The sequence below is a fragment of the Streptomyces sp. NPDC030165 genome (genome assembly GCF_055573595.1).
In genome coordinates, this window is the sequence record NZ_JBVIBD010000010.1 from 201,910 (window position 1) to 317,252 (window position 115,343).

General features: G+C 72.7%; 78 protein-coding genes, 1 tRNA gene and 3 pseudogenes (1 of these 82 running past the window's edge). 34 read left to right on the forward strand and 48 right to left on the reverse strand.

Annotated features, from left to right (window positions below):
- Positions 1-244: 244 nt before the first annotated feature.
- Both coaE and ACZ4Z1_RS20750 read right to left on the reverse strand, forming a co-directional pair.
- Positions 245-841 (reverse strand): dephospho-CoA kinase, encoded by a 597-nt coding sequence (gene coaE / locus ACZ4Z1_RS20745; RefSeq protein ID WP_468488052.1) that lies wholly within the window; start codon positions 839-841, stop codon positions 245-247.
- 79 nt (positions 842-920) lie between these two features.
- Positions 921-1,868 (reverse strand): proteasome assembly chaperone family protein, encoded by a 948-nt coding sequence (locus ACZ4Z1_RS20750; RefSeq protein ID WP_468488053.1) that lies wholly within the window; start codon positions 1,866-1,868, stop codon positions 921-923.
- Positions 1,869-2,367: 499 nt separating this feature from the next.
- On the opposite strand from ACZ4Z1_RS20750, the gene ACZ4Z1_RS20755 reads away from it, so the two are divergent.
- Entirely contained in the window at positions 2,368-3,369 is a 1,002-nt protein-coding gene (locus ACZ4Z1_RS20755) for a right-handed parallel beta-helix repeat-containing protein (protein WP_468488054.1), read from the forward strand.
- A gap of 171 nt (positions 3,370-3,540) precedes the next feature.
- Here the strand turns inward: ACZ4Z1_RS20755 and rpsA are convergent, their stop codons facing one another.
- The gene (gene rpsA, locus ACZ4Z1_RS20760; protein WP_030021005.1) at positions 3,541-5,058 is read right to left on the reverse strand and encodes a 30S ribosomal protein S1; all 1,518 of its coding nucleotides are present in this window, start codon (positions 5,056-5,058) and stop codon (positions 3,541-3,543) included.
- 373 nt (positions 5,059-5,431) lie between these two features.
- On the opposite strand from rpsA, the gene ACZ4Z1_RS20765 reads away from it, so the two are divergent.
- Both ACZ4Z1_RS20765 and hrpB read left to right on the forward strand, forming a co-directional pair.
- A complete protein-coding gene (locus ACZ4Z1_RS20765; protein WP_468488149.1) occupies positions 5,432-6,286 on the forward strand; it encodes a class I SAM-dependent methyltransferase in 855 nt (284 codons plus the stop codon).
- Between the two features lie 177 nt (positions 6,287-6,463).
- Positions 6,464-9,130, forward strand: a complete 2,667-nt coding sequence (gene hrpB / locus ACZ4Z1_RS20770) for an ATP-dependent helicase HrpB (protein ID WP_468488055.1) — start codon at positions 6,464-6,466, stop codon at positions 9,128-9,130.
- Here the strand turns inward: hrpB and pgfA are convergent.
- The 3 genes from pgfA to ACZ4Z1_RS20785 form a co-directional block, all read right to left on the reverse strand.
- Complete coding sequence (pgfA, locus tag ACZ4Z1_RS20775; RefSeq protein WP_468488056.1) at positions 9,117-10,109, reverse strand: cell envelope lipid trafficking protein PgfA; 993 nt, start codon at positions 10,107-10,109, stop codon at positions 9,117-9,119. The genes hrpB and pgfA overlap by 14 nt on opposite strands.
- A gap of 19 nt (positions 10,110-10,128) precedes the next feature.
- A complete protein-coding gene (locus tag ACZ4Z1_RS20780; RefSeq protein WP_468488057.1) occupies positions 10,129-10,263 on the reverse strand; it encodes an SPW_0924 family protein in 135 nt (44 codons plus the stop codon).
- A 213-nt stretch (positions 10,264-10,476) separates the two neighbouring features.
- Positions 10,477-12,336: a lytic transglycosylase domain-containing protein gene (locus ACZ4Z1_RS20785; RefSeq protein ID WP_468488058.1), complete on the reverse strand. Its 1,860-nt coding sequence runs from the start codon at positions 12,334-12,336 to the stop codon at positions 10,477-10,479.
- Positions 12,337-12,491: 155 nt separating this feature from the next.
- Between ACZ4Z1_RS20785 and ACZ4Z1_RS20790 the strand changes: the two genes are divergently transcribed.
- Complete coding sequence (locus tag ACZ4Z1_RS20790; protein WP_468488059.1) at positions 12,492-13,352, forward strand: DUF4184 family protein; 861 nt, start codon at positions 12,492-12,494, stop codon at positions 13,350-13,352.
- 184 nt (positions 13,353-13,536) lie between these two features.
- On the opposite strand, the gene polA is transcribed toward ACZ4Z1_RS20790, so the two are convergent.
- Positions 13,537-16,275, reverse strand: a complete 2,739-nt coding sequence (gene polA / locus ACZ4Z1_RS20795; protein ID WP_468488060.1) for a DNA polymerase I — start codon at positions 16,273-16,275, stop codon at positions 13,537-13,539.
- 216 nt (positions 16,276-16,491) lie between these two features.
- Here polA and ACZ4Z1_RS20800 point away from each other — a divergent pair, with 216 nt between their 5' ends.
- The 7 genes from ACZ4Z1_RS20800 to ACZ4Z1_RS20830 all read left to right on the forward strand — a co-directional run bounded on the left by ACZ4Z1_RS20800 (position 16,492) and on the right by ACZ4Z1_RS20830 (position 25,848).
- Positions 16,492-18,780 carry an FdhF/YdeP family oxidoreductase gene (locus ACZ4Z1_RS20800; protein WP_468488061.1) on the forward strand — a complete coding sequence of 763 codons (2,289 nt, stop codon included), beginning with the start codon at positions 16,492-16,494 and terminating at the stop codon, positions 18,778-18,780.
- Positions 18,781-18,930: 150 nt separating this feature from the next.
- A complete protein-coding gene (locus ACZ4Z1_RS20805; protein WP_468488062.1) occupies positions 18,931-19,407 on the forward strand; it encodes a PaaI family thioesterase in 477 nt (158 codons plus the stop codon).
- Positions 19,408-19,944: 537 nt separating this feature from the next.
- Positions 19,945-21,177 (forward strand): branched-chain amino acid ABC transporter substrate-binding protein, encoded by a 1,233-nt coding sequence (locus ACZ4Z1_RS20810; protein WP_468488150.1) that lies wholly within the window; start codon positions 19,945-19,947, stop codon positions 21,175-21,177.
- Positions 21,178-21,379: 202 nt separating this feature from the next.
- Entirely contained in the window at positions 21,380-22,309 is a 930-nt protein-coding gene (locus ACZ4Z1_RS20815; protein WP_468488063.1) for a branched-chain amino acid ABC transporter permease, read from the forward strand.
- Between the two features lie 5 nt (positions 22,310-22,314).
- A complete protein-coding gene (locus ACZ4Z1_RS20820) occupies positions 22,315-24,162 on the forward strand; it encodes a branched-chain amino acid ABC transporter permease (protein WP_468488064.1) in 1,848 nt (615 codons plus the stop codon).
- 7 nt (positions 24,163-24,169) lie between these two features.
- Positions 24,170-25,129, forward strand: coding sequence for an ABC transporter ATP-binding protein (locus ACZ4Z1_RS20825; RefSeq protein ID WP_468488065.1), 960 nt, complete (start codon positions 24,170-24,172; stop codon positions 25,127-25,129).
- Entirely contained in the window at positions 25,126-25,848 is a 723-nt protein-coding gene (locus tag ACZ4Z1_RS20830; RefSeq protein ID WP_468488066.1) for an ABC transporter ATP-binding protein, read from the forward strand. The genes ACZ4Z1_RS20825 and ACZ4Z1_RS20830 overlap by 4 nt, the downstream gene beginning before the upstream one ends.
- A gap of 105 nt (positions 25,849-25,953) precedes the next feature.
- Here the strand turns inward: ACZ4Z1_RS20830 and ACZ4Z1_RS20835 are convergent, their stop codons facing one another.
- Positions 25,954-26,151 carry a hypothetical protein gene (locus ACZ4Z1_RS20835; RefSeq protein ID WP_468488067.1) on the reverse strand — a complete coding sequence of 66 codons (198 nt, stop codon included), beginning with the start codon at positions 26,149-26,151 and terminating at the stop codon, positions 25,954-25,956.
- Between the two features lie 436 nt (positions 26,152-26,587).
- On the opposite strand from ACZ4Z1_RS20835, the gene ACZ4Z1_RS20840 reads away from it, so the two are divergent.
- The 3 genes and pseudogenes from ACZ4Z1_RS20840 (at position 26,588) to ACZ4Z1_RS20850 (ending at position 31,202) form a co-directional block, all read left to right on the forward strand.
- Positions 26,588-27,388 carry an AfsR/SARP family transcriptional regulator gene (locus ACZ4Z1_RS20840; RefSeq protein ID WP_468488068.1) on the forward strand — a complete coding sequence of 267 codons (801 nt, stop codon included), beginning with the start codon at positions 26,588-26,590 and terminating at the stop codon, positions 27,386-27,388.
- A pseudogene (locus ACZ4Z1_RS20845) lies at positions 27,378-27,653 on the forward strand (AfsR/SARP family transcriptional regulator); the annotation flags it as partial. The gene ACZ4Z1_RS20840 and the pseudogene ACZ4Z1_RS20845, both read left to right, overlap by 11 nt.
- A 33-nt stretch (positions 27,654-27,686) precedes the next feature.
- The gene (locus tag ACZ4Z1_RS20850; RefSeq protein ID WP_468488151.1) at positions 27,687-31,202 is read left to right on the forward strand and encodes a BTAD domain-containing putative transcriptional regulator; all 3,516 of its coding nucleotides are present in this window, start codon (positions 27,687-27,689) and stop codon (positions 31,200-31,202) included.
- A 13-nt stretch (positions 31,203-31,215) separates the two neighbouring features.
- Here ACZ4Z1_RS20850 and ACZ4Z1_RS20855 read toward each other — a convergent pair whose 3' ends face one another.
- Complete coding sequence (locus ACZ4Z1_RS20855) at positions 31,216-31,887, reverse strand: ANTAR domain-containing response regulator (protein ID WP_468488069.1); 672 nt, start codon at positions 31,885-31,887, stop codon at positions 31,216-31,218.
- Between the two features lie 89 nt (positions 31,888-31,976).
- On the opposite strand from ACZ4Z1_RS20855, the gene ACZ4Z1_RS20860 reads away from it, so the two are divergent.
- From ACZ4Z1_RS20860 to ACZ4Z1_RS20870, 3 genes and pseudogenes are all read left to right on the forward strand, one after another.
- Positions 31,977-32,059 (forward strand) — tRNA-Leu (locus ACZ4Z1_RS20860).
- A gap of 85 nt (positions 32,060-32,144) precedes the next feature.
- A pseudogene (locus tag ACZ4Z1_RS20865) lies at positions 32,145-32,931 on the forward strand (helix-turn-helix domain-containing protein).
- A gap of 92 nt (positions 32,932-33,023) precedes the next feature.
- Positions 33,024-33,461 (forward strand): annotated as a pseudogene (locus tag ACZ4Z1_RS20870) (transcriptional regulator); the annotation flags it as partial.
- A gap of 25 nt (positions 33,462-33,486) precedes the next feature.
- Here the strand turns inward: ACZ4Z1_RS20870 and pyk are convergent.
- Both pyk and ACZ4Z1_RS20880 read right to left on the reverse strand, forming a co-directional pair.
- On the reverse strand, positions 33,487-34,923 hold the full coding sequence (pyk, locus tag ACZ4Z1_RS20875; RefSeq protein WP_468488070.1) for a pyruvate kinase: 1,437 nt from the start codon (positions 34,921-34,923) through the stop codon (positions 33,487-33,489).
- 148 nt (positions 34,924-35,071) lie between these two features.
- A complete protein-coding gene (locus ACZ4Z1_RS20880; protein WP_468488071.1) occupies positions 35,072-35,776 on the reverse strand; it encodes an SIMPL domain-containing protein in 705 nt (234 codons plus the stop codon).
- A gap of 192 nt (positions 35,777-35,968) precedes the next feature.
- On the opposite strand from ACZ4Z1_RS20880, the gene ACZ4Z1_RS20885 reads away from it, so the two are divergent.
- A complete protein-coding gene (locus ACZ4Z1_RS20885; RefSeq protein WP_468488072.1) occupies positions 35,969-37,780 on the forward strand; it encodes a bifunctional metallophosphatase/5'-nucleotidase in 1,812 nt (603 codons plus the stop codon).
- A gap of 59 nt (positions 37,781-37,839) precedes the next feature.
- Here ACZ4Z1_RS20885 and ACZ4Z1_RS20890 read toward each other — a convergent pair whose 3' ends face one another.
- From ACZ4Z1_RS20890 to ACZ4Z1_RS20905, 4 genes are all read right to left on the reverse strand, one after another.
- A complete protein-coding gene (locus ACZ4Z1_RS20890) occupies positions 37,840-39,369 on the reverse strand; it encodes a lysine N(6)-hydroxylase/L-ornithine N(5)-oxygenase family protein (protein ID WP_468488073.1) in 1,530 nt (509 codons plus the stop codon).
- Complete coding sequence (locus ACZ4Z1_RS20895; protein ID WP_468488074.1) at positions 39,366-40,946, reverse strand: pyridoxal phosphate-dependent decarboxylase family protein; 1,581 nt, start codon at positions 40,944-40,946, stop codon at positions 39,366-39,368. Before ACZ4Z1_RS20895 ends, ACZ4Z1_RS20890 begins: the two co-directional genes overlap by 4 nt.
- A 300-nt stretch (positions 40,947-41,246) precedes the next feature.
- The gene (gene pepN / locus ACZ4Z1_RS20900) at positions 41,247-43,925 is read right to left on the reverse strand and encodes an aminopeptidase N (protein WP_468488075.1); all 2,679 of its coding nucleotides are present in this window, start codon (positions 43,923-43,925) and stop codon (positions 41,247-41,249) included.
- A gap of 134 nt (positions 43,926-44,059) precedes the next feature.
- Entirely contained in the window at positions 44,060-44,935 is an 876-nt protein-coding gene (locus tag ACZ4Z1_RS20905; RefSeq protein WP_468488076.1) for a helix-turn-helix domain-containing protein, read from the reverse strand.
- A gap of 272 nt (positions 44,936-45,207) precedes the next feature.
- On the opposite strand from ACZ4Z1_RS20905, the gene ACZ4Z1_RS20910 reads away from it, so the two are divergent.
- Entirely contained in the window at positions 45,208-46,995 is a 1,788-nt protein-coding gene (locus tag ACZ4Z1_RS20910; protein ID WP_468488077.1) for a beta-galactosidase, read from the forward strand.
- A 9-nt stretch (positions 46,996-47,004) separates the two neighbouring features.
- Here ACZ4Z1_RS20910 and ACZ4Z1_RS20915 read toward each other — a convergent pair whose 3' ends face one another.
- From ACZ4Z1_RS20915 to ACZ4Z1_RS20935, 5 genes are all read right to left on the reverse strand, one after another.
- A complete protein-coding gene (locus tag ACZ4Z1_RS20915) occupies positions 47,005-50,169 on the reverse strand; it encodes an endo-alpha-N-acetylgalactosaminidase family protein (protein ID WP_468488152.1) in 3,165 nt (1,054 codons plus the stop codon).
- Between the two features lie 210 nt (positions 50,170-50,379).
- The gene (locus ACZ4Z1_RS20920; RefSeq protein WP_468488153.1) at positions 50,380-51,561 is read right to left on the reverse strand and encodes a sensor histidine kinase; all 1,182 of its coding nucleotides are present in this window, start codon (positions 51,559-51,561) and stop codon (positions 50,380-50,382) included.
- A 5-nt stretch (positions 51,562-51,566) separates the two neighbouring features.
- Positions 51,567-52,265 carry a response regulator gene (locus tag ACZ4Z1_RS20925; protein WP_468488078.1) on the reverse strand — a complete coding sequence of 233 codons (699 nt, stop codon included), beginning with the start codon at positions 52,263-52,265 and terminating at the stop codon, positions 51,567-51,569.
- A 115-nt stretch (positions 52,266-52,380) separates the two neighbouring features.
- On the reverse strand, positions 52,381-52,731 hold the full coding sequence (locus ACZ4Z1_RS20930) for a hypothetical protein (RefSeq protein ID WP_468488079.1): 351 nt from the start codon (positions 52,729-52,731) through the stop codon (positions 52,381-52,383).
- Between the two features lie 198 nt (positions 52,732-52,929).
- Complete coding sequence (locus ACZ4Z1_RS20935) at positions 52,930-53,742, reverse strand: S1 family peptidase (RefSeq protein ID WP_468488080.1); 813 nt, start codon at positions 53,740-53,742, stop codon at positions 52,930-52,932.
- A 266-nt stretch (positions 53,743-54,008) separates the two neighbouring features.
- Here ACZ4Z1_RS20935 and ACZ4Z1_RS20940 point away from each other — a divergent pair, with 266 nt between their 5' ends.
- Entirely contained in the window at positions 54,009-54,932 is a 924-nt protein-coding gene (locus ACZ4Z1_RS20940) for a hypothetical protein (RefSeq protein WP_468488081.1), read from the forward strand.
- Between the two features lie 42 nt (positions 54,933-54,974).
- Here ACZ4Z1_RS20940 and ACZ4Z1_RS20945 read toward each other — a convergent pair whose 3' ends face one another.
- From ACZ4Z1_RS20945 to ACZ4Z1_RS20955, 3 genes are read right to left on the reverse strand one after another with little or no spacing between them, the layout of a single operon-like run.
- On the reverse strand, positions 54,975-55,958 hold the full coding sequence (locus ACZ4Z1_RS20945; protein WP_468488082.1) for a hypothetical protein: 984 nt from the start codon (positions 55,956-55,958) through the stop codon (positions 54,975-54,977).
- A 56-nt stretch (positions 55,959-56,014) separates the two neighbouring features.
- The gene (locus ACZ4Z1_RS20950; protein WP_468488083.1) at positions 56,015-58,834 is read right to left on the reverse strand and encodes a right-handed parallel beta-helix repeat-containing protein; all 2,820 of its coding nucleotides are present in this window, start codon (positions 58,832-58,834) and stop codon (positions 56,015-56,017) included.
- The gene (locus ACZ4Z1_RS20955) at positions 58,831-68,298 is read right to left on the reverse strand and encodes a putative T7SS-secreted protein (protein WP_468488084.1); all 9,468 of its coding nucleotides are present in this window, start codon (positions 68,296-68,298) and stop codon (positions 58,831-58,833) included. The genes ACZ4Z1_RS20950 and ACZ4Z1_RS20955 overlap by 4 nt, the downstream gene beginning before the upstream one ends.
- A gap of 233 nt (positions 68,299-68,531) precedes the next feature.
- Between ACZ4Z1_RS20955 and ACZ4Z1_RS20960 the strand changes: the two genes are divergently transcribed.
- Complete coding sequence (locus ACZ4Z1_RS20960; protein ID WP_468488085.1) at positions 68,532-69,542, forward strand: hypothetical protein; 1,011 nt, start codon at positions 68,532-68,534, stop codon at positions 69,540-69,542.
- Positions 69,543-69,624: 82 nt separating this feature from the next.
- On the forward strand, positions 69,625-69,933 hold the full coding sequence (locus ACZ4Z1_RS20965) for a hypothetical protein (protein WP_030373296.1): 309 nt from the start codon (positions 69,625-69,627) through the stop codon (positions 69,931-69,933).
- 81 nt (positions 69,934-70,014) lie between these two features.
- On the opposite strand, the gene ACZ4Z1_RS20970 is transcribed toward ACZ4Z1_RS20965, so the two are convergent.
- The 4 genes from ACZ4Z1_RS20970 to ACZ4Z1_RS20985 all read right to left on the reverse strand — a co-directional run bounded on the left by ACZ4Z1_RS20970 (position 70,015) and on the right by ACZ4Z1_RS20985 (position 78,198).
- Complete coding sequence (locus tag ACZ4Z1_RS20970) at positions 70,015-74,760, reverse strand: FtsK/SpoIIIE domain-containing protein (RefSeq protein WP_468488086.1); 4,746 nt, start codon at positions 74,758-74,760, stop codon at positions 70,015-70,017.
- Positions 74,757-76,670 carry a hypothetical protein gene (locus ACZ4Z1_RS20975; protein ID WP_468488087.1) on the reverse strand — a complete coding sequence of 638 codons (1,914 nt, stop codon included), beginning with the start codon at positions 76,668-76,670 and terminating at the stop codon, positions 74,757-74,759. The genes ACZ4Z1_RS20970 and ACZ4Z1_RS20975 overlap by 4 nt, the downstream gene beginning before the upstream one ends.
- Entirely contained in the window at positions 76,667-77,278 is a 612-nt protein-coding gene (locus tag ACZ4Z1_RS20980) for an RNA polymerase sigma factor (protein ID WP_468488088.1), read from the reverse strand. The genes ACZ4Z1_RS20975 and ACZ4Z1_RS20980 overlap by 4 nt, the downstream gene beginning before the upstream one ends.
- 224 nt (positions 77,279-77,502) lie before the next feature.
- On the reverse strand, positions 77,503-78,198 hold the full coding sequence (locus tag ACZ4Z1_RS20985; protein ID WP_468488089.1) for an alpha/beta fold hydrolase: 696 nt from the start codon (positions 78,196-78,198) through the stop codon (positions 77,503-77,505).
- 65 nt (positions 78,199-78,263) lie between these two features.
- Between ACZ4Z1_RS20985 and ACZ4Z1_RS20990 the strand changes: the two genes are divergently transcribed.
- The gene (locus ACZ4Z1_RS20990) at positions 78,264-78,830 is read left to right on the forward strand and encodes a GNAT family N-acetyltransferase (RefSeq protein WP_468488090.1); all 567 of its coding nucleotides are present in this window, start codon (positions 78,264-78,266) and stop codon (positions 78,828-78,830) included.
- 155 nt (positions 78,831-78,985) lie between these two features.
- Here the strand turns inward: ACZ4Z1_RS20990 and ACZ4Z1_RS20995 are convergent, their stop codons facing one another.
- The 3 genes from ACZ4Z1_RS20995 to ACZ4Z1_RS21005 all read right to left on the reverse strand — a co-directional run bounded on the left by ACZ4Z1_RS20995 (position 78,986) and on the right by ACZ4Z1_RS21005 (position 81,353).
- Positions 78,986-79,756 (reverse strand): MBL fold metallo-hydrolase, encoded by a 771-nt coding sequence (locus tag ACZ4Z1_RS20995; protein WP_468488091.1) that lies wholly within the window; start codon positions 79,754-79,756, stop codon positions 78,986-78,988.
- A 123-nt stretch (positions 79,757-79,879) separates the two neighbouring features.
- Positions 79,880-81,004 carry a hypothetical protein gene (locus tag ACZ4Z1_RS21000; RefSeq protein ID WP_468488092.1) on the reverse strand — a complete coding sequence of 375 codons (1,125 nt, stop codon included), beginning with the start codon at positions 81,002-81,004 and terminating at the stop codon, positions 79,880-79,882.
- A gap of 88 nt (positions 81,005-81,092) precedes the next feature.
- Entirely contained in the window at positions 81,093-81,353 is a 261-nt protein-coding gene (locus ACZ4Z1_RS21005; RefSeq protein ID WP_468488093.1) for a hypothetical protein, read from the reverse strand.
- A gap of 143 nt (positions 81,354-81,496) precedes the next feature.
- Between ACZ4Z1_RS21005 and ACZ4Z1_RS21010 the strand changes: the two genes are divergently transcribed.
- Positions 81,497-81,988, forward strand: coding sequence for a PPOX class F420-dependent oxidoreductase (locus tag ACZ4Z1_RS21010; RefSeq protein WP_468488094.1), 492 nt, complete (start codon positions 81,497-81,499; stop codon positions 81,986-81,988).
- A 148-nt stretch (positions 81,989-82,136) separates the two neighbouring features.
- Here ACZ4Z1_RS21010 and ACZ4Z1_RS21015 read toward each other — a convergent pair whose 3' ends face one another.
- Positions 82,137-82,865 carry an SDR family NAD(P)-dependent oxidoreductase gene (locus ACZ4Z1_RS21015; RefSeq protein WP_468488095.1) on the reverse strand — a complete coding sequence of 243 codons (729 nt, stop codon included), beginning with the start codon at positions 82,863-82,865 and terminating at the stop codon, positions 82,137-82,139.
- A gap of 156 nt (positions 82,866-83,021) precedes the next feature.
- On the opposite strand from ACZ4Z1_RS21015, the gene ACZ4Z1_RS21020 reads away from it, so the two are divergent.
- Both ACZ4Z1_RS21020 and ACZ4Z1_RS21025 read left to right on the forward strand, forming a co-directional pair.
- A complete protein-coding gene (locus ACZ4Z1_RS21020; protein ID WP_468488096.1) occupies positions 83,022-83,561 on the forward strand; it encodes a MarR family winged helix-turn-helix transcriptional regulator in 540 nt (179 codons plus the stop codon).
- A gap of 293 nt (positions 83,562-83,854) precedes the next feature.
- The gene (locus ACZ4Z1_RS21025; protein ID WP_468488097.1) at positions 83,855-84,799 is read left to right on the forward strand and encodes a serine hydrolase; all 945 of its coding nucleotides are present in this window, start codon (positions 83,855-83,857) and stop codon (positions 84,797-84,799) included.
- Between the two features lie 267 nt (positions 84,800-85,066).
- Here the strand turns inward: ACZ4Z1_RS21025 and ACZ4Z1_RS21030 are convergent, their stop codons facing one another.
- The 3 genes from ACZ4Z1_RS21030 to ACZ4Z1_RS21040 form a co-directional block, all read right to left on the reverse strand.
- Entirely contained in the window at positions 85,067-86,527 is a 1,461-nt protein-coding gene (locus ACZ4Z1_RS21030; protein ID WP_468488098.1) for a glutamate synthase subunit beta, read from the reverse strand.
- On the reverse strand, positions 86,520-91,088 hold the full coding sequence (gene gltB / locus ACZ4Z1_RS21035; RefSeq protein ID WP_468488154.1) for a glutamate synthase large subunit: 4,569 nt from the start codon (positions 91,086-91,088) through the stop codon (positions 86,520-86,522). The genes ACZ4Z1_RS21030 and gltB overlap by 8 nt, the downstream gene beginning before the upstream one ends.
- Positions 91,089-91,460: 372 nt before the next feature.
- On the reverse strand, positions 91,461-92,192 hold the full coding sequence (locus ACZ4Z1_RS21040; protein ID WP_468488155.1) for a VIT1/CCC1 transporter family protein: 732 nt from the start codon (positions 92,190-92,192) through the stop codon (positions 91,461-91,463).
- A 315-nt stretch (positions 92,193-92,507) separates the two neighbouring features.
- On the opposite strand from ACZ4Z1_RS21040, the gene ACZ4Z1_RS21045 reads away from it, so the two are divergent.
- The 7 genes from ACZ4Z1_RS21045 (at position 92,508) to ACZ4Z1_RS21075 (ending at position 101,604) form a co-directional block, all read left to right on the forward strand.
- The gene (locus ACZ4Z1_RS21045) at positions 92,508-93,689 is read left to right on the forward strand and encodes a LacI family DNA-binding transcriptional regulator (RefSeq protein WP_468488099.1); all 1,182 of its coding nucleotides are present in this window, start codon (positions 92,508-92,510) and stop codon (positions 93,687-93,689) included.
- Between the two features lie 269 nt (positions 93,690-93,958).
- The gene (locus ACZ4Z1_RS21050) at positions 93,959-95,065 is read left to right on the forward strand and encodes an ADP-ribosylglycohydrolase family protein (protein ID WP_468488100.1); all 1,107 of its coding nucleotides are present in this window, start codon (positions 93,959-93,961) and stop codon (positions 95,063-95,065) included.
- Complete coding sequence (locus ACZ4Z1_RS21055) at positions 95,062-96,504, forward strand: ADP-ribosylglycohydrolase family protein (RefSeq protein ID WP_468488101.1); 1,443 nt, start codon at positions 95,062-95,064, stop codon at positions 96,502-96,504. Before ACZ4Z1_RS21050 ends, ACZ4Z1_RS21055 begins: the two co-directional genes overlap by 4 nt.
- A complete protein-coding gene (locus ACZ4Z1_RS21060) occupies positions 96,501-97,826 on the forward strand; it encodes an ADP-ribosylglycohydrolase family protein (protein ID WP_468488102.1) in 1,326 nt (441 codons plus the stop codon). Before ACZ4Z1_RS21055 ends, ACZ4Z1_RS21060 begins: the two co-directional genes overlap by 4 nt.
- Positions 97,826-99,301, forward strand: coding sequence for an ADP-ribosylglycohydrolase family protein (locus tag ACZ4Z1_RS21065; RefSeq protein ID WP_468488103.1), 1,476 nt, complete (start codon positions 97,826-97,828; stop codon positions 99,299-99,301). The genes ACZ4Z1_RS21060 and ACZ4Z1_RS21065 overlap by 1 nt, the downstream gene beginning before the upstream one ends.
- Before the next feature lie 66 nt (positions 99,302-99,367).
- Positions 99,368-100,687: a CaiB/BaiF CoA transferase family protein gene (locus ACZ4Z1_RS21070; RefSeq protein WP_468488104.1), complete on the forward strand. Its 1,320-nt coding sequence runs from the start codon at positions 99,368-99,370 to the stop codon at positions 100,685-100,687.
- Entirely contained in the window at positions 100,684-101,604 is a 921-nt protein-coding gene (locus ACZ4Z1_RS21075; RefSeq protein ID WP_468488105.1) for an HpcH/HpaI aldolase/citrate lyase family protein, read from the forward strand. The genes ACZ4Z1_RS21070 and ACZ4Z1_RS21075 overlap by 4 nt, the downstream gene beginning before the upstream one ends.
- An 83-nt stretch (positions 101,605-101,687) precedes the next feature.
- Here the strand turns inward: ACZ4Z1_RS21075 and lgt are convergent, their stop codons facing one another.
- The 11 genes from lgt to hisI all read right to left on the reverse strand — a co-directional run bounded on the left by lgt (position 101,688) and on the right by hisI (position 112,012).
- Positions 101,688-102,791 carry a prolipoprotein diacylglyceryl transferase gene (lgt, locus tag ACZ4Z1_RS21080; RefSeq protein ID WP_468488106.1) on the reverse strand — a complete coding sequence of 368 codons (1,104 nt, stop codon included), beginning with the start codon at positions 102,789-102,791 and terminating at the stop codon, positions 101,688-101,690.
- Between the two features lie 285 nt (positions 102,792-103,076).
- Positions 103,077-104,072 carry a DsbA family protein gene (locus ACZ4Z1_RS21085; protein ID WP_468488107.1) on the reverse strand — a complete coding sequence of 332 codons (996 nt, stop codon included), beginning with the start codon at positions 104,070-104,072 and terminating at the stop codon, positions 103,077-103,079.
- Between the two features lie 257 nt (positions 104,073-104,329).
- A complete protein-coding gene (gene trpA, locus ACZ4Z1_RS21090; protein ID WP_468488108.1) occupies positions 104,330-105,148 on the reverse strand; it encodes a tryptophan synthase subunit alpha in 819 nt (272 codons plus the stop codon).
- On the reverse strand, positions 105,148-106,452 hold the full coding sequence (gene trpB / locus ACZ4Z1_RS21095) for a tryptophan synthase subunit beta (protein WP_468488109.1): 1,305 nt from the start codon (positions 106,450-106,452) through the stop codon (positions 105,148-105,150). The genes trpA and trpB overlap by 1 nt, the downstream gene beginning before the upstream one ends.
- A gap of 427 nt (positions 106,453-106,879) precedes the next feature.
- The gene (gene trpM / locus ACZ4Z1_RS21100) at positions 106,880-107,113 is read right to left on the reverse strand and encodes a tryptophan biosynthesis modulator TrpM (RefSeq protein ID WP_468488110.1); all 234 of its coding nucleotides are present in this window, start codon (positions 107,111-107,113) and stop codon (positions 106,880-106,882) included.
- Positions 107,114-107,122: 9 nt separating this feature from the next.
- Positions 107,123-107,932, reverse strand: coding sequence for an indole-3-glycerol phosphate synthase TrpC (gene trpC, locus ACZ4Z1_RS21105; RefSeq protein WP_468488111.1), 810 nt, complete (start codon positions 107,930-107,932; stop codon positions 107,123-107,125).
- 356 nt (positions 107,933-108,288) lie between these two features.
- Positions 108,289-108,672 (reverse strand): DUF2752 domain-containing protein, encoded by a 384-nt coding sequence (locus ACZ4Z1_RS21110; protein ID WP_468488156.1) that lies wholly within the window; start codon positions 108,670-108,672, stop codon positions 108,289-108,291.
- Positions 108,673-109,024: 352 nt separating this feature from the next.
- The gene (locus tag ACZ4Z1_RS21115) at positions 109,025-109,270 is read right to left on the reverse strand and encodes an HGxxPAAW family protein (protein ID WP_468488112.1); all 246 of its coding nucleotides are present in this window, start codon (positions 109,268-109,270) and stop codon (positions 109,025-109,027) included.
- Positions 109,271-109,356: 86 nt separating this feature from the next.
- Entirely contained in the window at positions 109,357-110,010 is a 654-nt protein-coding gene (locus tag ACZ4Z1_RS21120; RefSeq protein WP_468488113.1) for a TIGR02234 family membrane protein, read from the reverse strand.
- Between the two features lie 69 nt (positions 110,011-110,079).
- The gene (locus ACZ4Z1_RS21125; RefSeq protein WP_468488114.1) at positions 110,080-111,636 is read right to left on the reverse strand and encodes an anthranilate synthase component I; all 1,557 of its coding nucleotides are present in this window, start codon (positions 111,634-111,636) and stop codon (positions 110,080-110,082) included.
- Positions 111,637-111,646: 10 nt separating this feature from the next.
- Entirely contained in the window at positions 111,647-112,012 is a 366-nt protein-coding gene (gene hisI / locus ACZ4Z1_RS21130) for a phosphoribosyl-AMP cyclohydrolase (protein ID WP_468488115.1), read from the reverse strand.
- A 429-nt stretch (positions 112,013-112,441) separates the two neighbouring features.
- Between hisI and ACZ4Z1_RS21135 the strand changes: the two genes are divergently transcribed.
- Positions 112,442-113,074, forward strand: a complete 633-nt coding sequence (locus ACZ4Z1_RS21135; RefSeq protein ID WP_468488116.1) for a TIGR03085 family metal-binding protein — start codon at positions 112,442-112,444, stop codon at positions 113,072-113,074.
- A 65-nt stretch (positions 113,075-113,139) separates the two neighbouring features.
- Here the strand turns inward: ACZ4Z1_RS21135 and ACZ4Z1_RS21140 are convergent, their stop codons facing one another.
- The 3 genes in view from ACZ4Z1_RS21140 to ACZ4Z1_RS21150 are tightly spaced (at most 9 nt apart) and all read right to left on the reverse strand, a layout consistent with a single transcriptional unit that may run on beyond the window.
- Positions 113,140-114,396: an ATP-grasp domain-containing protein gene (locus tag ACZ4Z1_RS21140; protein ID WP_468488117.1), complete on the reverse strand. Its 1,257-nt coding sequence runs from the start codon at positions 114,394-114,396 to the stop codon at positions 113,140-113,142.
- Positions 114,377-115,312, reverse strand: coding sequence for an EamA family transporter (locus ACZ4Z1_RS21145; RefSeq protein WP_468488118.1), 936 nt, complete (start codon positions 115,310-115,312; stop codon positions 114,377-114,379). Before ACZ4Z1_RS21145 ends, ACZ4Z1_RS21140 begins: the two co-directional genes overlap by 20 nt.
- Positions 115,313-115,321: 9 nt before the next feature.
- Positions 115,322-115,343, reverse strand: the final stretch of a protein-coding gene (locus ACZ4Z1_RS21150; RefSeq protein WP_468488119.1) for an alanine racemase. 461 nt of this gene lie beyond the right edge of the window; the window shows 22 of its 483 coding nt (coding positions 462-483); the start codon falls outside the window, past its right edge; it ends in the stop codon at positions 115,322-115,324.

Here is a 115,343-nt window from a genome sequence, read left to right on the forward strand (position 1 = left end):
CACTCGGGTGACTGGCAGCTGCCCCGTACCCGCTTGCCGTCCGGCGGCTCCCAGAGGCTCCTGCCGGTCACCACCGATCACCACCGATTCACCGGGGATGATCTGCGCGGGAGCCAGCGGCTCGGACTCCGGGTCCGTGTCACGCCGGGAATGCTGACGACGAACGGGCCGACGGGGAACCAATGGGCCGGGCGCTGCGCCGGTCCGACCCGCCCCTTCGGCAGGCCGCCACGCAAGGCTGCGCTCAGCTCGCCCGCTCGCGCAGGTGTTGCCACACCTTGCGTACCTGGGGTTCGAGGGCTTCCAGCGGGCCGTCGTTGTCGATGACGAGGTCGGCGATGGCCAGGCGGTTTTCGCGCGTCGCCTGTGCCTCCATGCGGGCCTTTGCCTCACCCTCGGCCATGCCGCGCAGCCGTACCAGGCGGTCGAGTTGGGTGTGCGGGGTGGCGTCGACCACGATGACCAGGTCGTACAGGGGGGCGAGGCCGTTTTCGGTGAGGAGGGGGACGTCGTGTACGACCACCGCGTCCGGGCCGGCCGCTGCTTCCAGTTCGGCCGACCGGGCGCCCACCAGGGGGTGCACGATCGCGTTCAGCGCCTGGAGTTTCTCCGGGTCGTTGAAGACGATCGCGCCCAGTTTGGGCCGGTCCAGGGTGCCGTCGGCGGACAGCACGTCCTCGCCGAATGCCGCGGTCACGGCGGCGAGTCCGGGCGTGCCCGGCTCGACCACCTCGCGTGCGATCTTGTCGGCATCCACGATCACCGCGCCGTACGACGCGAGCAGCCGCGACACCTCGCTCTTGCCCGCGCCGATACCGCCCGTAAGTCCCACCTTCACCATGGGGCCCACGCTATACGGCCCGCTCCGCCCCCGGCCATGGCCACGGTCATGGCCACCGGACGGGGACGGCAGGTGGCTCTCAGGCGCTGCCGCCCTCGCCTTCGCGTTCCGCCAGGAAGCGTTCCAGTTCCCGGCCGATCTCGTCCGCGGACGGGAGTTCCATCGGCTCGGCGACCAGGTTGCCCCGGCTCTCCGCGCCGGCCACGGCGTCGTACTGGTGCTCAAGGCCGCTCACCAGAGCGACCAGTTCCTCGTCCCCCTCGGCGATCTGCCGCTCGATCTCCTCCTGGGTGCGCAGCGCCTCCGTACGCAGCGAGTGCGCCGCAGTCGGCAGCACCAGCCCGGTGGCGGCCGTCACCGCTTCGAGCGCCGTCAGCGCCGCGTCCGGGTACGGGGAGCGGGCCACGTAGTGCGGTACGTGGGCGGCCACGCCCAGCACGTCGTGGCCGGCCTCCGCGAGCCGGAACTCGATCAGCGACTCGGCGCTGCCCGGGACCTGGGCCTCGTCGAAGAAGCTGCTGTGGCCGGGCATGAGGTCGGTGCGGTTGCCGTGCGGCGTGAGGCCCACGGGGCGAGTGTGGGGGACGCCCATCGGGATGCCGTGGAAGTTGACCGCCAGCCGTACGCCGAGCCGCTCCACCATCTGCCGCACCGCGGCGGCGAAACGCTCCCACTCCACGTCCGGCTCCGGGCCGGACAGCAGCAGGAACGGCGCGCCGGTGGCGTCCTCGACGAGCCGCAGTTCGATGCTCGGGGTCTCGTAAGCGGTCCAGCGGTGGTGCTGGAAGGTGAGCAGCGGCCTGCGGGCGCGGTAGTCGACGAGCCGGTCGTGGTCGAAGCGGGCGACGACCCGGTGGGTGAGGCCGCCCAGCAGCCGCTCCACGATCTGGTCGCCGGTCTCACCGGCATCGATGTAGCCGTCGAAGTGGTACAGCAGCACCAACCCCGCGGAGTCCCGCGCGGTGATCGCCTCGACCGCCGCGAGCCCGCTCGGCTCCCATTCGTACAAACCCTGGGGATCCAACACAGTGTCCGCTCCTCCTCGATGTCCGTCCCCCAGAACGTCGGACGTGCCTCCGGCATTCCCGCCGCCATCCGCCACACGCACCACCGCGACCGCGGATTCCGGGAAGGCGGAGCACCGGCGGGCGCCGCCTGGCGGGTGCATGTGACGGCAACGCTGACCGGTGCCTCACAGGAGGCATGGATCATGTACGCGCGTTCATGTCGGTGAACCCTGGCGGGCCGCCCCCAGTTCGGAGCCAAGAATCCGGGCCGGGCTGCAACGTCAGGCGAGTCCGGCTTTCGGGTCCGACTTTCCCGTTCGGCACAGCAGAACGGCAGTACAGAGCGGCAGTGCAGAGCGGCAGCACGGAGCGGGCGCACGACGGACCACCACGCTTCCACGCCGCAGCCCCAACGCCCCACCCGCCACGCCCCGTTGACCCCGCACCGTTAGGTGCTACCTTCACCACCGTTCCCTGTTCATGTTGACGTTCTTCGTTCACGTACAGGAAGGCCCATCGATGCATAAGCGTTCCGTTCTGCCGCTTTCCGTCACCGCGTTTCTCAGTGTCGGCGCCCTGCTCCCGGCCTCCGCGACGGCGCACGGGAGCGCCCCGGGCGGCCCGGGCTCCGCGCCGGCCGTCGCCCGCATCATTGACGTCTCCACGGCTGCCCAGCTCAAGAGCGCGCTGTCGGCTGCCAGGCCGGGCGACACCATCCGGCTCGCGGACGGCACGTACCAGGGCAACTTCAAGGCCACCACCGCGGCCGGCGCCTCGGCGCGGATCACTCTCAGCGGCTCCGCCAAGGCCGTTCTGCGTGCGAGTGGCGGTTACGGGCTCCACCTGGACGGCGCCTCGTACTGGACGGTACGGGGGATCACCGTCACCGGCGGCCAGAAGGGCATTGTGACGGACGCGGCGAACGGCGTGGTCCTCGACTCCGTCACCGTGCACGGTCTGGACATGGAGGGCGTGCATTTCCGTAAGTCCAGCAAGGACGGCGTCCTCAAGGACTCGCGGATCCACGACACCGGGCGGGACGGCAGCGGTATGGGTGAGGGGGTCTATGTGGGCAGTGCGGGCGGTAACGGGGACAGGAGCGACAACGTACAGATCCTGCGCAACACCATCGGGCCCGGCGTCGGCGGCGAGAACATCGACATCAAGGAGGGCACCACCGGCGCGAAGATCATCGGCAACACCTTCGACGGCAGCGGGCTGACCGGCACCCACTACGACGACTCGTGGGCCGACATCAAGGGCAACAAGGTCCTGGTGGAGAACAACACCGGCAAACACACCCGTAACAACGGGTACGAGACGCACAGCCAGCAGCCGGGCTGGGGCTGCGGCACGGTCTTCCGCAACAACCGGTCCGATCTGAGCGGAGCCGCCGGCCCGAACCGCTACGGCTTCCACATCACCAACTACGACGCGTCCGGCTGCCCGGTCACGATCACCGGCGACAACAAGGTCACCGGCGGACGCGGGATCGCCACCCCGGGCGTCCCCGTCGGATAGCGACCTCCAACTCCTGAGCCCCCGCTCTCACCCCGCAGCTCCCTCAGCCCCCGCCCCGAACACACGACGAAGGCCCGCCCCCACGAGGGGGGGGCGGGCCTTCCATGTCCTACCGGCCGGTATCGATCTACCAGCTAGGGCCTATCGGCTACCGGGACCGGCTGACGCGGTTCAGCTCTGGCCGCCGGCCAGCTTCTCGCGCAGCGCGGCCAGGGCCTCGTCCGACGCCAGGGCGCCGGAGTTGTCCGCCGACTCCGAGGAGTACGAGCCACCGGAGACGTTGCCGCCGCCGGCGTTGCCCGAGCCGCCCGCGGCCGGAGCCGCCGCGCCCTCGGCCGCAGCCTGCTCGTCGGCCTCGCGGGACTTGATGACCTGGGCCTGGTGCTGCTCGAAGCGCTGCTGCGCCTCGGCGTACTGGGTCTCCCAGGCCTCGCGCTGGGCCTCGTAGCCCTCCAGCCAGTCGTTGGTCTCCGGGTCGAAGCCCTCGGGGTAGATGTAGTTGCCCTGGTCGTCGTAGGACGCGGCCATGCCGTACAGGGTCGGGTCGAACTCGACCGCCGTCGGGTCGGCGCCGAAGGACTCGTTGGCCTGCTTCAGCGACAGCGAGATCCGGCGACGCTCCAGGTCGATGTCGATGACCTTGACGAAGATCTCGTCGTTGACCTGGACGACCTGCTCCGGGATCTCCACGTGGCGCTCGGCCAGCTCGGAGATGTGGACCAGGCCCTCGATGCCCTCGTCGACGCGCACGAACGCACCGAACGGAACGAGCTTGGTGACCTTACCCGGGACGACCTGACCGATCTGGTGGGTCCGGGCGAACTGCTGCCACGGGTCTTCCTGGGTCGCCTTGAGCGACAGGGACACGCGCTCGCGGTCCATGTCGACGTCCAGGACCTCGACCGTGACCTCCTGGCCGACCTCGACGACCTCGGACGGGTGGTCGATGTGCTTCCAGGACAGCTCGGAGACGTGCACCAGGCCGTCGACGCCACCCAGGTCCACGAAGGCACCGAAGTTGACGATGGAGGAGACGACGCCGGAGCGCACCTGGCCCTTCTGGAGGGTGGTGAGGAAGGTCTGGCGGACCTCGCTCTGGGTCTGCTCCAGCCAGGCACGGCGGGACAGGACCACGTTGTTGCGGTTCTTGTCCAGCTCGATGATCTTGGCCTCGAGCTCCTTGCCCACGTAGGGCTGCAGGTCGCGCACGCGGCGCATCTCGACCAGGGAGGCCGGCAGGAAGCCACGGAGGCCGATGTCGAGGATGAGACCACCCTTGACGACCTCGATGACGGTACCGGTGACGATCCCGTCCTCTTCCTTGATCTTCTCGATGGTGCCCCAGGCACGCTCGTACTGGGCGCGCTTCTTCGAGAGGATCAGGCGGCCTTCCTTGTCCTCCTTCTGGAGAACAAGGGCCTCGATCTCGTCACCGACGGCGACGACCTCGTTGGGGTCGACGTCGTGCTTGATCGAGAGCTCGCGGCTCGGGATAACGCCTTCGGTCTTGTAACCGATGTCGAGCAGGACCTCGTCCCGGTCGACCTTCACGATGACGCCGTCGACGATGTCGCCGTCGTTGAAGTACTTGATCGTCTCGTCGATCGCGGCGAGGAAGGCTTCCTCGTTACCGATGTCGTTGACCGCAACCTGCGGGGTGGTGGCGGTGGTCTCGGTGCTGCTCGTCATGTGGGAAAGGGCTCCGGTACGGACATTGAAGTCGTAGGTACTGCTACGCCGGGAGCCTGTATCGCTTCTGCATAAGACCGGACAGCGTCAGGGACGCTTGACGCGGCACTTCCGAATGAACCGAAGCACCGGCAGCGTCCCGAAAACCGAGGGGACATACATACAGATGCGAGCGCGACCTGCTCCGTCTGAGGTGCGCAGGCCCGCAGCGCAACTTGTAGCATACGGGGGCAGCCGGACACGGTCAATGCGCGAAGGCGCACACCCGGGGCGGAACGCCCCATAACCGGCGCACACCATGTTCCGCGAGGCCGTCGGGGCCTCTCGGCCACCGGCAGCCACAAGCTCAGCGAAGAGTACGACGACGGGCGTGATGATCCAAGAGTACGAGCCGGAGGCGACACGACGTGCCGCCTCGGACACCGAGAGCAGCCGGGCCAGCCGAGGCTGGTGGGACCGCAACGCGGACGAGTACCAGAACGACCACGGAGCGTTCCTCGGGGACGACCGGTTCATCTGGGGCCCCGAGGGGCTGGACGAGGCGGAGGCCGGGCTGCTGGGGCCCGCGACGGAGCTGAAGGGGCGGCGCGTCCTGGAGATCGGCGCGGGCGCGGCCCAGTGTTCGCGCTGGCTGGCGGCGCAGGGCGCCCACCCGGTGGCGCTCGACCTCTCGCACCGGCAGCTCCAGCACGCCCTGCGGATCGGTACGGGGGCGGAGTCCGCGGGCGCGGCCCGTACCTGCGTCCCGGGCGTGTCGGCGCAGCTCGATCTGGTCGAGGCGGACGCCGGCGCGCTGCCCTTCCGGGACGCCTCCTTCGACCTCGCGTGCTCCGCGTACGGGGCGGTCCCCTTCGTCGCCGACCCGGTACGCGTGATGCGGGAGGTACGGCGGGTACTGCGGCCGGGCGGGCGCTGGGTGTTCTCGGTGACCCACCCCATCCGCTGGGCCTTCCCCGACGAGCCGGGCCCCGAGGGCCTGAGCGTGGGCGCGTCGTACTTCGACCGCACGCCCTACGTCGAGCAGGACGAGACGGGCCGCGCGGTGTACGTGGAGCACCACCGGACGCTCGGCGACCGGGTACGGGACGTGGCCGCAGCGGGCTTCCGGCTGGTGGACCTGGTCGAGCCGGAGTGGCCGGAATGGAACACCCAGGAGTGGGGCGGCTGGTCGCCACTGCGCGGGAATCTGATCCCCGGTACGGCGATCTTCGTCTGCGTCGCGGACTGAACGCGGACTGAACAGGGGCCGCGCCGCGGGATGACATATCCGCGTCGCGGACTCAGGGATCCGCCTCGCGGACCGAAAGAACGGTCCGGCACCGGACCGCGCGGCCCCGCACCAGCCCGCACGGACCCGCCTCGGGCCCGCCCGCCTCCCTACACGGCAGTCCGGGAAACTGGTGGCGTGATCCACCACGACGCCCTCGCCCAGTTGCCCGTACGGACCGCCCTGCCCGCCCTGGAGGACGCGCTGGACCGGCGCGGCGCGGCGGTGCTCTGTGCGCCTCCGGGCACCGGCAAGACGACCCTGGTGCCGCTGGCGCTGGCCGGTCTGACCGGTCTGACCGGTCCGGAGGACCCTGCGGGTGGCCGCCCCCGCCGCGTGCTCGTCGCCGAGCCGCGCCGGATCGCCGCCCGCGCCGCGGCCCGGCGGATGGCGTGGCTCCTGGGAGAGCAGGTGGGCGGCCGGGTGGGCTTCACCGTGCGCGGCGAGCGCAAGGCCGGTCCCCGTACGGTCGTGGAGGTCGTGACGACCGGTGTGCTGCTGCAACGGTTGCAGCGTGACCCTGAGCTGTCGGGTGTCGATGCCGTGATGCTGGACGAGTGCCACGAGCGGCACCTGGACGCCGACACCGCCGCCGCCTTCCTCCTGGACGTACGCGCGACGCTGCGCCCGGAACTGCGGCTGATCGCGGCCTCGGCGACGACGGACGCGGCGGTCTGGGCCCGCCTGCTGGGCGGGGACGGCGCGGGCGCTCCGGTGGTGGAGGCCGCAGGGGTCTCCCATCCCGTGGAGGTCGTCTGGGCGCCGCCGGAGCGGCCGGTGCGGCCCGCGCACGGTATGCGGGTCGATCCGGCGCTGCTCGGGCACGTCGCGGCGACGGTGCGGCGGGCGTTGCGCGAGCGACCGGGGGACGTGCTCTGCTTCCTGCCCGGCGTGGGCGAGATCGCCCGGGTCGCGGGACAGTTGAGTGATCTTGTGGACACCGGTACCGAGGTGGTGCAGGTGCACGGGCGGGCGCCGGCCGCCGTGCAGGACGCCGTGCTGGCGGGGGGTACGGGCCGGCGCCGGGTGGTGCTGGCGACCTCGGTGGCCGAGTCGAGTCTGACGGTGCCGGGCGTGCGGGTGGTCGTGGACTGCGGGCTGGCGCGGGAGCCCCGTACCGATCATGCGCGCGGGCTGAGCGCGCTGACGACCGTACGGGCCTCTCAGGCATCGGCCCGGCAGCGTGCGGGGCGGGCCGGGCGTGAGGCGCCGGGAACGGTCTACCGCTGCTGGTCCGAAGGCGAGGACGTGCGGCTGCCGCGCTTCCCGGCGCCGGAGATCAAGGTCGCGGACCTCACCGCGTTCGCGTTGCAGGCCGCCTGCTGGGGCGATCCGGACGCGGCGGGCCTGGCGCTGCTCGACGCGCCGCCCGCCGGCGCGCTGGCCGCGGCGCGTGAGGTGCTGACGGCGATCGGCGCGGTGGACGCGGACGGGCGGGTCACGGACCGCGGTGTACGGATGTCCCGGCTCGGTCTGCATCCGCGCCTGGCGCGCGCCCTGCTGGACGGCGCGCGGCAGGTCGGTGAGCGCCGTGCTGCCGAGGTGGTCGCGCTGCTGAGCGAGGAGCCGCCGCGGGAGTACGGGGACGATCTGGCCGCTGCGTGGCGTACGGCCCGGCGGGGACAGGACACGTACGGTGCCCGCTGGCGCCAGGAGGCCCGCCGGCTGGCCTCGGCGGTGACGGGATCACGGGAGGGCGCGCGGGAGCGTTCCGGGGCGCGTACGGACTCGCGGGAGCGGCCCGACGCGCGGACGCATCCGGGACCGGTAGCCGCCGGTCCGGTCCCTTCCGCCGTCCGTGCCGGTGACCAGGCGGCTGCCGGTGACGACGTGGCCGCCGGTCTGGTGGCCGCCCTCGCGTTCCCCGAGCGGGTGGCGCGGGCCCGTGGCGCGGGCGCGTTCCTGATGGCGTCCGGAACCGGTGCTGAGCCGGCGGACGGTTCGCGGCTGCGCAGCGCGCCGTGGCTGGCGGTGGCGGTCGCCGACCGGCCCGTGGCGGCGGCGTCCGCACGGGTGCGGCTGGCGGCCGTGATCGACGAGGCCACCGCGCGCGCCGCGGCCGGGGCGCTGTACACGGCGGGCGAGGAGGTCCGCTGGGCCGGCGGGGACGTGGTGGCCCGTTCCGTCGAACGGCTCGGCGCCGTCGAACTGGTGGCCCGCCCGCTCCGCTCCCCCGGCCCCGCCCTCGTCCGGGAGGCCCTGGAGGACGGGCTGCGCGAGGACGGGCTCGGGCTGCTGCGGTGGTCCGACGGCGCGCGGTCGCTGCGGCAGCGGATGGCCTTCCTGCACCGGGTGGTGGGCGACGACTGGCCCGACGTGTCGGACGCGGCGCTGCTCGAGCGGCTCGACACGTGGCTGGGTGTGGAGCTGGGCCGGGCGCGGCGGCGTGCCGACCTGGAGCGGATCGACGCGGGCCAGGCGCTGGCCCGGCTGCTGCCGTGGGCGAGCGGGGCGGCGGTCCGGTTCGACGAGCTGGCGCCGGAGCGCATCGAGGTGCCGAGCGGTTCGCGGATCCGGGTGGACTACGGGGGTGAGCAGCCCGTGCTGGCCGTCAAGCTCCAGGAGCTGTTCGGCTGGCAGGAGTCCCCGAGGGTGGCGGGCGGCCGCGTCCCCGTGCTCGTACACCTGCTGTCCCCCGCCGGGCGGCCGGCTGCCGTCACGGCCGACCTGGCGTCCTTCTGGAAGGACGGTTACCGGTCCGTACGGGCCGAGTTGCGCGGCCGGTATCCGAAGCACCCCTGGCCCGAGGACCCGTCCGGCGCCCAGCCGACCCGGCACACGACGGCGCGTCTCAAGCGGAGCTGATGCGCTCGGTACGGTCCGGCTCCGGGCGCGCCCGGTCCGGACGGCGGCCGCGGGCCTCCAGGACGAGGCTCAGGGCGAGCAGTGCGGCGCCGAGGGCGAGGAAGCCCCAGGGCAGGTAGCTGGTGAGGAGCAGGACGAGCCGGCGCTGGGAGGTCACCAGGTCGACCGTGGCGGCCACGTAGTCCGGCCGCATCTTGACGTGTCCGGAGAAGGCGGTGACCTTGCCGCCGCCGGGGACGAGGCTGCCGCCGCGCAGCTCCTCCCGGTGGATCTCCTCCCCGTTGACGGGCGCGCCGGTGACCGGATCCACCCAGAACATCCGCTTGGTGCTGTACCAGCGGCTGGTGCCGGCCTTCTCGACGGCCTGGGGGGTGATGCCCTGGACCGGCATCTTCTTCGGGAGCGGCACTTTGGTCCAGGGGATGGTCTGCTCGAAGTAGTAGACGTCCAGGCCCCGGAAGGTGTGGGTGCCCTTGTAGTGGATGGGGGCGGAGGTGCGGGTCTGTGCGTCGAAATAGTCGTAGTCGCGCGGTTCCGTGAGGAAGGGCCACTTGAACTCGATGCCGGTACGCCGTACGGGGTCGCCGTCGACCATTTCGCCGGTGGCGTGCACGGGTTCCTGGGTGTGGGCGTCGAAGATGTAGCGCTCGGGGATCTGCGAGACCATCTTGCCGTCGGGGCCCACGACGTAGGAGAGCGCGTCCCAGACCACGACGTCGCGGCCGGCGGTCCGTTCGATGCGTTCGGACTCCTCGACGTTGCCCTTGAGCGTCTGGACGATGGAGACCTTGGGGACCTGGCGGGCCTTCATCGTGCCGTAATCGAGGAGGGTGGCGGGCTCGGCCTCCAGGACCATGTCCTGGTACTGGTTCGGCGGGATCTTGGCGAGCCGCGGGAAGGCGTACCAGCGCAGCAGCGGGGACAGCGCGGCGAAGAAGACGGCGAAGGCGAGCAGGACCAGGCTGGCTTTGCGTCGCATGACGGCGGCGCCCTCCCTCTCAGGGGTGTGCGGGGACCGTGGTGCGCAGCGGTTCGGGTGAGGTCTCGCCGCTGGGCGCGCCGGCCGCGGTGGCGGCGAGGACGAGGGCGAAGGCCGCGGCCAGTCCGATCGCGGCGGCGGTCAGTGCGCGCATGGTCGGCCTCCCTTGAGAGCCTGTGGCAGGGCGTCAGGGCGTCAGGCTGGGGCACCGTAGCAACGGGCGGCGCAGATGAGAACACGTTGCACCACGACCGCGGCCCGTGACTCCGTGCCCCGCGACCCCGAACACGGGGCGCCACCACGACCGCCACCGCCGTCCGGCTCGGTGGGAGCGGGACGGCGGTGGCAGTGGCTTCGCGGTACGCGGCTACGCCGTGACGATCAGCTTCACGGTCAGCACCGCGCCGTCGGCGGTGGTCAGACGCAGCAGGAACGTACCGGCCTGCCCGTCGGTGCGGATCTCCGGCAGCTTGAGCAGGCCGTCCGCGCCGGTCTTGAGAGTGAGGCTGCGGACCGGCTTGTCCTTGCCCTTGCCCTGGTCCTCGCCCTGCTCCTGGTCCGCGCCCGCATCGGCGAAGTACGGACCCTTGTCGTTCTCCACGGGCTGCTTCGGGTCGTCGGTGACCATGGTCGCGGTCACCGCGACGCCCGCCGCGATCTTCCCCTGGTAGGTGGCCTCGACCTCGACGGCGCCCGCCGCGAAGGAGGTGCCGGCCTTCGCCGTCAGCTCGGTGTCGGAGGTGCGGGCCAGCGCGTCGGCCTTGGGCGCGGGCGCCGGCTTGGCCTTGACGGTGGCGCGGACGTCGGTCGCGGGGACCTGGCGGCCCACCGCGGTCACCCGGACGGTGAAGCTGCCGGCCCGGTCGCCGGCGCTGAGCTTCGGCGCGGTGGCGATGCCGTCGGCGCCGGTCAGGACGGTGACGTGGTCGGTCTTGCCCCCGAAGCGGGCACCGGTCCCGCCGACGACCCGGAACTCGACGGGTACGCCCGCGACGGGCTTGCCGTCGGCGTTCTTCGCCCGAACGCGTACCGGCTCGGCGAAGTCCTCGCCGGCGGTGGCCGTGAGGTCCTCGGTGCCGACCCGCTCCAGGACGGTGACCGGCGCGGGCTTCGTGGGCGGCTTCGTCGGCGGCTTGGTGGGCGGCGTGGTCGGCGGGTCGGTGGGCTTGGGGGTGCTGGGGTCGGCGGGCGGGGTCGTCGGCTTGCTGTCGCCGCCCGGCTTGCCACCGCCCGGCTTGCCGTGGCCCGGCTTGCCGCTGCCGGGGCCGCCGGGCTCGGTGTTGCTGCCGCCGTCGCCGTGGCCGGTGCCGGGCCGGGGGCTGGGGACGGGCGTACGGCCCGGCGTGGGCCCGGCGCCCGCGGAGGTGTCCCGGCCGCTGCCCGCGCCGCCGCGGTGCACCGGCAGCAGGCCCCTGCCGTCGGGGACCTCGTGGGTGCCCTTGCGGTAGTAGGCGAGCCAGGACAGGACCGTGTTCAGGTACGTCGTCGACGGGTTGTAGCCGAGGATCGCCTTGTCCAGGTCGCGCTGCACGGACAGGTCGCGGTTGTTGGCGCAGAGGTAGCGGCCGGCGCCGAGGGCGGCGTCGTAGATGTTGTTGGGGTCCTTCTTGCCGTCGCCGTTGCCGTCGGCGCCCCAGCCGGTGCCGTCGGGGCCTCCGTGCGACCAGGTGGAGGGGATGAACTGCATCGGGCCGACAGCGCGGTCGTGCGTGGTGTCGCCGTCGAAGACGCCGTGGTCGGTGTCGGTGATCCGCGCGAAGCCGTTGCCGTTGAGCTGCGGGCCGGTGATGCGCTGCACGGTGGTGCCCTCGGCGTCCACGGCTCCGCCGCGGGCGTGGCCGGATTCCACCTTGCCGATGGCGGCGAGCAGCTGCCAGGGCAGCCGGCAGCCGGGGTCGGACTGGGCGACGCGGGCCTCGGCCTTCCGGTACGCGTCCAGGACGGTGGCGGGGATGCCCGCCTCGGCCGGGCCGGAGGCGGCCGGGCCGCCGGTGCCGGGGGAACCGCCGGGCTTGACCGGGCTGTTCAGAGGCGGCAGGTCGGTGTAGTAGGGCGAACCGCCGTCGATGGGGGTGTTGCCCGCCGGTGCGGGGTCCTTGGCGCTGTTCCCGGTCGTGGCCTCGGCCGCGCCCGGCGCCTGGGACGCGGTCAGGGCGGCCAGCGCGAGCGCTGCCACCGCCGTCGAGGCCGCTCCTTTGCGAAGCCGCCGCCCGAATGTGGCTGCCATCTGTGCCCGTCCCCTCCGCGTTGATCCACCGCGCGCACGTCGCCGTGCAGCGCTCCCCGGCGCTCCCAACTCACGTGACACTACGACAACTTCCGGCGGGCATCTACTGCTCTCAACGCCAGACATACTGATCCTAAACGATCAGGGAGAGAGTCATGCCGTTCACACTCAGCCACGCTGCTGCGGTGCTCCCAGCGCTGCGCCGGTCCGGGACAGCGCGCGGGCCGCTGGTCGCCTCGGCTCTCGTCGCCGGATCGTTCGCGCCGGACATGACGTACTACGCGGACACCGTGCTGCCCGGCGCCATGCTCTTCGGCGACGTCACGCACGGGGTGCCGGGCGTGCTCACGGTGGACGTACTGATCACCGTCCTGCTCGTCGGCGGCTGGCTGCTGCTGCGTGAACCGCTGGTGGCGCTGCTGCCGGCGGCCCGGCGCGGCAGGGTCTACGCGGTGGTGCGCGGCCGTCCCCGGCCGACGGGCGTCGGGCCGCTCACCGTGCTGGCCGCGTGGTTCTACGTCTCGGCGGTGCTGGGCGCGCTGACCCACATCGTGTGGGACGCGTTCACGCATCCGGGCCGCTGGGGCACCCGGCTCTTCCCCGTCCTCAACGAGGTCGTCGGCGGCTTCCCGCTCTGCACGTACGTCCAGTACGGCACGTCGGCGCTGGCCCTGGCCGTGCTCGGCTGGTTCCTGTGGACGGCGCTGCGGCAGGCACCGGACGCGCCCGCTCCGGCCGGGCTGCCGGCAGTGGCCGGAAGGCGGCGGCTGCTCGGCGTGGCGCTGCTCGCGCTGTGCCTGCTCGGCGGCGCCGTGCACCGTACGCTGCGGGCCCGCGCCGAGTTCGGGGCCCTGACGGTGACCTGGTTCGACTACATACCGACCGTGCTCTTCGGCGCGGGCGCGGGCCTCGCCCTCGGGCTGCCGCTGTACGCGGTGGCGGTACGGCTGCTGCACCGCCGCGCGCCCCGGGCCGGCCATCCGACCCCGTACGACGACGCCGACGCGCGGCGGTAGCCGGGCACGGGCACGGCCGGACGGCCCCGGTCACGCGCCACGGGCAGGGTCCCGAGCGTGCGCACGGCCAGGCGGCCGTGAAGCGCCGCGTACGCATCCGTACGCGGCACCTCGCGGCCGTACGCGGCGAGCGCCCACAGCCGTACGCCCCGGCCGTACGCACCGCCGGCCGTGCGCTCCCGGCTCAGTGCGCCGCCGACTCCCAGTCGCCGCCGTAACCGACCGACACGTCCAGTGGGGCGCGCAGCTGTACGGCGCCCGCCATCTCGCGGCGCACCAGCTCGTCGACCTGTCCCCGCTCGCCGGGCGCGACCTCGACCACGATTTCGTCGTGGACCTGGAGCAGCATCCGGGAGGTGAGGCCGGCCGCGCGCAGCGCCTCGTCGACCCGGAGCATGGCCACCTTGACGATGTCGGCGGCGGTGCCCTGGATGGGGGCGTTCAGCGCCATCCGCTCGGCCATCTCGCGGCGCTGGCGGTTGTCGCTGTTCAGGTCGGGGAGGTAGCGGCGACGGCCCATGATCGTCTCGGTGTAGCCGGTGGCGCGGGCCTTGTCGACGACGTCCTGGAGGTAGTCGCGCACCCCGCCGAACCGCTCGAAGAAGGTGTCCATCAGGCGGCGGGCCTCGTCGGGCTGGATGCCGAGCTGCTGGGAGAGGCCGAACGCCGACAGGCCGTACGCCAGGCCGTAGGACATCGCCTTGATCTTGCGGCGCATCTCCGGGTCGACCTCGGACTTGGCGACCGAGAAGACCTGGGAGGCGACGGTGGTGTGCAGGTCCTCACCGGAGGTGAACGCCTCGATCAGGCCCTCGTCCTCGGAGAGGTGGGCCATCACGCGCAGCTCGATCTGGCTGTAGTCGGCGGTCAGCAGGGACTCGTACCCCTCGCCGACCACGAAGCCGCGGCGGATGGCGCGGCCCTCGTCCGTACGGACCGGGATGTTCTGCAGGTTGGGCTCGGTGGAGGAGAGGCGGCCGGTGGCGGCGACGGTCTGGTTGAAGGTGGTGTGGATCCGGCCGTCCGCCGCGATCGTCTTGATCAGGCCCTCGACCGTCGTGCGCAGCTTGGACTGCTCCCGGTGCCGCAGCATGATCACCGGGAGTTCGTTCTCGGTCTGCGCGGCGAGCCAGGCCAGGGCGTCGGCGTCGGTGGTGTAACCGGTCTTGGTCTTCTTGGTCCTGGGCAGGCCCAGCTCGCCGAAGAGGACCTCCTGGAGCTGCTTGGGCGAGCCGAGGTTGAACTCGTGGCCCGCCGCGGCGTGCGCCTCCTGCACGGCCTGCTGGACGGCGGCGGCGAACTGCTGCTCGATGCGCTCCAGCCAGCCCCGGTCGGCGGCGATGCCGGCCCGCTCCATCCGGGCCAGCAGCACGCTCGTCGGCAGCTCCAGGTCGCGGAGCAGGCCGGCCGCGCCGACCTCGTCGAGCTTGGTGGTCATGGCGGCGCCCAGGTCCAGGACGGTGCGGGCCTGGTTCATCAGGGCGTCCGCCTGGGCGCGGTCGTCGGCGCCGAAGGCGAGCTGCCCGTCGCCCTCGGCGGCCGGGGCCAGGTCGCGGCCCAGGTACTCGACGGACAGGGCGTCCAGCGCGAAGGAGCGGCGGCCCGGCTTGACCAGGTAGGCGGCGAGGGCGGTGTCCATCGTGACGCCGTCGATGGTCCAGCCGTGCTCGCCGAAGACCCGCATCAGGCCCTTGACGTTGTGCATGACCTTGTGGCTCGCGGGGTCGGCGCTCCAGGCGGCGAAGGCCCGCTCGTCGGCCTCGTCCAGCTCGGTGGGGTCGAACCAGACGGCCGGGCCCTCGGCGGTGGCCAGGGCGACCTCGGCGACGCTGCCGCTGCCCACCGTCCAGGTGTCGACCGTGGAGACGCCCAGCAGCTTCCCGCCGTGCTCGGCCAGCCACGGGGCCAGCTCGCCGGCGCCGGCGACCGTGCCGTCGATCTCCACCTCGGCGGGCGCGGGCCCGGCGTCCTCGGCCTCCGCCGCGCCCGGGTCGGCGGCCAGCAGGCGCTCCCGCAGGCCCTGGTTGCGGATCTCCAGCGCCTCCAGGAAGACGGTCAGCGCCTTGCGGTCGTACGCCTCGCGCACCAGCTCGGCGGGGCCGCACGGCAGCTCCACGTCGCGCACCATCTCGGTCAGGACGCGGTTGAGCTTGACCGCCTCCAGGTGGTCGCGGAAATTCTGCCCGGCCTTGCCCTTGACCTCCTCGGCGCGCTCCACCAGCTCCGCGAACGAACCGAACTGGTTGATCCACTTCGCGGCGGTCTTCTCGCCGACGCCGGGGATGCCGGGCAGGTTGTCGGACGGGTCGCCGCGCAGCGCCGCGAAGTCCGGGTACTGGGCCGGGGTCAGGCCGTACTTCTCCTGGACCTTCTCGGGGGTGTAGCGGGTCAGCTCGGAGACGCCCTTGGTCGGGTAGAGCACGGTGACGTCGTCGGTGACCAGCTGGAAGGAGTCACGGTCGCCGGTGACGATGGAGACCTCGAAGCCCTGGGCGGTGGCCTGGGTGGCGAGCGTGGCGATGACGTCGTCGGCCTCGAAGCCCTCCACGGCGAACCGCTTGACGTGCATCGCGTCCAGCATCTCGCTGATCAGCTCGACCTGGCCGCGGAACTCGTCGGGGGTCTTGGAGCGGTTCGCCTTGTAGTCGGGGAACTCCTCGGAGCGCCAGGTCTTGCGCGAGACGTCGAAGGCCACCGCGAAGTGCGTGGGGGCCTCGTCACGCAGGGTGTTCGCGAGCATCGACGCGAAGCCGTAGATCGCATTGGTCGGTTGTCCGGTGGCGGTGGTGAAATTCTCCACGGGCAGGGCGAAGAACGCCCGGTACGCCATGGAATGCCCGTCCATCAGGAGCAGCCGGGGACGGCCGCCCTCCACCGCTTCGGTGCCGGTCGCTTCGCTCTTCTTCGCTGCCTTTGCTGCCACATCCCCGATCCTGCCACGCCCCACTGACAATCCCCGCCGCGACGACCGCGGCGGCGCCGCTGTCAGTCGTCCGTGACAGGATCTGAGGCGTACGGACAACCGGCCGCGGCCTCGCGCGCGACCGCGCCGCAAGCACCCCAACTGCACAGAACACGCTCAGCAGCCGCCCGGGCACACTCCGGACGGCGGGCTGGGCCCGGCTCAAGGGAGAGCGCCATGGCAGGCAAGCCGCCCGCGTCGGACCCGATCCAGGACGCGCCCGAGGTCACGGCGCCCGAGCACTACGCCGTCGGCCTGCCGGCCATCGGGCACGCGCTGCGCGTGTCCCAGCAGCAGATGGGCGTGCGCCGCACGGCGCTGACGCTGCTCCGGGTCAACCAGAAGGACGGCTTCGACTGCCCCGGCTGCGCCTGGCCCGAGCCCGAGCACCGCCATGCCGCCGAGTTCTGCGAGAACGGCGCCAAGGCCGTGGCCGAGGAGGCCACGCTGCGCCGCGTCACCCCGGAGTTCTTCGCCGCCCACCCGGTCGCCGACCTCGCGGACCGCAGCGGCTACTGGCTGGGCCAGCAGGGCCGCCTGACCCGGCCCATGTACCTGGCCGAGGGCGCCGACCGGTACGAGCCCGTGCCCTGGGAGCGGGCCTTCGACATCATCGGCGAGGAGCTGACCGCGCTCGGCTCCCCCGACGAGGCCGTCTTCTACACCTCCGGCCGTACGAGCAACGAGGCCGCCTTCCTCTACCAGCTCTTCGCCCGCGAATTCGGCACGAACAACCTGCCCGACTGCTCCAACATGTGCCACGAGTCGTCCGGCTCGGCGCTGACGGAGACCATCGGCATCGGCAAGAGCAGCGTCCTGCTGGAGGACCTGTACAAGGCCGACCTGATCATCGTCGCCGGGCAGAATCCGGGCACCAACCACCCCCGGATGCTCTCCGCCCTGGAGCAGGCCAAGGCCGGCGGCGCGAAGATCATCTCGATCAACCCGCTGCCCGAGGCGGGCCTGGAGCGCTTCAAGAACCCGCAGACCCCGCGCGGCCTCGCCGGGCGCGGCACGGCTCTCACGGACCTCTTCCTCCAGGTGCGCATCGGCGGCGACCAGGCCCTCTTCCGTACGCTGAACCGGCTCATCCTGGAGACCGAGGGCGCCGTCGACACCGAGTTCGTCGCCGAGCACACCCACGGCTTCGAGGAGTTCGCCGCGGCCGCCCGCGCGGACACCGACTGGGACGCGACGCTCGCCGCCACCGGCCTGACCCGCGAGGAGATCGAGCGCGCCCTGGACATGGTCCTGGCGTCCCGCCGCACGATCGTCTGCTGGGCCATGGGCCTGACCCAGCACAAGCACTCCGTCCCCACCATCCAGGAAGTCGTCAACTTCCTGCTGCTGCGCGGCAACATCGGCCGCCCCGGCGCCGGCGTGTGTCCCGTACGCGGCCACAGCAACGTGCAGGGCGACCGCACGATGGGCATCTTCGAGCGCCCCGCCCCCGCCTTCCTGGACGCCCTGGAGAAGGAGTTCGGCTTCGCACCGCCCCGCGAGCACGGCCTGGACGTCGTACGGGCCATCCGCGCCCTGCGCGACGGCGACGCCAAGGTCTTCTTCGCCATGGGCGGCAACTTCGTCTCCGCCACCCCCGACACGGACGTCACCGAGGCCGCCGTACGCCGCGCCCGGCTGACCGTCCACGTCTCCACCAAGCTCAACCGCTCGCACGTCGTCACCGGCGCCCGCGCCCTGATCCTGCCCACCCTTGGCCGCACCGAGCGCGACATACAGGCGGGCGGCGAGCAGTTCGTGACCGTCGAGGACTCCATGGGCATGGTGCACGCCTCGCGCGGCCGCCTGGCGCCCGCGAGCCCGCACCTGCTCTCCGAGCCCGCCATCGTCGCCCGCCTCGCGCGCCGCGTCCTCGGCCCGGACAGCCGCACGCCCTGGGAGGACTTCGAGAAGGACTACGGCACGATCCGTGACCGGATCGCCCGCGTCGTCCCCGGCTTCGAGGACTTCAACGCCAGGGTGGCCCGCCCCGGCGGCTTCGCCCTGCCGCACGCCCCGCGCGACAGCCGCAGCTTCCCCACGGCCACCGGCAAGGCCAACTTCACGGCGGCGCCCGTCGAGTACCCGCACCTGCCCGAAGGGCGGCTGCTCCTGCAGACGCTGCGCTCGCACGACCAGTACAACACCACGGTCTACGGCCTCGACGACCGCTACCGCGGCATCAAGAACGGCCGCCGCGTCGTCCTGGTCAACCCCGAGGACGCCCGTACGCTGGGCCTGGCCGACGGCTCGTACACCGACCTCGTCAGCGAGTGGACCGACGGTACGGAGCGGCGCGCGCCCGGCTTCCGCGTCGTCCACTACCCGACGGCGCGCGGCTGCGCTGCCGCGTACTACCCGGAGACCAACGTCCTGGTGCCGCTCGACCACACCGCCGACACCAGCAACACCCCCGCCTCGAAGTCGCTGGTGGTCCGCCTGGAGCCGGTGGCACCGCAGACGTGACCGGGCGGTGCGGAGCGGCGGTGCGGCCCCGGACCGTACCGCCGCTCCGTAGCCTGATAAGAACGTGCACGACTCAACGACCGGCGTCGGACCGGCGGCGCTCCCGCGCGCCCCGTCGGCGCCACCGGCACACGAACGGAGCCGCAGGACATGGGCGAGCAGCGCGCGACCACGTTTCCGCAGGAGATCATCGACCAGTGGGCCGGGCTCGGCCTGGACCTCGCCGCGCTGTTCTCCGCCGGTCACCTCGGTACGCGCATGAGCGTGCAGGTCCTGGAGGCCGCCCCGGAGCGGATCGTCGGCACCATGCCCGTCGAGGGCAACACCCAGCCGTACGGGCTGCTGCACGGCGGCGCCTCCGCGGTGCTCGCGGAGACCCTCGGCTCGGTCGGCGCGATGCTGCACGGCGGCCCCACCAAGCTCGCCGTCGGCGTCGACCTGAACTGCACCCACCACCGCGGCGCCCGTTCCGGCCTGGTCACCGGCGTCGCCACCCCCCTGCACCGCGGCCGCTCGTCCGCCACGTACGAGATCGCCATCACCGACGAGGACGGCAAGCGGGTCTGCAGCGCCCGGCTGACCTGCATGCTGCGTGACGTGGACGCGTCGGTGTACAACCGCGGCTGAGCCCGGCGCCGCGCTGCGCCCACAGTGTCACGGCGGCCCCGTTCCCGGTTCAGGGAGCGGGGCCGCCGCGTCGTACATCCCCCGGCGCGTGGGTTCCCGCCGCCGCGCCCCGCCGCACACCTCCGCGCCCCGTAACGCTCCGTGACGCCTGTCATCGGCACGACCGCCGCCGGGCTCCCCTGGTGCACCGACCACCCACCCGCCCCGCACGTCCCATCCGCTATGCGGACGCCCGGACCAAGATCAGCCCCAAATCCCCTGCGGGAAGTGCCAGTTCACACTCCGCTCGGTGTCCGCGCCGAATGTAAGGAGCATGAGGGCAAAACGCTCATCGACGGTCATAACAAGAGCGTCACATCCTGGTCAGCGCCGCTGTCAGGTCACCGGGCACCGCTCTAGAGTCACCGCCAGTCACCGCGCCGCCGGGCGCGCGTTGCGAGCACGGACCCTGTACCACCCGTACAGCCCGGCGCGCGAAACGGTCGTGCGACGCGCCCGGCCGCGCCAGGGAAAGGACTGATCGTGCGTCACCGTTCCTTGCTCATACTCACCACCGCGGTCACCGCAGGCGCCCTCACACTCTCCGCATGCGGCTCCCGCGGCGACGACAAGAAGGGCGGCGAGGGGGCGAAGACATCCGTGACCATCGGCCTCGACGCCCCGGTCACCGGCGAGCTCTCCGCCCTGGGCCTGGGCATCCGCAACTCCGCCCAGCTCGCCGTCGACAACGCCAACAAGGCCGGCGAGGTGAAGGGCGTCGAGTTCAAGCTCGAACCGCTCGACGACAAGGCGCAGGCCAACGTCGGCCAGCAGAACGCCACCAAGCTCGCCGGCGACAAGGACGTCCTGGGCATCGTCGGCCCGCTGAACTCCAGCGTCGCCCAGTCCATGCAGCAGGTCGCCCAGCAGAGCGGCGTGGCCCTGATATCCCCGGCCAACACCACCCCTGACCTCACCCAGGGCAAGGACTGGAAGCAGAACAAGCGCGTGCGGCAGTTCTCCACCTACTTCCGCACCGCCACCACCGACGAGGTGCAGGGCGCCTTCGACGGCCAGTTCGCCTGGGAGAAGGCCAAGTTCAAGAACGCCTACGTCATCGACGACCAGAAGACCTACGGCGCGGGCCTCGCCGCGTCCTTCAAGGCGCAGTTCACCAAGCTGGGCGGCAAGGTCGTCGGCTCCGAGCACGTCAACCCGGAGGACCGCGACTTCAAGGCCGTCGTCGCCAAGGTCAAGGCCGCCAAGCCGGACGTGGTCTTCTACGGCGGCGAGTACCCCGCGTCCGGGCCGTTGAGCCAGCAGCTCAAGGACGGCGGCGTCACCGTGCCCCTGATGGGCGGCGACGGCATGTACAGCGCCGACTACATCAAGCTCAACAAGAAGGCACAGGGCGATTACGCCTCCTCCGTGGGCAAGCCCGTCGAACAGCTCGCCTCCGCGAAGAAGTTCATCGACGAGTACAAGGCCGCGGGCTACAAGGACCGCTACGAGGCGTACGGCGGCTCCGCCTACGACGCCACCTGGGCGCTGATCCAGGCCGTCAAGAAGGTCGTCGGGGACAACGGCGGCAAGCTGCCCGCGGACGCGCGCAAGAAGGTCGTCGACGCCATGAACCAGGTCTCCTTCGACGGCGTCACCGGCCATGTCTCCTTCGACAAGTACGGCGACACCACCAACACCATGATCACCGCCTACCAGGTCGACCAGGGCAAGTGGGTCGCCCGCTTCAGCGCGGAGTTCAAGAAGTTCGACAAGGCCGGCAAGGGCTGACCCGCCCGGGCTGAACCGTACCGCCGAGGCCGGCGGGCCCGGACCGTCCGCGGTCCCGGGCCCGCCGGGCCCGCCGCACCACCCCACCGGCCAGTGCCCCTCGGGCCGCGCCAGGACGCCACGAACGCCCTCCGGCGCCGCCCGCGGCACACGGGCTGCCGCCACCGCCCGTACCGTCTTCCCACCCCACGGAGGCCCTGCGGTGAACGAACTGCCGCAACAGCTGGCCAACGGACTCATCCTCGGCGCGATGTACGGACTCATCGCGATCGGCTACACGATGGTCTACGGCATCGTCCAGCTCATCAACTTCGCACACGGCGAGATCTTCATGGTCGGCGGCTTCGGCGCGCTCACCGTCCACCTCGCCATGCCGTCCGGCACGTCCCTCCTCCTCGCGCTGCCCCTGATGCTCCTCGGAGCCGTCGTCGTCTCCGGCCTCGTCGGCGTGGCAGCGGAACGTTTCGCCTACCGACCGCTGCGCGGCGCGCCCCGCCTCGCGCCCCTGATCACCGCCATCGGCCTGTCCATCGCCCTCCAGCAGGCCGTCTGGATGTGGTACCCCGAAGGCAACAAGGCCCGGGTCTTCCCGCAGTTCAAGGGCGACTCCTTCGAAATCCTGGGCGCCACCGTCCAGCGCGGCGACATCTTCGTCATCGCCGCCGCACCGGTCTGCATGATCGCCCTCGGCTTCTTCGTCTCCCGCACCCGCAGCGGCCGCGCCATGCAGGCCACCGCCCAGGACCCGGACACCGCCAAGCTCATGGGCGTCAACACCGACCGGATCATCGTGCTGGCCTTCGCCATCGGCGCCGTCTTCGCGGGCGTCGCCGCCGTCGCCTACGGGCTGCGCACCGGCGAGGTGCAGTTCCGGATGGGCTTCATCCTCGGCCTCAAGGCCTTCACCGCGGCCGTGCTCGGCGGCATCGGCAACATCTACGGCGCCATGCTCGGCGGCCTCGTCCTGGGGGTCGCCGAAGCACTCGCCACCGGCTACGTCGAGGAGATACCCGGTATGCAGCAGTTCGGCGGCGGAGCCTGGAAGGACGTCTGGGCCTTCGTCCTCCTCATCCTCGTCCTCCTGCTCAGGCCCCAGGGCCTGCTCGGCGAACGCGTCGCGGATCGGGCGTGACAGCGATGACCACCACACCCGCCAACGGCGACAACGGGAAGACGCCCGGCGCCACCCCGGCACAGCACCGCACCGGCGTCCTCCCCCTCCCCGGACGCGGCGCCCTCCTCACCACCGCGGCCGCCGCCCTCGCCACCGCCGCCTCCACCGGCCTCGCCTGGACCTGGAGCAGCGACTTCCCCGGCGACCTCACCTACTACGGCTCCCCCGCGGGCCTACAACTGATCACCCTCGCCGGCGGCGTCCTGACCCTCCTGTTCACCCTCGCCGGCCTCGACGTCCGCGGCTTCGGCTGGCTCACCCCGGCCGGCCGCACCGCCCCCGTACTGTTCGCGGCCATCGCCACCCTCGCCGCCACCTGGTTCACGCTCGGCGCCGTCGCCGTCCACCTCGGCGGCCTGGTCAACCTCGAAGCCGGCGGCTTCATCGCGGGCGCCGCCGCCCTCGCCACGCTCCTCGGCGCCCTCGGCCTGCCCGCCGACCGCACCGACCCCGCGGGCCGGCAGGACGTCCCGGCGCCCGGCGCCTGGCACCGCTTCACGGGCGCGCTGGCCTCCGTACCGCTGCGCAAACCCGCGCGGCCGCTGCCCTCCTGGGGCGAGATCCTGATCATCGCCGCGGCCTTCGGTGCCGCGCTCTACGTCTTCACGTACGGCATCGACGCGGAGGACGGCCCGCCCTTCGTCGGCTACCTGATCTTCGTCGCGCTCGCCGTCCCCGCCCTGCACCGCGCCGGGCTCGTGCGCCGGCTCACCGCGATCACCGCCCGGCACCGCGGCGTCGCGCTCGCCGCGGCCTTCGTCGCCGCGGCCTGCTTCCCGTTCACCCAGGACACCGACCAGTACACGATCATCGGCGCCAACATCCTCATCTTCGCCACCGTCGCCCTCGGCCTGAACGTCGTCGTCGGCCTCGCCGGCCTCCTCGACCTCGGGTACGTGGCCTTCCTGGGCGTCGGCGCCTACGCGGCCGCCCTCGTCTCCGGCAGCCCCGAATCCGCCCTCGGGCTCCACTTCCCGTTCTGGGCCGCCCTGCTGACCGGCGCCGCCGCCTCACTCGCCTTCGGCGTCCTGATCGGCGCCCCCACCCTGCGCCTGCGCGGCGACTACCTCGCCATCGTCACCCTCGGCTTCGGCGAGATCTTCCGCATCGCCATGCTCAACCTCAACGGCACCACCGGGCCCGACGTCACCAACGGCGCCATGGGCATCCCCAACATCCCCAACCTGGAGATCTTCGGCTTCAACTTCGGCGAACCCCACGACATCCTCGGCTTCACCATCGCCACCTACGGCAACTACTACCTCCTGATGATCCTGGTGACCGCCTTCGTCGTGCTGGTCTTCCGCCGCGCCGCCGCCTCCCGCATCGGCCGCGCCTGGATCGCCATCCGCGAGGACGAGACCGCCGCCGTCGCCATGGGCGTCAACAGCTTCCGGCTGCGCCTGCTCGCCTTCGCGCTCGGCGCCGCCCTCGCCGGACTCGCCGGCACCGTGCACGCCCACGTCGTCACCACCGTCACCCCCGAGCAGTTCCAGTTCGCGGGCCCCACCCCGCCCAACTCCGCGTTCCTCCTCGCCGCCGTCATCCTCGGCGGCATGGGCACCCTCAGCGGCCCCCTCGTCGGCGCCGCCCTGCTCTACCTCATCCCCGCCAAGCTCGACTTCCTCCAGGACTACCAGCTCTTCCTGTTCGGCCTCGCCCTCGTCCTGCTCATGCGCTTCCGCCCCGAGGGCCTGATCCCCGACCGCAGGAAACAGCTCGAATTCCACGAGACCGGCCAGCTCGACGTACCCGATACGCGCCTGCCCGACGGGGAGCAGGCCCTCGGCGGCTCCCAGGCGAAGGCGTGACGCGACCATGACCACACCCACCAGCACCGCCGACACCGTCCTCGAAGCCGCCGGCGTCACCATGCGCTTCGGCGGCCTGACCGCCGTACGCGGCGTCGACCTCACCGTCCGGGCCGGCGAGATCGTCGGCCTCATCGGCCCCAACGGCGCCGGCAAGACCACCTTCTTCAACTGCCTCACCGGCCTCTACGCCCCCACCGAAGGCACCGTCAGCTTCCGGGGCACCCGCCTCTCCCGCAAACCCCACCTCGTCACCCAGGCCGGTGTCGCCCGCACCTTCCAGAACATCCGCCTCTTCGCCAACATGACCGTCCTGGAGAACACCCTCGTCGGCCGCCACACCCGCACCAAAGAAGGGCTCTGGTCCGCCCTCCTGCGCGGCCCCGGCTTCCGCAAGGCCGAACGCTCCTCCGAAGAACGCGCCATGGAACTCCTGGAGTTCACCGGCCTCGCCGCCAAACGCGACCACCTCGCCCGCAACCTGCCCTACGGCGAACAGCGCAAGCTGGAGATCGCCCGCGCCCTCGCCAGCGAACCCGGCCTGCTCCTCCTCGACGAACCCACCGCCGGCATGAACCCCCAGGAGACCCGCGCCACCCGCGACCTCGTCCTCGCCATCCGCGACCAGGGCACCGCCGTCCTCGTCATCGAGCACGACATGCGCTTCATCTTCAACCTCTGCGACCGCGTCGCCGTCCTCGTCCAGGGCGAGAAACTCCTCGAAGGCACCTCCGAAGTCGTCCAGGCCGACGAACGCGTCATCGCCGCCTACCTCGGCACGCCCTTCGAGGACGCGCCCGGCGCCGAGGAGGCCGCCGAGGTACGGGCCGCGGAGGAACAGGCCCGCGCCGCCGGCCACCGCCCCTCCGCCCCGGAAGACGCCCCTCGTACGGACTCCCCGCCCGAAGGCCGCCCACCGGGCGACTCCGCCCCCGGGAACTCCGCCCCGGAAGGAGACGCCCGATGACCACACCCCCACTCCTCCAGGTCGAGGACCTGCGCGTCGCCTACGGCAAGATCGAAGCCGTCAAGGGCATCTCCTTCACCGTCGAGGCCGGCCAGGTCGTCACCCTCATCGGCACCAACGGCGCCGGCAAGACCACCACCCTGCGCACCCTCTCCGGCCTCCTCAAACCCCTCGCCGGGAAGATCACCTTCGACGGCGCGCCACTCACCGGCGTCCCCGCCCACAAGATCGTCGAACGCGGCCTCGCCCACTCCCCCGAAGGCCGCCGCCTCTTCCCCCGCCTGACCATCACCGAAAACCTCCAGCTCGGCGCGTTCCTGCGCAAGGACCCGGCCGGCATCGAGGCCGACATCCAGCGCGTCTTCGAACTCTTCCCCATCCTCGGCGAACGCAGCCGCCAGGCCTCCGGCACCCTCTCCGGCGGCGAACAGCAGATGCTCGCCATGGGCCGCGCCCTGATGTCCCGGCCCAAACTGCTGATGCTGGACGAGCCCTCCATGGGCCTGTCCCCCATCATGATGCAGAAGATCATGGACACCATCCGCGAACTGCGCACCCAGGGCACCACCATCCTCCTGGTCGAACAGAACGCCCAGGCCGCCCTCTCCCTCGCCGACCACGGCCACGTCATGGAGACCGGCACCGTCGTCCTGTCCGGCACCGGGCAGGAACTCCTGCACGACGAGTCCGTACGCAAGGCATACCTGGGAGAGGACTGAGGGGGCGGGCGGGGCCCGGGGCCGGTTACCCGGGCCCCATCCGGTACGGCCCCGGTACGGCGCGCCCCGGTCAGGGGGAACGCCGGGCCGGGGCACCCGGGCGGCCTACTGGGTCGCCACCAGCGCGTGATACAGCGCGTAGAGCACCGCCGGCAGAGCTCCGATGAGGACCGCGACGGCGGCGAGCACCGCCGGCAGCCGCCGCGTCGACTTCAACTCCCGTACGAGGTAGGCGACCAGCCCGAAGAAGGCCAGCGTCACCACCACCCCCGCGGCGAGCCACATCCATGACTGCGAGTGCACGACGCACTCTCCCTTCGACCATGCCTAGTCCAGCGGGCGACCTCGGCGCACGACCGCGGAACGCTCCGGGCAGGCCCGTGGTAAGGGAGCCCGCGCCGGTGCACGGCGACGCGAAGAGTCGAAACGACGGTAGCCCAAAACGCGTCCCGTGGGCCACAGTTGGGAAATAAATACGGCGAGGCAGGGCTCCCGGGCTACCACCCCCGGGGACCCTGCCGAAAGCGCGCCGGACTAGGCATGAGTCTCAGGACGCTGTCCTGCAAGAGTGCTGTCCGCCCGTAAACAAACGATGAATGCCGCGCCCACCCGCTCCAAGCGGCCAAGTCCAGGCCTCCAACCAGCAGCAATACACGCTCACTTAACGTCCGCTGAATGCCCTGCTATCTTCCCTGACAGCGCGTACAGCGCACCGGAGCACCGGAAGGGGCACACAGACGTGACAGCGCTCCGCTTCGGCCTGCTGGGGCCGGTGACGTCCCACCACGCCGGCACACCCGTCGCCCTCGGCCCCCCGCAGCGCCGAGCCGTCCTCACCGCCCTGCTCCTACAGCCCGGACAGGCCCTCACCGTCGCCGCACTCCGCGAACGCGTCTGGCCCGGCCCGCCCCCCGCCTCGGCAATCTCCGCGATCCACCTGCACATCCACCACCTGCGCCGCACCCTCGCGCAGTACGACGGCCCGGACAACGACCACCCGGCCCGCCTGACCACCCACCCCGGCCACACCCCGGAAACCGTCAGCTACCTCCTCCACGTCGCCCCGGACCACGTGGACGCCGACCGCTTCCGCCACCTCGCCGACGACGGCGCCGACCACCAGGCCCGAGGCGACCACCACGGCGCCCTCGACCGCTACGACGCGGCCCTGGCCCTGTGGCGCGGCGAACCCCTCACCGGCCTCCAGCCCTCCGCCTTCGTACGCCACACCCGGCGCACCCTCACCGACCTCCACCTGGACACCGGCAAACGCCGCGCCACCGCCCTGCTCGCGACCGGAGCGGTCTCCCGCGCCACCTTCGCCCTCCAGGACCTGCACGACCGGCACCCCGACGACGAGAGCATCGTCATCGCACTGGCCCGCGCCCTGTGCGCGGGCGGCGCGGAGAGCCGCGCCGCCCGCCTGCTCGGCGAAGAACTCGAACGACGGCACCGCACCGACGGCACCCGGCCACCCGCCCTGGCACACGCCCGCGAAACCCTCATCCTCGGCACCGCGGACCAGCACGATGGATCTTGAAGCACGGCTCCTCGGACCGCTCGAACTCACCATCGGCGGCGACGACATCACCCCCACCGCCGTCCGTCAGCAGGCACTGCTCGCCTCCCTGCTGCTGCACCACGGCCACACCGTCCCCGTCCCCACCCTCATCACCGAAATCTGGGGCACCGCCCCACCCACCACCCCCAAAGAACAGATCCAGACACACGTCCACCGCATCCGCCGCCGGCTCGACCAGGCCGCCGGCCGCGGAACCGGACGCCGCACCCTCACCTGGGAACACGACGGCTACGCACTGCACCTCCCCGCACGCCACATCGACCTCACCCGCTTCGTCACCGCCCTCGACGAAGCCAGGACCCACCTGTCCGAAGACCACCCCGCGGCCGCCCGCACCCTGCTCACCGACGCCCTCGGCACCTGGCGGGGCCCCGCACTCGCCGGCCTCGGCACCGGCACCGGCCTCACCACCCACGTACAACGCCTGGAAGACCTGCGCACCGAAGCCCTCGGCCTGCGCATCGAAGCCGACATCCGCACCGGCCGCGCCTCCCGCACGATCCCCGAACTCCACACCCTCATCGACGAACACCCCCACGACGAAACCTTCCACGCCCACCTCGCCACCGCCCTCCACACGACCGGCCGCACCACCGACGCACTACGCGTCCTGGAACGATTCGGCGACGCACTGACAGCGGCGTACGGGACCGGACTGCCGGCCCGCCTTCAGAAACTCCACTCGGCGATCGAAAACGACACAAAGACACCAGCCACACAGGTCCCCGCCACACCGAACCCACCGGACACCCCCACCGCTCCCCGCCCCGACACCGTCCCCGAGCCTCTGCACGCCCCCAAAACCCACCCTGCGAGCCGCAAGACACCAAGCCCTCACCAAGCCCCGATCCGCTTCACCGTCCTCGGTCCCGTACGGGCCTGGCGCGGCACGACACCCCTGCCGACCGGCTCCCCGCAGCAACAAGCCCTCCTCGCCGTCCTGCTGCTCCGCGGCGGACGCACCGCCACCGCAGCCGAACTCGTCGACGCCCTCTGGGGCGACGAACCACCGCACGCCGCCCTCGCCGCACTGCGCACCTACGCCTCCCGCATCCGCAAGACACTCGGGGCGATCGGAGACTTCCTGGTCAGCGAGTCCGGCGGCTACGCGCTGCGACCGGCCGGCAACCAGCCACTCGACCTGGACATGACCCACGCCGAGCAGTACGCGGCCGAAGCCGAGAACGCCCGTGCCTCCGGCGACCACTGCACAGCCCGCAACCTCCTGGACTCCGCACTGGCCCTCTGGGACGGCGAACCACTGGCCGGCCTGACCGGACCGTACGTGGACAACCAGCGCACCCGCCTGGAGGAATGGCACCTGTCCCTCATGGAGACACGCCTCGAACTCGAACTCGAACTCGGCAACCACACCGAAACCGTCCCCGAACTCACCGCACTCACCGCCGCCCACCCCCTGCGCGAACGGCTGCGAGAACTCCTCATGCTCGCCCTGTACCGCAGCGACCGCCAAGCCGAAGCACTCGCCGTATACGCCGACACCCGCCGCCTGCTCGCCGACGAACTCGGCCTCGACCCCGCCCCCGCCCTCACCCACCTGCACCAGCGCATCCTGCAGGCCGACCCCGAACTCGGCCCCCCCACCCCCACAGCCCAGCACACCGGCGAACCACCCCCCAGCATCCCCCGGCAACTCCCCGCCACCCTCGCCGACTTCGTCACCCCCGGCACCGCCACGGTCCAACTGATCGAACAGCTCACCACCCCCGACGGACTGTCGGCAGCCGTCTCGGTCATCAGCGGCATCCCCGGCGTCGGCAAAACCAGCCTCGCCGTCCACGTCGCCCACCTCACCCGCGACCGCTTCCCCGACGGCCAGCTCTACGTCGACCTCCAAGCCACCCACACCCCCACCGACCCCCGAGCCGTCCTCGGATCCTTCCTCCGCGCCCTCGGCACACCCGAAGCCCAGATCCCCGACGACACCCACGAACGCGCCGCCCACTACCGCGCCCTCCTCACCGACCGCCGCGTCCTCGTCCTGCTCGACAACGCCCACGACGCCGCCCAGGTCCGCCCCCTCCTGCCCGGTACGGACGGCTCGGCAGCCCTCGTCACCAGCCGCTCCCGCCTCTCCGGCCTCGCCGGCGCCCACTTCCTCGACCTCGACGTGATGAGCCCGGACCAGGCACTGACCCTCTTCACCCGCATCGTCGGCGAACAACGCGTCGCCGCCGAACCCGCCGCCGCCCAGGACGTCCTCCGCGCCTGCGGACACCTGCCGCTCGCCATCCGCATCGTCGCCTCCCGCCTCGCCGCCCGCCGCACCTGGACCGTCGCCGTACTCGCCGCCAAACTCGCCGACGAACACCGCAGACTGGACGAACTGCGCGTCGGCGACCTGGCGGTGACATCAGCCCTGGAACTCACCTACGGACGACTGACACCGCGGCAGGCACGGGCCTTCCGGCTCCTCGGCCTCACCGACGGCCCCGACATCTCCCCCACCGCCGCGGCCGCCCTGCTCGACACCGGCACCGACGACACCGAAGAACTCCTCGAAACCCTCGTCGACACCTCACTCCTGGAAACAGCCGCCCCCGGCCGCTACCGCTTCCACGACCTCGTACGCCTCTACGCCCGCTCCCGCGCCCGACACGACGAGCAGCCCCCGGAAGAACACGAAGCCGCCCTCTCCCGGCTGCTCCACCACTACCTGGCCACCGCCACCGACGCCCACCAGCTCAAATGCCCCGGCGACCGGCTCCTCGACCACCTCGGCCCGGCCACCCGGCCCGGCACCGTGTTCACCAGCCGCAGCGCCGCACTGGACTGGCTGTTCACCCAAGGCCCCCACCTCCTGGCCGCCGCACGGCAAGCCACCGCCCCCGGCCGAAGCCCCCACGCGCTGCGCCCGGCCACCGACCTGCTCCTCCTCACCCAGGACCTGCTCGGCTCCGCCACCCTCCTCCCCCCGTACGAGCAGACCGCCCGCCTCCTGGCCGAAGCCGCCCAGGAAGCAGCGGACACCCGGACGGAAGCCCGCGCCCGCCTCCTCCTCAGCCGCGCCCACGCCCGGCTCGGCCACTTCCAGGAAGCCGAGACCCAGTCCCGTGCGGCCCTCACCCTCGGACAGCTCTGCGACGACCCCGTCGTACACAGCCGAGCCCTCAACCTCCGCGGCATCGAAGCACTGACCGCCCACCGCCACGCGGACGCCCTCACGTACTTCACCCGGGCCCTCGACGCCTTCCGGCGCGACGACGACCGGTACGGCGAAGCAGCAGCACTCGCCAACCAGGCCCGCGCCCTGCTCGGACTCGGACGCGAGGAGGAATCCCTGAACGCCGCCGACCGCTCCCTCCGCCACTACCGCGACCTCGGCGCATCCGTCCGGCTGGCCCACGGCCTGTACACGACAGGACTCACCCTGGCCGCGGCAGGACGGCTGGACGCGGCACAGTCCCGGTACGCCGAAGCCCTGACGCTCTTCCACGAAGAACGCCAGGGCCTGTGGGCCGGGCTCACCCTCTTCCGGCTCGCCGAAGCCCTCCTCGCAGACGGACGGCCCGTCGAGGCCGCGAGCCGCGCGGAAGAAGCCCTCGCCGCACTCCGGGACACCGGCGGCGCCTGGCGGCGCGCCAAGATCCTCGTCACCCTCGGCCACGCCCTGCGGGCAGCCGGACGGCCGGAACGCGCGCAAGCCGCGTGGCAGGAAGCGCTACGCCTCTTCAAGCCGCTGCGCGCCCCGGAGGCCGACGACGTACGCGCCCTGCTCGGCCCCCCGGCCGTCGCGGCCCGCCCCGCCTGACCCCTTACGCGCCTTACTCGCCTTCCTTGGCTTTCTTGTCCTTCTGCTGCTTCTTCTCCTCGGCGTCCTCGATGACCGCCTCGGCGACCTGCTGCATGGACAGCCGACGGTCCATCGACGTCTTCTGGATCCAGCGGAAGGCCGCCGGCTCGGACAGCCCGTACTGGGTCTGCAGGATGCTCTTCGCCCGGTCCACCAGTTTGCGGGTCTCCAGCCGCTGGGTGAGGTCGGCGACCTCCTTCTCCAGCGTCTTCAGCTCCGTGAACCGGCTCACGGCCATCTCGATCGCCGGCACCACGTCGCTCTTGCTGAACGGCTTGACCAGGTACGCCATGGCCCCGGCGTCCCGCGCCCGCTCCACCAGTTCGCGCTGCGAGAACGCGGTGAGCATCAAAACCGGGGCGATACTCTCCTCGGCGATCCGCTCCGCGGCGGAGATCCCGTCGAGGATCGGCATCTTCACATCCAGGATCACCAGGTCCGGCCGGTGCTCCCGCGCCAGCTCCACGGCTTTCTCACCGTCCCCGGCCTCACCGACGACGGTGTAGCCCTCCTCCTCCAGCATCTCCTTGAGATCGAGACGGATGAGGGCCTCGTCCTCGGCGATGACCACGCGGGTCGTCTGCGGCGGGACATGCGTCTGATCGTCGTCGGCGACGGGCTGCTCGGGCTCGGCGGCGCTCACGGGTCTCCTCGTTCCAGGCAGGTGGTGCCCTTGCAGCCTACCTAGCGGCGGCTGCTCACCGGCACACGGTATGGTGTCTCGAGCAACCGGCCCGGTTGGTGGAACTGGCGAGACACGCGGCTCTCAAACAGCCGTGCCTTCGGGCGTGTGGGTTCGAATCCCACACCGGGCACCTCCCGCACAAAGCGGACGACCACCTTCCCGTGAATTTCAGGCGTTACGCCACTCGCGCCACCCCCGTCACTCAGAGTTACACCATGCGAACACATGGCTCTGAAGTGCGACTCAAGGCTCTGTCCGTGCTCCGCTCGGGCTCGAGGAACGCGGACGTCGCTCGGGCGCTGAACGTGCCGCTCGGCACGGTCAGCTACTGGCTGCACGTAGACCGCTCAAAACGCGGAGCGTGTCCGGGCTCCCACACCCCCCGGTGCCCCCGATGCGACGGGCGCCCTCTCGACGAGAACGCCTATGCGTATCTCCTGGCTCTCTATCTGGGTGACGGCCACATCATCCAGTACTCCCAGCACCGTGTGCCAAGCCTCATGATCGCTTGTGGTGACGTCTGGCCCGGCCTCATGGACGAGTGCGAAGCCGCGATGCGTGCGGTCCTTCCGGACAATTCCGCGTGCCGCGTGCGGCGGACCGGCTGCCACAACGTCAAGGTGTACTCCAAGCATCTGGTGCCTGTTCCCGCAGCACGGCGCCGGCAAGAAGCACGACCGTCCGATCGTCTTGGAGCCGTGGCAGCAGCGCATCGTCGACACCCACCCGTGGCCATTCATCCGGGGGCTGGTCCATTCCGACGGCTGCCGCATCACGAACTGGACGACTCACACGGTCGGCGGCCAGAAGAAGCGCTACGAATACCCGCGCTACTTCTTCACCAACAAGTCCGATGACATCCGCAAGTTGTACTCGGACACTCTCACCAAAGCGGGCGTCGAGTGGACGACACTCGCCCGCGGCAGCGACCCGTTCAACATCTCCGTGGCGAAGCGGGCCTCCGTGTCCCTAATGGACACCCACGTCGGTCCGAAATACTGACCACGCAGCCTCAGGCTCACCACATTCCCTTGCCTCGCGCTCACTCGTCCGGAAAGGCAATCCACAACCGCCCACCGACGCCCCCGCGTACGCGGACCGGTAACAGTGTTTGCCTGGTGCGTAAGCAGGGGTGTGTCATGGCGTCCAGTTACAGTCGGCATTGGCTCTGTCTGTTTCCGCAGCACGGGCCCGGCAGGAAGCACGACCGTCCGATGGTCTTGGAACCCTGGCAGCGGCGCATCGTCGAGGCCCATCCCTGGGAATGCGTCCGCGGCCTCTTCCCTTCCGACGGTTGCCGGGTCACCAACTGGGCCACCCGCCTCGTGGGCGGTGTGCGCAGGCGTTACGAGTATCCGCGGTATTTCTTCACCCATACGTCCGCCGTCATCGTCCGGCTCTGTACGGACGCGCTGGACGCGGTGGGTGTGGCATGGCGGCAGGCTCGCCACAGCCGCCGCGCGCAGAACGTCTCGGTGGCTCGGCGTGCTTCCGTGGCGTTGATGGATGTGCACGTCGGGCCCAAGTATTGAGTCAGCGGCGGCCGGGCGCTGTGGGTTACTTCGGGGTGTCGTCCTCGCCGATGCGGTGGACGCGGACGAGGTTGGTGGAGCCGGCGACGCCGGGTGGGGAGCCGGCGGTGATGATGACGACGTCGCCGCGTTCGCAGCGGCCGATGCGCAGGAGTTCTTCGTCGACCTGGGCGACCATCTCGTCGGTGGAGTCGACCTTGGGGCCGAGGAAGGTTTCGACGCCCCAGGTGAGGTTGAGCTGGGAGCGGGTGGCCGGTTCGGGGGTGAAGGCGAGGAGGGGGATGGGTGAGCGGTAGCGGGACAGGCGGCGGACGGTGTCGCCGGACTGGGTGAAGGCGACGAGGAATTTGGCGCCGAGGAAGTCGCCCATCTCGGCGGCGGCGCGGGCGACGGCGCCGCCCTGGGTGCGGGGCTTGTTGCGGTCGGTGAGCGGGGGCAGGCCCTTGGTGAGGAGGTCTTCCTCGGCGGCGGTGACGATGCGGGCCATGGTGCGTACGGTTTCGGTGGCGTACTTGCCGACGCTGGTCTCGCCGGAGAGCATTACGGCGTCGGTGCCGTCAATGACGGCGTTGGCGACGTCGGAGGCTTCGGCGCGGGTGGGCCGGGAGTTCTCGATCATGGAGTCGAGCATCTGGGTGGCGACGATGACCGGCTTCGCATTGCGTTTGGCGAGTTTGATGGCGCGCTTCTGGACGATCGGGACTGTTTCCAGGGGCATTTCGACGCCGAGGTCGCCGCGCGCGACCATGATGCCGTCGAAGGCGGCGACGATGTCGGCGATCGCGTCGACGGCCTGGGGCTTTTCGACCTTGGCGATGACGGGCCGGAAGCAGTTCTCCTGGCGCATGATGCGGTGGACGTCGTCGATGTCGTCGCCGCTGCGGACGAAGGACAGGGCGATGACGTCGGCGCCGATGTGCAGGGCCCAGCGCAGGTCCTCGCGGTCCTTCTCGGAGAGGGCGGGGACGGAGACGGCGACGCCGGGGAGGTTGAGGCCCTTGTGGTCGGAGACCATGCCGCCTTCGACGACCTTGGTGTGGACGTCGGTGTCGTGGACGTCGGTGACCTGGAGGGTGACCTTGCCGTCGTCGACGAGGATGCGTTCGCCGGGGGTGACGTCGTCGGCGAGTCCTTCGTAGGTGGTGCCGCAGCGGTGGCGGTCGCCTTCGGTGCCGGGGCGTACGGTGATGGTGAAGGCGTCGTCGCGTTCGAGAAGTACGGGGCCTTCGCGGAATCGGCCGAGTCGGATCTTCGGACCTTGAAGATCGGCGAGGACGCCGACGCTGCGGCCGGTCTCCTCGGACGCTTTGCGTACCCGCTCGTACCGCGCCTCGTGTTCGGCGTAGGTGCCGTGGCTGAGGTTGAAGCGGGCTACGTCCATTCCGGCTTCGACGAGTGCTTTGATCTGCTCGTACGAGTCGGTGGCGGGTCCCAGTGTGCAGACGATCTTTGCTCGGCGCATGGTCCGACCCTACGACCTACTCATAGGTAGGGAACTGTGGGAATGTGACGGCCCAACGGCCTTTGCGTGAAAGGCTCTTGACAAGTAGTTGAATGCGCGGACCGGTGCTCCTATGAGCGGATAAGCGGGGACGCCGGGGCGGGTGACGTCACAGGGTGGGGCGCGTCATCGTGAAGCGGGCGTTGATCTGTGCGTACACCTCTTGGCGTGCCGGTTCGAGGTCGAGGGCGGGGGCGCTTTCGGCCGCTCCCGCGTACGCGACGGATCGGAACGCGCCGCCGGGGACGGGCATCGGGGTGGCGTCGTCGGCGCCGGTGTCGGCGAGTTCGAGGAGGGCGTCGAGGCGTGCGCCGAGGGCTTCGGCGTATTCGCGGGCGCGCTGGACGGCTTCGCGCACGGCTTGCCGGCGGGCTTCGCGGTGGGCGGGCGAGTCGGGGCGCAGGGCCCACCAGGGGCCGTCGACGCGGGTGAGGTCGAGGTCGGCGAGGCGGGTGGTGAGTTCGCCGAGGGCGGTGAAGTCGGCGACGGTGGCGGTGACGCGGACGCGTCCATGGTAGGCGCGTACGCGTTCGTGGCGGCCTTTGGCGGTGATTTCGGGGGTGACGGAGAAGGCGCCGGTGTCGAGTTTTTCGACGGCGTCGCCGTAGCTCTTGACAAGGGTGAGGACCTGGTCGTTGCGGTGGGTGAGGTCCTTGAGAGTGGCGGTGCGGTCGGTGCCGCGGGCCTGGACGGTGATGTCGATGCGGGCGATCTCGGGGTCGGCCTCGATGCGGGCTTCGCCGCGGACGGCGAGGCGGGGTGCGTCGGGGGTGCCGTAGGGGAGGGTGGCGGGCCGGGTGTCGGGGTCGGTCATGGGGGCAGCCTGGCACGGGGCGGGGTGTTTGTCAGGGCGGGGACGGGCGGGCGGTCATCTGATCGCAACCTGTGAGGGCTGTTGCGGGTGGGGTTGCTGAGCCAGAATCTACGCGCGTTGTCCATGAGTGCCGCGGTAGTCGCCGGTTGCGCCGCCGCGGTCCGCTGCCATGTTTCGTCGAAGGAGATGTCCATGCCGCTCGGCCGTAGGAAGTTCCTGGGGAGTTCGGTCGCCACGGGCGCGGGGGCCGCGCTCATCGGTACGACAGCGGCGGCGCCGTCGGCCGTGGCCGCTCCGGCGTCCGGCGGCGGGGCGCGGCCCGCGCGGCGTTACGCGTTCACGGTCATGGGGACCACGGATCTGCACGGGAATGTCTTCAACTGGGATTACGCGGCCGACGCGGAATTCGACGACAAGGACCACAACGATGTGGGGCTGGCGAAGATTTCCACACTGGCGCGGCGGGTCCGGGAGGAGAAGGGCGCGCGCAATACGCTGCTGATCGACGCGGGTGACACGATTCAGGGGACGCAGCTGGCGTATTACTACGCGAAGGTCGATCCGATCACCGGCCCGAACGGACCGGTGCATCCGATGGCGAAGGCGATGAATGCGATCGGTTACGACGCGGCGGCGCTCGGAAATCACGAGTTCAATTACGGTCTCGGGGTGCTGCGGAAGTTCGAGGAGAGCTGTGACTTTCCGCTGCTGGGGGCGAACGCGGTGGACGCGAAGTCGCTGCGGCCGGCTTTTCCGCCGTACTGGATGAAGCGGTTGCGCACGCCGTGCGGTGGTGAGGTGAAGGTGGCGGTGCTGGGGCTGACGAATCCTGGTGTCGCGATCTGGGACAAGGCGCATGTGCAGGGGAAGCTGGCGTTTCCGGGACTGGAAGAGCAGGCGGCAAAGTGGGTGCCGAAGCTGCGGTCGATGGGCGCGGACGTGGTAATCGTGTCGGCGCATTCGGGGACGAGCGGTACGTCGTCGTACGGGGATCAGCTGCCGTATGTGGAGAACGCGGCGGCGCTGGTGGCGGAGCGGGTGCCGGGGATCGACGCGATTCTGGTGGGGCACGCGCATGTGGAGGTGCCGGAGCGGCGGGTGGTCAATCGCGAGACCGGTCGTGAGGTGGTGCTGTCGGAGCCGTTGAAGTGGGGGCAGCGGCTGACGCTCTTCGACTTCGGGTTGGTGCGGTCGCGGGGGCGCTGGTCGGTGGAGTCGGTGTCGGCGAAGGTGCTGAATTCCAATGCCGTGCCGGAGGATCCGCGGATCACTCGGTTGCTGCGTTCGGAGCAGCGGAAGGTGGTGGCGTACGTCAATCAGGTCATCGGCCGGTCGAAGGCGGAGATGACCGCGGCGGAGGCGCCGTACAAGGATACGCCGGTGCTGGATTTCATCGCGTTCGTCCAGGCGGAGGCGGTGCGGAAGGCGTTGGCGGGTGGTGAGCACGCGAAGTTGCCGGTGCTGTCGCAGGCTTCGTGTTTCTCGCGTTCGGCGGCGGTTCCGGCGGGTGAGGTGACGATCCGCTCGATGGCGGCGCTGTATCCGTTCGACAATACGCTGGAGGCGCGGATTCTGACCGGGAAGCAGGTGCGGGAGTATCTGGAGTTCTCCGCGCGGTATTACGTGCGGACGCCGGCGGGTGGTCCGGTCGATCCGGCGAAGCTGACGAACGCGGAGGGGATTCCGGATTACAACTACGACGCGGTGAGCGGGGTGTCGTACGAGATCGACATCGCGCGGGAGCCGGGGCGGCGGATCGCGAAGCTGTCGTTCGAGGGGAAGCCGGTGGCGGACGACGCGCGGTTCGTGCTGGCGGTGAACAACTACCGGGCGAGCGGTGGCGGCAACTTCCCGCATGTGGCGAAGGCGCCGCAGGTGTGGTCGACGTCGGAGGAGATCCGGAATGTGATCATCGGGTGGGTGAAGGAGACCGGGGAGATCGACGGGGCGCGGTTCGCGTCCGTGGACTGGCGGCTGACCAGGGACGGGGTGCCGGTGTTCTGATCCCGGCGCGGTGCGCGGCGGCCCAGGTGTCCGTAGGGGCGGAGCCTGGGCCGGGCGGGTCAGGGGTTTTCGATGAGGGTGGAGTTGGGGCGGGGGATGTCGGTGAGGGTGCGGGGTGGGGAGGGGCGTAGGCCGAAGGTGGTGAAGGCGGTGCGGGTGGGGAGGGGGTAGGTGGTGGTTTCGGTGAGGGAGTTGAGGATGGTGGCGCTGCGCCAGGCGGCGAGGCCAAGGTCCGGGGTGCCGACGCCGTGGGTGTGGTGTTCGGCGTTCTGTACGTAGACGGAGCCGGTGACGCAGGGGTCGAGGAGGAGGCGTTGGTCGGCGTCGATACGGGGGCGTCCGGCGGCGTCGCGGCGCATGTAGGGGTCGAGGGCGGCGAGCAGGGTGTCGGTGCGGCCTTCACGGTAGCCGGTGGCGAGGACGACGGCGTCGGTGGTCAGGCGGGAGCGGGCGCCCTGGTGGGGGTGGTCGAGGTGGAGTTCGACCTTGGTGGTGCCGACGCGGCCTGCGGTGCGGACGGTGACGCCTGGGGTGAGGGTGGTGTCGGGCCAGCCGCCGTGCAGGGTGCGCCGGTAGAGCTCGTCGTGGATGGCGGCGAGGGTGGTGTGGTCGATGCCTTTGTAGAGCTGCCACTGGCCGGGGAGGAGCTGGTCGCGTACGGGTTCGGGGAGGGCGTGGAAGTAGCGGGTGTAGTCGGGGGTGAAGTGTTCGAGGCCGAGTTTGCTGTATTCCATGGGGGCGAAGGCGGCGGTGCGGGCGAGCCAGTGGAGGCCTTCGCGGCCGGTGGGGCGGGCACGCAGCAGGTCGAGGAAGACCTCGGCGCCGGACTGTCCGGCGCCGATGACGGTGATGTGTTCGGCGGCGAGCAGGCGTTCGCGGTGGGCGAGGTAGTCGGCGGCGTGCAGGACGGGGACGGCGGGGGCGTCGACGAGGGGTTTGAGGGGGTCGGGTACGTGCGGGACGGTGCCGACGCCGAGGGCGAGGTTGCGGGCGTGGGTGCGGCCGAGGGCTTCGGCTTCGCCGTCGTCGCCGAGCTGGGTGTAGTCGACTTCGAAAGCGTCGCGGTCGCTGTTCCAGCGGACGGCGTCGACCTGGTGGCGGAAGTGCAGGCCGGGGAGGTTCTGGCTGACCCAGCGGCAGTAGGCGTCGTATTCGGCGCGGTGGATGTGGAAGCGTTCGGCGAAGTAGAAGGGGAAGAGGCGTTCGCGGTGTTTGAGGTAGTTCAGGAATGTCCAGGGGCTGGCGGGGTCGGCGAGGGTGACGAGGTCGGCGAGGAAGGGGACTTGGAGGGTGGCGTCGTCGATGAGGAGGCCGGGGTGCCAGTGGAAGGCGGGGCGCTGGTCGTAGAAGGCGGTGCGCAGGTGGGTGAGGGGCTCGGCGAGGGCGGCGAGGGAGAGGTTGAAGGGGCCGATGCCGATGCCGGCGAGGTCCAGTGGCCGGTCGGGGTCGGCGGGTGGGCGGGCGGTGGTGGCGGGTTCGGGGTCGGGGGGCCGGGTGCTGGTGGTGTGGGGGCCGGTGTGGGCGGGGCGTCCGGGGTCCGGGGACGGCAGTTGGAGGGTGATGGCTTCGGGGTGGGGGGTGGTGCTCATCGGGGGGTGTGGCCTTCCACGAGTTTGAGGAGCGAGGCGAGGTCGTCGGTGGTGGTGTAGGGGTTGAGGAGGGTGGCTTTGAGCCAGAGGCCGGTGGGGGTGGCGGCGCGGCCGAGGACGGCGCGGCCGTGGTGCAGGAGGCGGCGGCGGATGGTGGCGACGGTGGTGTCGTCGGCTCCGGTGGGGCGGAAGAGGACGGTGCTGAGGGTGGGGTGGGAGTGGAGTTCGTAGGCGGGGTGGTCGTCGATGAGGCCGGCGAGGGTGCGGGCGGCGGCGAGGGTGCGGTCGACGAGGTCGGCGAGTCCCGTACGGCCGAGGGCCTGGAGGGTGACGGCCATCTTGAGGATGTCGGGGCGGCGGGTGGTGCGCAGGGAGCGGCCGAGGAGGTCGGGGAGTCCGGCTTCGGTGTCGTCGTCGGCGTTGAGGTAGGCGGCGCGGTGGGTGAGCGGGGTGAGGTCGGCGGCGCGGGGGACGGCGAGGAGGCCGGCGGCGACCGGTTGCCAGCCGAGTTTGTGCAGGTCGAGGGTGACGGTGTGGGCGCGGTGCAGGCCGTCGAGGAGGGTGCGGTGGGTGGTGCTGAGGAGGACGGGGCCGCCGTACGCGGCGTCGACGTGGAGGCGGGCGCCGTGGGTGCGGGTGAGATCGGCGAGAGCGGGCAGCGGGTCGATGGCACCGGTGTCGGTGGTGCCGGCGGTGGCGCATACGAGAACGGGGGCGGCGGGGGCCCCGGGGCTGCCGGGGTGGTAGAGGCCGGCGAGGGCGGTGTGGAGGGTGCGGGGGTCGAGGATGCCGTCAGGGGTGGGGAGGGTGAGGGGTTCGGGGAGGCCGAGGAGCCAGGCGGCACGGTGGATGCTGTGGTGGGCGTTGGCGCCGCAGACGACGCGCAGGGGTTCGGTGTGGCGGGTGCGGGCGTGTTCGCGGGCGAGGAGGAGGCCGAGCTGGTTGGATTCGGTGCCGCCGGTGGTGACGAGGGCGTCGGGCTGGTCGTCCTCGTGGGTGCGTCCGGGGCCGGCGGGGGTTTCGGGTTCGCACGGGCGGGCGAGGCTCGCGAGCGCGTGGGGGGCGTGCGGGCCTCCGGGGCGGGTGGATGCGCCGGTCTCGTACGGGTGGAGGGTGCCGTCGGGCTCGTACCGGCGGGGGGCGTCGTCGGGTCCGTACGGGTAGACGAGGGCGGCGAGTTCGCGGGCCGTGCGGGCTTCGAGGGCGGAGGCGGCGGGGGCCTGGTCCCAGGAGTCCATGGACGGGTTGAGGGCGGCGGCGGCCAGGTCGGCCGCGGCGGCGAGGGCCAGCGGCGGGCAGTGCAGGTGGGCCGCGCAGTGCGGGTCGGCGGGGTCGGCGGCGCCTTCGGCGAGGGCGTGGACGAGGGCGCGCAGTGCTGCGTGGGGGCCGCGGCCGGTCTCGGGGAGGACGGGGCCGGTGGCTTCCCGCAGCCGCGCGGCGACGCGGCCGGGGCCGCCGGCGGGCAGCGGCCCGCCCCTGGCTTCCGCACCGTCGCGCAGCGCGTCGAGGACGGTGCGGAGGAGGGGCCGCAGGGCGTCGGGGCCTGCGGCTCCGCCGGCGAGGGGCGGGGTGTTCATGGGCGGTCCTTCGGGTGCGCGACAGCGGGCACACCACAGACTGGCCGGGGCCGGGTGGCGTACCTGCCGAGCTGGGCGAGCTCAACCCGAAAGGGGTACCCATGTGCTGGGTGGGGCGGTGGTGATCGGATTGCCTGCTATGCAGTCCGTAGGGCCTGTACGTACGGTCGCCCCGGCGGCGCCGGGCAGCAGGGGCGGCGGGCGCGTGCCGGATCCTTTCCTCCCCTGCGCACGCCCGTCACCGCTGGACCTGCCGAGCCCGCCCTCCCGCCACCTGGCCCGCCGTCACCCCGTATGCCGCTACGCGCCCCGTACCCGCAGTGCCCTCCTCAGGTCGTCGAGCTGGTCGATGAGCTTGCGGCGCAGCGCCGGGGACGGGTCGGCGGTGCGCAGGCACTCCTCGCCCAGCTGGAGGGTGGTGGGGTCGACGAGCGGTGTGGGGAAGGCGTAGCGGCCGGCGGAGTCGGCGAGGGCGGGGCCGCGGCGGGCGGCGAGGGCCACCGCGGCGGGGAAGTAGCGGGTGGCGTAGGGGCGCACCAGGTCGAGCTGCTCGGGGGCCCAGAAGCCGGCGGCGGTGGCGTTGAAGAGGTAGTTGGACAGGTCGGTGTGCTCGTCGGTGGCGAACAGCGCGTCCCAGGCGGCTTGTTTGGCGGCCGGGTCGGGAAGGGCCGCGTGGCAGGTGGCGGCGCCCTGGCGGCCGGTGGCGCTGGGGTCGCGGGCCAGTTCGTCCTCGATGGCGGCGGGGGTGGTGGCGCCGAGGACGGCGAGCCGGCCGAGGATGCGCCAGCGCAGTTCCGGGTCGAGGACGGGGCCGCCGGGGACGCTGCCGCCGCAGAGCCAGTCCTGTATGCCGTCGGGGGTGGTGGCGCTGTCGATGAAGGTGCGGGCGGCGGCCAGGCGCAGTCCGTGGCCGTCGCCGTTCTCGGAGCCTTCGGTGCGGCGCAGGATGTCGCGGGCGATGGTGCTGAGGGTGTTCAGGGCGGCGGGCCGGTCGGCGGCGGGGAGGTAGCGGTCGGCGATCTGGCCGCGGGCGAAGGCGAGGGCGCCGGAGACGACGGCGATGTCGGTCTCGTACGGGAGGTGGGCGCGGGCGGCGTCCAGGTAGGCGGCGGGCGGCAGTTCGCCGTCGCGGACCATGTCGCGGGCGGCGTTCCAGACGACGGCGCGGGTGAGGGGGTCGGGCAGGCCGGAGAGGGCTTCGCGGGCCGTGTCCCAGGAGGTGGGGTCAAGGCGGACCTTGGCGTAGGTGAGGTCGCCGTCGTTGAGGAGGACCAGGGCGGGGCGGGGGCCCGGTGCGGTGTGGACGTGCTGGGGTGCGGTGTCCCGGGCGCCGGTGGGTGCGGCGTCGCCGGCCGGTGCGGTGTCCGGTTCACCGGCGGCCGGTGTGGTGCCAAGTTCGCCGGGAGCCGTTGGGGCATCGGTGGCCGGTGTGGTGCCGGAGGCCGGTGCGGTGCCGTGGTTCTGGGGGGCCGCCGCGGGGACGTCCCAGGCGAGGGGGTCGCGGGCGACGAGGCGGGCGGGGTCGGTGGGGTCGCGGTCGTACAGTCCGGCGGTGAGGTGGTGCGGGCGGCTGCCGTCCCGGTCGACGCGCAGTGTCCAGCCGCCGTCGGGTGCGGTGCCGAGGACGGGGGTGAGGGTGTCGACGCCGGTGGTGCGCAGCCAGTGGCCGGCCCAGGCGTGCACGTCGCGGTCGGTGGCCTGGGCGAGGGAGTCGACGAAGTCGGCGAGGGTGGCGTTGCCGAAGCGGTGGCGGGTGATGTGGTCGTTGACGCCGGCGAGGAAGTCCTTCTCACCCATCCAGGCGACGAGCTGGCGCAGGGCGGAGGCGCCCTTGGCGTAGGAGATGCCGTCGAAGTTCAGGAGGGCGGATTCGGTGTCGGGCACGTCCGCGGGGGCGGGGGCGACGGGGTGGGTGGAGGGGCGCTGGTCGGCGTCGGAGCCCCAGCCCTTGCGGGCGATGCCGAAGTCGGTCCAGGTGTCGGTGTAGCGGGTGGCTTCGGACAGGACTTGGTAGCCCATGTATTCGGCGAAGGACTCGTTGAGCCAGATGTCGTCCCACCACTGGAGGGTGACCAGGTCGCCGAACCACATGTGGGCCATTTCGTGGGCGATGACCACCCCGCGGGTCTGGCGCTCGGTGTCGGTGACGGCGGAGCGGAAGACGAACTCCTCGCGGAAGGTGACCAGGCCGGGGTTCTCCATGGCGCCCGCGTTGAACTCGGGGACGAATGCCTGGTCGTAGGAGTCGAAGGGGTAGGGCTCGTCGAAGAGGGCGTGGAAGCGGTCGTAGCAGCGGCGGGTGATGTCGAAGATCTCTTCGGCGTCCGCGGTCAGGTGGGGGGCCAGGGAGCGGCGGCAGTGGATGCCGAAGGGCAGTCCGGCGTGTTCGGTGCGGACGGTGTGCCAGGGGCCGGCGGCGACGGCGGCGAGGTAGGTGCTGATGGGCGGGGTGGGGGCGAGGGTGACGCGGTTGGCGTCGCCGTCCTGGCGGGTGGCGGTGCTGTTGCCGAGAACGGTCCAGCCGTCGGGCGCGGTGACGGTCAGTTCGAAGACGGCCTTCAGGTCGGGCTGGTCGAAGGCGGCGAAGACGCGCTGGGCGTCGTTCAGGAAGAGCTGGGTGTAGACGTAGGTCTCGCCGTCTTCGGGGTCGGTGAAGCGGTGCATGCCCTCGCCGGTGCGGGAGTAGGACATGGCCGCTTCGACGCGGAGTTCGTGGTCGCCTTCGGTGAGGCCGGTCAGCGGCAGGCGGTTGCCGTCGAGGGCGGCCGGGTCGAGGGGGCGGCCGTCGAGGGTGGCGGAGCGCAGTTCGTGCGCCTGGACCTCTATGAAGGTGTCGCCGGGGGTGCGCGCACTGAAGCGGACGGCCGTGCGGGACACGAAGTGGTCGGGGCCGTGGGTGAGATCGAGGTCGATCGCGTAGCGGTGGACGTCGAGGAGTCGGGCTCGGGACTGCGCCTCGTCGCGCGTCAGTGCGGGCATGTCCTCATGCTGCCGTACGGCACTGACACCGCGCATTCGACCCGTGATTTTTCCGGATCGGCCGCGCCCCGTACGTGCTGCGCCCGCTTCCGGCCGCCCCGTACGTGCTGCGCGCGCCGGTGGCCGCGGCCGTCTCAGCCGATGCGCGGCGGGTCGTCGGGGTCGGGTACGCGGGTGGACCAGCCGCCGGGGACGCTGTGTCCCTGGAGGGCGCGGAAGCGGACGGGCGCGGTGCCGACGCGGCGGGTGAACAGGCGGCTGAAGTAGGCCGGGTCGGTGTAGCCGACGCGGCGGGCGACGGCGGCGACGGGGAGTTCGGTGGCGGCGAGCAGTTCCTTGGCGTGGCCGAGGCGGATGGCCAGGAGGTAGTCCTTGGGGCTGCATCCGGCGCCGCGGCGTACGGCGGTGCGCAGGGCGGCGGGGGTCATGCCGTGGCGGGCGGCGTGTTCGGCGACGGACAGCGGCAGGAACGCGTCGCGGGCGAGGGCCTGGAGTACGGGCTGGCCGTCCGCGTCGGTGTCGGCGCGGGCGCGGCGCAGGGCGACGAGGAGTTCGTGGACGGCGGCGGCGGTCTCGACCTCCAGGAGGGGGTTGCCGCGGCGGGCGGCGCGGGTGATGCGGCCGACGGCGGTGCGGGCGGCGGTGGTGTCGGCGAGCGGGACGAGGGGGCGGTCGGGTTCGATGTAGCCGAGTTCGGTGTAGGTGGTGGTGGCAGGGCCGGTGAAGTCGACGAAGCTCTCGTCCCAGCCGGTGTGCGGGTCGGCGCCGTAGTGGTGGGTGGCGCCGGGGACGAGCCACAGCAGGGCGGGGGCGGTGACGGGTGTGCGGGTGCCGTCGGGGCCGGCGTACCAGCCGTGGCCGGCGTGGATGAGGACGGCGACGTGGTGGTCGAGGACGCGCGGGCCGACGGGTGGCAGGGTGCCGTGCTGGAGTCCGACGCCGAGGCACACCAGGCCGAGCCGGTGGTGGACCGGGCTCGGGGTGAAGTACCGCATCCAGGTGTGGTACATGCGGGCTCCTTCCCGTGCTGCTGCCGTGCCGGGCCGTGATCGGCACGTCCGGCCATGACCGGCACCTGCCGGTTCCTGTCCGTCGCCGCTCCGTCCGGGCTCCGTTGCGTCCGGGCTCTGCTCCGTCCGGGCTCTGCTCCGTCCGGGCTCTGTTCCGTCCGAGTTCCGTCCAATCACCGCCGATCTTTGTCCATGGATTCCCGTGCCGCCAGGGGTGAGGGTGGCCGGGACACCGGACGGACGGGACGGCGGAACGGGACGGGACGGGCGGTATGGGCGGGTTCGTGGTGGGCGGGCGGGACTTCGAGCGGGACGGGCGGCCGGTGCGGCTGCTGTCGGGTGCCCTGCACTACTTCCGGGTGCACGAGGCGCAGTGGGGGCACCGGCTGGCGATGCTGCGCGCCATGGGCCTGAACTGCGTCGAGACGTATGTGCCCTGGAATCTGCACGAGCCGCGGCCCGGCACGTACCGGGACCCGGAGGCGCTGGGCCGTTTTCTGGACGCGGCGTCGGCGGCGGGACTGCTCGCGCTGGTCAGACCCGGTCCGTACATCTGCGCGGAGTGGGAGAACGGCGGGCTGCCGCACTGGCTGACCGGCCCGCTGGGGCGGCGGGTGCGGACCCGCGACCCGGAGTACCTGCGGGCGGTGGACGGATGGTTCGGGCGGCTGCTGTCCCAGGTGGTGGCGCGGCAGTACGACCGTGGCGGTCCGGTGGTGATGGTGCAGGCGGAGAACGAGTACGGGTCGTACGGCTGTGACCGGGAGTACCTGGCGCACATGGTGGACCTGCTGCGCGGCCTCGGTGTGACCGTTCCGCTGTTCACCTCGGACGGCCCGGAGGACCACATGCTCACCGGGGGTTCCGTGCCGGGTGTCCTGGCCACGGCCAACTTCGGTGCCGGGGCGCGGGAGGCGTTCGCGGCGCTGCGCCGTCATCGGCCGGACGGGCCGCTGATGTGCATGGAGTTCTGGTGCGGGTGGTTCTCCCACTGGGGTGACGCTCCGGTGGCGCGCTCCCCGGAGGAGGCGGCGGACGCGCTGCGGGAGATTCTGGAGTGCGGCGGGTCGGTCAATGTCTACATGGCGCACGGGGGGACGAATGCCGGGGGCTGGGCGGGGGCGAATCGTTCCGGCGAGCTGCACGACGGGGCTCTGCGGCCCACCGTGACGTCGTACGACTACGACGCGCCGGTCGATGAACGCGGGCGTCCGACGGAGAAGTTCCACCGTTTCCGCGAGGTGCTGGCCGCGTACGCGCCGGGCCCGCTGCCCGAGGTCCCGGTGGCGCCGCCGGTCCTCGGCGCGTCCGTACGGGCCGAGCCGGACGGGTGGGCGCCGCTCGCGGACGTCCTGGACGTGCTCGGCGGTCCGGAGGTGACGTCGGGTGTGCCGCCGACGTTCGAGGAGCTGGACGTGGACCGGGGTGTGGTGCGTTACCGCTTCGAGGTGCCAGGGCCGCGCGGGCCGTATCCGCTGCGGGTGAGGGGTTTGCGCGACCTGGCGGTGACATACCTGGACGGCGTGCGCGGGCCCGTACTGGACACCGAGGAGGCGGAGATCGGCGCGGCGGTGACCGGGCCCGCCGCCGTGGAGCTGTGGGTGGAGTCGCTGGGGCGCGTCAACTACGGTCCGCGGCTCGCGGAGCCGAAGGGCATCACGGGCGGGGTGCTGCACGAGCGGCAGTATCTGCACGGCGTACGGGCGCGGGGGCTGCGGCTGGATGCGCTGGAGGACGCGGCGGCGGTGCGGCGGGTGCCGTTCAGGGCTGCCGGCCCCGGCCGGTTTCCCGCCACTGCCGGTCGAACCGGTCTCTACCGGGCCACCATGGCCGTCCTCTCCCCCGGCGACGCCACCCTCGAACTGCCCGGCTGGACGCGCGGCTTCGCCTGGATCAACGGCTTCTGCCTGGGCCGCTACTGGTCACGGGGCCCGCAGCGCACCCTTTTCGTCCCCGGCCCGGCGCTGCGCGCGGGCGTCAACGAGCTGCTTCTGCTGGAACTGGAGGGCGCCCCGGCCCTTGAGGGGGAAGGGGCCGGGGCGCCTGGTCTGGTGCCCTGACGCGGCAGGTCAGATTTCCCGTACCTCGAACGCGTCCAGGACGAATTCCGCCTTGCCGTCGCTGCCCGTCTTCCGCAGCCCCACCCACGCTTCGCCGCTGCCGGGGGCGGTGAACTCGTAGGTGTGCGTGGTGGGGGTGGGGGCGACGGGCAGCGGGGTGCGGCTCAGTTCGCGGGCGGCCGGCTCGTCGACGGCCGTGATCCAGGCGTACTGGCCGGCCTTCTCGTTCTCGTAGCGGAAGGTGACCCGGTAGCGGTGCCCGGCGGTGAAGCGCACGGTGTGCGGCACGGTGCGGTAGACGAGTCCGGTGTTCTCGCCGCGGGACTTCAGGGACTGGCCGCCGTCGATGACGTCGTCGACGGCCTTGCCGTTCCAGCCGCGCTGGGTGAAGGGCGCGTGCCGCTGCGCGATGTGTGTACGCGGGTCGGTGACCTGGCCCGCGTCGCCCTTGACGAAGGGGCCCCAGCCCTGCGGTACGTGCTCGAAGTCCTCGTACGCGACGGTGCCGGGCCGGCGGGCGGGAACCGCGGGGGCCACCCGCACGTTGTCGAAGCGAACACGGGGAGTGCCTGCCACGACACCGAGGGTGAGGGTGACGGGGCCGCCCCCCTCGGGGACGGTGAAGGAGGTGAACATCCGTTGGAAGCGGGTGCCGTGCTTGCGGTCGGCGGCGACGAAGTTGCCGGCGGTGGAGGTATCGGTCCAGTTGGCGGCCGTGACGCCGTCGCCGGTGCGCACCTCCAGCGTGGCCCGGCGCCGCTCCCCCGGCCGCGCGCCGACCTCCACCTGCACGGAGGCCGCGTAGGTGCCGGGCGACAGGCGGGTGAGCCGCTGGGCGACGGCTGCCGTGCCGCCCGCGCCGATGACCAGTTCGTAGTCGCCGAGGCTGCTCTGCTCGACGGTGGCGGGCCCGGTGACCTGCCAGGCGTCGAGGGTGCCGGAGTGGAAGCCGGGGTCGGCGAGCGGTGTGCCCTCGCCCCAGCCGGGGCCGCTCCGGCCGTGTCCGTGACCGCCGTGCCCGCTCCCCTGCCCCCAGCCCCGGCCGCCCTGGGCAGGCGCGGGCCGCCGGTAGAGGACGTACGGCTGTCCGGCCGCGGCGCTGACGGTGACCTTCCCGCCGCGTACGGTCAGCCGCTGCGGGCGGCTCCGGCCCTGGTCGGTGAGCCGGTAGGCGTACACGCTCCGGGTGCCGGACCAGCCGCGCGGCAGCGTCCAGGTGGTCGTGCCGCCCGCGGGGTTGTAGTGGTAGAGCTTCTCGGGGTCGGTGGCCCGGCGCGGTTCCCAGGGCAGCAGGTAGGTGCCGCCGTCGTACACCAGGCGTCCGTCGGTGGTGATGCGGCGGGTGCCGCCGGTGTCGGTGACGGTGGTGGCGGTCGGCCCCTCGAAGGTGACCTCGTGGTCGCGCCAGGTGCGGATCGGGTACGCCTGGAGGTACTTGGCGGGCAGCGCGTCCACCCAGATGATCTTGTAGAAGGCGTGCCAGTCGGTCTTGCCGACCCAGCCCTCGAAGTTGCCCATCCGGGCACCGCCCAGCAGCGTCGGCCACTTGTTCGCGAACACATCCTTCTGGTGGTTGCGGACGAAGCGGATGAGCCGGGAGTTGATGCCGCGGGAGGTGTCGCCGCCGTAGTCCGTCTCGTTGGCCCAGTGCGCCCACAGGGCGGAGCGCTCCAGGCCGTGGCCCCATTCGGTGGTCACCTGCCAGCCCTGGGCGCGCAGGTGGCGCTGGAGGCGGTCGGAGTTCCAGCCGGATTCGCGGAAGACGTCGATGTAGAGGGTGTTCAGGGCGGGGTCGGTCTCCTCGCGCAGTTGCCGGAAGCGGCGGACGATGTCGCCGGAGACCAGGTCGCGGCGGGCGTCGATGCGGTAGGACTGGTCGAGCCAGTCCCACTGTGCGTCGTTCTTGTCGACGAGGGTCTCGGAGAAGGCGTGCGCGACGGGGTAGGACTCGGTGGCGTTGACGTGGACGGCGAAGTCACTGTGCCAGTGCTTTCCGGCGCGCAGCAGCGTGTTCAGGTCGGCGAGGCCGCCCGCGCGCTGGTTGTAATGGCCGCCGTAGTCGGGGTGGGCGGAGTCGTGGCCCTCGGACTGGTAGCCCTTCAGGAGCGTGAACTGCCGCAGCCCGTCGGTGGCCAGCGCGATCCGTTTGACGTTGTCGAGCGTGGCCAGGAAGGGGTTGGTGGCCTGGCTGGCGAAGTTGAAGGGGATGTGGGCGACGACGCGCAGGTGCTGGTCGTCGGCGCCGAGCGGGCTGACCATGATGTCGCGCAGCGCGATGGCGGCGTCCTGCCAGTCGGCGGTGCCGTCGCCGTTGCGGTCGCGGGTGAGGATGACGGTGGCGTACGGCAGGGGCTCGGTGTCGGCCGGCGGCGCGGTGGCCGCACGGTGGGTCCACTGGCCGCAGCCCAGGCGCGCGAAGCGGTGGCCGCCGCTCGCCGTGGTCTGCCGCCACAGTCGCCCGTTCTCCCAGGTGGTGGCGCCGCTGGGCTTGTCGTACACGGTGTTGGTCTCGATGGCGGCGGCCAGCCGGCCGGTGGCGGCGACCGCGTACGCGCATCCGGCGGGCGCGGCGTCCACGGGGGTGCCGGGCGTGATCCGGACGAGGGTGTCGCCGCTTCTGGCCTGGTCCAGGTCGATGCGGGCGGTGAGGAGGGCGGCGCCCGGCTGGTCGCTGCGGACGCTCAGCAGGGCGAGCCCGGGGATCTGGAGGGTGCCGACGCGCAGGGCCGGGGTGTCGGCGATCCTGGTGACGCGCCAGTCGATGCGCCATCCGCTGACGGTGATCTCGGTGTCGATCTCGGTGCCGCCGTCGAAGGCGAGGGTGTACGCGATGCGGCCGGTGTCCGGGCGGGAGGTGACCCGGGGCGTGCGGGCGGTGCCGTCGACGAGGACCTGGGTGACCGGGTCGGGCTGGCCGTACAGGACGGCGCCGGTGCCGCGGTCGGTGTAGGCGAGGACGCGGGGGAAGGCGGTGTCGACGCGGACCTCCAGCGCGCCGGACCGCAGCACCGCCTCACCGGCGCGGTCACTCGGGCGCGGGCCGGTGCCGGTGCTGTCGGCGTACGCGCTGCCGCCGCTGAGCGGGAGGGCGCCCGCGAGCCCGGCGAGCGCGGTGCCGACGACGATCCTCCTGCGGGTGGGACCGAGCCCCGCGCCCGCCGCCGGGTTCCCCACGCCCGCCGACTCCCCCGCGTCCGCCGCCGGATTCCCCGCGCCCACCGGTTCCCCCGTGCCCGCCGGTGCTGCCGCGTCGGTCGGCTGCTCCGCTCCTGTCGGTCCGTTCACGCGCGCTCTCCGTCCTTCGCACCGGCTCTCTCCGTCGTGGGACAGGGTGCTGGGTGCACGGCGGGCGCGCCCATGGACAAAGGGGCGGGAGGTGTTGGACTAACGGGGCGGTGCGGCGGACCCGCCCTCGTAACCCTCCCCCTCTCCCGCCCCCGACGGCAGCACCGCCCGCACCTCCCAGCCGCCCTCCGGTGCGGGCCCCGCGGTCAGCCGGCCGCCCATCGCCTCGGCCCGTTCGGTGAGTCCGGCCAGGCCGAAGCCGCCGCCGCGGGCTTGTTCGGGGAGGCGGGCGGGGTGTCCGCCGTCGTCGGCGACGCGCAGTTCCAGGCCGGCGGGTACGGTGCGCAGCGCGATGCGTACGGCGGTGGCGTCCGCGGCGTGCTTGCTGATGTTGGTGAGGGCTTCGCGGACGATGCGGAAGACGGCCGCCGCGACCTCGGCGGGGACCGTCTCGTCGAGGCCCTTGTCGATGTGCAGGGTGACGGGCGGGCCGGTGCGGGCGTAGGTCTCGGCGAGGGTGCGCACTTCGGCGAGTCCGGCGAGCGGCCGGCTGCGCGCGGCGTCCTCGCGCAGGACGCGGACCAGGCGGCGCATCGCGCTCAGCGCCTCGCCGCCGGAGGTCTCGATGCGTTCGAAGGCGGCGCCCGCCCGGGGTCCGCTGAGTGCGGTGAAGCGGGCGGCGCGGGCCTGGACGACGATGCCGGTGACGTGGTGGGCCACCACGTCGTGCAGTTCGCGGGCGAGTTCCAGGCGTTCGGCGGTCCGTACGGCGGCCAGGTCCCGCATCCGCTGGGCGTCCTGCCAGCGCAGGATCATCGAATAGGCGCTGACGACGACGGTCAGCACGCCGTAGACGACGGTGTACAGGCCGAGCCGGATGTCGCGCATCGGGGCGAGGACGCAGGCCAGGCCCAGCATGGGGCCGAGGATCGCGGCGGTGCGGCCGGGGGCGCGGTGCACCACGCCGGTGAGCAGGACCAGCAGGGCGATGCCCTCGCCGAGACCCCACACCTCCAGGGCGTGCTGTCCGGCGATCAGGATGACCGAGGCGGCGAGGGAGACGCAGGCGGCGGTCCAGGCGCGGATTCTCAGCGGGATGTGTGCGTGGGGTACGGCGCACAGGCAGACGACGACGGCGGTGGCGACGACGGTCGCGTGCGGGCGGGTGGGCTGGCGGGCCAGTGCGACGGTCTCGAAGCCGACGAGGAAGAGCAGGACCGCGGCGAGGGCGGCTTTGGCGGCGGTGGCCTTGCGCGGGTGGGCGCGTGCCCACCCGGACAGCGGGCTCACGGTACGGCCGGCCCGCCGCCGGTGCCGCCCGCGGCGAGCCCGCTCTCCCAGGCCCAGGCGGCGATCTCGACCCGGTTGCGGGCGTCCAGTTTGGCCTGGACGTGGGCGAGGTGGGACTTGACGGTGGACAGCGAGACGTAGAGTTCGGCGGCGATCTCGGCGTTGGTCCGGCCGCGGGCGAGGGCCCGTACGACGTCCTGTTCGCGGTCGGTCAGCGGCTCGGCGAGGGTGCGGGTGGTGCCGCCGGCCGCCGTGGGGGCCAGTTCGCGCAGCAGCCGTACGGTGATGGCGGGCGAGACCAGCGCGTCGCCGGCCGCCGCGGCGCGTACGGCTTCCACGAGCATGGCGGGGCTGGCGTCCTTGAGCAGGAAGCCGGAGGCGCCGCCGTGCAGCGCGGCGTGCACATAGGCGTCGAGGTCGAAGGTGGTGACGATGACGATGCGCGGCTGGTGTCCGTACTCGGGGTGGGCGGCGGCGCGCTCGGCGAGCCGGCGGGTGACCTCCAGGCCGTCGGCCTTGGGCATCCGGATGTCGAGCAGCAGGACGTCGGGGCGCAGCCGCTGCACCGCGGCCAGGGCGGCCGCGCCGTCCACGACGTCGGCGAGGACTTCGATGTCCGGCTGGCTCTCCAGGATCATCCGGAAGCCCGTCCGGACCATCTCCTGGTCGTCCGCGATGACCACGCTGATCGCCATGTGTGTCCCGCCCTGTCCGTGCGCCGTGCTCGGCAGCGGTCCGGGCCGCTCCCGCTGCTTCCCATCTGACCTGCGGTGATCGCGCCCCGCAACCGCTGGGGCCGGTCCGGTGCCGTCACCGGCGGGCTTCGCGGACGGCGGGGTGGCCGGCGCGGTGCGGGGACCGGCAGCAGGGGTAGGGGGGCGGATCGGGGCGTCCGGCGGCGCAGCCTCGGGTCCTGGGGGCCCGCAAGGTACAAGCGTCGCCGGTGCGGTCGGCGGCAGCGGCAGCGGTGGTGGTGGGGACGGCCTGGAGGCTGTGGCCGCGGCTGCCGAGCAGCAGCCAGGTGACGGCCGCGGCGGAGGCGGCCAGCAGCAGAGCGGCGATCGCGGTCGTCCGGTGATCGCCGGGGCGGGCGAGGCACTGGCCCGGGGGCCGCGGCGTGCGGCTCTGCGGTGTACGGCGGAGGCGGGGCTCGGTGGTCACGCGGCCCACGCTAGGAAGGGGGCGTGCGGGCGGGCATCGGCTTTCCGGCCATGTGCCGGCGTCCGCACCCCGGCCGAAAGGACGAGCGTGGTCCCTCTTCGGCAGGACCTTGGTCCGGCGTGCGCGACCGTGTGATCGCGACCGCGCCCCGGTGCCGTACGGCGCCGGGGCGCGGCGTGCGCGCTGCGTCGGTGACCGTCAGCCGGCCAGGCCGTCGGCCGCCTTCTTGATGTCCGCGGCGAAGGTGCTCACCTCGGTGTAGACGCCGGGCTTGCCGGGCCGGGCGCAGCCCTCGCCCCAGCTGACGATGCCGACCTGGAGCCACTGGCCGGCTTCGTCCTTGCGGAACATCGGGCCGCCGGAGTCGCCCTGGCAGGTGTCGGTGCCGCCGGTGTCGAGCTTGCCGGCGCAGATCTCCTCGCCGGGGGTGAGCTGGTCGCCGTAGGCCTTCTTGCAGGTGGCGTCGTCGACGAAGGGCACCTTGGCCTTGAGGAGGTAGCGCTGCTGCTGGCCGCCTTCCTTGTCGGCGCCCCAGCCGGCTATGTCGAACTCGCCGCTGGTGAGCTTGTCGTCCGTGGCGATCTTGAGGGTGGGCAGGTCGATGGGCTTGGCCAGCTTGATCAGCGCCCAGTCCTTGCCCTTGCCGTTGTAGCCGGGGGCCTGGAGGACCTCGGTGGACTTGACGCTGACGGCCTTGGCGTCCTGGAGGTCGACGACGCCGGCGGTGGCCGTGATGGAGGTGTTGGGGCCGCTGCCGTCCACGCAGTGGGCGGCGGTCAGCACGATGTCCTTGGCGTACAGGGCGCCGCCGCAGCCCATCGACAGGCGGACCATGAACGGGAATTCGCCCTGGTCGGCCTTGGTGCCGCCGACGATCTTGGTGTGGATGCCGTCGGGCTGGGGTGTGGGGGCGGGTGCGGCGTTGGCGGCGGCGGGCTGGAGGCTGACGGCCGCGAGGGCGACGGCTGCGGCGGCGGTGGCTCTCCTGAGGTGCTTCAGCTGGCTTCGCAACGGGCTTCCTTTCGTGGGGGGTTGCACGTCGATGTCAGGCCCATGCCAACGCGAGAACCGGAAAGGACCGCCGGAAGAACGTGCCGACAAGTCGGCAGCACGCCGCAAGGCGTCCGGACCCAGTGGGGGATGAGCCCGCAAAGCGCCCTTGGATTATGTGGAGTCGGCGATCACAGTGGCAAGGGTGTACATCTGGCCAACTCCTGTTCTACCCACGACGCGTACACCCCATACCGGACGTTCCCGGCGAGCCGTACAGTGGTCGGGTGGCGGCGACGGGAAACCCGGGCAGTTCCGGCGGTGACATCGAGCACGGCTATCCGCACCTGGACACGGTGCGCGCGGCCGTCACCGCGCTCTACAAACGCCTGTCGTACGACACCATCCGGGCCTTCGACACCAGCGTGCCGCCCGCCGACGTCGCCTTCAGCGACGACGAGGAGCTGTACGGGGGCGCGCAGCGGGTGGCCCGCGCCATGGTGCAGCACCTGCGGCTGCCCGACGCACGCGTGATCGTCGCCTTCCGCGACATGCAGCTGGCGGCCAACGTCGAACTCACCGCGGGTCCCGAGTACTTCGTCGAGCTGAACGCCCGCTTCAAGTCCCACCGCCGGGACGTCGGCGCCGCCCTCGCCCACGAGGTGATGCACGTCTATTTGCACCGCCTCGGCCTGTCCTTCCCCGGCACCCGCGACAACGAGATCCTCACCGACACCGCCACCACCTACCTGGGCGCGGGCTGGCTGCTGCTCGACGCGTACCGCGAACACGGCCCGTTCTCGCAGAAGCTGGGCTATCTGACCCCGGAGGAGTTCGGTTACGTCCTCGCCAAGCGCGCGCTGCTCTTCGGCGAGGACCCGGCGCCATGGTTCACCAGCCCGCAGGCGTACGACGCGTACAAGGCGGGTCTGGCGCTGGCCCGCCGCGACGCACAGCAGCCGCCGCTGGCCGCGGCCGGCTGGGCGGGCCGCCGCCGCTACGCCAAGGACCGACGCGCGGCCCAGGACCCGCGGCGCACCGGACGGCCGGGCGGCCCGCCGCCGGCCGGGGGTTACGCCTTCGAAGGGAGCGCGCCGCTGCGCGTGTCGTTCCCCTGCCCGGCGTGCCATCAGCGCATCCGCGTCCCGGTGCGCGGGCGGCTGCGGGCCCGCTGCGCGCTGTGCGGTACGGAGTTGGAGTGCGACACGTAGCGGCACGGCACGCGGCGCGCGCGGCGGGCCCGTGACGGGAGGTCAGCCGTGGCAGACGACCTTGGCGGCTCCGGCGCCGTGGTGGGCGCGGTCCCGGCCCGGCGAGTGGTTGTCGCCGCGGTCCGTCAGCTTCACGCCGATCTTGTTCTGGCGGACCGGGAAGGTGCCGGCCGGCTGCCAGCTCCCCCGGTGCGCGACCTGGTCGACGGCGAAGTCGCCGACCTTCGTCCCCGGATTGAAGGGGTCGGTGAGCACCTGGTAGTGGGTCGGGCTGCCCTGGACGTCACGCTCGCTGGGGCCGCTGGGGACGTAGACCAGCACCTGGCAGCTGCGGGACTGCGGGCCCGGCTCCCACCACCACATGACGGCGTTGTCGGTGTCCCTGTTCGGGTCGCCGGACATCGGTACGGACGTGAACTGGCCGCTGCAGCCGCCGTCGCGGGTGCTGCCGCCGGTGAGCCCGTACCAGCCGACGCCGACCTCACCGTGGACGCCGGCCTGGTGGTAGCCGCCGCTCGGGGGCGTCGGGCAGCCGGGGCCCGCGATGCCCTCGTACGTCACCTTGGCGCCCGCGCCCGCGACGCGCGGCGGGGCAGGCTTCTTCGCCTCGGGGCTCGGACTCTTCTTGGGCACCGGCGGAGCGGCGGGCGACTTCTGTCCGCCCTCCGGCGTGGCCGCGTCGTCGGGCTTCTTCTCGCTCGGCGACGCGCCGGGCGCCTTGCCGGGCTTGGCCGACGGCATCGGGGAGCCGGTCTTGGTCTGCTGCGGCTGCTTGGCGGCGACGGCCTGCTCCTGGCCGTCGCCGAAGCGCACCTGGGAGACACCGAGGGTGGCGAGCGCCACCGCGCCGACGCCGACACCGGCCAGGACGGGCAGGCCCAGCGCCGTCTTCCACACCCGGCGTCCGGGGGCCAGGCCGCGCTTCGGGGTCCGCGCGCCCTTGGAGAAGGTCTCCGCGAAACCGGACCGGGACGGGTCGGATGCGCCGGAGCGGTCCGGTCCGGCGCTCTTGTTCGGCTGTGACAACGGGGGTTCCTCCTGGGGTGGTCGGGGGTGTCGGGCCGGGCCCGGCGGGGCGCTGGTCAGACCCGCTGGACGGGGCCACCGGGACCGGACGGGTACGGCTGCGGCTGCTGCGCGGCGGCGGCCCCGTCGGGCAGCTCCGCCTGCGGCATGTCCTGCCTGGGCAGGTCCAGTTCCGGTACGTCCAGTTCGGACAGCGTCCGCAGGTCCGCCTCGGACGGCGCGTCGTTCTCGGCGACGCGGTACGCCTGCCGTTCGGTCATCGCCTGGAACGTCTGCCGGGCGGAGCGTCCGTTGCCGAAACGGCCGTCGCGCGGTACGTGGTCGAAGTAGCCGACGAGGGTGTCGCGGGCCGCGTCGGTCAGTTCGTACTGGTGGGCCGCCGCGTGCTGTTCCACGATCCGCACCAGGTCCTCGGTGCCGTAGTCCTCGAACAGCAGCGTGCGGTTGAAGCGGGAGGCGAGGCCGGGGTTGGAGTCGATGAAGTGCTCCATCTCCACCGGATACCCGGCGACGATGACCACGACCGCGTCGCGGTGGTCCTCCATCAGCTTCACGAGGGTGGCGATGGCCTCCTGCGCGAAGTCGTTGCCGCCCGAGGAGTGGGCGGGCGCCAGCGAGTACGCCTCGTCGATGAACAGCACGCCGCCCATCGCCTCCATGAAGACCCGCTGGGTCTTCGGACCGGTGTGGCCGACGTACTCGCCGACCAGCGCGGAGCGGTCGGCCTCGACGAGGTGGCCGCGCTCCAGCAGTCCGACGGCGGCCAGGATGCGCCCGTAGAGCCGGGCCACCGTGGTCTTTCCGGTGCCGGGGTTGCCGGCGAAGACCAGGTGGCGGCTGAGCGGCGGGGCGGCCAGTCCGGCGGCCTCCCGGCGCTGGACCATGCGCATCAGCTTGACGAGCGAGGCGACGTCCTGCTTGACGCGGTCCAGGCCGATCAGCTGGTGCAGCTCGCCGAGCAGGCCGTCGAGGTCCTCCTCGGTGGGCGGGACCGTCGTCGTGGTGCCGTCGCCGGACGGGGCGCCAGCGGACTGCGTGGCGGTGGCGGCGACCGTGGCGGGCGCGAAGGGCGCGGGCCAGCGCGCGTCCTCGACGCGCCAGGAGACGCAGTCGCGCACCTCCGGCTCGGCGCCGTCCTCGGTGCTCAGGTCGGCTTCGGCGTCCTGGACGCGGATCCGGCTCAGGACGGGGGCGGCCGCCTCGCCCAGGTGGACGGCGGGGAAGCCGGGGCCGGTGATTTCGCAGTCCTCGAAGGAGCCGGCGCCCTTGGCGTCCACGATCAGGCCGTTCTTGCCGGGGCGGACGACGCGTACGGCCCGTACGTCGGGCGCGGCACCCGCCGCCACCACCATGCCGGACCCGGCCGCTCCGGTGATCTCCACGTCTTCGGCCCGTACGGTGGCGCCGCCCTGGAAGACCAGCCCGGCGGTGCCGGCGCGCAGGATCCGGCCGCCGGTCAGTTGCGCGTCACCGCCGCCGAAGGTGAGTCCGGCGCGTTCGGCGTCGGTGACCGTGCAGCCGGTCAGGCGTACGGTGCCGCCGGAGCCGGCGACGACGCCGTTGCGGCAGCGCACGACGGACAGTTCGGCGGCTTCGGCGGCCGCCGCGCCGGACAGGTCGAGGCCGGACATGCCGCAGTCGGTGAGGTGCACCTCGGTGAGGGTGAGGCGGCTGTCGGCGACGGCGTGCAGCCCGTGTTCGGGGGTGGTGCCGGCGCGCAGCCGGGCCAGCGTCAGCTCGGCGCTGCCGCCGGCGTGCACGGCGCTGAACCGGCAGTCCGTCACCTCGCCGTCGGTCAGAGTGACGGTGGCGGAGCCGGTGGCCAGCAGACCGTTGGCCGCCGAGCCGCGTACGGTCGTGCCGCGCGCCTCCAGCCGGGCCGTGCCGTGCGCGGTCAGGGCCGCGGCGGCGGTCCGTACGATCCGGGTGTCGGCCAGCCGTACGCGGGACCGCTCCCCCGCCGTGGCACCGGCGCCGCCAGCGTCGCGCAGCACGCAGCCGTCCAGGACGGCGTCGCCGGACCCGGCGACGTGCAGGGCGTCCGCGCCCGCGCCCGCCAACTCGCAGCCGTACAGCAGCAGACCGCCGACGGCCTGCTCCGGGACCTGCGCGTCCGCCGCCTCGTAGGGGTCGCCGTCGCGCGGTACGGGTGAGGAGTCCAGCACCCGTACGGCCTCGCCGCCGCAGTCCCGGATGCGGCAGTCGACGAGCAGGGCCGCCGACCGGTCCTCGAACAGCAGCCCGCTGCGGCCCGCGCCGTCGATGAGGCAGTCGCGCAGCACGATGCGCGCGTCCTCGCGGACCCGCACTCCGGAGCCGGTGGCGCCCTTGATGCGGGTGCCGATCAGTTCCAGCCGGGAGTCACCGCCCACCACCACGCCGGTGCCCTGGGCCCCTTCGAGGACGCAATCCGTGAGCCGGACCGCGCCGGTGGTACGGATCAGCGCCCCGGCCAGGGCCGCGCCGGTCAGACGCGCGCCGGACATGGTGAGCGCGGCCTCGCGCAGTACCTCCAGACGTCCGCGGTCGGTGCCGCCGCCGTGCCAGTGGGTGGTGCCACCGGCCAGCAGGACGGCGGGCCGGTCCGCGGCGCCGCCGCGCACGGTCAGTCCGTCGAGCGTCAGCCGCGCGCCGGGCAGTACTTCGAGCGCGGGTGTGGTGCCGCCGGGGGCGGCGAGGGTGACCGGGCCGCCGTCCGCGCGCAGGACGACGTCGCGGTCGATCCGCAGTGCTTCCTCGTAGGTGCCGGGCGCGATGCGGATCTCGTCGCCGGGCGCGGCCGCGTGCAGCGCGGCGCTCACGGTGGCGTGCGCGGCCGGCTGTCCGGCGGCAACCTGGTGGACCGTCCCGGTGCCCGGGTGTTCTGCGGTGGTCATGCGTCGCCCATGGTCGTGTCCTCGTCGTCCGGCCGGGGAGGTCTGTCGGCGCGTTCCTTGCCCTTGCGGGAACGCTTGACCGGCCGCTCGGCCGACTCCTCCATGTCGTCAGACTCCCGCACGGTCCAGTGCCACGTGCCGTCGGGGTCGGGTTCCCACCGGAAGTCGAGTCCGGGGCGGGGGCGGGTCCGTGCGCCCGTCGTGTTCGGTACGGCCTCGTGCACCACCATGCCGTCGCCGTCGATGATGCGGATGCGGGCGCCCAGCCCCTGGGCGTAGAGCCGTACCGAGAGTTCGCCCGGCGAGCCGGCGGCGAGCGAGCCGTGCGGGTCGAGCCGTCCGGTCGCCAGCGTGGCGAACAGGTCGCGGGCGCCCGTTCCGGCTCGGTCCGCCTCCGCCAGCACGTGCTTGATGAACGGGTCCTTGCTGCCCTTCGGCTTGCTCCTGAGGAACTGCTCCACGGCGTCGAGCAGGCCGCCGGGGGTGTGGCCCGGCCCGCCGCCGCTGCCGGCGGCGTTCTCCAGGGCGTGGAACAGGGACCGGGGAGGCGAGTGCACCGGCGGGTACCCGGCGACGACGAGGTGCAGGTTGCGCATGAACCCGGCCGCCTCCGGGTGGGTCGCCGCCGCCAGGCTCGCGAACGCCTTGTCGTTCAGCGGCAGGCCCGCCCGCAGCGAGAGCCCCGTGTCACCGGGTATGGGCACGGAGACGTTGAGCCCCAGGGTGTTGCGTTCGGTGCCCAGGCCGTCGAGTCCGTTCACGACGTCCCGTGGTGAGTGGGACGGGCCGCGGCCCGGGTCGACGGGTGCCAGCGGGTCGCGGGAGAGCCCGGTGGCGGAGTTCGTCAGCAGGTGGTCGTCCCGGCGGTCGGCCCAGTGCAGGCCGCTCTTGACCCTCTTGGCCGTCTGGGGGTCGAAGTCCGTGAACGAGTCGCGGCGGAACATCCGGCCCATCGCCTGCCGGACGTCGTTGTGGTCCTGCGGCAGCGCGGGCCGGTCCCCGAACGCTCCCTCCATCATCCGGGACAGGTCGGTGGGGATGGCCGCGCCCTCGAAGTCGGTCACGAAGGGCACGCCGCGGTCCGGCAGCGTGTAGGTGTGCGCGGCGATCAGCCGCTCCGCCTGCCGGGTCGCGATGGCGTCCAGCTCCCCGGGGGTGAGCAGCCGGCTGACCGCGTCGATCTCCGGCGTGCTGAGCGGTCCGTCGTTCCCGCCGCCCGGTCCACGGGCGGCCAGCCGCTGCCGTACGGCGTCGAGCTGTCCTGCCGTCGGTGTCTCGATATCGGCGCCGTACGCCCGGTCGTAGGGGCGCTGGGCGACGGCCTCGATCTCGCGGTCGGTGAGCCGGTGGACGAGGGAGCCGTCGGGGAAGGCGGAGCGGTCCAGTACCGGCAGGGTGCGGTTGAGCTCCCAGGCGTTGAAGGAGTTCAGGGTCTCGGCCAGGCCGTTGAACTCGCTGGTGCCGGGGCTGAACCTGATGGGCTGCCAGCCGGGGCCCACCCGGTCCAGCAGGGTCGCGGCGGCGTCGGCGAAGAGGTTGGGTTCGGGCGAGTAGGGCAGGTGCGGGTGGATGCCGGCCAGGCGGACACGGGCCCACCTGTCCGCGCGGATGACGGTGCCGAACTTGGGCAGGTCGGCGGCGGAGACCGTGTGCAGCGGACCGACCTCCTTGCTCTTGCCCTTGCCCTTCTTGCCGGTCGACGGCCCGGCCCCGGCGGTGTCCGGCACCGGCGTGCCGTCGGCGGGGGCCTTGCCCGCCTTGGCCGCCTTCCTGGCCTCCTGCTCCGCCTTGGCCAGGGCCTTGGCGTGGTCGTCGGCCAGGCGCCTGTTGGTGTCCTCGATGAGCTGGGCGGTGTCGGCGCCCGGCACGTTTCCTTCGGGCAGGCGGTAGCCGCCGGACATGGACAGCGGGCGCAGTGGCGCAATGTCGCCGCCCAGCTCGAACTCCCTGATGAAGTGCTGGAAGACGTGGTCGCCGCTGGGGACGAGCCGCTGGTAGTTGTCGAAGTCCATGAACGAGAAGTACGGGTGCGCGGGCTGGTGCGGGTCGTACATCATCGAGCGCGCCAGGTACCGGCTCGGCGGACTGGTCATGGTGACGTTGCGGATGGTGCCGAAGGGGAACTCCTTGCCGGTCCAGCCGATGCCGACCACGGCCACCGGGAAGGGCACGTCCAGCCCGTCGAGCGCGCCGCGGACCGCGGCGTTGACCTCCGCGATCCGGCCCGCCGGGCCGTTGGCCCCGATCACCACCGCGAACCTGCCCTGGTAGCTGCCGCGCGGGTCGGTGGTGACCGCCGTGAGGAAGTCCCGCAGCCGCTGTCGTCCCGCCTCTCCGGCGATCTCGGTGTGCCGGACGACGGTGTTCACCACGTACCCGATCGGGTTCCGCTGGTCGATGCTGGCGCGCACCCAGTTCATGTACTGGTCCGGTTCCAGCGGGCTCTGGCCGTAGCCGGGCACCCTGCGGAAGGCGTCGTTGGCCGAGATGTCGCCGCGGGTGACCTGGTTGCCGAGGTTCGGCACGTCCTGCCGCCATTCCAGGTCGCGCGGCAGGGGTCCGTCGGTGGGCGGGCCGCCGTGGCCCAGGTCGCCGTACGGTCCCGCGTCGGCCGGGTGCTCGTCGTGCGGCACCGGGGTCCCGTCGTCCGCGGCGCCGGTGGGGGTGGGCGCTTCCGTCATCTCCATGTCGTCGAGGTGGTGCGAGGCCGGGCCGCCGGTCATGTCCAGGTCGTCGAACGCCTGGGTGAGGTTGGTGTGCCGGGACGGGGCGCCGCCCAGCGGCCCGACGTACTCGCCGCGCTGCGCACGGTCGACGGCAATGGCGTGGTTGGCGTCGTCGATCTGCTGCCGGATGGCGTTCGGGTCCATGCCCAGCTCGTCCAGGCGGCTCTCGGCCGTGGTGAAGTCGGCGCGCTTGGCGTCCAGGTCACCGAGCGCCTCGATCGCGGCAGCGGACGGCTTGGACGGACCCGGCTGCCCCGCCCTGGGCACCAGCCCGTCCGCCTTGTCCTGGGCCTTCGCCAGGTCGAACGAGGCGCGCTCGTACTGCTCCCAGGCGCCGAGCCGCAGGTCGGCCTGCGGCCCGCCCGTACCACCGGTGATGATCTCGTGCCGGGCCGCGGCCCGGTCGCCGATCCCGGAACCGGGGCCGGAACCGAGCCGCGCCGACGGAGGCGGAGGCGGCTCGACATCGCCCACGTCCCAGTGGCCGGGCTGCGGGCCGCCGTGTTCCGGGACCCAGGTCACGTACAGCGTCGGGCCCGGCTTGCGGGTGTCGATGTCGACCCTGTGGGCGGAGCCGTCCGCGCCCCGGATCTCCAGGGGCCGGTTGAGCGCCCTGGCGTAGCGGTCCAGCATGATCTGCTCGATCGGTCCGATGTCCGACACGTCCGGACCCAGCCGCCCGGTGACCAGGCCGACGGTCAGTGCCCGGCCGTCGATGCCCCGCATGTAGGCGTCATCGATCAGGTGCTGGACGCCGCCCGTACCCATCTGCCGCTGCACCTGCGCCAGCAGCGCCGTGGCGTTCGGGACCTCGCCGGGTTTCATCACCGGTCCCTTCGGGCCGAAGCCCTCCGCGGGCGGCTCCGGGAGGGCGCGCAGCAGCGAGTCGTGCGGCAGGCCGCCCCGGGGCAGCACTTCGGCGAGCACGTAGTTCTGCAGCCTCCGGTACGCCGCGTCCTCGGGGGCGGTGGCCACCGCGTGGCTGATGAACCGCTTGTCCGCGGGCACGATGCCCACCACGAGTCCGTCCGGCCGGCCCGGCACGCGGATGGAGATGTTCAGCCCGAGGGTGTTGCCGTCGCCGCCCAGCCCGGCACCGAGCCGGTCGAGGGTGGCCCGCGGGTGCTCGTTGAAGACGGCGGGCCGCCCGTCGATGCCGATGGGCTTCAGCGGGTCGTCCCGGAAGCCCTGTTCCGGGAAGAGTCCCTTGGCCTTCACCAGGTCGTCGCGCGTCTGCTTGAGCTTCGTGTCGTCCGTGGCCCGCGACAGGCTGGGTTCCAGGTCGAAGTTGTCCCGGCCGAAGATGTGCTTGACCACGTTCTTCGGGGTCAGGTGCTCCTGCGGCATGTTGCCGACGCCGCCGGCCTTGCCGTGCTTGTAGTAGCCGGACATGAGGCGGGAGAGGTCGGTGGGGACGGCGCCGTCGACGAAGTCGGCCAGGAATGCGGTGCCGCGGTCGGGCAGAGCGGAGTTGGCGGCGGCGATCTCGCGTGCCACCGCGTTGCCCGGGACGTCCGGCAGGGTCTGGTCCAGCTCCCAGGCGTTGAAGTGGTTGAGCCGTTCCCGCAGCCCCTTGTACTCACCGGTGCCGCCGCCGAACCGGACCGGCTGCCAGGCGCCCTCACCCAGCCGCACGTCGTCCACCATGGTGATCGCGGCGTCCACGAAGAGGTTCGGCTCGGGACCGTACGGCAGCAGCCCGTGGAAGCCGGCCATGACGGCGCGGATGCGCATGTCGGAGGCGACGGCGGACGCGAACTTGTCGATGTCCTGCTGGGTGAAGACCATGCCCGCGGGCGTGTCGTCGCGGTCCTTGGTCATCTTGATGAGCTGCTCGACCGAGCGGTCCACCGCCACTCCGTCGACCAGCACCGTCTCGCCGGTCTGGTCCGGCAGCCGGTAGCCGCCGGTCATGACCAGCGGGCGCAGCGGCTGGGTGCCGGGCGCGCCCGGCACCGCCACGGAATCGTCGGCCGCCTTCGCCGCGGCTCCGGTGTCGTCGGGGAGCTGCTTGGCCCAGTCGTCCACGGCACCGCCCTCGCCGAGGTTCAGCTCCCGGTCGAAGTGGTCGAAGACGTGCCGGCCGCTGGGGACGGTGTGCTCGTACACGTCGAAGTCCATGAAGGCCCAGTACGGGTGGCTGGGGCCGCCCGCCCCGCTGCCGTGCATCATCGAGTGCGCCATCGACCGGGCCGCCGGGCTGGTCATGGTGGCGTTGCGGACGGTGCCGTACGGGAACGCCTTGCCGTCCCAGGTGGTGGCCACCATCGCCAGCGGGTGGTCGAAGTGCACCGAGCCGAGGGCGTCGTCCATCGCGCGGTGGATCGCCGCCAGGTCCGACGGCTTCCCGTTGACGCCGATCACCACGCCGAGGCGGCCGTCGTAGCCCTCCAGGCCGCGGGTGATCGAGTTGAGGAAGTCCTGGAGCTTGCCGCCGCCGATCTCGCTGTACGAGACGATGGTGTTGACCACGTAGGACAGCGGCCGGCCTTCCCCCGTGCTCGCCCGCATCCAGCTCAGGTAGTCCCCCGCCGTGAGCGGCTGGTGGCTCGCGTAGGTCAGGTCACGGAAGGGCTGGTTGACCATGGTGCGGCCCGCCCCGTGAGTACCCGGCTCGGGCCACAGGGCGTGCGGCGCCTGCGGGTCGGGGGACCAGTCGTGCGGCCCGACCGGCAGCGGGTCGCCGGAGTGCGGGGCCGGGGCGCCGCCGAGCGGGCCGACGTACTCGCCGTGCTGCGCACGGTCCACGGCGATGGCGTGGTTGGCGTCGTCGATCTGCTGCCGGATGGCGTTCGGGTCCATGCCCAGCTCGTCCAGGCGGGCTTCCGCCTCGGTGAACTCGGCACGCTTGGCGTTCAGGTCGTCGAGCGCGTCCAGGCCCGCGGCGGACGGCTTGGACGGGCCGGCCGCGCCCGGTCCTGGCACCAGTTCGTCCACCCGTCCTTCGGCGCGCGCCAGGTCGTACGAAGCGCGCTCGTACTGCTCCCAGGCGGTGAGCCGCAGTTCGGCCTGCGGTCCGCTCGTACCGCCGGTGACGATGTCGTGGCGGGCCGCGGCCCGGTCGCCGAGCCCGGAGCCGGGGGTGTGGCCGAGCCGGTCCTGCGCCGGGGGCCGCGGGACGTGCGTCTCCGGTACGGGTCCGGGCTCCGCGAAGTCGGCCTTGCCCTTGCCCTTGTCGAGGTGCGGGACGGGCTGGATGTCCGCGAGGTCCGCTGTGCCCTTGCCCTTGTCGACGGTCGGGACCGGCTCGGGCTCCGCGAAGTCCGCTTCGCCCTTGCCCTTGTCGGCCGTCGGTACCGGCCCGGCGTCCGCGGTGTCCGCCTTGCCCTTGGCGAGGCCGGGGGTGGGTACCGCCTGCGTTTCGGGCAGCGGGTGCGGCCGGGGGCCGCCACCGAGGCCGTGTTCGCCGAAGATGCCGCCGGTGAGGGCGTTGATCTGCTTGCGGGTGCGCGGTCCGTCGATGCCCAGTTCGTCGAGCTTGGCCTCGGCCTTGGCGACCTCGGCGCGCTTGACGCCAAGGTCGTCCAGCGCGTCGGAGAGCGCGGGCGAGGGCTTGCCGGCGGTCACGCCGGGCGGCGGCGTCAACGCGTCCACCTGGCGTTCGGCCTTGCCGAGCTGCGACAGCGCGTGCTCGTACCCGACCCACGCGTTGAGCTTCGCGCCGGCCTCGGGGCCGGTCGAGCCGCCGAGGATCAGGTCGTGGCGGGCGCGCATGCGCTGGTTCATGGCCACGGCGCCGGAGAAGCCGCCGAAGCGGTGGTTCGGGGGGCCGGTGACGGGGCCGGCCCCCTTCGGTCCGGGCGCGGGAGCGGGCGTGGGATCGGGCTTCGGCGCGGGGGCGGGCGTGGGGGTGTGCTCGGTGGCCTTCACGGCCGCCGGTACGCCGGCCGCGGCCTCGTCCTCCGCCTTGGCCGGGCCGCCCGGGTGGGCGATCAGGTCGAGGACGCTGTCGTGTGTGCCGCCGGTCGCACCGCGGGCCCCCGCGCCGTCCAGGTCCGGGAGTGCGGACACGCCGGAGGGGCCGTCCGAGGCGGCGCTGTGGCCGGTGGACGGGAGCGGCTTGCGGTCGCCGGTGTCCAGCAGGCTCATCGCCAAGTCGTGTTCACTGACGGCGGGTCGGGGCGCCGCCTTGATCGCGGCGCCGCTGCCGATGTCGGTGGCGGTGCCGGTGGTCGTGGTCTTGCCGGTCTCCGGGGTCTTCAGCCGCAGCGGGTCCTGTGCGCCGGCCGTCGCCGGTATGTCGGCGGGGGCCTTGGCGAGGTTGCGGGGCGGGGGTACGGCGCCCTGGAGGCCGGGGATCTCGCCGTGGGTGCCCACGCCCGTCGGCCGGATCGTTTCCGCGCCGCCGTGTACGCCCGGTACGTGCGGCGTGCCGCCGGGCACCTGCTGCGTACCCGTCAGGTTGTGGAGGTTCGCCAGGTTCTGCGTGCCCGCCGTCTCCACCCGCGGGGGAGCGCCGGGCACCGTGTTGGCCAGGTCGTCCGCGGTGATCGTGCGAGGCGCCGCATCGCCGATCCGGAAGCTGATGCCGTCCGCGTGGAAGGAGGTCACCGCGACATCGCCGTTGGCCAGCGCAGTCAGCTCGGGGAAGGTCATGTCCTCCAGCGCCTCGCCGTGCCCGATCGCGCCACGGGCCATGGAGTGGCCGTCGCCGATGCCGTGCACGAAGCCGCCGTCGAAGGAGGCCTCCGGGACGCGGACGTGGGTGGCCTCCGCCGCCCCGTGCCCGAGCGGGGACGCCACGTGGGTGTCCTTGAGCAGGTCGATGGCGGTGTCGGCGGACAGCAGCAGGTTGCTGTCCAGCCGGACGTTGCCCGCCGCGAAGTCGGTCTGCTGGATGAGCTGGCTGGCGCCGGCGCCGTGCACGTCCGGGACACTCAGGCCGTTGTCGAGCGTGGTCGTGCCGGGCATGTGGGGCGTGGTCACCAGCGCGGGCTGGTCGAAGTGGACGCCGGTGTGCGTGAGGGAGCCGCTGGGCACGGTGATGCCGTGCGGCGCGCTGATCCCGTTCGGGGTGCTGATGCCGTGCGGCACGCTGATTCCGTGCGGCACGTTCACGCCGGTGTGCGGGACGGAGCCCAGCCCCTTGATCCCCAGGTTGCCCAGGTTGCCCAGGTTGCCGAGGTTTCCGGGGAGGTTGAGGTTCAGGCCGCCGTGGCCGAACGAACCCAGGCCGCCCAGGTTGCCCAGGTTCTTCGGCAGGTTGAGGTTCAGGCCGCCGTGCCCGAAGGAGCCCAGGCCGTTGGGCACCACGTTGCCGGGGACGGTGACATTGAACGTGCCCAGCCCGCCCGGCCGGAACGCCCCCAGCCCGTCCGGGGAGACCCCGCCGATGCCGTTCGGGACGACGGCCCCCGGGAACGTGGTGAGGCCGCCGGGCGATACGGAAGGGATGTGCACCACGGGGAAGGACGTGCCGTGGAAACCGCCGGGGACGAGGTGCAGGGCCGACAGGTCCACGAAGCTGCCCGGCACGAAGTGCACGCCGCTTCCGCCGACGGGCCGGAACGGCACCAGCGCGCCGGTTCCGAAGGTGCCGTTGCGCACCGCCGCGTCCGTACGCCCCGCGTTGGCCAGCAGCTTCTGCAGGTCCGGCTGCGGAATGCCCAGTACCCGTTCGGCGAAGGCGAGCCGGGCGGCGCCGCCGATGCCCAGCACGCCCATCTCGGTGAAGTCCAGGGGCAGGACGGTGGCGATGCCCGCCCGGCCGAGCCGCTCGAAGTTGACCTTCGCGTACGCGCCGATCTTGCCCCAGTCCCCGCTGACGCCCTTGGTGACGTCCGCCCAGTCCTTGGTGACGGTCTTGACCAGCGACTCCCAGCCGCCCTTGCCGAGGTTGCCCAGTCCCTTCACGCCGTTGACGACGTTGAAGGCGGGGGCCGCGTGGATGCCGAGCACGATCGGTGCCACCACGATCTTCGGCATGCCGTGCAGCGAGGAGAAGTGGCCGATCTCCTTGATGATGTTCTTGCCGGCGCCGGCGATGCCCTCGAAGCCGCCCTTGAGGACGCTGCCCAGGCCCTTGATGATGGAGCCGACCGGCAGTGCCTTGGTGGTGGGGAAGAGCACACCGAGGAAGGCGAGTCCGAGCTCCAGGCCGCTCGCCTTGCCCTGGCTGAAGTCGACGATGGTCTTGATCAGCAGGACCGCGTTCATGCCCCAGGCGAGGACCGCGAGGACGCCGCCGGTGAAGATGGCGATGACCGACAGGACGATCGTCAGCCACTGGAAGGCTTCCCAGAACAGGTCGCAGTCGCTGACCGGCTGCACCATCAGCGAACCGGCCGAGGTCAGCGCCTTGTCCAGGGTGCTCGCCGCGGTGTCGAGCGCGGATTTCGCGTCGTCGGCCCGGTCCTTGTGGGTCTGCCGCTGCGGGTCGTCCTCGTCCAGCCCCTGGACGGCGGTCAGCGCCGCGTCGGCGTCGGCCTGCGCGTCGGTGACGGCGGTGGCGTACTTGCGCAGTGCCGCCTCGGCCTGGGTGAAGGACTCCTCGACGTGGCCGACGAAGTTGTGCAGGTGGTCGTCGACCATGTCGCGCAGCTGGTCGGCGGTCTTGCCGATGAAGCGCTGGCCGTCACCGGCGGTCTGCTGGAGCGCCTTGAGGCCGTTGTTGATGGTGCCCGCGTGGGTGGCCAGGTCGCGCATCGCGTCGGCGATGGTGGTGATGGCGGAGGCGTCGCCCGGGGTCGGGTCGCCGTCGAGGCCGAGGGCCCCCCAGTCACCGGGACGCGTAGCCAAGCCTCTTCCCTTCGCGCAGCAGACCGTTCACCGGTGTCCCGGCCGGCGCGTTCGGCGCGCCGGACTCATGGACACCACACTTACGTTTACGTATCTGCGGCACGATCGGTTCATCGTGTGAACGACATCACTTCACGCCGCTTCCGCGGTGCGGGGATGAACCGTTCCGCTTCGCCGTGCGTTTGACCATGCGAGACGTGAAGTGATCTCCGAACCGCGCGAGGGGTGTGACCGTGTCCGACATAGCCGTTGACTACGAGCTGCTCAACGATGTCGCGCAGAAGTCCGGCAAGCTGAAGGACGAGGTCAAGCAGGCCCGCGAGAGCAAGCAGGAGTACTCGGTCGACGACGTCGGCTCCCGGGTGGCCGTCGCCGCGATCCGCAAGTACTACTCGACGTGGAAAGGTTCCTTCAAGCGCTCCGAGGAGAAGCTGGAAAAGCTGAAGAACCTCTACGAGGGCGTGGCGCAGAAGTGGGCCGACTGGGACTTCGACCTGGCCAACAAGGCGGCCAAGCAGAGCGCCCAGATCTCCTCCGACCTCTGGAAGGCCCGCGACAAGGAGTGGAACGCCTGGCACGAGGCGGTCGAGAAGGCCAAGAAGGAACACCCCGATCTCGACCCGTCCCTGCTGCCGAAGGAACCCGAGAAGCCCGGTGAGCGCCCCCACGAGTGGACCACCGACGACGGGCACGGCAACAAGACCACCACGACGTACGAGTACGGCCCGGACGGCGAGCCGACGAAGATCACCACGACGATGGAGACCAAGACCGGTCTGAAGTCGACCGACACCACCAACTACCACCCCGACGGCACGTACGACTCGAAGTCGACGGACGTGTACGGCAGCGTCACCAACACCACCGGCACCTCGACGACGACCGAGACACCGGAGCACAAGACCACCACGGACGACTTCAAGAGCAAGACGAAGGACACCGAGGGCAACGAGAGCACCACGACCGGCACCACCACGTCGGTCACCGACCAGAAGTCCGGTCACCGCGACACCAGGACCACCTACACCACCGTCGGTCCCGACGAGGACGGCAACGAGCAGACGGTGAAAGGTACGACCCACTCCTCCGTCGACCTCAACGGCCACGAGGTGACCACCACCATCGAGGTCAACGAGGACGGCAGCGGCACCAAGACCGTGGTGACCGACGGCAAGACGGAGGAGTGGACGAGTTCCGACGCCGAGGGGGACACCGGCTGGAAGCCGAAGAAGTCCGACGACTGACGGCCAGTCCTCCCGGCCCGGCGCGCCCCGGACCCCGTCCGGGACCCCACCCATTCCCACACCGACCCAGGGAGTCAGCACCATGCCCGCAGGCAACATCAACCTCGACTACAACGAGATCCAGCGCGTCTCCGGCGTGATGAACCAGGCCGTCAACGACATCAACCCGCTGCTGCTGAGCACCAAGACCACCGTCGAGGGCCTGCTGGACAACGGCATGTTCATGCAGCAGAGCAGCCCGGCGCTGAAGGAGTCGTACAACAACCTCACCGCCTCGCTCCAGAAGGCCGTGGAGTCCATCAACTCCTTCGCCAACCAGTTCAACCAGATCAAGAACAACATCGAGAAGATCGACGCGGACATCGCGGCCGGCGCCAAGAAGGCCGGCTGACCTTCCGCACGACGCGACGGTGCCCCGCCACCGGACCTTCCGTCCGGTGGCGGGGCACCGTCGTATGCAGCTGCCGCTCCGTCAGCCGCCGTCCCCGTCGCGCAGCACCGTCTCCGGCACCAGCACCGACACCAGCGCTCCGGTGACCGGGTCGACGGTCAGGCCGCGGCCCGGCGTCGGACGGCCGCGCAGCAGGTCGTACGGCACCCGTACGCCGAGGATGTCGCCCTCGCCCGGCGACTGCGGCGACAGCAGCACGCCCTTGCGCACCCGCCGTACGAGGCCGAGCCAGCCGATGCCCACCGAGGTCAGCGTCTCGGCGGTGGCGGCCGCGACCAGGCCGATGCCGCGGTCCCGTCCGGTGGTGGCGACCTCGCGCAGCGCCGCGTCGGCCGCGGGCAGCTGGGCGAGCAGGTCGGCGTCGTCGACCAGGACCACGGCGGGCCCCGGTTCGGCGTTCAGTGCCGCGCTCACCTCGTCGGCCAGCGGGTCAGGGTCCTGGATGACCACGGCCCGCGGGTGCCGGGCCAGGCCCCGCAGCGGCGATTCGCGCGGGGTCAGCGCGACCACCCGGGTGCCGCCGGCCAGCAGGGACACCGCGAGGGTGGTGAGCGCGGTGGACCGACCGCTGCCGGGCGGGCCGCTGACGAGGAAGGACGGCGCGTCGGCCGCGAAGTCCACGCCGATGGCGCCCAGTTCGTCGCCGCCGACGCCGAGCAGGCCCCACAGCGGGCGCCGCTCGGCGGCCGGGACCTTCTCGTACGCGTCGGTGAAGGACACCTGGCGGGGCAGGCTCAGCACGCGTGCGGGGCGGCGCGCGGCGGGCACGTCCCGGTCGCGCCGTTCGGCCCGCTCACCGATCCGCTTGAGGGCTTCGGCCTGGTCGCGACCGGTGACCGGCGCCCCCTGGCCCTGTGGGGCCTGTTCGCCGAGCAGCGCGACCTGCACCTCGGTGGCGCTGCCGCCGCGCCAGCCGCGGCCCTGCGGGACGACGGCCGGCACCTGCTTGGGCGGCACGCCCGCCAGGCTGTACTCGTTGCGGTCGGTCAGCCGGAGCAGCAGGCGCTCGTCGTTGAGCGAGGCGACCTTGCCGGTCATCAGCGCGCGTTCGGACGTGGCGATGACGTGCAGGCCCATCGGCGCGCCCTCCCGGAGCAGCGCGGTCAGCTCCTGGACCGGGCGGCCGCCGTCGTGATCACCGAGCAGGGCGGCCAGCGAGTCCCAGCCGTCGATCAGGACGACCACGTGGGCGGGGCGTTCGGCGGGCGGCAGCAGGTTGCGCAGTTCGGTGAGGTTGGCGGCGCCGTGCGAGGTGAGCAGTTCCTGGCGGGCGCTCATCTCGGCGGTCAGACGGGACAGCAGGCGGCCGAGGCGTTCCAGGTCGGCACGGGGTACGACGGCGCCGCAGTGCGGCAGCGCGGACAGCGCCGCCAGCGCGCCGCCGGCCGCGTCGATGCCGTACAGGTGCACGTCGGCGCTGGAGTGCCGCCGGGCCAGGGCACCGCCGATGGTGCGCAGGACCTGCGAGCGGCCGGAGCGCGGGGTGCCCAGGACGTACAGGTGCCCGAAGCGGGTCAGGTCCAGCTCCAGGGGCTCCTGGCGCTGGGCGCCCGGCAGGTCGGCCAGGGCCCAGGCGACCGGCGCCAGGCGCCCGTCGGCCGGGTCGGGCCGCTCGGGGAGTTCGGCCAGGCTCACCGCCTGCGGCAGGGCGGGCAGCCACGGGCTGGGCTGCCGTTCGATCTCCAGCTGCGCCGCGGCCTCCTGGACCGCGTCGACCAGGGCCGTCAGGTCGGTGGGCGCGTCGCGGTCGTCCATCGCCTCCTGGATGGCGTCGAAGAGGTCCGCGGTCTCCTCGGCGGGTTCGGCGGCCGTACGGCCCAGCAGCGACCAGGTGAGTTCGCTGGTCCACACGTCGGCCTCGGACTGCGCGCCCTGGCCGCTGTCCCCGGCGTCCGGGGGCGTGGCCTGCGCGCCGTCGCGCACGGCGCCGACGAAGGCGGTCTGGAACGGCAGCACCGAGCGGTGCCCGATCCGGGCCAGGGCGCGGCCCGGGGTGTCGCTGGAGATGCTGACCGCGTCGTTGACCTCCAGGACGTCCTGGCTGTCGAGGGCGTCGGTGACGCGCAGCGAGATCCGCAGGTTGGTGTTGGCGCGGATGTCGGCGGTGACCACGCCGGCCGGGCGCTGGGTGGCGAGCAGCAGGTGCAGGCCGAGCGAGCGGCCGCGCTGGGCGATGCCGACCAGGCCCGGCACGAACTCGGGCACGTCGCGGGCGAGGGTGGCGAACTCGTCGATGATGAGCAGCAGCCTCGGCAGCGGCGCCAGCGCGGGGTCGCGGCGGCGCATCGCCCGGTACTCGGTGTGGTCCTTGGCGCCCGCGTCGGCCAGGATGCGTTCGCGGCGGGTCAGTTCGGCGGTCAGCGAGGTCAGGGCCCGCTCGACCAGGTGGCTGTCCAGGTCGGTGACCATGCCCAGCACGTGCGGCAGCCGCTCGCAGCCCGCGAAGGCGCTGCCGCCCTTGTAGTCGACGAGCACGAACGTCATCTCGTCCGGCCGGTTGACCGCCGCCAGCGAGGCCACCAGCGTCTGGAGCAGTTCGGACTTGCCGGCGCCGGTGGTGCCCGCGATCAGGCCGTGCGGGCCGTCCTTGACCAGGTCGAAGGTGACGGGACCGGTGTAGCCGGCGCCGAGCAGGACGCCGGTGGAGGCCGGGCGCTTGGTCCAGCGGGCGGCCAGTTCGGCGGCCTGCGGCGGCTCCAGGTTCAGCAGGTCCAGCAGCTTGACGCGGTCCGGCAGGCCGTCCGAGCCGTCCGGGGTGACGTCGCGTACGGGGGCCAGGGCGCGGGCGATCCGCTCGCACCAGCCGGTGTCCACCAGGTCGGGCCGGATGCCGGTGAGGTCGGCGCTGCCGGTACGGCGCAGCGTCACCTCGCGGGCGCCGACCGCGCAGACGGTGACGCACTCCTCGGGGAGCATCCGCTCCTCCTGGTCGAGGCAGATCAGGAAGACCCGTACGGCCGGGCCCTCCTTGAGGACCTGCACCACGCCGGGCACGTCGCGCAGCCGGCGGGCACCGTCCAGCACCACCACGAGGTCGGGCTCGGCGAGCAGCGCGCCGCCCATCGCGGTCTCCCGGGAACGGGCCCGGGAGCGGATCGCGGAGACCAGTTCGGAGACCCGGTTGGCGACCGTCTCGGGGTCGTTGCCGACGGTCACGGTGGGCCCGCCGGTGGGCGGCGCGGCGACGCCGCCCTCGCCGGGGCGGGCGTGCGGCAGCCAGCGCACCCACTCCCAGGCGGACGCGCCCGCCGCGTCGGTGAGCACGGTGATCCGTACGTCGCGCGGGCTGTGCAGGACCGCGGCCTGCGCCACCGTCCAGCGGGCCAGCGCCCGGGCCGCTTCGGTCTCGCCGGCGATGCCGACGACGCCGTCGCCGCACAGGTCCACGCCGATCGGCATGTCGGGGATCTGCCAGTTCACCGAGCGGTGGTTGTCCTCGCGGGAGCTGTCCTCGATCGTCAGCAGCGACGCCTGGCGGACCGTGCCGACGCGCAGCAGCAGATGGTCGGGGTGGCCTCGGCGGCGCTCCCACAGCCGGGCGCCGGGGCCGACGGCCCACATACCCGCGGCGGCCGGGTCGGGCCCGGCGGCGACCCGCAGGCCGCGCTCGCGCTCGACCATGCCCTTGACGTCCTGCTCCAGCGAGGCGCGCCGGGCACGGTAGTTGGCGACCGAGGTCAGGAAGTCGCGCCAGCCGCTGCGCCGGGAGCTGATGTAGTTGCCGATGGCGAGCACCGGGCTGAAGAACGCGAACATCAGGTAGAAGTACGAGTGCAGGAAGACGACCATGCCGATGCCCATGAACATCGGCGCGATCACCACCAGCAGCGGAATCGTGCGCCGGGGCGGCGGTACGGGCGGCGAGGGCAGCGTGAACCGCTCCGGCACCAGCGGCGGCACGATCCGCGGCGGCCGGTTGAAGTCCAGGTGCGCGCCGTCCTCGGAGGCCGTCACGGCGGCGTCCGCCTCGGTCGGCTCGGCCACCCGCAGCAGGAACTCGCCCAGCCGCAGCTCACCGCCGAGCGGCCACTCCACCCAGCCCTCGGGGACCGGCTGGTGGGTGTCGGCGTACGGGTCGGGCAGCTCGGGTGGCGGCGGAGGCGGCAGCGGGGCGGCGTCGGCGCGGGGCCGGGCGGGCGGCGGCTCGGGCACCGACAGGGCCACGTCGGTGCGGTGGCCGGGCGTCCGCCTGCTGCCTTCCGCCGCCGTGCCGCCGTGGGACGTGCGGGGGACCGTTCCGGCGTCCAGCAGCACCGTGCCGTCCGGGCGGACGGTGATCCGGATGCCCGCGGCGGGCACGTCGCGGCCCCGGAGGCGTACCGAACTGCCCGCCGCCGGGCCGACGGTGTGCGTACCGAGGTCCAGCGGCCAGACCCGCCCGGCGCCCCGGCCGCCGATCAGCTGGAGTTCCACGCGGGGCGCGCGCGGCAGCCGTTCTCCGTCGGCGGAGCGGGACGGCGGCGGCAGCTCGTTGCGGTCGGGTCCGTAGCCGCCGTCCGGCTCGGGCGGTACGGGGCCGCCGAGGCCGAGCGTGGCGCCGTCGCGGATGCCGGTGGCGGACACCGGCAGGTCGGCGGGGAGTTCACGGTCACCGAGGAAGAGGACGGGCGCCTCGCCGGTGGCGTGCTCACCGGCGAGGCGTGCGGACAGGGCGCCGACGGTGGTCGTGCCCGGGGTGTGCAGGACCAGGTCGCGCCGCTCGGGGGCGGGCTGCGGGGAGCCGGGCCGGGCCGGAGCGGCCGGAGCGAGGGTGACGAAGAGTCTCACGGGGTACGAGGAGTCCGTTCCTGAGGATCGCCGGGGGCGGTGGGGTCGGAGTCGGCGTCGGAGGTGCCACGGCTGCCGGAGGCGGCGGACACCCCGGCCAGGCCGGGCGGCGCGACGGCGGCCCGGGGCTCGGCCAGGTCCGGTTCGGCGAAGTCGGCGCCGGAGTCGGTGGCGGGGACACCGGAGTTGATTCCGCGGGCGGTTCCGGAGTCAGCACCGGCGTCGGTTCCGGCCGGGGAGCCGGAGGGCGCCGGGCGGTTGCCGGGGGTGTCCGGACGCTGGACGGGTACAGGCGCGGGGGCCGGGGCCGCCGGTGCCGCTGCTTCGTCCGCGGGCGCCGGAGTGGACGGGCCCGGGTCGGGCTCGGGCTCGGCGAAGTCGGCGTCGAGGGCGGCGGTTGCGTGGGAGGTCGGGCCTCGGTGCGCGGTGTCGCCGGTGCCGCCGATGCGGGCCTCCTGTGCGGGCGCCGCGGTGGGCCGGGCGGCGGGCGCGGGGGCCTGAGCCGGGGCCGGAGCCGGTTCCGGCGGGAGTGCGGCCGCGGGGCGTTCCCTTACCGGCTCGGCGGGGGCCGGAGCGGGCTGGGGCCTGTGCGGGGCGGAGTGGGGATTGTGCGGGTCGGGCTGCGGCTTGTGCAGGTGGGGCTGAGGCTTGTGCAGGTCGGGCGTCTGCGGGGCAGATTCGCGTACGGGCCCGGTCGGACCGCCGTAACCGGAGCCCGGCGCCGTACCCGTACCCGTACCGCCACCCGGTCCTGCACCCGTACCCGTGCCCGCACCGGCGCCCGGCAGCACGCAGTGCGGCGCGGGCTGCCTGCGCCGCACCGTGCGGGCCACGACCGGGCCGAGCGCGGGCGACTCCACGTCCACCCGCGGCCCGGGGCCGAGCAGCCGCCCGTCCGGTTCGGCGTGCAGGACCCAGCAGGCGCCCGGGAGCCGGCCGCCGACGAGCGCGCGGGCGCGTCCCCGCGCGCACAGGTCCGCCAGCCGGCCGGCCTGTTCGGCCGTGGGCGCCCAGCAGACGACCACCGGCACGTCCTTCCCGGCCAGGGCCTCGGGAGCCTCCGGGCCCCACGTTCCCTGTGCCGTACCGGCATCGGCCCACCGGTCCGCGGCCAGTTCCCGCAGGATCTCGTCCAGCGGACGGCCCGGGAAGCGCGGGTGCACGCCGTGCGCCACCAGGACCGGCGGCCCGTCCGGCATCCGGTCCACCTGCGCCGCCAGCGCCTGGAGCACGCTGCGGGACACCCGCGTGTCGCCCTCGACGCCCAGCGCGGCGGGGCCGCGCAGCCAGTCGACGAGTACGACGCCCGTCGTCCTGCGGTCCACGCCGAGGACGAGCGGCAGCCGTACGGCGCGTCCGTGCGCCGCCGACCCGTGCCGCACCGCGTCGGCGGGCGCGGACCAGGTCCACTCCCCCGGTTCGCCGGCCGCGTCCGTCCAGGGCAGGACCGGGCCGGCGGCACCGGCCGGGTCGCGGCCCGCGACGACGACGTGCACCCGGTCCCGGGCCTGGGCGAGCTGGACGGTCGGCGCGTAGCAGCCGTCGCCCGCGTCCGCGTCCGCGCGGTCCAGCGCGGCGCGCGAGATGTCGTACGCGGCCGGGTCGGCGAAGTACCCGGCCAGGGTCCGGGCGCAGCGCCGGTGCCGCAGGTAGGCACGGAGCGGCGCGGTGAACGCCCGGGCGGTCATCCGCACCTCCCAGGCGATCCGGCGGCAGGTGCGGCGGAAACCGCCCTGTCTGCGCACGGTCCGGGCGATGAGCCAGATGACGAGGACCAGGACGACGAGGAAGCCGATCAGGATCAGCCACGAGTTGCGGTCCGGCATACCGAGGGCCAGCGGCACCGGGGACTGCGCCGGTGCCGCGGCGGCCGCCGTCCCGGGCGGCACCGTACGGCCCGGGCCGCTCATCCGCGGTCCCGGGCGTCGGGCGCGGCGGCCCGCCGCAGGTGGTGCATCGCATGGTGCAGCCGGGACTTGACCGTGCCGGGCGGTATGCCCAGCGCGTGCGCCGTATCGGGTCCGGAACAGCCGAGCAGGTATGTGTACACCAGAACCTCTCGATGGGGGCGGGACAGTTGGGCGAGCAACCCGACGACGTGCGTCCGCTCCACGACGCGTGCGACCTCGTCCGCCGGGCCGGCCGTCTCCGGCGGCAGCCCGGTCGGCACCGCCGGCCGTGAGCTGTCGCGCCGGCTCCAGTCGATCACGACGTTGCGGGCGACCCTGAACAGCCAGGGCAGGCCGGGTTCCCACCCGGCCTCGCGCCGGGCGTCCCTCACGTGGGAGATGCCGCTCTCCAGCCAGGCGCGCAGCAGCGTCTCCTGGACGACGTCCTCCGCGCGCTGCGGGTCGGCGGGCAGCAGGCCGGTGACGTACCGTAACAGCGTCTGGCGGTACGTCAGCACGAGGGCGGTGATGCGCTCCTCGGCGAGGGGCCTGGCGGGTTGCGGGGAAACCGGCGCGGGGCGTTCCGGCGCGGCGGCAGGGCCCCGGGCCGGTATCGCCGGTTCGGTCATCGCTGTGCTGCCTCAGGGGATTTCGGGTCGCCGGTCCGCAGGCTGACCGGAGCGGGTGGTTGCTACTACCACGGACCACACCCTAATCAGCCGTCGCGCACCGCAGCAAAGCGCCCCGGGAGCGGGCCGGGGTCCGCCATCACATCCGGCCACCACCCGGCGACGCCCCAGATGGTGCAAGTTTGAACATCTGGCGGGAATTCGGGCAGGGATGCGCGGCCGGGTCAGATCCAGCCTTCGAGGGACTTCATGAAGCCGTCGAAGTCGTCCCGGTGGATGGTGTGCCCGGCACCCTCGACCGTACGGACCTCGAAGCCGCGCGCCGCCACCCGCTCCTTGTCCGCCTCCGTGAACAGGAACCCCTCCCCGGCCACCTGCACCAGGGAGGGCACCACCGGCCGCTCCGGTATGCGCTCCTTGAGGCCGCTGCCGGAGAGGGCGAGTGCCGTGTCGGAGTCCCACGCCTCGATCGTCGCCATCTCGATCTCGACGTCGGCCTCCTCCCAGCGCGGGTTGAAGCCCCGGATCATCTGGGCGGTGGCGCGCTTGAACTCGACGAACAGCGCGGGGTCCATCGGGCGCTCGGTGTTGCCGAGCGTCCAGGCCGGGTCCGAGTACACGGCGCGCCGCGGGCGCAGCCGCCCGACCGCCAGCGACAGCGCCATCGCGCCGAGCGAGTGCCCGAGCGCCAGCTCCACGTCCGCGGGCAGGGTCTCCACCAGGTCGTCCGCGAACACCTCGTCGCCGTACGGGCCGCGCGGGCTGGCGCCGTGGCCGCGCAGGTCGACGGCGATGACGCGGTAGCCGTGATCGGCCAGCGCGGGGCCCACCCGGCGCCAGGTCCGGTGGTCCGACATGATGCCGTGGACCAGCACCGCGACCCGGTCACCGGTACCCCACTCGTGGGTGTGCAGCTGCATGGCGAAGCCTTTCTGTTCCGTTCCGCGCCGCGGTCGGGCAGCGCACCGGACCCTATTCTCACCTCATGAGCACACCGCCTTTCGTCCCTGACGACTTCGCCGTCCCCGGCGAACTGGCCACCAGCCGCTTCCGGCTGGAACCGCTCGGCCCCGGCCACAACCTCGCCGATCACACCGCCTGGACCAGCAGCGTCACGCACATCAGGGCGACCCCCGGCTTCACCGGCCGCGGCTGGCCGCCCGCGGCGGGGATGACCCCCGAGGAGAACCTCGGCGATCTCCGGCGGCACGCCCGGGACTTCGAACGGCGTACGGGCTTCACGTACTCCGTCATCGGGATACCGGACGGGGAGGTGATCGGGTGTGTGTACATCTATCCGGTGCGGGACGGGCACGGTGGCCAGGCAGATGCTGCGGAGGCGGCTTCGGGCGCGCCTTCGGAAGCGGTTCCGGGCACGGCTTCGGGCACGGTTCCGGACGCCGCTTCGGGCACGGTTCCGGACGCCGAGGTCCGTTCCTGGGTGCGGGCCGACCGGGCCGAGCTGGACCGCCCCCTGTACGAGGCGGTCCGCGACTGGCTGGCCTCGGACTGGCCGTTCGGGACGGTTTCCTACGCGGCCCGGCAGCCATGAGCTGACTTTCGCGTGCGGGGGCGGGTATCCGGGCGGCTGGTGCCCGTACGGCCGGTGCCCGTACGGCTGGTTGCCGGTCAGCCGGCGCCCGGTCGGCTGCATACCGGTCGGCCGGTGGCCTCACGCCCGTACCGCGCGGCTCACCGCCACCCGGCTCACAGCCAGTCGGTCTCCGGCGTGGCCGCCTCCAGGGCACGCGCCGCACCCTTACGGACCGGTGTGCCGTGCGGTACGCACAGTGTGTCCACGCCGGGCAGCGCGGCCAGCCGCCGGAAGGAGGCGATGGCCACGGCCCGGTCGACGTTGAAGGGGCCGAGGATGACCCGGCCGTCCGGCCCCGTGGCTATGAGGTCTCCGGTGAACAGCACACCGGCGGCGGGCAGGTGGAGGGCGGTGCTGCCCGGCGTGTGGCCGGGGACGTGCAGCACGTGGGCAGGCTCGGGCCAGTCGTCGAGGGTATCGCCGTCGTGGAGTTCGACATCCACCCGCACGTGCTTCAGCGGGGGCGTGCCCGCCTCCGCCAGACCCGACAGGACCTGTTCGATCACGGGCTCTTCGGCGGGGGTGAGCACCGGCGGCGGCTCGGGCGCGGTGCCGCTGATGAACGGGGCGTCCGCCGCGCCCGCCAGAACGCGCGCGCCGGTGGCCGCCACCAGGTCGGCGGCCGAACCCACGTGGTCGATGTGGAAGTGGGTCAGCACGATCTGCCGCAGCGCGTCCGGCGCCCCGCCGAGCCGGGTCACCGCCTCCAGGATCGCGGGGGCCGAGCCCGGAACGCCGGTGTCCACGGCCGCGAAACCGCCGTCCGGCAACCGTACGAGGTAGACATGCCCCACCGGGAAAGGCAGGTGCCAGACGTCGGGGACGATCGGGACGGGGCCGGTGAGGCCGACGGAGGCGCGGCCGGCAGTGGGAGAGTCAGTCATGCGCCAGACGCTAACGGGCAGCCCTCGCGAAGCCATCCGCTTTGCGCCCAGGGCGGATTGAGCGCACGGCGAAACCACCGCCGTCCCCTCCGTCGCCCTCCCCCGGCGTCCGCCTCTACCCCTTTACCCCTTCTCCTTCTCCTTCTCCTGCCCCTGCCCCTGCTCCTGGAAGGCCGGCAGCGCGAAGACCCGCTCCTTGGCCGGCTCGTCCATGATCTCCACCAGTGGCAGCACCACGTCCCACAAGTCCCGCTTCTCGACCTCCAGCACCATCACGTCCAGCTCCGCATCCGGCAGCGCCCCCGCCGTGTCCGCGACCACCTTCCGGGACTCCGGCGGCAACGCCCCCACCAGCGGCAGGAACTCCGCCCACAGCCCGGTCGCGACCACCGCCCGCACGACCGCGCCCAGCACCTGGGCGTCCCGCAGCGACGGCAGCGCGGCGACCGCGCGCCGGTCCTCCTCGGACAGCAGGGCCACCAGCGGCAGCAGGGACTCCCACAGCCCCTGTTCGTGCGCGGTACGGACGAGCCCGTCCAGCCGTACGGGGTCCTGGCGGGCGGCGAGGGCGGCCACTCTGGCGCGCCGTTCCGCACCGGCCAGTCCGGCCACGGCCAGCGCCTCGGGCCACAAACCGTTGCCGGCCGCCGCCACCACCGAGGTCAGCCGCTCCTCCCCCATCAGTTCCAGGATGGCGTCGAGGCGTTCGGGCATGTCGATGAAGAATCCGACGCGCAGCACCACCTCGTCGTCGACGCTCCGCAGGATCCGCTCCAGGGCCCGGTCGCGCAGGTGGCCGACGAAGCGTCCCATCGTCAGGTGGTCGCCGCGTTCGGCGAGGGCGACGGCGATACGGACCACGAGGTCCTCGTCCAGCCGGTCGACGATGCCACCGATCCGGCGGGGGTCGAGGTGGCCGCAGGACTCGGCGGTGAAGGCGACCGGCAGCTTCTCGATGATGTCGGCGGCGCGCCCGGGCTCCAGCCGCCCGGCCACGGAGGCGGCCAGCCGCGGCCCGAGGGCCTTCTGCGAGATCGCGGCGGCCACACCGGCCGGTACGAGCTTGGTGGCGGAGGCGATGCGGTCGAGCATGTCCGGCACGTCGTCGAAGAGCGCGTCGACAGTACGGGCGCGGAGCTGCCGTACGTCCTCGGCGGGCAGCCCGTGCAGGAAGTCCAGCTGTTCCGGGAGGACGTCGAGCAGCTGGGCGATCTTCTGTGCCTCGGCGCGGTTGCTGAGCGTGTCCATGGGGATCACCGTCCGGTCGGCAGAAACAGCGGGATCAGAGGCACCAGCGGTGTCAGCGATGCGGTGCGGCGCCAGGGTGTCAGCGGTATCAGCGGAAAAGGATGCGGCGCACGGGGCCGCGGGCCAGGGCCGGCACCAGCTTCAGGGCCTCTTCGGCCGCGTCGTTCAGGCCCGCGGCGCGGCTCTCCTTACGGGCGCGCAACGCGCGCGTCAGCACGCCGAGTTCTTCGGGCGCGGCGGCCGCGAGGCCGGGCGGGACCGGGGCGCCGAGCGCTTCGCCCAGGGCGCGGAACGCTCCGCTGTCCGTGCCCGCGCCGTTCCGTGCGTCTGTACTCGAATCTGTACCCACCAGTCCTCCCGGGGTGCGGCTACGGCGACTGCCCAGCAGCGTCGTTCCCGACTGACTTTTAGTCAATAGCGCGGACACGGCGGACCGCACAGCCCCGGGACGTCGCCGCGTTCGAGTGCGCTCCACGGCCTAGGCTCGTCCGTATGAGCCCTTCCATCGCCACCAACACCCGCGTGGACCTCGACGGCCTGCTGGAGTTCGTGCGTCCCCGGCACCGTGCGGTCCTGCTCACCCGGCGCTCCGACGGCACGCCGCAGGCGTCGCCGCTGACCTGCGGTGTCGACGACTCGGGGCGCCTGGTGATGGCGACGTACCCGGAGCGCGCCAAGGTACGCAACGCCCGCTGGGCGCCGTCGGTGAGCGTGCTCGTACTGTCCGACGAGTGGAACGGCCCCTGGGTGCAGGTCGACGGCGAGGCGGAGATCCTGGACGCGCCGGACTCGGTCGAGCCGCTGGTCGAGTACTACCGCAACATCGCGGGCGAGCACCCGGACTGGCATGAGTACCGTGCCGCGATGCTCACCCAGGGCAAGTCGCTGATCCGGGTGACGCCACTCCGGTGGGGACCGATCGCCAAGGGCGGCTTCCCGGCCCACCTCGTCGAGGAGGAGGACCGGGCCAAGGGCACAGACTGACCCCACCCGCCCCGCCCCGGCCCACCCCACACTCTCCCCCTCGCCCTCAAAGGCCCCGTACGCACCTCAGCGCCCCCGTACGCACATCAACGCTCCTCATACGCGCCTCAACGGCCCCCCTCCACCCGCCCCAGCGACCCCACCTGCCTCAGCGCGTCTTGTACGCACCTCCGTTGACGTTCAGCACCTGACCCGTGATGTGCCGCGCGCCCTCGGACGCGAGGAACGCCACCGCCGCCGCGATGTCCTCCGGCCGTCCCGCGCGGCCCGTGGCGGTCTCCTCCACCAGCTGGGCGCGCCGCTCGTCGGCGAGCTGGTCCCGGAAGAACTCGGTGTCCTCGATGTAGCCGGGCGAGACGACGTTGGCGGTGACGCCGCGTGCGCCGAGCGCGTTCGCCAGATCGAGGTTCCAGGTGGCGAGGCCCGCCTTGGCCGCGCCGTACGCGCCGGCGGAGCCCGCCCCGCGGTCCGCGGCGATCGAGCCGATGTGCACGACGGCGCCGTCCGGCGCGAGCCGGTCCTCGACGGCCTTCGTGGTGAGGGCCGCGGTGAGCAGGTTGGCGTCGAGGTTGGCGCGGAAGGCCCGTGCGTACGAGGCCAGGTCGTCGCCCGGCGCGTCGTCCAGGTCGGTGTTGCCGCCGGCGTTGTTGACCAGGACGTCGATCCGTTCGGGCAGTTCGTCCAGGAGGCGGGCCAGCGCGGCGGGATCGGTGTGGTCGCAGACGACCGCCCGGGCGCCGGTCTCCTCGGCGGCCTTCTCCAGGGGCGCGGCGCGTCGGCCGGTGACGGTGACCGCGTCGCCCCGCTCGGCGAAGTGGCGGGCGACCGCCAGGCCGATGCCGGTGGCGCCGCCGGTGACCAGGATGGTGCGTGACATAAGCTGACTCCCGACGTATTCGTTCAGGTCTAAATTAAGACCTCAACCAGGGCCCGGCCCGGACCTTGCCCCAGGCCCCACCCCGGTCCAGATCTCGACCCAGACCTCGATTCAGGTCTAAATTTAGGCCTGAACGTACCACCCGCAGGAGGGCCCATGGCAAGTGCGGACGCCCCGTACCCCGTCCAGGAGATCGCCGACGCCTGGGAACGCGAGCGCCCCGGCATGCCCGTCTCGTCCATCGGGATCGTCACGCCCCTGTGGCAGCTGGCGAAGCTGCTGGGCGACGACCGGCGCCGGGTGCTGGCCCGCGCCGGGGTGGACACCGCCACCCTCGACCTGCTGAGCGTGCTGCGCCGGGCCGGCACCCCGTACACCCTCAGCACCCGCGAGCTGACGGCCCGCTCGATGGTGACGGCCGGCGCCATCTCCCAGCGTGTCGCACGCGCCGAACGCGAGGGCCTGGTCACGCGCCGCCCGGGCGAGGGCCGCCCCCGCACGGTCCTGGTGGAGCTGACCCCGGCGGGCCACACCCTCGTCGAACAGACCGTGGACCAGGTACTGCACCGCGAGACGGAACTGGTCAGCGGTCTGAAGCCGGACCAGCAGGACCAGCTCGCGGCGCTCCTGAAGCTGCTGCTCCAGGACGTACAGACCCGCCTGGGCGACGACCGGATCACGCAGGTGGGCGGATAGGGCGACTGGACCTTCCCAGATCGGCCTTCTCTCGATCTTTTTCGGATCGGCGTGCAGAATTCACACACCCGACCGCACTACGAACCGCCCCTCCGTCCCACCACCTCCGCCGCCGGAGCCGGAGCCGGAGCCGGGGGCGGGGGCAATGGCGAACGTGCGGCCTGGCTCCAGCCCTGTCCGGCTCCATCCGCATCTGCCCAGCCCTGTCCGGAAAGACCGCGAGAAACGGAATCAACAGAACCGTGTACTCCCGAATACGCCGGCGCGTCGCCGAGAAGCGGCGCGCTTCCGTCATGACGATTCTGGCCACAACGTCGTCCGCGCTCCTCGCCACCGCGGCGCCGGCCGGCGCGTCCACCGTTACCGGCACCGCTGTGGACCCGGTCACGCAGCCTCACCGGACGGTGACGCACGTAGCGTGCACATCCGCCGACCCCGGCCGCGCCGACCGGCTCGCGAAGAACCTCGACCACATCCTCGGGGCGTCGGCTCGCGAAGGCCACACGTCGATCGCTCTCTACGATCGCGTGACCAAAAGCCGCTGCACCTATGACGCGGGCCGGCAGTACGACTCGGCGAGCGTCGTCAAAGTCATCATTCTGGGGACCCTTTTGCGCCAGGCTCAGGATGACGCCCGCGGACTGACCGGGGACGAGAAGTCCCTGGCGGAAAAAATGATCACAGCGTCGGACAACGACGCAGCCACCACCCTGTGGAAACGGCTCGGCCTCGCCCGCGTAAATGAGTTCGTACGCCTGGCCGGTATGCGGCACACCGTTCCCGACGCCGAAGGTTACTGGGGCCTGACACAGGTCAACGCCACCGACGAACTTACCTTGATGGCGCTCCTCACCTCCGAGAACTCCGTGCTCGACGCCACCTCACGGAAGTACGCGCTGGACCTGATGAACCGGGTGATTCCCGAGCAGCGCTGGGGAGTTCCCGCCGGTGCGCCGGCAGGGGCGAAGGTGCACGTGAAGAACGGATGGCTACAGCGCACCGGAGGCGGCTGGCGGGTGCACAGCATAGGCGCGTTCACCGGGCAGGGGCACGACTACGGTCTCGTCGTGCTGACCGGGGACCATCGCGACATGTCCGCCGGCGTCACGACGATCGAGAAGCTGGCCCGTACGGTGCACAAAGAACTCGGCGGGGCGACGAGTTCGGACCAGAAAGTACGCGGCAGGGCATTTCCCCGTACCTCCGACGGCTCGCTGGTACCTGAAAGCAGCCGATGAGGCCATATCCACGTGAAACTGGTCTCCGAGAACCGATGAGGCCAAGAGATCATGAAGCCAAGAGGTCCAGAGGCCACGCGCCGATAAAGCGCTACCGGCCCAGCGCATGAACAAGCCGCATACGCTCCCGTAGCGCCCGACATTCACCGACGTACAGCTCCGCGGAAGCACAAATAGATCGCGGCGCCTGCCCTCCGGTCGGGGAGGTGGACAGGCGCCGCGGGTGTTCCGCACGTCGTTGTGCGGGACATCTGTGAGCCGGGGCCGCTACACGGTCAGTGCGCGGTCCGTCGGCTTGATGGGCGCGGGCAGCGCGCTGGCGCCCGCGAGGTAGCGGTCCACCCCGCGCGCTGCGGAGCGGCCCTCGGCGATGGCCCACACGATCAGCGACTGGCCGCGGCCCGCGTCACCCGCAACGTACACGCCGGGGACGTTGGTGGCGAAGTCGGCGTCGCGGGCGATGTTGCCGCGGGCGTCCAGCTCCAGTCCGAACTGTGAGACCAGGCCGTTCTCCTGGTCGGTGCCGGTGAAGCCCATGGCCAGGGTGACCAGCTGCGCGGGGATCTTGCGCTCGGTGCCCGGCTTCGGCTCCGGCCGGCCGTCCTTGAACTCCACCTCGACCAGGTGCAGCCACTGGACGTTGCCGTCCTCGTCGCCCTCGAAGTGGGTGGTGGAGACGGAGTACAGCCGCTCGCCGCCCTCCTCGTGCGCGGAGGTGACCTTGTAGAGCATCGGGAAGGTCGGCCACGGCTGGTTCGGGTTCCGCTCGTCGCCGGGCTTGCCCATGATCTCCAGCTGGGTGACCGAGGCCGCGCCCTGGCGGTGCGCCGTACCGACGCAGTCCGCGCCGGTGTCGCCGCCGCCGATGACCACGACGTGCTTGCCCTCGGCGGTGATCGGGGCGACGGTCAGGTCGCCCTCCTGCACCTTGTTGGCGAGCGGCAGGTACTCCATCGCGAAGTGGATGCCGTTCAGCTCGCGCCCGGGGACCTTCAGGTCGCGGGAGGTGGTGGCGCCGGCGGCGATCACGACGGCGTCGTAGCGCTTGCGCAGCTTGACGGCGTCGATGTCCCGGCCGATCTCCACCTCCGTACGGAACTTGGTGCCTTCCGCCCGCATCTGCTCGATACGGCGGTTGATGTGGCGCTTTTCCATCTTGAACTCGGGGATGCCGTAGCGGAGCAGTCCGCCGATACGGTCGGCCCGCTCGTACACGGCGACGGTGTGGCCCGCCCGGGTCAGCTGCTGGGCGGCGGCCAGGCCGGCCGGGCCCGAGCCGATGACGGCGACGGTCTTGCCACTGAGGCGCTCGGGCGGCTGCGGGGTGACGTCCCCGTTGTCCCACGCCTTGTCGATGATGGTGACCTCGACGTTCTTGATGGTCACCGGCGGCTGGTTGATGCCCAGCACGCACGCCGACTCACAAGGGGCGGGGCACAGGCGACCGGTGAACTCCGGGAAGTTGTTGGTCGCGTGCAGCCGCTCGCTGGCGGCCGTCCAGTCCTCGCGGTACGCGTAGTCGTTCCACTCGGGGATGAGGTTGCCCAGCGGACAGCCGTTGTGGCAGAAGGGGATGCCGCAGTCCATGCAGCGCCCGGCCTGCTTGCTGATGATCGGCAGCAGCGAACCGGGGACGTAGACCTCGTTCCAGTCCCGGACGCGCTCCTCGACGGGGCGGGTCTTTGCGACCTCGCGGCCGGTGGTCAGGAAGCCCTTGGGGTCAGCCATTGATCGCCGCCTCCATCATCTTCTCGTGGGTCTCGGACTCGGAGAGCCCGGCTCGCTCGGCGGCGTCCTTGGCGGCGAGCACTGCCTGGTAAGTGGCCGGAATGACCTTGCTGAAGCGGGCCAGCGCGGCGTCCCAGTCGGCGAGCAGCTTCTCGGCGACGGTGGAGCCGGTCTCCTCCTGGTGGCGGCGCACGACGTCGTGCAGCCACTGCCGGTCGGTGGCGTCCAGCTCGGTGGACACGGCGGCGGTCAGCTCACGGTTGACGTTGGCCGGGTCCAGGTCGATCACATACGCGATGCCGCCGGACATACCGGCCGCGAAGTTGCGCCCGGTCTCGCCCAGGACGACGGCGTGACCGCCGGTCATGTACTCGCAGCCGTGGTCGCCGACGCCCTCGGACACCACCGTGGCGCCGGAGTTGCGGACGCAGAACCGCTCGCCGACGCGGCCGCGCAGGAACAGTTCGCCGCCGGTGGCCCCGTAGGCGAGGGTGTTGCCCGCGATGGTCGAGTACTCGGCCAGGTGGTCGGCGCCACGGTCCGGGCGGACCACGATCCGACCGCCCGACAGGCCCTTGCCGACGTAGTCGTTGGCGTCGCCCTCCAGGCGCAGCGTGACGCCGCGCGGCAGGAACGCGCCGAAGGACTGGCCGGCCGAGCCGGTGAAGGTGATGTCGATGGTGTCGTCGGGCAGACCCGCGCCGCCGAACTTCTTGGTCACCTCGTGGCCGAGCATGGTGCCGACGGTCCGGTTGATGTTCCGGATCGCGACCTGCGCCCGTACGGGCTGCGCGGCCTCGGCGGTGTCCGCGGACAGCGCGTCGGCGGACAGCTTGATCAGCTCGTTGTCGAGTGCCTTCTCCAGGCCGTGGTCCTGAATGGTGACCTGGTGGCGTACGGCGCCTTCGGGCAGCTCGGGCACGTACAGCAGCGGGGCCAGGTCCAGGCCCTGCGCCTTCCAGTGGTTGACGGCCTTGGAGGTGTCGAGCAGGCCGGCGTGGCCGATCGCCTCGTCCAGCGAGCGGAAGCCCAGCTCGGCGAGGATCTCGCGGACCTCCTCCGCGATGAACTGGAAGAAGTTGACGATGTACTCGGCCTTGCCGCTGAAGCGCTCGCGCAGCGTCGGGTTCTGGGTGGCGATGCCGACCGGGCAGGTGTCCAGGTGGCAGACGCGCATCATGACGCAGCCGGAGACCACCAGCGGCGCGGTCGCGAAGCCGTACTCCTCGGCACCCAGGAGGGCGGCGATGACCACGTCGCGGCCGGTCTTGAGCTGGCCGTCGGTCTGTACGACGATCCGGTCGCGCAGGCCGTTGAGCAGCAGCGTCTGCTGCGTCTCGGCCAGGCCCAGCTCCCAGGGGCCGCCCGCGTGCTTCAGGGAGGTCAGCGGCGAGGCGCCCGTACCGCCGTCGTGTCCCGAGATGAGGACCACGTCCGCGTGCGCCTTGGAGACGCCCGCGGCGACCGTGCCGACGCCGACCTCGGAGACCAGCTTCACGTGGATGCGGGCCTGCGGGTTGGCGTTCTTCAGATCGTGGATGAGCTGGGCGAGGTCCTCGATGGAGTAGATGTCGTGGTGCGGCGGCGGGGAGATCAGGCCCACGCCCGGCGTCGAGTGCCGCGTCTTGGCGACCCACGGGTAGACCTTGTGGCCGGGCAGCTGACCGCCCTCGCCGGGCTTGGCACCCTGCGCCATCTTGATCTGGATGTCGTCGGAGTTGACCAGGTATTCGCTGGTCACACCGAAGCGGCCGGAGGCGACCTGCTTGATCGAGGAGCGGCGCGCCGGGTCGTACAGGCGCTCCGGGTCCTCGCCGCCCTCACCGGTGTTGGACTTGCCGCCCAGCTGGTTCATGGCGATGGCGAGGGTCTCGTGCGCCTCCTGGGAGATGGAGCCGTACGACATCGCGCCGGTGGAGAAGCGCTTGACGATCTCCGAGACGGGCTCGACCTCCTCCAGCGGCACCGAGGGGCGGTCCGACTTGAAGGAGAACAGGCCGCGCAGCGTCATCAGGCGCTCGGACTGCTCGTTCACCCGCTCCGTGTACTGCTTGAAGATGTCGTAGCGGCGCGAGCGGGTGGAGTGCTGGAGGCGGAAGACCGTGTCCGGGTCGAACAGGTGCGGCTCGCCCTCGCGGCGCCACTGGTACTCGCCGCCGATGTCCAGCGCGCGGTGGGTGGCGGCGATGCCGGTGGCCGGGTACGCCTTGGCGTGCCGGGCGGCGACCTCCTTGGCGATCACGTCGAGTCCGGCGCCGCCGATCTTCGTGGTGGTGCCGTGGAAGTACGCGTCCACGAAGGACTGGTCCAGGCCGACGGCCTCGAAGACCTGCGCGCCCCGATAGGAGGCGACGGTGGAGATGCCCATCTTGGACATCACCTTCAGAACGCCCTTGCCGAGCGCCTTGATCAGGTTCCTGATCGCGGCCTCGGGGTCGGTGTCCTTCGGCAGGAACGTACCGGCGCGGACCAGGTCCTCGACGGACTCCATCGCCAGGTACGGGTTGACGGCGGCGGCACCGTACCCGATGAGCAGCGCGACGTGGTGCACCTCGCGCACGTCACCGGCCTCGACGAGCAGGCCGACCTGGGTGCGCTGCTTGGTGCCGATGAGGTGGTGGTGCACTGCGGCGGTGAGCAGCAGGGACGGGATCGGCGCGTGCTCGGCGTCCGAGTGCCGGTCGGAGAGCACGATCAGTCGGGCGCCGTCCTCGATGGCGGCGTCGGCCTCGGCGCAGATGTCCGCGATCCGGGCGGCGAGCGCGTCGCCGCCCCCGGAGACGCGGTACAGGCCGGAGAGGGTGACGGCCTTCATACCCGGCATGTCGCCGTCGGCGTTGATGTGGACGAGCTTGGCCAGCTCGTCGTTGTCGATCACCGGGAAGGGCAGCATGACGCTGCGGCAGGACGCCGCGGACGGCTCCAGCAGGTTGCCCTGCGGGCCCAGCGAGGAGATCAGCGAGGTGACCAGCTCCTCGCGGATTGCGTCCAGCGGCGGGTTGGTGACCTGCGCGAACAGCTGGGTGAAGTAGTCGAACAGCAGCCGCGGGCGCTCGGAGAGGGCGGCGATCGGCGAGTCCGTGCCCATCGAACCGATCGGCTCGGCACCGGCCTTGGCCATCGGTGCCAGGATGACGCGCAGCTCCTCCTCGGTGTAGCCGAAGGTCTGCTGGCGGCGGGTGACCGAGGCGTGGGTGTGCACGATGTGCTCGCGCTCGGGCAGGTCGGCCAGCTCGATCAGGCCCGCGTCCAGCCACTCCTGGTACGGGTTCTCGGCGGCGAGCTGCGCCTTGATCTCGTCGTCCTCGATGATGCGGTGCTCGGCGGTGTCCACCAGGAACATCCGGCCGGGCTGCAGGCGGCCCTTGCGCACGACCTTGGCCGGGTCGATGTCCAGGACGCCGACCTCGGAGGAGAGCACCACCAGGCCGTCGTCGGTGACCCAGTAGCGCCCGGGGCGCAGGCCGTTGCGGTCCAGGACCGCGCCGACCTGGGTGCCGTCGGTGAAGGTGACACAGGCCGGGCCGTCCCAGGGCTCCATCATCGTGGAGTGGTACGCGTAGAAGGCCCGCCGCGCCGGGTCCATGGAGGTGCTGTTCTCCCACGCCTCCGGGACCATCATCAGCACCGAGTGCGGCAGCGAACGGCCGCCGAGGTGCAGCAGTTCCAGGACCTCGTCGAAGGAGGCGGAGTCGGAGGCGTCCGGCGTACAGACCGGGAACAGGCGCTCCAGATTCTCGCTGTCGCCGGTCGCGTCCGCGAAGAGCTTGCTGGCCAGCTGCGACTCGCGGGCCCGCATCCAGTTGCGGTTGCCCTGGACGGTGTTGATCTCACCGTTGTGGGCGACGAGGCGGTACGGATGGGCCAGCGGCCAGCTCGGGAAGGTGTTCGTGGAGAAGCGGGAGTGCACCAGCGCGATGGCGGTCGCGAAGCGGCGGTCGGAGAGGTCCGGGAAGAACGGTTCCAGCTGTCCCGTCGTCAGCATGCCCTTGTAGACGATGGTGCGCGCGGACAGCGACGGGAAGTAGACGCCCGCCTCGCGCTCGCAGCGCTTGCGCAGCACGAACGCCTTGCGGTCCAGGGCGAGGCCGGTGTCCTTGCCGTGCTTGTCGGCGACGAACAGCTGGGAGAAGGCGGGCATCGTGGCGCGGGCGCCGTTGCCGAGCAGCTGCGGGGCCACGGGGACGACGCGCCAGCCGAGGACCTCCAGGCCCTCCTCGGACGCGATCGTCTCGATCCGCGAGACGGCGGCCGCGGCGTCCTCGGCCACGGACGGCAGGAAGGCGATGCCCACGGCGTACGCGCCGGCGGCAGGCAGGCCGAAGGTGACGCTCTCGCGCAGGAAGGCGTCCGGGATCTGGAGCAGGATGCCGGCGCCGTCCCCGGAGTCGGGCTCGGAGCCGGTCGCGCCGCGGTGCTCAAGGTTGCGCAGGACGGTGAGGGCCTGTTCGACCAGTGCGTGGCTGGCCTCGCCGGTGAGGGTCGCCACAAAGCCGACACCGCAGGCGTCGTGCTCGTTGCGGGGGTCGTACATCCCCTGCCGGGCGGGGCGGCCGTCCATGGGCGACCAGGCGGCGGCGCTGGCGCTGCCGGTGGTCGCGGAGTGCGTGGACGCGGAACGCATCGGCTCTCCCAACGTCGTCGTGGCATGTGGTGCCGAGGGACGACGTTGGCCCTCCGCGAAATTTCGTGCAGGTTACAGGATGGCTCGCTTCTCGAAAAGCGGATAGAGCCTTCCAGGATGCGGACACCACTCGTGGCGGTGGACCGGGGACGCGGGCGGACGGATCGGCCTCCACCGGCGTCGTGTGCGTCGTTTTCGAGCAGGCGACATTGCCCGCAACGCTTGGGCCTTATGCCCGGCCCCCCACCGGACGAAACCGCCTAGTAACGCTTTAGTTATGCGGGCGCCCGCATAGCGCTGCACGAAGGGTCACCCTACGGCCGTACCGAACAGTGCGCCCAGGACGTACGTCACACCCGCCGCCGCGCCACCGAGGGCCAGCTGCCGCAGCCCGCTGTACCACCAGGACCGCGCCGTCACACGGGCCACGACGGCCCCGCACCCGAACAGCCCCACCAGCGCCAGCAGCACCGCGGGCCACAGCTGGGAGGCGCCCAGCAGATACGGCAGCACGGGCAGCAGGGCGCCGAGCGCGAAGGAGCCGAAGGACGAGACGGCGGCGACGGCCGGCGAGGGCAGGTCGGACGGGTCGATGCCCAGCTCCTCGCGGGCGTGGATCTCCAGCGCCTGCTCGGGATCCTTCGACAGCTGCTTGGCCACCTCACGGGCCAGCTCCGGCTCCACGCCGCGCGACTCGTACAGCGCGGCCAGTTCCTCCAGCTCGTCCTTGGGGTGCTTGCGCAGCTCGCGCCGCTCCACGTCCAGCTCGGCCAGGACCAGCTCCCGCTGGGAGGCCACCGAGGTGTACTCACCGGCCGCCATCGAGAAGGCACCGGCCGCCAGGCCCGCGAGGCCGGTGATGATGATGGTCTGCTGCGAGACCGCGCCGCCGGCGACACCGGTCATCAGGGCGAGATTGGACACCAGCCCGTCCATCGCGCCGAAAACGGCGGGGCGCAGCCAGCCGCCGTTCACGTCGCGGTGGGTGTGGTTGTCGCGGTGGGCTATGTGCGTGGGCGCCGAAGCGTCCATGACATCCATGACGGACATATGAGGACCCGTTCCCTTCTCGCGAGGTGTGGGCCGACGTCGGCGCTTCCCCCTTCAACACCTCGAAGCTATGTGCCGCGCACCCCGCCGCGCTAGCAAGGAAGGCCGAACTTACTGCGCTGACCTGCGGGTTTGCGGGAGGGGTGAGCCGCGGTGAGGGGTGGATCACACAGGGCGGGGAGCGGCGGGAAGCGACGGGGTGCGGGAAACCGCATTCAAGACTGCGGAAAACCTCAGTGCGGTGGGGGTAGCGGTGCGGGATTCTGTAAACGTTTTCAGTAGCCGGTGTGCGAGGGGGCGTTGGGGATGGGACCGAAGGTGGAGGAGCGGGAGTACGGGAGTGGTGAGGCGGGAGCGCGGTCCGGCGAGGAGTCGGGGGCGCGGGCCGGCGGCGGGCCGGGGACCGGGGGTGGCGGCGGGCCGGGGGCAGGGCACGGCAGCGGCGCGGGGCCGCGGGCGGCGCCCACCGTGGAGACCATCGCGGCGCGGGCCGGGGTCTCCATCGCCTCCGTGTCGCGGGTGCTGAACGGCCACGGGGCACGCCCCGACACGGTCACCCGGGTCGAGCGGGCCGCCGCCGAGCTGGGCTATGTCGCCAACGCGGTGGCCCGCTCCCTCAAGGGCGGCCGCTCCATGCAGCTCACATTCGCCATGCAGGACATCGGCAACCCGGCGTACGTCTCCATGGTCCGCGCGATACAGGCCGTCATGAAACCGGCGGGCTACCGCCTGCTGCTGCACTCCACCGACGCCGTCGTGGCGGACGAACTGGCCGTCCTGCGCGACCTCGCCGACCGGACGAGCGACGGGCTGATCCTGTGCCCGATCCGCATCACACCCCGGCATCTGAAGGCCCTCGCCCGGGCCGCCCGCCCGGTCGTCGTCATCGGCTCGCTGCCCGACGGCCCACCGCACGGCCCGCTCGTGGACAGCGTCCGCGCCGATTCGGTGACCGGCGCCGAAGCAGCGGTACGGCACCTCGTCGAGACGGGCAGACGCCGTATCGCGTTCATCAACGGCCCCGCCGACACGGTGCCCGGCCACCACCGCGCCCTCGGCTACCGCACCGCGCTGGCGTCCTGCGGCATCGAGCTGGACCCCACGCTGACGGCGGCCACGGACTTCACCGTCGAGGCGGGCGCCGCGGCGCTGCACGGCCTGCTCGACGCCCGGCCCGACATCGACGCCGTCTTCTGCGCCAACGACCAGCTCGCCCTGGGCGGTTCGCAGGCGCTGCACAGCCGTGGCCTGTCCATTCCCGGCGACGTCGCGGTGGCCGGTATGGACGACACACTCCTCGCCCGGGCCGGGTGGCCGCCGCTGACCAGCGTGGACCTGGGGTCGGCCGAGCGCGGCCGGATCGCGGCGCAGATGATGCTGGACCGGCTGCGCGAGCCCGCGGGTGCTCCCCGCGCACCGGCCCGTCGCGAAACCGTCATGCCCCGCCTGATCGTCCGCGCTTCCTCCGCACCGGCCGCCTCCATATGACATCCGGCCGGGGTGTGCCGCCCCGGCCGGACAGCCCGCACCCGGGCCGCATCCCGCTCGCCCGCCATTCGCCCGTCACCCGTCCGCACCCGTTCGGAGCGTTCCCGCGTCGCACGGCCCGCCAGTGACGTACGGCGCGCCCCTGCCGTACGGGGCCGCCAGCAGCCGCTTGCGGCCCGTGCCTTCACACCGGCCCCCGCCTCCGCCGACCCTCGCACCGCCAACCGCCCGACCGTCAACCGCCAACCGCTCAACAGATCGGCACGCACATGAGCGCACTGCACCTCCCGCTCCCGGATCCCCCGCTCCCGAGTCCCCCGTCGGCCCGGCGCCCGCTGCTGCGTCCGGTGCCGCCGTCACGGCCCGAGTGCCACGCCGGACGGCGGGAGCGCGCCCGCGGCGCCCTGCTCGGCCTCGCCGTCGGTGACGCGCTCGGCGCCCCGGCGGAGAACATGAAGCCGTCACAGATCCGGCAGCGCTGGGGCCGTATCGAGGGTTTCGTGACGGACGACCCGGCCGGTACGGACGACACCGAGTACGCCATCTTCTCCGGGCTGCTGCTGGCCGAGCACGGCTCGTCGCTCACCGTGGCGCACGTCGAGGCGGCCTGGCACCGGTGGATCGCCGACCTCGACGAAGGCCCGTTCCGCGGCGCCGGTTTCAGCGAACGCGGCACCTTGGAGAACCTGCGCCGCGGGCTGGCCGCGCCCATCTCCGCCCAGCACCGCCACGCCTGGAGCGACGGCCTGGCCATGCGCGCCGCGCCCTTCGGCGTCTTCGCCGCCGGCCGCCCCGCCGAGGCCGCCCGGCTCGTCGCCGTGGACGGCACGGTCAGCCACGAGGGCGAAGGCATCTACGGGGGCCGGGCGGTGGCTGCCGGTGTCGCCGCGGCGATGGTGGCCGGGTCCACGGACGCCGTCATAGCAGCCGCACTGTCCGTGGTGCCCGAGGACTCCTGGACCGCCCGCTCGCTGCGCCGCGCGGTCGCCGCCGCCCAGCGCTCCCGGCTCACCCCGGGCAGCACCCGGCTCGGCACCGAACGCGCGGTCCGCTCCGCCGTCGTCATCGGCGGCTACCCGTGGACCGACCTGGCGCCCGAGGCGGTGGGGCTGGCGTTCGGCGCGTTCGCGGCGGCCCGTGGCGACTTCAGCGCCTCGGTCCTGACGGCGGTCAACATGGGCCGGGACGCCGACACGACCGCAGCGGTGGCGGGCGCCCTGGCGGGCGCTCTGGGCGGCGCCGAAGCCGTCCCGGAGGAGTGGGCGCGGGCCATCGGCCCGGTCCGCGGCAGTTGCCTCCCGTCCATGGCCGGCTACCACGTCCTGGACGTCGCGGAGTTGCTCACTCCCCTGCCGGACGAGGCGACGGCGTCATGACTCGCGAGCCGCGCCCTGCGGGGGAGCGCGGGGCCTCAACAGGAGTCGGGGCCGCCGCACTTACCGGCGCCACCGTCCCACCACCAGCTCTGTCCGACGCGGATCCGCCGCCGGCCACCCGTCCCCCGCCGAGACTCACCACCGCGGACCGGCGCGACGCCCCGTTCCCGGCCGACGGCCCTCCGCGCTCCGACGCGCGCGCCGTATCCCGCCGTGTCGAAGGGCTGCTGCTCGGGCTGGCGGCGGGGGACGCCGCCGGGTGGCCGGCGGCGCGGCACCGGGCGGCGCGGATGCCCGAGTGGACCCGGCGGCTGACCCGCGAGCTCGACACGTTCGCCGAGCAGAACGCGACGACCACCCTGCCCGTTCCCATCGCCCTCAACCAGCCGCCGGAACCCCTGCGTCTGGGCCCGTCGGACGACGCCGAGTGGGCGGCCTTCACCGCAGAGGCCGTACTGACCGCCGCGGGCACCCCGCTCGGCGACCTCGGCCGGGACCGCCGGCTGCGTACCGCCATCGACCTCGCGTGGAACGCGCTGGCCGACGAGATCGCCGCGGCCGCCGAGCGGGCGCCCGAGGTCGAGTCGGCGGTGCTGCCCCTGCGGGCCCGCATCTCCGTACGGGCCGGACTCGGCAACCTCGCCGCCGGACTCCGCCCGCCGGCCACCGGCCACGACAACCCGCACTTCTTCGACGACGCCGCCTGCGTACGGGCCTGTGTGCTGGCCGTCGTCCACCCCGGTGATCCGCTCGCCGCCGCGGAACTGGCCGAGTTCGACGCCCGGTACACCCAGGACGGCGACGGGGTGCACGGTGCCCGTGCCATGGCCGCCGCCGTCGCGGCGGCGCTCGGCGGGGCCTCGGCGGACGGCTGCGCCGATGTGGCACTGGCCCAGTTGCCGGAGGGCACGGAGATCCGCCGCAACGCCCTGCACGCGGTACGCCTGGCCCGCGCCGTGGCCACGGGCCGTCCCGGCCCCTCCCACCGCCCCGGTGACGCGTTCGCCCTCGTGCCCACCCTGGAGCACGAAATCGTCGACCACGTCTACAGCTACGGCATCGCCGCGGCCGAGACCGTCCCCGTGGCGCTCGCCCTCGGCATCGCGGGCGACGGCCGGCCGGCCGAGGCCGTGCCCGCCGCCGCCTGCCTGTCGCGCGTCGCCGACTCGGCCCCCGCGCTCACGGGCGCGCTGACCGGAGCGATCAGCGGTGCGCCCGGCCTCCCCGGCAGCTGGCGCGAGGCCTGCCGGACCCTTTCGGGCTGCGCACTGCCCCGGCTGGCGGGCACCGACCTCGTCGAGCTGGCGGCGCGGCTGGCCCGTACGGACCTGACCGCCCCAGAGCCGAACCCCCACCCGCCCGGACCGTCCCCAGCACCTGGGCCCCGGCCTCGTCCCCGTACGTCGGAACCCCGTCCCGGAAGGACCGACCGGTCATGACGTATCCCGCCTTCTCCGCACCGCGACCGGAACAACCCCAGTCACAGGCGCAGCCACCGGCACAGGCAGAGCCCCCGGCACCGGCCCACTCCCCGGAACGGGCCCAGCCACCGTCGCAGGCCCAGCCTCAGCCGCCGGCGTACGCACCGGCTCCGGCACCAGACCCCGCGGCGGCGCCCGCGTGCCCGTCCCTGGAGGACCGGGCGGTCGGCTGCCTGGTCGGGGCCGCGGTCGGTGACGCCCTCGGTGGCCCCGTCGAGGGCTGCACACCGGAGCAGATCACAGCGCGGCACGGTGGCCGCGTCACCGGCATCGTCGGCCCCTTCCACGCGGACTGGCGCACCGCGCGGCCCCTCGCGCCGTACCACAAGGGCGACGGGCACGTCACCGACGACACCCTCATGACCCATGCGCTGGTGCGGGTCTACGAGAAGGTACGCGACCACCTGGACGCGTACGCCGTCGCCGAGCACCTCGTGCCCGACCTGATCGGCGCGCCCCGCTGGATCCCCGAGCTGGAGGGAGAGGCGCTCCCGCTGCACCGTCTCTTCCTCGCCGAGAAGTGGCTGGTGGCCCGGCTGCACTACGGACACGTCGACCCGCGCGAAGCGGGTGCCGGCAACATCGTCAACTGTGGGGCGGCGATGTACATGGCGCCGGTCGGCATCGTCAACGCCGGTAATCCCGCAGGCGCTTACGCGGAGGCGCTGGATCTCGCCGGCGCCCACCAGTCCTCGTACGGCCGCGAGGCCGCCGGCGTCCTCGCGGCCGCGGTGGCCGCCGCCTGCAAGCCTCGGGCCACACCCGCCTCCGTGGTCGAGGACGTACTGGGTCTCGCCAAGGACGGGACACGCGCCGCCATCGAGGCCGTTTGCGAGGTGGCGCAGCGGTACACGGACTTCGAGACCGCGTTGGCGCCCCTGCGTACGGCCGTCACGCCCTTCGACACCGTGGGCCCCGTCTACCGGGAGCCCTCCCTGGGGGCACGCCGCCCGTCCCGGCTGCACTCCGTCGAGGAGCTCCCGATCGCCCTGGGCATGCTGCTCGTCGGCGCGGGCGACTTCCGCAGCACCGTCCTGGGCTCGGTCAACTACGGGCGCGACTGCGACTCCATCGCCACCATGAGCGGCGCGGTCGCGGGGGCCCTGCACGGCGAGCGCACGATCCCCGTGGAGTGGGGCGAGGACATCTCCCGCGCGAGCCGGCTCGATCTGCGCGCCCCGGCCCTGGCACTCGCCCGGGTCGCCCGCGAGGTCTTCGTGAGAGACCGGCAGCGCCGGCTCGACCACGAGCACGCCTTCGTCACGATCGCGGGTGCGTGATGGCCCGCCGGCAGCCGGGCGAGACCCCGGACCAGCGGCCCGGAGCCCTGCGCCTGACCTGGGTACAGCCCGAGGACCTGATCGGGCACGAACTGCGGCAGGCCGCCGAGGACGGGCGCGACGCCTCGGCCGTCGAACGCCGCTGGCGCGCGGCGGGCGGCCACCCCGCCCCCGACCGATGCGGCGCCTCGCCCCGCCCGGTGGCCCCGGGCCTGCGCGCCCTGGCCGGCCGGCTGCTCGACGAACTCGCCGCGCTCCCCTCCCCCTTGGCCGACGACGAGCCCACCGACCTCCCCGCGATCAAAGCGGCCTGCCCCGACTGGCCGCCCGCCCCCGCTGCCGGGGCCCGGCCCGCATCCGGACCGGCCGACTCCCTCCGCCCCCGCCTGGAGGCCGCCTGGCTGGGGCGGGCGGCCGGGTGTCTGCTCGGCAAGCCGGTCGAGAAGCTGCCGCTCGCCGGGATCCGCGCACTCGCCCGGGGCACCGGCAACTGGCCGCTGCGCGGCTGGTTCACCGAAACCGGCCTGGACCCGGCTATCGCCGCCCGCTACCCCTGGAACACCCACAGCCGCGCCACCTCGCTGGCAGAGAACATCGACGGCATGCCCGAGGACGACGACCTCGACCATCCGGTGCTCGGGCTGCTGCTCCTCCAGCGCCACGGCCACGGCTTCCGCACCACCGACGTGGCCCGGCTCTGGCTCGGCGAACTGCCCGCGGGCCGGACGTTCACCGCGGAGCGCGTGGCGTACCGCAACCTCCTGGACGGCATCGAGCCCCCGCACACGGCCTCCTACCGCAATCCCTTCCGGGAGTGGATCGGCGCGCTGATCCGGGCGGACATCTTCGGGTGGACCCGCCCCGGCGACCCGGCCGCGGCGGCGGCAGCCGCCTGGCGGGACGCGACGCTCACCCACACCGCCAACGGTGTGTACGGGGAGATGTTCGCGGCGGCCGCCATCGCCGAGGCGGCGGGCGGACACACGGACGTACACGGCTGTCTGCGGGCCGGGCTCGCCGTCGTACCGCGGCGGTCGCGGCTGGCCAGGGCCGTCCGTTTCGGTATCGAGGCGGCGCGGGACGAACCCACCGGGTCCGACGCCGGTTTCGCGGACGTCGTCGACCGGCTCCACCGCGCCTTCGGCCGCTACCACTGGGTACACGTCGTGCCCAACGCGGCGCTGCTGGCCGCCGCCCTCACCCACGCGGACGGCTCCTTCTCCGGCTCCGTCTGCCGGGTGGTGTCCGGAGGCTGGGACACCGACTCCAACGGCGCGACGGCCGGTTCGATCGCCGGCCTCCTGGCGGGTTCACCGCACGCGCTGCCCTCCCGCTGGACGGCACCGCTCCGCAACCGCCTCACCACCACCGTCAGCGATCTGAACGGCATCGGCTTCGACACGCTCGCCGACCGCACCGCGGAGCTGGCCGTCACCCGTACCACCGACCGACGACCACGAGACACCGGCCATTGAGAGCACCGGTCCTTGAGCGCACTCCTCCCCGGCCCGGCCTGCCACCCGAAGAATGCGAGGCACACCATGCAGCACCAGGAACCACCCGGGACCCGCCCTCCCGCCACCACCGTCCCCAGCCGGGATGCCCCCGCCGCCCCTGATCCCGACCCACCGCAGACCCGCACCACGGAGACCGCCGCCTCGGCCGCTCCCACTCCCGGGCCCCTCGCCGGACTGCGGGTCCTCGACCTGGCCACACTGTTCGCCGGGCCGCTGGCCGCCACACTGCTCGGTGACTTCGGTGCCGAGGTCATCAAGGTCGAGCACCCGCGACGGCCCGACCCGTCCCGCGAGCACGGCCCCGCCAAGGGCGGCGTCGGCCTGTGGTGGAAACTGCTCGGCCGCAACAAGAAGACCGTCACCCTCGACCTCGCCGCCCCGGGCGGCCGGGACGTCCTGCTCGAACTGGCCGCCGGCGCGGACGTCGTGATCGAGGCTTTCCGCCCAGGCACCCTGGAGAAGTGGGGCCTGGGCCCGGCGGAGCTGACCGCCGTCAATCCGGGGCTGGTGCTGGCCCGGGTCACCGGGTTCGGCCAGTTCGGGCCGTACGCGCACCGCCCCGGTTTCGGCACCCTCGCCGAGGCGATGAGCGGGTTCGCCGCGCTCACCGGCGAACCGGACGGCCCGCCGACGCTGCCACCCTTCGGGCTCGCCGACTCCGTCGCCGCGCTGACCTGCGCGTACGCCGTCATGGCGGCGCTGCGCGGCCGGGAGAGCACCGGCCGCGGCCAGGTCGTGGACCTGGCGATCATCGAGCCGATGCTGACGGTCCTCGGCCCGCAGCCGGTCTGGTACGACCAGCTCGGCCACGTCCAGCCCCGTACGGGCAACCGCTCCGCCAACAGCGCGCCGCGCAACACCTACCGCACCGCCGACGGCGCCTGGCTCGCCGTCTCCGCCGCCACCCGGTCCGTAGCCGAACGGCTGCTGCGCCTGGTCGGCCACCCGGAGTTCGTCTCCGAGCCGTGGTTCGCGACCGGGTCGGGGCGGGCCCGGCACGCCGACGAGCTGGACGCGGCGGTGGGCGGCTGGATAGCGCGGCACGGCCGGGACGAGGTGGTGGCCGCGTTCGAGCGGGCCGAGGCGGCGGTGGCGCCGGTCTGCGACATCCGTGGGGTGATGGACAACGAGCAGTACCGGGCGCTGGATTCGATCACCGAGGTCCCGGACGACGAGCTGGGCACGGTGCGGATGCAGAACGTCCTCTTCCGTCTCTCCGCCACGCCCGGCGCCATCCGGTGGGCGGGCCGCCCGCACGGCGCGGACACGGACGCGGTGCTGTCCGGCCTGCTCGGCCTGTCCGCCGCGCGGATCGCGGCGCTGCGTGCGGACGGTGTCGTATGACCGCCGCCACCGCACCGGCCGCTGCCCCGTCCGCCGTCCCACCGCTGACCTGGCTGTACGTACCGGGTGACCGCCCTGCGGTGGTCGCCAAGGCGCTGGTGTCCGGGGCCGACGCGGTGGTGATCGACCTGGAGGACGCGGTCCCCGCCGACCGCAAGCCGTACGCCCTGCGGGCCACCGCCGAACTGCTCGCCGTACGACGGCCCACGGCCCACGGTTCAGCCCCCGGGCCCGCCCTCCACGTCCGGGTCAACGCGCTCACCGGCCCGCACGCCGCGACGGAGATCCGGACCCTCGCGGCCCTCCCCGCGCTGGACGGGCTACGGCTGCCCAAGGTCGACGGTGTCACCGGCATCCGCCGCGCCGCGGCCTGGGCGTCCACGGCCGGTCCCGGTGACGCGGGAGCGGTACCGCCGCTGCACGCGCTGCTCGAAACCGCCCTCGGTGTGGAGAACGCCTTCGCCGTCGCCACCGCACACCCGGCGCTGCGCGGCCTCTCCCTGGGCGAGGCCGACCTGCGGGCCGAGTTGGGGGTACGGGACGACGACGGGCTGGCCTGGGCCCGCGGCCGTACGGTGATTGCCGCCCGCGCGGCCGGGCTGCCGCCCCCGCCACAGTCGGTCTTCCCCGACCTGCGCGACACCGAGGCGCTGGCACTGTCGTGCGCACGGGGCCGGGCCCTGGGATTCCTCGGCCGGGCCGCGCTGCACCCACGTCAACTGCCGGTGATCGAACGGGCCTACCTGCCCACCGCCGAGGAGGTCGAGAGAGCCGTGGAGACGGTGCAGGCGGCAGCCGCCCACGCCGGTGCCTGCGCCCTGCCCGACGGCCGCTTCGTCGACCCGGCGGTGGTCGCCGCCGCCCACCGGGTCCTCACACTGGCAGCCCGCGGGGCCCGGGTCGGGGAGGAAGGGTGAGCCCGCCGGACACGGCGGAGGCCGCCCCGACCCCGCTGGGTCCGGACGGCCTCCGTCACGCTCCGGCAGTGCGACGCCGTGTGTCAGGACTCCTTGCCGCTGCGGCTGCCGGACCCGGCGTCCTTCGTCAGCTTCGCGGCGCCCTTGGCCACGCTCTCCTTGCCGCTGCCCGCGGCCTCGGGAGCCGCCTCGGCGTCCTTGGTGTCCTGCGCGGTCCGGGTGTCTTCAGCGCTCTCGGCGTCCTTGGTGTCCTGCGCGGTCCGGGTGTCTTCAGCGCTTTCGGCGTCCTTGCCGCGCTCGCCGCCGTCGGTGGCCTTGGGCCCGGTGCCGTCCGTCTTCGTTCCCGCGCCGTCCGCGGCCGTGTCCAGCGCTCCCGGCTCGACGACCTCTTCGCGGCCCGGGATCTTCTTCGCGGAGACCACGATGTAGACGACGGACAGGACGAGTCCGATGAGCGCGGTCCACACGTTCAGGCGCAGGCCCAGGATGTGGTGGGCCTCGTCGACCCGCATGTACTCGATCCAGGCGCGGCCGGCGCAGTAGGACGCCACGTACAGCGCGAACGCGCGCCCGTGGCCCAGCTTGAAGCGCTTGTCCGCCCAGATCACGAGCAGCGCGACACCGACGCACCAGAGCGACTCGTACAGGAACGTCGGGTGGTAGGTGCCGCCGACCCGGCCGATGGACGGGTCGTCACTGATCTTCAGCGCCCACGGGAGGTCGGTGGCGCGGCCGTAGAGCTCCTGGTTGAACCAGTTGCCCCAGCGGCCGACCGCCTGGCCCAGGGCGAGGCCGGGCGCCAGCGCGTCCATGTACGCGGGCAGCGGGATGCCGCGGCGGCGGCAGCCGATCCAGGCCCCCACGGCGCCGAGTGCGACGGCGCCCCAGATCCCGAGGCCGCCCTCCCAGACCTTGAAGGCGTTGAGGGGGTGGCCGCCCTTGCCGAAGTACGGCTCGTACGTCGTGATGACGTGGTAGAGGCGGCCTCCGACGAGCCCGAAGGGCACGGCCCACACGGCGATGTCCGCGACGGTCCCGGAGCGGCCGCCGCGCTGGATCCAGCGCTTGTTGCCGAGCCAGACGCCGATGAAGACGCCGATGATGATGCAGAAGGCGTAGCCGCGCAGCGGGATCGGGCCGAGATGTACGACGCCCGTGGAGGGGCTGGGAATGAATGCGAGGTCCATGGCAGGGACGACGCTACCGCGCCAGGTGGGCGGGGCGACAACCCACCCGGCTACGGCTGTGTAACGACCGTCACTGCCGGCGGTCGGTTACGCCGGGCGCGGCACCGGGCCGGTACGGCGGTGTCCCGGACCGAGCCGTCCCCCCGCCGGACCGGTACGGCGGTGCCGCGGGTCGAGCCGTCCCCCCGCCGAACCGGTGGAGCGGCACCCCGGGCCGGTCCGTCACCCCACCGGCCCCGTCCAGTGCGGCACCGGCCCGGCCCGGTGGCGCGCCGGACCGCCTCCTCACGGTGCCGGAACCCTGTCCCTGCTCCCGCCCGTGTGCCCGGCACCGGCTCCGGCACTGTGCCCCTGTCCGGCGCTGTGGCCCGCGCCGGCCGCGGTGCCCGCGCCCGCCGAGTGCCCGGCCCCGCTGCCCGCCGAGGCGCCGACGGTACTGGCTCCGGTCTCCGCCTTTCCGCTGCCGGATTTCGCGTCGGCCGGCTTGTCCCCGGAGGAGCCGCCGCCCGCCTTCTTGTCCTTGGCGGCGTCCCGCACCTTCTGCTTGAGCCCCTCGGGGGTGAGGTTCTTCTCGTCCGCGAGGTTCTTGCCGTTCAGCAGGACGGTCGGGGTGCCCCGGTAGCCGGTATTGGTGAAGGCTCTGTTGGACTTGTGCACGAAGTCCGTATATGTACCCTTGTCGACGCACTGGTCGAAGGTGTCGCCGGCCAGCCCGTCCACCTTCTTGGCCAGCTGCTTGAGGTACTTCTTGTCGGCGAAGCGGTCCTGCTGCTCCGGCGGCTGGTTGTCGTACAGCACGTCGTGGTATTCGCGGAAGCGGCCCGCGTCCTGGGCGCAGAGCGCGGCGTTGGCGGCGGTGACCGACCCCTTGCCGCTCATGCTGCCGTCGATGATCGTCGCGAGGTGGTAGTCGGTCTTGAGCAGTCCGGCGTCCTCCATCTCGTGGATGGCGCCGCGGAAACCCTTCTCGAACTGGGCGCACGCGGGGCAGCGGAAGTCCTCCCACACCGTGAGCGTGGACGGGGCCTCCTTCTTGCCGACCGGCACCGCGGGCTTGTCGCTGTCCTGGGCCCCCTTGGGCAGGGCCACCTTGCCGCTGCCGGAGTCGTCGCCCGAGGAGGCGGCCCAGACGCCGACGCCGCCGGCGACGGCCAGCACCGCCACCACCGCTCCGGCGACCTTCAGCTGCCGGCCGCGCCGCTCGCGCGCCTTCTCCTTCGCACGCTGGGCCTGGAGCCGCTCACGGGCGCTGTTCTTTTTGTCTTGATTGTTCTGGCTCACGCCCCTGAACAACGAAGCGGAGGGGCGCCCTCGCACCCCTCCGCCGCGTTCTTCGTCCTAACGAGGGACAGCCCCGCCGGACACCGGCCCGGACACACACAGGCCCCCCACTCAGACGTGCGATCGCAAGCCAGAAGCCCCCGGCCGCACGCCCGAAGGGGCCTTCCGCAGGCCCGGCAGCATCCCCCGTACGCCCTCCGGGCCGGCCGGTCGCACAGCCGGCCCCGGAGCCGTCCCGACATCGCCGGGCCCGCGCGTCACCCGCGCTTGCGTACGCCCGCCGCCAGGTCACCGGCCAGTTCACGGACGCCCGCGAGACCGGCCTCCAGGTCGTCACCGGCGTCCAGCAGCCGCTTGACGAAGGCCGACCCGACGATGACCCCGTCCGCGAACTGCGCGACCTCGGCGGCCTGTTCGGCGTTGGAGACGCCGAGGCCGACGCAGACCGGCAGGTCGGTGGTGGCGCGGGTGCGCCGCACCAGGTCCTGCGCCTCGCGGCCGACCGACTCGCGGGTGCCGGTGACGCCCATCAGCGAGGCCGCGTACACGAAGCCGCTGCCCGCCTCGGTGATCTTCGCGAGGCGTTCGTCCCGGCTGCTCGGCGCGACCACGAACACGGTGGCCAGACCGTGCTGTCCGGCGGCCGCGCGCCACACCTCGGACTCCTCGACCGGCAGATCGGGCAGGATGCACCCGGCCCCGCCCGCGGCGGCCAGGTCGGCGGCGAAGCGCTCGACGCCGTACGCGTCCACCGGGTTCCAGTACGTCATGCACAGCACCGGCGCGCCGGTCGCCGCATGGACCTCGCCGACCGTGCGGATGACGTCCTTGATCTTGACGCCGCCGCGCAGCGCGATGTCGTCGGCGGTCTGGATGACCGGGCCGTCCAGGACCGGGTCGCTGTGCGGCAGTCCGACCTCGACGACGTCGCAGCCGCCCTCGATCATCGCCGAGATCGCCCGTACCCCGCCGTCCACGCTCGGGAAGCCGGCCGGCAGGTATCCGACCAGCGCGGCCCGGTTCTCCTCCCTGGCCGCGGCCAGGGTGCTGCTGAGCAGCCCGACGTTGCCCGCCATCACTTGCTCCCCTCGTCGTGCGCGCCGAGCGCGGTGTCCGTGGCGTCGGTGTCGTCGGCCTCCACCGCGTCGTCGGCGGGCGCCCCGTACAGCCCGAAGTAGCGGGCCGCGGTGTCCATGTCCTTGTCGCCGCGCCCGGAGAGATTGACCAGGATCAGCCCGTCCTTGCCCAGGTCCCGGCCGATCTCCAGCGCGCCCGCCAGCGCGTGGGCGCTCTCGATGGCCGGGATGATGCCCTCGGTCTGCGACAGCAGCCGCAGCGCCTGCATGGCCGCGTCGTCGGTGACGGCTCGGTACTCACCGCGGCCGGTGTCCTTGAGGTAGGAGTGCTCCGGGCCGATGCCCGGGTAGTCCAGTCCGGCGGAGATCGAGTACGGCTCGGTGATCTGCCCGTCCTCGTCCTGGAGGACGTAGGAGCGGGAGCCGTGCAGGATGCCGGGGGTGCCCTCGGTGAGGGTGGCGGCGTGTTCGCCGGTCTCGACGCCGTGGCCGCCGGGTTCGCAGCCGACGAGCCGTACGGAGGTGTCCTGGAGGAACGCGTGGAACAGGCCGATGGCGTTGGAGCCGCCGCCGACGCAGGCCACCGCGGCGTCCGGGAGGCGCCCGGCGCGCTCCAGGATCTGGCGGCGCGCCTCGACGCCGATGACCCGGTGGAAGTCGCGGACCAGGGCCGGGAAGGGGTGCGGTCCGGCGACCGTGCCGAAGAGGTAGTGGGTGCGGTCGACGTTGGCGACCCAGTCGCGGAACGCCTCGTTGATGGCGTCCTTGAGGGTGCGGCTGCCGGACTTCACGGCGATGACCTCGGCGCCGAGCATCCGCATCCGGGCGACGTTCAGGGCCTGCCGCTCGGTGTCGATCTCCCCCATGTAGATGGTGCATTCGAGGCCGAAGAGGGCGCAGGCGGTGGCGGTGGCCACGCCGTGCTGGCCGGCGCCGGTCTCGGCGATGACGCGGGTCTTGCCCATGCGCTGGGTGAGCAGCGCCTGGCCCAGCACGTTGTTGATCTTGTGCGAGCCGGTGTGGTTCAGGTCCTCGCGCTTGAGGAAGACCCGGGCACCGCCGGCGTGTTCGGCGAACCGCGGCACCTCGGTCAGAGCGCTGGGCCGCCCGGTGTAGTTGACCATCAGGTCGTTCAGCTCGGCGGCGAAGGCCGGGTCCGCCTTGGCCTTCTCGTACTCGGCGGCCACCTCGTCCACCGCGGCGACCAGCGCCTCGGGGATGAACTTGCCGCCGAAGTCGCCGAAGTAGCCTCCGGCGTTCGGGACCTGACCCTCCGGGTCCGGGATGAAGAAGTCAGAAGACATCCGACGTACTCCTCGATCGGGGCAACTGCCCCGGAAGTATGGATATACGGGCATCACGGTATGCGGTGCACGTCACGGTATGCGGTGCGCGCCCCTCCGCCCGACGCTCTCCTCGTACGACGCCGCGATACGACGCGATACGAGGCAATACGAGGCAAGACGAAGCAGGACGATGCAAGACGAAGCAGGACGGTGCACAGCGGCTACGTACTGCGGCGACGTACAGCGACGGCGACGAGGCGGAGGCGACGGAAGCGCTGCGCGCGCCCACGGCCAGGTGACGGCCCGTCCGGGACACCCCGCCGAGCCGGCAGGGAGCGGGACGGAACGGCACACAGGCCGACAAGGCGAGAACGAGCGGACGCCGGGGACGGAACTCCGTACTGGTACGTACGGGGAGCAATCACCCACGCCCGGCAACGAGCGGCTACAGCGCGCCGTTACGACGCCATCGCCGGCCGTTGATCTGCCCCGGCTCCGCGCCGATGTGATATCTGACCCGCCGCCCGCGCACCCGGCGCGCCGGCGCCCGGCAGCCACGCGGCCGGCACCCGCGCCCCAGCGCCGCGTGCGGATCGCGCGCGGCACCGGCCGCGGCGAGCACGCCGGCCGGCCCCGGGAGGGGTCCGGGGCCGGGGCGGTGGAGGCGGGCGGTGGCCATGGTGTGGGGTCAGCCCCGTCCGTGCCGGATGGCGGGGTGGGAGCCGGCCGCGACCAGGTCGGCGACGGCGGTCTTCGGGTCCTTGCCGGTGACCAGCGACTCGCCCACCAGCACGGCGTCGGCGCCGTCGTTGGCGTAGGCGATCAGGTCGTGCGGCCCGCGCACACCGGACTCGGCGATCTTGACGATGTGGTCCGGGATCTCCGGCGCGATGCGCGCGAAGTTGCCGCGGTCGACCTCCAGGGTCTTCAGGTTCCGGGCGTTGACCCCGATGATCCGCGCACCGGCGTCCACGGCCCGCTGGACCTCTTCCTCGTCGTGCACCTCGACCAGCGGCGTCAGCCCGATCGACTCGGCGCGCTCGATCAGCGAGACCAGCGCCTCCTGCTCCAGCGCGGAGACGATCAGCAGTGCCAGGTCGGCGCCGTACGCGCGGGCCTCCCACAGCTGGTAGGCGGTGACGATGAAGTCCTTGCGCAGGACGGGGATGTCGACCCGGGCCCGTACGGCCTCCAGGTCGGCGAGCGAACCGCCGAACTTGCGCTGCTCCGTCAGCACGGAGATGACCGCCGCGCCACCCGCCTCGTAGTCGGCGGCGAGGCCGGCCGGGTCGGCGATGGCGGCGAGCGCGCCCTTGGAGGGGCTGGAGCGCTTGACCTCGCAGATCACCGTGACGCTGTCGCCCTTGAGGGCCGCGACCCCGTCCTTGGCCGGGCGCGCCTTGAGGGCCCGCTCCTTGAGCTCGTCGAGGCCGACACGCGCCTGCCGCTCGGCGAGGTCGGCGCGGACTCCCTCGATGATCTCGTCGAGCACACTCACGCGAGCGGCCTCCTTCTTGAGCGGTGGAGGGTGGCAGTCGCCCTCTGGGCCAGTGTCACCCCGTCAGGCTCTCCGATGGTATCCGGCGAGGGGCAAAGGTCTCACATCCGGTTGACGACGGTCCCGCCAGTTGGACGGACAACCTACGGAGTGGCCAGGAAAACCGCAGGTCAGGCGAGCTTTCGACAGCCCGTGGGACGATCTCGCCACCCTTGGTCCGCAGCTTGCTTCCAGATGCCTCGGCACAGTCCCCGTACCACCCCCGTACCGTGCCCGCACCGCGTCCGTACCGCGTCCGTTCCGCCGTCCGGAAACGGAAAGCCGCCCTCCTCGGCCCGGCCCCGGACCCCGGTCCCTTACGGAGCCAGCCCCTCCCCCGACGGAAGATTGCGTACGACCGTGAAGGCGAGCAGCAGCCCGCCCAGCGCCCACCAGTGGACGGCTCGGGGGCGCGGGCCCGCCGTCGGGAGCCCGCGTGCCGCCCGTACGGCCCAGGCCGCCCAGAAGAGCGCGAAAGCCGCGTAACCGGCGACCGCCAGAACGTTGGCTCCGGCGGCCGCGACGAGGTCGCCGTGCGCGACGGCGTGCGCGCTGCGCAGCCCGCCGCAGGCCGGGCAGTAGATGCCGGTGAGGGCGAGCAGGGGGCAGGCCGGATAGTGACCGGGCTCGTGGGGATCGACGAGCCCCACGAAGGCGAACGAGGCGGCGACGGCCGCCAGCACCCCGAACGGCGCCGTCATCCGCCGGACGAAGCCGTAGGCGAGTCGTGGACGGGCGGGTCCGCGGTCGGCCCCGCCGGAGCCGAAACCCGCCCCGCCGACCCCAGGGCCCGCCCCGCCACTGCCCGAAGCCGCAGGTTCACTCACGTGGCGATTGTGCTGCCGTACGGGCAGGGACGCAGCTCACCGGCCGCCGTACGGGCGACCGGACGACCCCACGCACCCCCGTCACCCCCGTCGCCCTCGCCCGTTCCCGGACACACAACAACGCGGCCCCGGGCCTCCATACGGGTGGTGCCTCCGGGGCACTTCCGTACGGGCCGCGGGGCCGCGCCGTAGGATCCGCTGTCGCCGGGCCGGGCCCGGCGGGGACTCAGCCCTCCTGGGGCCGGGCCTTGGCCTGGCCGTGGGCCGTGGCGCCCTTCTTGCCGCTCTGGCCCATGCCGGCCGCGCGCATCACGCCGCCGACCACGGCACCGAGGCCGATCAGGACCATGCCCGCCCAGAACCCGGGCACGTTCGCCAGCACGGTGAAGGCGCCGGCGACGCAGAAGCCGATGAACGAGATGATGACGCCGGTCCAGGCGGCGGGAGTGTGTCCGTGGCCACTGCTCGACATGAGTGCTCCTCGTAGCTTTTTCGCGCCTGAGTCGGGGCGCGGTGATCCCTCGCGGTCCATTGTCCCCGATGGCCGGGGCGCGACCACTACCGGGTCGGGTCCTCGCCGCGGTCCAGGGACTTCCACATCTCTTCCGGGCGGTCCGGGTCGGCGGCGGCGGAACGGCGCGGGCCGCGGGGGGCCGCCCCGGCGCGCTCGTAGCGCCCGGACATCGCGGGCCAGTGGCGTCCGTACAGCAGTGCCAGCACGCCCGCGACCAGCAGCAGGAGGCCGCCGACGACGGCCGCCCAGGGCCAGAAGGTGTGCGAGACGTCCTGGACGCCGGCGTCGGACAGCCCGGTCGCGGTAGCCGCCTTCTCGCGGAGCGCCGCGGTGTCGGAGATGCCGAGGTAGGCGCCGACGACGGTGCCCAGACCGCTGAGGGTGAGGAGAACGGCGACCGCCGTGCGGCCCGCCCCGCGTACGGCGAAGAGGGCGACCAGGGCGGCGAGCCCGACGATGGCGAGCGCGCCGGGCACGCCCGTCACGTCCTGGCCCGAGGCGGTCTGCGGCAGCTGCCCCTGGGCGACGACGGCGGTGGCCTTGGCCCAGGTGCGGCCGGAGGCCAGCAGCACGACGGCGGCGCCGGCCGCGCCGGCGGTCAGCGCGAGGGCCAGGCTCTTGCCGCTGCGCGCGGGCCTGGCCGGCGGAGACGACGGCGACGCGCTCGCGCCGGTGTGGGGGTGGTCTACGGCAGTCACGTCCACCACTGTACGGAGGCGGCGCGACCGCTTCCCGCGCGCGGTCCCCCGGGCCCGTGAAAACCCCGCTCAGGACCCCAGTCCGTTGGCCGTGTGCACGGCCCGCAGCACGGCGGCCGCCTTGTTGCGGCACTCCGTGTCCTCCGACACCGGGTCGGAGTCCGCGACGACGCCCGCGCCGGCCTGGACGTAGGCGGTGCCGTCCCGGAGCAGCGCCGTTCGGATCGCGATGGCGGTGTCGGAGTTCCCGGCGAAGTCGAGGTAGCCGACGCAGCCGCCGTACAGGCCGCGCCGGGTCGGCTCCAGCTCCTCGATGATCTGCATCGCGCGGGGTTTCGGGGCACCGGAGAGGGTGCCCGCGGGGAAGCAGGCGGTGAGCACGTCGAAGGCGGTGCGGCCCGGCGCCAGCCGGCCGGTCACCGTGGAGACGATGTGCATGACGTGGCTGTAGCGCTCGACGGACATGAAGTCGACGACCTCGACGCTGCCGGGTTCGCAGACCCTGCCCAGGTCGTTGCGGCCGAGGTCGACGAGCATCAGGTGCTCGGCGCGTTCCTTGGGGTCGGCCATCAGCTCGTCGGCGAGGGCCTGGTCCTCGGGGACGCTCGCGCCGCGCGGCCGGGTGCCCGCGATGGGGTGCAGGGTGGCCTGCCCGTTCTCGACCTTGACCAGCGCCTCGGGGCTGGAGCCGACGATGTCGACGCCGTCCTCGAAGCGGAGCAGGTACATGTACGGGCTGGGGTTGGTGGCCCGCAGCACCCGGTAGACGTCCAACGCGGAGGCGGTGCAGTCGGTTTCGAAGCGCTGCGAGGGCACGACCTGGAAGGCGTCGCCCGCGCGGATGCGCTCCTTTACGGTCTCGACGGCCTCCTGGTAGGCGGGGCCGCCCCACTTCGCGGTGTACGGGGGCAGTTCGGAGGGCGGCAGGGCCGCGGCGCTCGCGGGGGCCGGGCGGGCCAGGTCGTAGGCCATGGCGTCCAGGCGGGCCACGGCGTCCGCGTACGCCTCGTCCACGCCTGTCTCCAGGTCGTTGTGGTTGATGGCGTTGGCGATCAGCAGGACCGTGCCGTTCCAGTGGTCCAGTACGGCCAGGTCGGAGGTGAGCAGCATGGTCAGCTCGGGCAGGCCGAGGTCGTCCGTGGTGCTGTCGCCGATCTTCTCCAGCCGGCGCACGATGTCGTAGCCGAGGTAGCCGACCATGCCGCCGGTGAAGGGGGGCAGGCCCTGGCCCTCGATCAGGTCACGTGTGGGGGTGTCTCCCGCGCCGCGAGGCGCGGGGGGAGTGTGCAGCGCCTCGACGGTGGCACGCAGCGCGGCGAGCGGGTCGCCCTCGGTGGGCACGCCGACCGGTGGGGTGCCCAGCCAGTGGGCCTGCCCGTCGCGGACGGTCAGGGTGGCGGCGCTGCGGACGCCGATGAAGGAATACCGGGACCAGGTGCGGCCGTTCTCGGCCGATTCGAGCAGGAAGGTGCCCGGGCGTTCGGCGGCCAGCTTGCGGTAGAGGCCCACCGGGGTGTCGCCGTCGGCGAGCAGGCGCCGGGTGACGGGAATGACCCGGCGGTCCTTCGCGAGCGTACGGAAGTTCTCCAGGTCCGGTGTGGCGGTGCCGGTGGTTCCCGAGGTCATGGCGCGGAGCCTACTGCCCTTCGATGAGCACATCCTCATCGAAGCAGGTCCGGGCTCCGGTGTGGCAGGCCGCGCCGACCTGGTCGACCTTGACCAGGACCGTGTCCGCGTCGCAGTCCAGGGCGACGGACTTCACGTGCTGGACGTGTCCGGACGTGTCGCCCTTGACCCAGTATTCCTGGCGGCTGCGGCTCCAGTACGTGCAGCGGCCGGTGGTGAGCGTGCGGTGCAGCGCCTCGTCGTCCATCCAGCCGAGCATCAGCACCTCGCCGGTGTCGTACTGCTGGGCGATGGCGGGGACCAGCCCGTCGGCGTCCCGCTTGAGGCGGGCGGCGACGGCCGGGTCGAGCTGGGAATCCAGGACGCGGCTGCTCATGGGTCCATTGTGCCGTGTGCCGGACGGCGGGTGCGCCGGGTGGTGCAGGGGCCGCCGCTGCGCCCGGTGCTTCCCCGACGGCCGGCGCGGCGGGTGGTTCCCGGCGGCGCGCGCGGGGCGGCCAGCGTACGGCATCCTGCATCCATGACCCGCCAGCCGCCGCCTCCGGACGCCGACCGCACGGCGAAGGTCGCGGCGGCGGTGCTGCTCGCGATCTTCGCCGCCGGGCTGCTGGTCGCGGCCGTACTGCTGCTGCGGAGCTGATCGCGTACGGGCCCCGAAGCCGACCGCGTACGGCGGCCCCGCCCGGCCGCGACCGGCGGCGTACGTGACACCCTGCCACCCTCGCCCCATCAGCCCCGTCCGGACGTGACCGGTACCGTGCGTGGCGCCGTGGCACCCGCCGGGCCCCGGTCGTAGGCTGGGCGCATGTCGACCCATGCGAAGCGTGAACGGCTCCTCCTTGCCGACCTGTTGGAGGGCGCCGGGCCCGACGCGCCGACGCTGTGCGAGGGCTGGACCACCCGGGACCTCGCCGCGCACGTGGTGGTGCGCGAGCGGCGGGCGGACGCGGCCGGGGGCCTGCTCGTCAAGCCGCTGGCCGGCCGCCTGGAGCGGGTACAGCGGGAGTTCGCGGCGAAGCCGTACGAGGAGCTGCTGCGGCTCATCCGGACTGGCCCGCCGCGGCTGTCGCCGTACGCGCTCAAGCAGATCGACGAGGCGGCCAACACGGTCGAGTTCTACATCCACTCCGAGGACGTGCGGCGGGCGCGGCCGGACTTCACGCCGCGCGAGACGGACCCGGTCTTCGCGGACGCGCTGTGGTCGCGCCTGGAGAAGATGGCGCGGCTGCTGGGGCGCAAGTCGCCGGTGGGGCTGGTGCTGCGCCGCCCGGACGGCCGGACGGCGGTCGCGCACCGTGGTGCGCCGGTCGTCACGGTCACCGGGGAGCCCGGCGAACTGCTGCTGTTCACTTTCGGGCGGCAGACGGTTGCCGACGTGCAGCTGGACGGCGACAAGGACGCGGTGGCCAAGGCCCTGGAGGCCCAGCTCGGCCTGTAGGCCGCCGGGGCCCGCGGACCCTGGGGCCGGTGATGCCCACCGGCCCCGCCCCGAGCTACCGGCTCTCACCGTTCCCGCTCCGCCTCGTACAGCCCGCCCGTCTCCCGGAGTTCCAGCGCGCGCAGCCGCCGGTAGTCCGTCTCGATCTGCCGCTCGTCCTCGTGCAGGAGATAGCAGACGCCGGGTGACGTCGCCGAGTCCACCGTGGGGCTGAGGAAGTCGCCCGCCCGTACGCCGAGGTGGTGGTCGGCGTACGACGGCAGGTCGCGCAGCCGCTCGAAGCCGTCCAGGGACGTCAGCCGCCCCGCCAACGGGGAGATCAGTGAGACGTAGCGCAGCCCGGTGCGCGGCTCGGCCGGGACCGCGGTGCGGGCGGCGAAGGCGGCCGGGTCGCTGCCGGCCAGGGCGGTCAGCTCCACGTGGTTGGTGCCGAAGCAGCGGCTGACCACGTGCGGCAGGATGCTGCCGGCCAGCCGGGCGCCGGTCTCGATCAGGACGGGCCCCTCGTCGGTCAGCATGACCTCGGAGTGGGCGGGTCCGTTCCGTACGCCGAGCGCGTCCAGGACGCCCAGGAGGTACGGCGCGAGGGCGGCGGCCGCGGGGTCGCGCGCGGTCAGCGGCTCCTCGTAGTCGTAGATCGCCGCCCCGCTGCGGCCGCGGCGTTTGTGGTAGCGCCAGATCTCCGCGATGTGGTGGCGGCCGTCGGCGCTGACGGTGTTGGCGAAGTACTCGGTGCCCGTCAGGTGTTCCTGGAGGACGACGGTCTTGTTGCGGTTTCCCTGGATGTTGGACGAATTGAGGATGTGGCCGAAAGAGGTGCACAGTTCGACCGGGTCGGCGCAGAAGAAGACGTTGTCGGTGCCGGCGCTGTCGGCCGGTTTGACCACCAGCGGCCAGCGGCCGTGGGCCCGGGCCCAGGCGAGGGCGGTGTCGAAGCGCGAGGTGCGCAGGGTGTCGGGGGCGCGCAGCCCGTGGGCCCGTACGGCCATGGCCATGTCGTACTTGTCGCGCCGTACCCGCCGCTCGTCCGGGGCGTTGCCGGGCAGGCCGAGACGGTGGGCGAGGGTGTCGGCGAGGTCGACGCCGGTCTCGTTGCCGGGCAGGACGAAGGCGGGATCGGCCGGGCGTACCGCGTCCAGCAGCGCCTCCAGGTCGCCGTCGTGCACCAGGGCCTCGGTGAAGGCGCCCTGCGGGAAGGTCCGCCGGAGGTAGGAGGGAATGGCCGGTGTGCTCTGCACATGGACGCACTTGACCCCGCGTTCGGCGAGGGCGGCGGGCAGGAACCGGCCGGAGGAGTAAGCGTCAACGATCAGACACTGCATGGATCCTGCTTTCCTGCGCCACCGCGGCCGGGAGCGCGCCCCGGCGGGCCAGCAGCCCGATCGCGATGAAGACGGTGATCATGGCGATGCCGAGGGTCGACGGCACCGAGAACGTCAGCCGGGAGTCGGCCAGCTGGATGAGGAGGGTCATGGCGGGGGCGAGCGCGCAGATCATGGAGGCGGTCATCGGGGTCACCTTCCGCACCCCGATCTGCACCAGATAGGCCGGGATCGAGACACCGATGACGGCCACCACCGCGCCGGGCACCAGCGCCCGGCCCAGCTGCTCGGCCCCGGAGAAGGACGCCAGCGTCCAGCCGACCGCTGCCACCAGGCCGAACCGCAGGCCCATCACGGTGGGAACGTCCACCCCGGCCGCGCCCAGGCGGGCGGAGAAGACGACGTTGGCGGCCCCGCCGGCGCCGGAGACGACCGCGGCGCACAGGCCCGGCGTCATGGCCAGGGCGGCCCGGTCGCCCACGCCGCTGCGGCCGTCCAGCGACACCCAGACCAGCCCGGCGAGGGTGAGCAGGATGCCGATCGCGGACAGCAGCTCACCCCGCAGTACGCGGTCCCGCTTCCACCACAGGACCTGGAGGAGGACGGTGAAGGCGGGGCCGATGGCTATCGACACGACGTTGGTGACGGCCGGTTCCAGGAGCTTGAGGGCGTACAGGAGGGTCAGCCAGGTCACGGCGGTGGTGATGTTGAGGACGAGGAGGTCGGCGGCGTGCGCCCGGACGACCGCCACGAGGCGGGCCGGGCGCAGCCGGACGACGGTGAGCAGACAGAAGAACGCTCCGGTGAGGGTGAAGGCGACCGCCGCCACGCTCCCCGGGTCCACGTGCTGCAGGCGTTCGGAGGCGAAGACGTCCACCAGGGCGGAGAACAGGCTGAAGACGAACAGCGCGGTCACGGCACCTCCTCAGTGCCGCGGGCGCGGGCCG

Excerpts from the sequence above, each read along its gene's own strand:
- ACZ4Z1_RS21040 (WP_468488155.1), bottom strand. The coding sequence starts at position 92,192 with ATGGATGTCATGGACGCTTCGGCGCCCACGCACATAGCCCACCGCGAC.
- ACZ4Z1_RS21065 (WP_468488103.1), top strand. The coding sequence starts at position 97,826 with ATGGCCCGCCGGCAGCCGGGCGAGACCCCGGACCAGCGGCCCGGAGCC.
- ACZ4Z1_RS20975 (WP_468488087.1), bottom strand. The coding sequence starts at position 76,670 with ATGAGCGGCCCGGGCCGTACGGTGCCGCCCGGGACGGCGGCCGCCGCG.
- ACZ4Z1_RS20790 (WP_468488059.1), top strand. The coding sequence starts at position 12,492 with ATGCCGTTCACACTCAGCCACGCTGCTGCGGTGCTCCCAGCGCTGCGC.
- ACZ4Z1_RS21015 (WP_468488095.1), bottom strand. The coding sequence starts at position 82,865 with ATGTCACGCACCATCCTGGTCACCGGCGGCGCCACCGGCATCGGCCTG.
- ACZ4Z1_RS20985 (WP_468488089.1), bottom strand. The coding sequence starts at position 78,198 with ATGCAGCTGCACACCCACGAGTGGGGTACCGGTGACCGGGTCGCGGTG.
- ACZ4Z1_RS20830 (WP_468488066.1), top strand. The coding sequence starts at position 25,126 with ATGACCACACCCCCACTCCTCCAGGTCGAGGACCTGCGCGTCGCCTAC.
- ACZ4Z1_RS21055 (WP_468488101.1), top strand. The coding sequence starts at position 95,062 with ATGACTCGCGAGCCGCGCCCTGCGGGGGAGCGCGGGGCCTCAACAGGA.
- ACZ4Z1_RS21045 (WP_468488099.1), top strand. The coding sequence starts at position 92,508 with ATGGGACCGAAGGTGGAGGAGCGGGAGTACGGGAGTGGTGAGGCGGGA.
- trpA (WP_468488108.1), bottom strand. The coding sequence starts at position 105,148 with ATGGCGGGCAACGTCGGGCTGCTCAGCAGCACCCTGGCCGCGGCCAGG.
- pepN (WP_468488075.1), bottom strand. The coding sequence starts at position 43,925 with ATGCCCGCACTGACGCGCGACGAGGCGCAGTCCCGAGCCCGACTCCTC.
- lgt (WP_468488106.1), bottom strand. The coding sequence starts at position 102,791 with ATGGACCTCGCATTCATTCCCAGCCCCTCCACGGGCGTCGTACATCTC.
- ACZ4Z1_RS20780 (WP_468488057.1), bottom strand. The coding sequence starts at position 10,263 with ATGCGCGCACTGACCGCCGCCGCGATCGGACTGGCCGCGGCCTTCGCC.
- ACZ4Z1_RS20950 (WP_468488083.1), bottom strand. The coding sequence starts at position 58,834 with ATGACCACCGCAGAACACCCGGGCACCGGGACGGTCCACCAGGTTGCC.
- ACZ4Z1_RS21020 (WP_468488096.1), top strand. The coding sequence starts at position 83,022 with ATGGCAAGTGCGGACGCCCCGTACCCCGTCCAGGAGATCGCCGACGCC.
- ACZ4Z1_RS20905 (WP_468488076.1), bottom strand. The coding sequence starts at position 44,935 with ATGTACCACACCTGGATGCGGTACTTCACCCCGAGCCCGGTCCACCAC.
- ACZ4Z1_RS21135 (WP_468488116.1), top strand. The coding sequence starts at position 112,442 with ATGTCGACCCATGCGAAGCGTGAACGGCTCCTCCTTGCCGACCTGTTG.
- trpB (WP_468488109.1), bottom strand. The coding sequence starts at position 106,452 with ATGTCTTCTGACTTCTTCATCCCGGACCCGGAGGGTCAGGTCCCGAAC.
- ACZ4Z1_RS21025 (WP_468488097.1), top strand. The coding sequence starts at position 83,855 with ATGACGATTCTGGCCACAACGTCGTCCGCGCTCCTCGCCACCGCGGCG.
- ACZ4Z1_RS20785 (WP_468488058.1), bottom strand. The coding sequence starts at position 12,336 with ATGGCAGCCACATTCGGGCGGCGGCTTCGCAAAGGAGCGGCCTCGACG.
- pgfA (WP_468488056.1), bottom strand. The coding sequence starts at position 10,109 with ATGCGACGCAAAGCCAGCCTGGTCCTGCTCGCCTTCGCCGTCTTCTTC.
- ACZ4Z1_RS21060 (WP_468488102.1), top strand. The coding sequence starts at position 96,501 with ATGACGTATCCCGCCTTCTCCGCACCGCGACCGGAACAACCCCAGTCA.
- ACZ4Z1_RS20805 (WP_468488062.1), top strand. The coding sequence starts at position 18,931 with ATGGGCGAGCAGCGCGCGACCACGTTTCCGCAGGAGATCATCGACCAG.
- ACZ4Z1_RS21125 (WP_468488114.1), bottom strand. The coding sequence starts at position 111,636 with ATGACCTCGGGAACCACCGGCACCGCCACACCGGACCTGGAGAACTTC.
- pyk (WP_468488070.1), bottom strand. The coding sequence starts at position 34,923 with ATGCGCCGAGCAAAGATCGTCTGCACACTGGGACCCGCCACCGACTCG.
- ACZ4Z1_RS21070 (WP_468488104.1), top strand. The coding sequence starts at position 99,368 with ATGCAGCACCAGGAACCACCCGGGACCCGCCCTCCCGCCACCACCGTC.
- ACZ4Z1_RS20755 (WP_468488054.1), top strand. The coding sequence starts at position 2,368 with ATGCATAAGCGTTCCGTTCTGCCGCTTTCCGTCACCGCGTTTCTCAGT.
- ACZ4Z1_RS21030 (WP_468488098.1), bottom strand. The coding sequence starts at position 86,527 with ATGGCTGACCCCAAGGGCTTCCTGACCACCGGCCGCGAGGTCGCAAAG.
- ACZ4Z1_RS21110 (WP_468488156.1), bottom strand. The coding sequence starts at position 108,672 with ATGACGGCGCCGTTCGGGGTGCTGGCGGCCGTCGCCGCCTCGTTCGCC.
- gltB (WP_468488154.1), bottom strand. The coding sequence starts at position 91,088 with ATGGACGGCCGCCCCGCCCGGCAGGGGATGTACGACCCCCGCAACGAG.
- coaE (WP_468488052.1), bottom strand. The coding sequence starts at position 841 with ATGGTGAAGGTGGGACTTACGGGCGGTATCGGCGCGGGCAAGAGCGAG.
- ACZ4Z1_RS21010 (WP_468488094.1), top strand. The coding sequence starts at position 81,497 with ATGAGCCCTTCCATCGCCACCAACACCCGCGTGGACCTCGACGGCCTG.
- ACZ4Z1_RS20765 (WP_468488149.1), top strand. The coding sequence starts at position 5,432 with ATGATCCAAGAGTACGAGCCGGAGGCGACACGACGTGCCGCCTCGGAC.
- ACZ4Z1_RS20800 (WP_468488061.1), top strand. The coding sequence starts at position 16,492 with ATGGCAGGCAAGCCGCCCGCGTCGGACCCGATCCAGGACGCGCCCGAG.
- ACZ4Z1_RS20965 (WP_030373296.1), top strand. The coding sequence starts at position 69,625 with ATGCCCGCAGGCAACATCAACCTCGACTACAACGAGATCCAGCGCGTC.
- ACZ4Z1_RS20910 (WP_468488077.1), top strand. The coding sequence starts at position 45,208 with ATGGGCGGGTTCGTGGTGGGCGGGCGGGACTTCGAGCGGGACGGGCGG.
- ACZ4Z1_RS20895 (WP_468488074.1), bottom strand. The coding sequence starts at position 40,946 with ATGAACACCCCGCCCCTCGCCGGCGGAGCCGCAGGCCCCGACGCCCTG.
- hisI (WP_468488115.1), bottom strand. The coding sequence starts at position 112,012 with ATGAGCAGCCGCGTCCTGGATTCCCAGCTCGACCCGGCCGTCGCCGCC.
- ACZ4Z1_RS20890 (WP_468488073.1), bottom strand. The coding sequence starts at position 39,369 with ATGAGCACCACCCCCCACCCCGAAGCCATCACCCTCCAACTGCCGTCC.
- ACZ4Z1_RS20885 (WP_468488072.1), top strand. The coding sequence starts at position 35,969 with ATGCCGCTCGGCCGTAGGAAGTTCCTGGGGAGTTCGGTCGCCACGGGC.
- ACZ4Z1_RS20925 (WP_468488078.1), bottom strand. The coding sequence starts at position 52,265 with ATGGCGATCAGCGTGGTCATCGCGGACGACCAGGAGATGGTCCGGACG.
- ACZ4Z1_RS20980 (WP_468488088.1), bottom strand. The coding sequence starts at position 77,278 with ATGACCGAACCGGCGATACCGGCCCGGGGCCCTGCCGCCGCGCCGGAA.
- ACZ4Z1_RS20820 (WP_468488064.1), top strand. The coding sequence starts at position 22,315 with ATGACCACCACACCCGCCAACGGCGACAACGGGAAGACGCCCGGCGCC.
- ACZ4Z1_RS20880 (WP_468488071.1), bottom strand. The coding sequence starts at position 35,776 with ATGACCGACCCCGACACCCGGCCCGCCACCCTCCCCTACGGCACCCCC.
- ACZ4Z1_RS21075 (WP_468488105.1), top strand. The coding sequence starts at position 100,684 with ATGACCGCCGCCACCGCACCGGCCGCTGCCCCGTCCGCCGTCCCACCG.
- ACZ4Z1_RS21115 (WP_468488112.1), bottom strand. The coding sequence starts at position 109,270 with ATGTCGAGCAGTGGCCACGGACACACTCCCGCCGCCTGGACCGGCGTC.
- ACZ4Z1_RS20825 (WP_468488065.1), top strand. The coding sequence starts at position 24,170 with ATGACCACACCCACCAGCACCGCCGACACCGTCCTCGAAGCCGCCGGC.
- ACZ4Z1_RS21050 (WP_468488100.1), top strand. The coding sequence starts at position 93,959 with ATGAGCGCACTGCACCTCCCGCTCCCGGATCCCCCGCTCCCGAGTCCC.
- ACZ4Z1_RS20990 (WP_468488090.1), top strand. The coding sequence starts at position 78,264 with ATGAGCACACCGCCTTTCGTCCCTGACGACTTCGCCGTCCCCGGCGAA.
- ACZ4Z1_RS21140 (WP_468488117.1), bottom strand. The coding sequence starts at position 114,396 with ATGCAGTGTCTGATCGTTGACGCTTACTCCTCCGGCCGGTTCCTGCCC.
- ACZ4Z1_RS20995 (WP_468488091.1), bottom strand. The coding sequence starts at position 79,756 with ATGACTGACTCTCCCACTGCCGGCCGCGCCTCCGTCGGCCTCACCGGC.
- rpsA (WP_030021005.1), bottom strand. The coding sequence starts at position 5,058 with ATGACGAGCAGCACCGAGACCACCGCCACCACCCCGCAGGTTGCGGTC.
- trpM (WP_468488110.1), bottom strand. The coding sequence starts at position 107,113 with ATGGCCACCGCCCGCCTCCACCGCCCCGGCCCCGGACCCCTCCCGGGG.
- ACZ4Z1_RS21000 (WP_468488092.1), bottom strand. The coding sequence starts at position 81,004 with ATGGACACGCTCAGCAACCGCGCCGAGGCACAGAAGATCGCCCAGCTG.